This window comes from Leucobacter sp. UCD-THU, from assembly GCF_000349545.1.
Taxonomy (GTDB): Bacteria; Actinomycetota; Actinomycetes; order Actinomycetales; family Microbacteriaceae; genus Leucobacter; species Leucobacter muris.
In genome coordinates this window covers 213,774-329,116 of record NZ_KB714599.1, presented here as the reverse complement: position 1 = coordinate 329,116, position 115,343 = coordinate 213,774, and the positions used below count along the sequence as shown (strand labels likewise).

97 protein-coding genes and 1 pseudogene (2 of these 98 cut by a window edge) are annotated in these 115,343 nt (G+C 70.4%); 45 read left to right on the top strand and 53 right to left on the bottom strand.

From position 1 onward, the window contains the following. Window positions 1-802: the 5' end (the start) of a peptide ABC transporter substrate-binding protein gene (locus tag H490_RS19020; RefSeq protein ID WP_017882997.1), read on the bottom strand. The gene continues 809 nt to the left of window position 1, outside the view; the window shows 802 of its 1,611 coding nt (coding positions 1-802); it begins with the start codon at window positions 800-802; its stop codon lies beyond the left edge, outside the window. Between the two features lie 314 nt (window positions 803-1,116). On the opposite strand from H490_RS19020, the gene H490_RS19015 reads away from it, so the two are divergent. Further along, a complete protein-coding gene (locus tag H490_RS19015; RefSeq protein ID WP_017882996.1) occupies window positions 1,117-1,947 on the top strand; it encodes a CPBP family intramembrane glutamic endopeptidase in 831 nt (276 codons plus the stop codon). A gap of 74 nt (window positions 1,948-2,021) precedes the next feature. Here the strand turns inward: H490_RS19015 and H490_RS19010 are convergent, their stop codons facing one another. The 4 genes from H490_RS19010 to H490_RS18995 form a co-directional block, all read right to left on the bottom strand. Continuing rightward, window positions 2,022-2,720 (bottom strand): hypothetical protein, encoded by a 699-nt coding sequence (locus H490_RS19010; RefSeq protein WP_152424163.1) that lies wholly within the window; start codon window positions 2,718-2,720, stop codon window positions 2,022-2,024. A gap of 91 nt (window positions 2,721-2,811) precedes the next feature. Continuing rightward, entirely contained in the window at window positions 2,812-3,735 is a 924-nt protein-coding gene (locus H490_RS19005; protein ID WP_017882994.1) for a homocysteine S-methyltransferase family protein, read from the bottom strand. A gap of 87 nt (window positions 3,736-3,822) precedes the next feature. Continuing rightward, window positions 3,823-4,593, bottom strand: a complete 771-nt coding sequence (locus H490_RS19000; protein WP_017882993.1) for a phosphotransferase — start codon at window positions 4,591-4,593, stop codon at window positions 3,823-3,825. Window positions 4,594-4,752: 159 nt separating this feature from the next. After that, window positions 4,753-5,505, bottom strand: a complete 753-nt coding sequence (locus H490_RS18995) for a GTP pyrophosphokinase (protein ID WP_017882992.1) — start codon at window positions 5,503-5,505, stop codon at window positions 4,753-4,755. Between the two features lie 115 nt (window positions 5,506-5,620). Here H490_RS18995 and H490_RS18990 point away from each other — a divergent pair, with 115 nt between their 5' ends. Then, window positions 5,621-6,013 carry a VOC family protein gene (locus tag H490_RS18990; RefSeq protein ID WP_017882991.1) on the top strand — a complete coding sequence of 131 codons (393 nt, stop codon included), beginning with the start codon at window positions 5,621-5,623 and terminating at the stop codon, window positions 6,011-6,013. Window positions 6,014-6,146: 133 nt separating this feature from the next. Here H490_RS18990 and H490_RS18985 read toward each other — a convergent pair whose 3' ends face one another. The 5 genes from H490_RS18985 to H490_RS0115515 all read right to left on the bottom strand — a co-directional run bounded on the left by H490_RS18985 (window position 6,147) and on the right by H490_RS0115515 (window position 9,153). Then, window positions 6,147-6,791 carry a DinB family protein gene (locus H490_RS18985; protein ID WP_017882990.1) on the bottom strand — a complete coding sequence of 215 codons (645 nt, stop codon included), beginning with the start codon at window positions 6,789-6,791 and terminating at the stop codon, window positions 6,147-6,149. 78 nt (window positions 6,792-6,869) lie between these two features. After that, the gene (locus H490_RS18980; protein ID WP_202950816.1) at window positions 6,870-7,772 is read right to left on the bottom strand and encodes an alpha/beta fold hydrolase; all 903 of its coding nucleotides are present in this window, start codon (window positions 7,770-7,772) and stop codon (window positions 6,870-6,872) included. 22 nt (window positions 7,773-7,794) lie between these two features. Continuing rightward, on the bottom strand, window positions 7,795-8,226 hold the full coding sequence (locus H490_RS18975; RefSeq protein WP_017882988.1) for a VOC family protein: 432 nt from the start codon (window positions 8,224-8,226) through the stop codon (window positions 7,795-7,797). A 177-nt stretch (window positions 8,227-8,403) separates the two neighbouring features. Then, entirely contained in the window at window positions 8,404-8,787 is a 384-nt protein-coding gene (locus tag H490_RS18970) for a zinc ribbon domain-containing protein YjdM (RefSeq protein ID WP_017882987.1), read from the bottom strand. Between the two features lie 156 nt (window positions 8,788-8,943). Further along, window positions 8,944-9,153 (bottom strand): DUF4287 domain-containing protein, encoded by a 210-nt coding sequence (locus tag H490_RS0115515; RefSeq protein WP_017882986.1) that lies wholly within the window; start codon window positions 9,151-9,153, stop codon window positions 8,944-8,946. Between the two features lie 36 nt (window positions 9,154-9,189). Here H490_RS0115515 and H490_RS0115510 point away from each other — a divergent pair, with 36 nt between their 5' ends. Next, the gene (locus H490_RS0115510; RefSeq protein WP_017882985.1) at window positions 9,190-9,873 is read left to right on the top strand and encodes a maleylpyruvate isomerase N-terminal domain-containing protein; all 684 of its coding nucleotides are present in this window, start codon (window positions 9,190-9,192) and stop codon (window positions 9,871-9,873) included. Window positions 9,874-9,917: 44 nt separating this feature from the next. Here the strand turns inward: H490_RS0115510 and H490_RS18965 are convergent, their stop codons facing one another. The 5 genes from H490_RS18965 to H490_RS18945 form a co-directional block, all read right to left on the bottom strand. Beyond that, complete coding sequence (locus H490_RS18965) at window positions 9,918-10,265, bottom strand: YciI family protein (RefSeq protein ID WP_017882984.1); 348 nt, start codon at window positions 10,263-10,265, stop codon at window positions 9,918-9,920. A 61-nt stretch (window positions 10,266-10,326) separates the two neighbouring features. Beyond that, entirely contained in the window at window positions 10,327-10,644 is a 318-nt protein-coding gene (locus tag H490_RS31940; protein WP_128386336.1) for a hypothetical protein, read from the bottom strand. A 173-nt stretch (window positions 10,645-10,817) separates the two neighbouring features. Further along, the gene (locus H490_RS18955) at window positions 10,818-27,065 is read right to left on the bottom strand and encodes an SdrD B-like domain-containing protein (protein WP_152424162.1); all 16,248 of its coding nucleotides are present in this window, start codon (window positions 27,063-27,065) and stop codon (window positions 10,818-10,820) included. A 486-nt stretch (window positions 27,066-27,551) separates the two neighbouring features. Beyond that, window positions 27,552-28,625, bottom strand: coding sequence for a redox-regulated ATPase YchF (gene ychF, locus H490_RS18950; RefSeq protein WP_031289627.1), 1,074 nt, complete (start codon window positions 28,623-28,625; stop codon window positions 27,552-27,554). A 270-nt stretch (window positions 28,626-28,895) separates the two neighbouring features. After that, complete coding sequence (locus H490_RS18945) at window positions 28,896-29,216, bottom strand: antibiotic biosynthesis monooxygenase family protein (protein WP_017882981.1); 321 nt, start codon at window positions 29,214-29,216, stop codon at window positions 28,896-28,898. A 385-nt stretch (window positions 29,217-29,601) separates the two neighbouring features. Between H490_RS18945 and erm the strand changes: the two genes are divergently transcribed. After that, on the top strand, window positions 29,602-30,405 hold the full coding sequence (erm, locus tag H490_RS18940) for a 23S ribosomal RNA methyltransferase Erm (RefSeq protein ID WP_017882980.1): 804 nt from the start codon (window positions 29,602-29,604) through the stop codon (window positions 30,403-30,405). A gap of 58 nt (window positions 30,406-30,463) precedes the next feature. Here erm and H490_RS18935 read toward each other — a convergent pair whose 3' ends face one another. Further along, window positions 30,464-31,036 (bottom strand): TetR/AcrR family transcriptional regulator, encoded by a 573-nt coding sequence (locus H490_RS18935; RefSeq protein WP_017882979.1) that lies wholly within the window; start codon window positions 31,034-31,036, stop codon window positions 30,464-30,466. Between the two features lie 65 nt (window positions 31,037-31,101). Between H490_RS18935 and H490_RS18930 the strand changes: the two genes are divergently transcribed. The 3 genes from H490_RS18930 to rmuC all read left to right on the top strand — a co-directional run bounded on the left by H490_RS18930 (window position 31,102) and on the right by rmuC (window position 33,911). After that, window positions 31,102-31,755, top strand: coding sequence for an NAD(P)H-dependent oxidoreductase (locus H490_RS18930; protein WP_017882978.1), 654 nt, complete (start codon window positions 31,102-31,104; stop codon window positions 31,753-31,755). Between the two features lie 65 nt (window positions 31,756-31,820). Then, window positions 31,821-32,405, top strand: a complete 585-nt coding sequence (locus H490_RS18925) for a 3'-5' exonuclease (RefSeq protein WP_017882977.1) — start codon at window positions 31,821-31,823, stop codon at window positions 32,403-32,405. Window positions 32,406-32,456: 51 nt separating this feature from the next. Further along, window positions 32,457-33,911, top strand: a complete 1,455-nt coding sequence (gene rmuC / locus H490_RS18920) for a DNA recombination protein RmuC (RefSeq protein WP_017882976.1) — start codon at window positions 32,457-32,459, stop codon at window positions 33,909-33,911. Between the two features lie 28 nt (window positions 33,912-33,939). On the opposite strand, the gene glpX is transcribed toward rmuC, so the two are convergent. Continuing rightward, window positions 33,940-34,923: a class II fructose-bisphosphatase gene (glpX, locus tag H490_RS18915; RefSeq protein WP_031289625.1), complete on the bottom strand. Its 984-nt coding sequence runs from the start codon at window positions 34,921-34,923 to the stop codon at window positions 33,940-33,942. 74 nt (window positions 34,924-34,997) lie between these two features. Here glpX and fbaA point away from each other — a divergent pair, with 74 nt between their 5' ends. Both fbaA and H490_RS18905 read left to right on the top strand, forming a co-directional pair. Further along, entirely contained in the window at window positions 34,998-36,026 is a 1,029-nt protein-coding gene (gene fbaA / locus H490_RS18910; protein WP_031289623.1) for a class II fructose-bisphosphate aldolase, read from the top strand. Next, window positions 36,026-36,742, top strand: coding sequence for a DUF6264 family protein (locus tag H490_RS18905; protein WP_031289621.1), 717 nt, complete (start codon window positions 36,026-36,028; stop codon window positions 36,740-36,742). The genes fbaA and H490_RS18905 overlap by 1 nt, the downstream gene beginning before the upstream one ends. Window positions 36,743-36,844: 102 nt before the next feature. Here the strand turns inward: H490_RS18905 and H490_RS18900 are convergent, their stop codons facing one another. Further along, window positions 36,845-37,876: a 4-hydroxy-3-methylbut-2-enyl diphosphate reductase gene (locus H490_RS18900; protein WP_031289618.1), complete on the bottom strand. Its 1,032-nt coding sequence runs from the start codon at window positions 37,874-37,876 to the stop codon at window positions 36,845-36,847. A gap of 381 nt (window positions 37,877-38,257) precedes the next feature. Between H490_RS18900 and xseA the strand changes: the two genes are divergently transcribed. From xseA to H490_RS18870, 6 genes are all read left to right on the top strand, one after another. After that, a complete protein-coding gene (gene xseA / locus H490_RS18895; protein ID WP_041204993.1) occupies window positions 38,258-39,505 on the top strand; it encodes an exodeoxyribonuclease VII large subunit in 1,248 nt (415 codons plus the stop codon). Window positions 39,506-39,556: 51 nt separating this feature from the next. Next, complete coding sequence (locus H490_RS18890; RefSeq protein WP_017882971.1) at window positions 39,557-39,799, top strand: exodeoxyribonuclease VII small subunit; 243 nt, start codon at window positions 39,557-39,559, stop codon at window positions 39,797-39,799. A gap of 3 nt (window positions 39,800-39,802) precedes the next feature. Continuing rightward, entirely contained in the window at window positions 39,803-40,492 is a 690-nt protein-coding gene (locus H490_RS18885) for a DUF4245 family protein (protein ID WP_017882970.1), read from the top strand. Beyond that, the gene (locus tag H490_RS18880; RefSeq protein WP_017882969.1) at window positions 40,492-41,166 is read left to right on the top strand and encodes a carbonic anhydrase; all 675 of its coding nucleotides are present in this window, start codon (window positions 40,492-40,494) and stop codon (window positions 41,164-41,166) included. Before H490_RS18885 ends, H490_RS18880 begins: the two co-directional genes overlap by 1 nt. A 109-nt stretch (window positions 41,167-41,275) precedes the next feature. Continuing rightward, complete coding sequence (locus H490_RS18875) at window positions 41,276-42,679, top strand: class II fumarate hydratase (RefSeq protein WP_017882968.1); 1,404 nt, start codon at window positions 41,276-41,278, stop codon at window positions 42,677-42,679. A 119-nt stretch (window positions 42,680-42,798) separates the two neighbouring features. After that, window positions 42,799-43,575, top strand: coding sequence for an SGNH/GDSL hydrolase family protein (locus H490_RS18870; RefSeq protein ID WP_017882967.1), 777 nt, complete (start codon window positions 42,799-42,801; stop codon window positions 43,573-43,575). A 66-nt stretch (window positions 43,576-43,641) separates the two neighbouring features. Here the strand turns inward: H490_RS18870 and H490_RS18865 are convergent, their stop codons facing one another. Continuing rightward, on the bottom strand, window positions 43,642-45,012 hold the full coding sequence (locus H490_RS18865) for a PhoH family protein (RefSeq protein WP_017882966.1): 1,371 nt from the start codon (window positions 45,010-45,012) through the stop codon (window positions 43,642-43,644). Between the two features lie 248 nt (window positions 45,013-45,260). Here H490_RS18865 and mtnA point away from each other — a divergent pair, with 248 nt between their 5' ends. From mtnA to H490_RS18830, 7 genes are all read left to right on the top strand, one after another. Further along, window positions 45,261-46,304, top strand: a complete 1,044-nt coding sequence (gene mtnA / locus H490_RS18860) for an S-methyl-5-thioribose-1-phosphate isomerase (protein ID WP_017882965.1) — start codon at window positions 45,261-45,263, stop codon at window positions 46,302-46,304. Window positions 46,305-46,344: 40 nt separating this feature from the next. Further along, window positions 46,345-47,403, top strand: coding sequence for a BMP family ABC transporter substrate-binding protein (locus tag H490_RS18855; RefSeq protein ID WP_017882964.1), 1,059 nt, complete (start codon window positions 46,345-46,347; stop codon window positions 47,401-47,403). A gap of 106 nt (window positions 47,404-47,509) precedes the next feature. Then, a complete protein-coding gene (locus tag H490_RS18850; RefSeq protein WP_051066137.1) occupies window positions 47,510-49,102 on the top strand; it encodes an ABC transporter ATP-binding protein in 1,593 nt (530 codons plus the stop codon). Continuing rightward, on the top strand, window positions 49,099-50,328 hold the full coding sequence (locus tag H490_RS18845; protein WP_017882962.1) for an ABC transporter permease: 1,230 nt from the start codon (window positions 49,099-49,101) through the stop codon (window positions 50,326-50,328). Before H490_RS18850 ends, H490_RS18845 begins: the two co-directional genes overlap by 4 nt. Further along, window positions 50,325-51,239, top strand: a complete 915-nt coding sequence (locus tag H490_RS18840) for an ABC transporter permease (RefSeq protein WP_017882961.1) — start codon at window positions 50,325-50,327, stop codon at window positions 51,237-51,239. The genes H490_RS18845 and H490_RS18840 overlap by 4 nt, the downstream gene beginning before the upstream one ends. After that, complete coding sequence (locus tag H490_RS18835) at window positions 51,236-51,784, top strand: cupin domain-containing protein (protein WP_017882960.1); 549 nt, start codon at window positions 51,236-51,238, stop codon at window positions 51,782-51,784. The genes H490_RS18840 and H490_RS18835 overlap by 4 nt, the downstream gene beginning before the upstream one ends. Window positions 51,785-51,793: 9 nt before the next feature. Then, complete coding sequence (locus tag H490_RS18830) at window positions 51,794-52,372, top strand: TetR/AcrR family transcriptional regulator (RefSeq protein WP_017882959.1); 579 nt, start codon at window positions 51,794-51,796, stop codon at window positions 52,370-52,372. Between the two features lie 73 nt (window positions 52,373-52,445). Here H490_RS18830 and H490_RS18825 read toward each other — a convergent pair whose 3' ends face one another. The 5 genes from H490_RS18825 to H490_RS18805 all read right to left on the bottom strand — a co-directional run bounded on the left by H490_RS18825 (window position 52,446) and on the right by H490_RS18805 (window position 57,703). Beyond that, the gene (locus tag H490_RS18825; protein ID WP_017882958.1) at window positions 52,446-53,543 is read right to left on the bottom strand and encodes a CPBP family intramembrane glutamic endopeptidase; all 1,098 of its coding nucleotides are present in this window, start codon (window positions 53,541-53,543) and stop codon (window positions 52,446-52,448) included. Further along, on the bottom strand, window positions 53,540-54,724 hold the full coding sequence (locus H490_RS18820; protein WP_017882957.1) for a hypothetical protein: 1,185 nt from the start codon (window positions 54,722-54,724) through the stop codon (window positions 53,540-53,542). The genes H490_RS18825 and H490_RS18820 overlap by 4 nt, the downstream gene beginning before the upstream one ends. Then, on the bottom strand, window positions 54,721-55,116 hold the full coding sequence (locus tag H490_RS18815) for a GntR family transcriptional regulator (protein WP_017882956.1): 396 nt from the start codon (window positions 55,114-55,116) through the stop codon (window positions 54,721-54,723). The genes H490_RS18820 and H490_RS18815 overlap by 4 nt, the downstream gene beginning before the upstream one ends. 117 nt (window positions 55,117-55,233) lie before the next feature. Beyond that, window positions 55,234-56,397: an acyl-CoA dehydrogenase family protein gene (locus tag H490_RS18810; RefSeq protein ID WP_017882955.1), complete on the bottom strand. Its 1,164-nt coding sequence runs from the start codon at window positions 56,395-56,397 to the stop codon at window positions 55,234-55,236. A 40-nt stretch (window positions 56,398-56,437) separates the two neighbouring features. Then, window positions 56,438-57,703 (bottom strand): CaiB/BaiF CoA transferase family protein, encoded by a 1,266-nt coding sequence (locus H490_RS18805; RefSeq protein WP_017882954.1) that lies wholly within the window; start codon window positions 57,701-57,703, stop codon window positions 56,438-56,440. Between the two features lie 84 nt (window positions 57,704-57,787). Between H490_RS18805 and H490_RS18800 the strand changes: the two genes are divergently transcribed. Next, window positions 57,788-59,323, top strand: a complete 1,536-nt coding sequence (locus H490_RS18800) for a PucR family transcriptional regulator (RefSeq protein WP_017882953.1) — start codon at window positions 57,788-57,790, stop codon at window positions 59,321-59,323. A 4-nt stretch (window positions 59,324-59,327) separates the two neighbouring features. Here the strand turns inward: H490_RS18800 and H490_RS31935 are convergent, their stop codons facing one another. The 4 genes from H490_RS31935 to H490_RS18790 form a co-directional block, all read right to left on the bottom strand. Further along, entirely contained in the window at window positions 59,328-59,510 is a 183-nt protein-coding gene (locus tag H490_RS31935; protein ID WP_128386317.1) for a hypothetical protein, read from the bottom strand. A 111-nt stretch (window positions 59,511-59,621) separates the two neighbouring features. After that, window positions 59,622-60,572 carry a LysR family transcriptional regulator gene (locus H490_RS0115500; protein WP_081611582.1) on the bottom strand — a complete coding sequence of 317 codons (951 nt, stop codon included), beginning with the start codon at window positions 60,570-60,572 and terminating at the stop codon, window positions 59,622-59,624. Between the two features lie 60 nt (window positions 60,573-60,632). After that, window positions 60,633-60,953: a glutaredoxin domain-containing protein gene (locus tag H490_RS18795; RefSeq protein ID WP_017882950.1), complete on the bottom strand. Its 321-nt coding sequence runs from the start codon at window positions 60,951-60,953 to the stop codon at window positions 60,633-60,635. 5 nt (window positions 60,954-60,958) lie between these two features. Beyond that, on the bottom strand, window positions 60,959-62,137 hold the full coding sequence (locus tag H490_RS18790; RefSeq protein WP_017882949.1) for a MalY/PatB family protein: 1,179 nt from the start codon (window positions 62,135-62,137) through the stop codon (window positions 60,959-60,961). A 417-nt stretch (window positions 62,138-62,554) separates the two neighbouring features. Between H490_RS18790 and H490_RS18785 the strand changes: the two genes are divergently transcribed. The 5 genes from H490_RS18785 to H490_RS18765 are packed head-to-tail and all read left to right on the top strand — an operon-like array spanning window position 62,555 to window position 68,830. Then, entirely contained in the window at window positions 62,555-64,180 is a 1,626-nt protein-coding gene (locus H490_RS18785) for an ABC transporter substrate-binding protein (protein ID WP_017882948.1), read from the top strand. Window positions 64,181-64,237: 57 nt separating this feature from the next. Then, the gene (locus H490_RS18780; RefSeq protein WP_017882947.1) at window positions 64,238-65,227 is read left to right on the top strand and encodes an ABC transporter permease; all 990 of its coding nucleotides are present in this window, start codon (window positions 64,238-64,240) and stop codon (window positions 65,225-65,227) included. Then, on the top strand, window positions 65,224-66,090 hold the full coding sequence (locus H490_RS18775) for an ABC transporter permease (RefSeq protein WP_017882946.1): 867 nt from the start codon (window positions 65,224-65,226) through the stop codon (window positions 66,088-66,090). Before H490_RS18780 ends, H490_RS18775 begins: the two co-directional genes overlap by 4 nt. Continuing rightward, window positions 66,087-67,685, top strand: coding sequence for an ATP-binding cassette domain-containing protein (locus H490_RS18770; RefSeq protein ID WP_017882945.1), 1,599 nt, complete (start codon window positions 66,087-66,089; stop codon window positions 67,683-67,685). The genes H490_RS18775 and H490_RS18770 overlap by 4 nt, the downstream gene beginning before the upstream one ends. After that, window positions 67,682-68,830: a peptidase C39 family protein gene (locus H490_RS18765; RefSeq protein ID WP_017882944.1), complete on the top strand. Its 1,149-nt coding sequence runs from the start codon at window positions 67,682-67,684 to the stop codon at window positions 68,828-68,830. Before H490_RS18770 ends, H490_RS18765 begins: the two co-directional genes overlap by 4 nt. Before the next feature lie 34 nt (window positions 68,831-68,864). Here the strand turns inward: H490_RS18765 and H490_RS18760 are convergent, their stop codons facing one another. The 3 genes and pseudogenes from H490_RS18760 to H490_RS18750 all read right to left on the bottom strand — a co-directional run bounded on the left by H490_RS18760 (window position 68,865) and on the right by H490_RS18750 (window position 72,671). Further along, window positions 68,865-69,479, bottom strand: a complete 615-nt coding sequence (locus H490_RS18760) for a hypothetical protein (protein WP_017882943.1) — start codon at window positions 69,477-69,479, stop codon at window positions 68,865-68,867. A 26-nt stretch (window positions 69,480-69,505) separates the two neighbouring features. Continuing rightward, entirely contained in the window at window positions 69,506-70,024 is a 519-nt protein-coding gene (locus tag H490_RS18755) for an amino-acid N-acetyltransferase (RefSeq protein WP_017882942.1), read from the bottom strand. Between the two features lie 131 nt (window positions 70,025-70,155). Then, window positions 70,156-72,671, bottom strand: a pseudogene (locus tag H490_RS18750) (ATP-dependent Clp protease ATP-binding subunit). A gap of 214 nt (window positions 72,672-72,885) precedes the next feature. Here H490_RS18750 and H490_RS18745 point away from each other — a divergent pair. From H490_RS18745 to H490_RS18705, 9 genes are all read left to right on the top strand, one after another. Then, the gene (locus tag H490_RS18745; protein WP_017882941.1) at window positions 72,886-73,500 is read left to right on the top strand and encodes a DUF2975 domain-containing protein; all 615 of its coding nucleotides are present in this window, start codon (window positions 72,886-72,888) and stop codon (window positions 73,498-73,500) included. Continuing rightward, window positions 73,497-73,739: a helix-turn-helix domain-containing protein gene (locus H490_RS18740; RefSeq protein WP_017882940.1), complete on the top strand. Its 243-nt coding sequence runs from the start codon at window positions 73,497-73,499 to the stop codon at window positions 73,737-73,739. Before H490_RS18745 ends, H490_RS18740 begins: the two co-directional genes overlap by 4 nt. An 88-nt stretch (window positions 73,740-73,827) precedes the next feature. Next, window positions 73,828-74,691: a MurR/RpiR family transcriptional regulator gene (locus H490_RS18735; RefSeq protein ID WP_031289608.1), complete on the top strand. Its 864-nt coding sequence runs from the start codon at window positions 73,828-73,830 to the stop codon at window positions 74,689-74,691. 165 nt (window positions 74,692-74,856) lie between these two features. Beyond that, the gene (locus tag H490_RS18730; RefSeq protein ID WP_017882938.1) at window positions 74,857-75,624 is read left to right on the top strand and encodes a tyrosine-protein phosphatase; all 768 of its coding nucleotides are present in this window, start codon (window positions 74,857-74,859) and stop codon (window positions 75,622-75,624) included. Then, a complete protein-coding gene (locus H490_RS18725; RefSeq protein WP_017882937.1) occupies window positions 75,621-76,445 on the top strand; it encodes a metallophosphoesterase in 825 nt (274 codons plus the stop codon). The genes H490_RS18730 and H490_RS18725 overlap by 4 nt, the downstream gene beginning before the upstream one ends. After that, on the top strand, window positions 76,435-77,460 hold the full coding sequence (locus tag H490_RS18720) for an ABC transporter substrate-binding protein (RefSeq protein WP_017882936.1): 1,026 nt from the start codon (window positions 76,435-76,437) through the stop codon (window positions 77,458-77,460). The genes H490_RS18725 and H490_RS18720 overlap by 11 nt, the downstream gene beginning before the upstream one ends. Further along, window positions 77,444-79,120, top strand: a complete 1,677-nt coding sequence (locus H490_RS18715; RefSeq protein WP_017882935.1) for an ABC transporter permease — start codon at window positions 77,444-77,446, stop codon at window positions 79,118-79,120. The genes H490_RS18720 and H490_RS18715 overlap by 17 nt, the downstream gene beginning before the upstream one ends. Window positions 79,121-79,128: 8 nt before the next feature. Beyond that, window positions 79,129-80,373, top strand: a complete 1,245-nt coding sequence (locus tag H490_RS18710) for an ABC transporter ATP-binding protein (protein WP_017882934.1) — start codon at window positions 79,129-79,131, stop codon at window positions 80,371-80,373. Further along, window positions 80,370-81,020, top strand: a complete 651-nt coding sequence (locus H490_RS18705) for a histidine phosphatase family protein (protein WP_017882933.1) — start codon at window positions 80,370-80,372, stop codon at window positions 81,018-81,020. The genes H490_RS18710 and H490_RS18705 overlap by 4 nt, the downstream gene beginning before the upstream one ends. On the opposite strand, the gene H490_RS18700 is transcribed toward H490_RS18705, so the two are convergent. From H490_RS18700 to tilS, 16 genes are all read right to left on the bottom strand, one after another. Further along, window positions 81,001-82,221: a serine hydrolase domain-containing protein gene (locus H490_RS18700; RefSeq protein ID WP_017882932.1), complete on the bottom strand. Its 1,221-nt coding sequence runs from the start codon at window positions 82,219-82,221 to the stop codon at window positions 81,001-81,003. The two genes, H490_RS18705 and H490_RS18700, sit on opposite strands and share 20 nt — an antisense overlap. A 21-nt stretch (window positions 82,222-82,242) precedes the next feature. After that, entirely contained in the window at window positions 82,243-83,412 is a 1,170-nt protein-coding gene (locus H490_RS18695; RefSeq protein ID WP_051066125.1) for an ATP-grasp domain-containing protein, read from the bottom strand. Next, on the bottom strand, window positions 83,378-84,022 hold the full coding sequence (locus H490_RS32600; protein ID WP_051066124.1) for a hypothetical protein: 645 nt from the start codon (window positions 84,020-84,022) through the stop codon (window positions 83,378-83,380). The genes H490_RS18695 and H490_RS32600 overlap by 35 nt, the downstream gene beginning before the upstream one ends. Before the next feature lie 212 nt (window positions 84,023-84,234). Further along, the gene (gene cls, locus H490_RS18690; RefSeq protein WP_017882931.1) at window positions 84,235-85,716 is read right to left on the bottom strand and encodes a cardiolipin synthase; all 1,482 of its coding nucleotides are present in this window, start codon (window positions 85,714-85,716) and stop codon (window positions 84,235-84,237) included. Window positions 85,717-85,807: 91 nt separating this feature from the next. Next, window positions 85,808-85,987, bottom strand: a complete 180-nt coding sequence (locus H490_RS18685; protein WP_017882930.1) for a hypothetical protein — start codon at window positions 85,985-85,987, stop codon at window positions 85,808-85,810. Between the two features lie 153 nt (window positions 85,988-86,140). After that, a complete protein-coding gene (lysS, locus tag H490_RS18680; RefSeq protein WP_017882929.1) occupies window positions 86,141-87,679 on the bottom strand; it encodes a lysine--tRNA ligase in 1,539 nt (512 codons plus the stop codon). Window positions 87,680-87,964: 285 nt separating this feature from the next. After that, on the bottom strand, window positions 87,965-88,681 hold the full coding sequence (locus H490_RS18675; RefSeq protein ID WP_017882928.1) for a DUF2520 domain-containing protein: 717 nt from the start codon (window positions 88,679-88,681) through the stop codon (window positions 87,965-87,967). Next, entirely contained in the window at window positions 88,678-90,564 is a 1,887-nt protein-coding gene (locus H490_RS18670; RefSeq protein WP_017882927.1) for a PH domain-containing protein, read from the bottom strand. Before H490_RS18670 ends, H490_RS18675 begins: the two co-directional genes overlap by 4 nt. Further along, on the bottom strand, window positions 90,561-91,079 hold the full coding sequence (locus tag H490_RS18665) for a PH domain-containing protein (protein WP_017882926.1): 519 nt from the start codon (window positions 91,077-91,079) through the stop codon (window positions 90,561-90,563). The genes H490_RS18670 and H490_RS18665 overlap by 4 nt, the downstream gene beginning before the upstream one ends. 176 nt (window positions 91,080-91,255) lie before the next feature. Continuing rightward, complete coding sequence (locus H490_RS18660) at window positions 91,256-91,774, bottom strand: DUF3180 family protein (RefSeq protein WP_017882925.1); 519 nt, start codon at window positions 91,772-91,774, stop codon at window positions 91,256-91,258. After that, the gene (gene folK / locus H490_RS18655) at window positions 91,761-92,336 is read right to left on the bottom strand and encodes a 2-amino-4-hydroxy-6-hydroxymethyldihydropteridine diphosphokinase (RefSeq protein ID WP_017882924.1); all 576 of its coding nucleotides are present in this window, start codon (window positions 92,334-92,336) and stop codon (window positions 91,761-91,763) included. The genes H490_RS18660 and folK overlap by 14 nt, the downstream gene beginning before the upstream one ends. Further along, on the bottom strand, window positions 92,333-93,691 hold the full coding sequence (gene folP, locus H490_RS30965; RefSeq protein WP_017882923.1) for a dihydropteroate synthase: 1,359 nt from the start codon (window positions 93,689-93,691) through the stop codon (window positions 92,333-92,335). Before folP ends, folK begins: the two co-directional genes overlap by 4 nt. Beyond that, on the bottom strand, window positions 93,688-94,290 hold the full coding sequence (folE, locus tag H490_RS18645) for a GTP cyclohydrolase I (protein ID WP_017882922.1): 603 nt from the start codon (window positions 94,288-94,290) through the stop codon (window positions 93,688-93,690). The genes folP and folE overlap by 4 nt, the downstream gene beginning before the upstream one ends. 3 nt (window positions 94,291-94,293) lie before the next feature. Beyond that, on the bottom strand, window positions 94,294-96,552 hold the full coding sequence (gene ftsH, locus H490_RS18640) for an ATP-dependent zinc metalloprotease FtsH (protein ID WP_017882921.1): 2,259 nt from the start codon (window positions 96,550-96,552) through the stop codon (window positions 94,294-94,296). Window positions 96,553-96,662: 110 nt separating this feature from the next. Further along, window positions 96,663-97,214: a hypoxanthine phosphoribosyltransferase gene (gene hpt, locus H490_RS18635; protein WP_017882920.1), complete on the bottom strand. Its 552-nt coding sequence runs from the start codon at window positions 97,212-97,214 to the stop codon at window positions 96,663-96,665. 264 nt (window positions 97,215-97,478) lie between these two features. Beyond that, on the bottom strand, window positions 97,479-98,726 hold the full coding sequence (gene tilS, locus H490_RS18630) for a tRNA lysidine(34) synthetase TilS (protein ID WP_017882919.1): 1,248 nt from the start codon (window positions 98,724-98,726) through the stop codon (window positions 97,479-97,481). A gap of 112 nt (window positions 98,727-98,838) precedes the next feature. Between tilS and ppa the strand changes: the two genes are divergently transcribed. Further along, window positions 98,839-99,330, top strand: a complete 492-nt coding sequence (gene ppa / locus H490_RS18625; RefSeq protein ID WP_017882918.1) for an inorganic diphosphatase — start codon at window positions 98,839-98,841, stop codon at window positions 99,328-99,330. A 224-nt stretch (window positions 99,331-99,554) separates the two neighbouring features. Here ppa and H490_RS18620 read toward each other — a convergent pair whose 3' ends face one another. The 3 genes from H490_RS18620 to H490_RS18610 form a co-directional block, all read right to left on the bottom strand. After that, window positions 99,555-100,877: a peptidoglycan DD-metalloendopeptidase family protein gene (locus tag H490_RS18620; RefSeq protein ID WP_017882917.1), complete on the bottom strand. Its 1,323-nt coding sequence runs from the start codon at window positions 100,875-100,877 to the stop codon at window positions 99,555-99,557. Between the two features lie 104 nt (window positions 100,878-100,981). Continuing rightward, complete coding sequence (locus tag H490_RS18615; protein WP_031289602.1) at window positions 100,982-102,163, bottom strand: acyl-CoA dehydrogenase family protein; 1,182 nt, start codon at window positions 102,161-102,163, stop codon at window positions 100,982-100,984. Window positions 102,164-102,315: 152 nt separating this feature from the next. Further along, on the bottom strand, window positions 102,316-102,780 hold the full coding sequence (locus H490_RS18610; protein ID WP_017882915.1) for an Lrp/AsnC family transcriptional regulator: 465 nt from the start codon (window positions 102,778-102,780) through the stop codon (window positions 102,316-102,318). A 208-nt stretch (window positions 102,781-102,988) separates the two neighbouring features. On the opposite strand from H490_RS18610, the gene H490_RS18605 reads away from it, so the two are divergent. Next, window positions 102,989-104,257 (top strand): MFS transporter, encoded by a 1,269-nt coding sequence (locus tag H490_RS18605; protein ID WP_017882914.1) that lies wholly within the window; start codon window positions 102,989-102,991, stop codon window positions 104,255-104,257. Window positions 104,258-104,264: 7 nt separating this feature from the next. On the opposite strand, the gene H490_RS18600 is transcribed toward H490_RS18605, so the two are convergent. Beyond that, window positions 104,265-105,026: a FadR/GntR family transcriptional regulator gene (locus tag H490_RS18600; protein WP_017882913.1), complete on the bottom strand. Its 762-nt coding sequence runs from the start codon at window positions 105,024-105,026 to the stop codon at window positions 104,265-104,267. A 293-nt stretch (window positions 105,027-105,319) separates the two neighbouring features. On the opposite strand from H490_RS18600, the gene H490_RS18595 reads away from it, so the two are divergent. From H490_RS18595 to H490_RS18575, 5 genes are all read left to right on the top strand, one after another. After that, a complete protein-coding gene (locus H490_RS18595; protein WP_017882912.1) occupies window positions 105,320-106,840 on the top strand; it encodes an ABC transporter substrate-binding protein in 1,521 nt (506 codons plus the stop codon). Window positions 106,841-106,940: 100 nt separating this feature from the next. Further along, the gene (locus H490_RS18590) at window positions 106,941-107,888 is read left to right on the top strand and encodes an ABC transporter permease (protein ID WP_031289599.1); all 948 of its coding nucleotides are present in this window, start codon (window positions 106,941-106,943) and stop codon (window positions 107,886-107,888) included. 1 nt (window position 107,889) lies between these two features. Next, window positions 107,890-108,801, top strand: a complete 912-nt coding sequence (locus H490_RS18585) for an ABC transporter permease (protein WP_017882910.1) — start codon at window positions 107,890-107,892, stop codon at window positions 108,799-108,801. Further along, window positions 108,798-110,615, top strand: a complete 1,818-nt coding sequence (locus H490_RS18580) for an ABC transporter ATP-binding protein (protein ID WP_017882909.1) — start codon at window positions 108,798-108,800, stop codon at window positions 110,613-110,615. The genes H490_RS18585 and H490_RS18580 overlap by 4 nt, the downstream gene beginning before the upstream one ends. A 75-nt stretch (window positions 110,616-110,690) precedes the next feature. Continuing rightward, window positions 110,691-112,094 (top strand): amidase, encoded by a 1,404-nt coding sequence (locus tag H490_RS18575; protein WP_017882908.1) that lies wholly within the window; start codon window positions 110,691-110,693, stop codon window positions 112,092-112,094. Between the two features lie 104 nt (window positions 112,095-112,198). Here the strand turns inward: H490_RS18575 and H490_RS18570 are convergent, their stop codons facing one another. Together H490_RS18570 and H490_RS18565 are read right to left on the bottom strand one after the other, a co-directional pair. Further along, a complete protein-coding gene (locus tag H490_RS18570) occupies window positions 112,199-112,990 on the bottom strand; it encodes an SDR family NAD(P)-dependent oxidoreductase (protein ID WP_017882907.1) in 792 nt (263 codons plus the stop codon). Between the two features lie 84 nt (window positions 112,991-113,074). Next, on the bottom strand, window positions 113,075-114,568 hold the full coding sequence (locus H490_RS18565) for an aldehyde dehydrogenase family protein (RefSeq protein WP_017882906.1): 1,494 nt from the start codon (window positions 114,566-114,568) through the stop codon (window positions 113,075-113,077). Between the two features lie 173 nt (window positions 114,569-114,741). Between H490_RS18565 and H490_RS18560 the strand changes: the two genes are divergently transcribed. Continuing rightward, on the top strand, window positions 114,742-115,343 hold the 5' portion of the coding sequence (locus H490_RS18560; RefSeq protein ID WP_017882905.1) for a 3-isopropylmalate dehydrogenase. The gene runs 529 nt beyond the window's last position; only the first 602 of its 1,131 coding nucleotides appear in the window; the start codon lies at window positions 114,742-114,744; its stop codon lies off the right edge, out of view.

Below are 115,343 nucleotides of genomic sequence, written 5' to 3'. Positions count from 1 at the left end.
TGTCGGGGATCTGGTCGAGCACGTCGAGGTTGCCGGCGAGCAGGTCGGTGTAGGCGGCGTCGAGCGAGGCGTAGACCTTGAAATCGATGCCCTCGTTGCTCACCTCGCGGGGGCCGACGTAGGTGTCGTTCTTGACGAGGCTGATCGACTCGTCGTGCTTCCAGGCGCCCTCGCCGTCGAGCTTGTAGAGGCCGTTGCCGATCGGGCTCTGGCCGAACGCCTCCATGTCCTCGAAGGCGACGTCGGGCAGCGGGTAGTAGGCCGAGTAGCCCAGGCGGTCCGGGAAGTCGGGGGTCGCCTCGATGGTGAAGGTGTGGTCGTCGATCACCTTGAGACCCTCGAGCGCCTCGACCGGCTCGGTCTCGCTGAAGCCCTTGATCGCGCTGAAGAAGTACTGGTTGCCCATGGCGTTGTCGATGTTCGCGGCGTAGTTCCACGCGTCGACGAAGTTGTGGGCGAGCACGGGGGTGCCGTCCGAGAAGACCGCGTCGTCGCGCAGGTTCACGGTCCAGGTGATGTTGTCGTCGGACTCGATCGACTCGGCGACGCCCATCTGCGTCACGCCGTCGGCGTCGTAGTAGACGAGGCCCTCCCAGAGCGCGTCGACGACTTTGCCGCCGCCGACCTCGGTCGTGTCGGCGGGGATCAGGCCCTTCTGGGGCTCGGTGTTGTTGACGGTGATGATGCCTGCGCCGGCATCGCCGCCGCCGTTCGATCCGCCGCCGGACGCGCAGCCGGACAGCGCGAGCGCGCCCGCTGCCGCCAGTGCGACGAACCCGAAGCCAATCTTTGATCGCTTCACGAGGTTTCCTCCTTGAAAAGTTCCATCCCGGTCGGTGCACGCCGACGTGCGTTCCACCCCGGGAGTGAATTCGAAATAACCACCCCAGCCTAACGAGCGGCGGATGGGAGGCCGCGCAAAACGGGGTCCGTAACGGCATCGTGATGGAGGTCTGTAGGAGTCCGAGAAAGTTCGCGCTCGGGCCCCGGGCCGCACTGTGCGAAGTCTCCATCTTCCCGGGATGGACGGCGTTCGAACCCCGTCCAGCGTGCCTGTGGAATCGCCGCGGCGGGCCCGCAGGTGCGTCGCGCCGCGCGACCTCATACGCTGGTGCGGTGACGGATCATTCTTCGCCCGCGCGGCTGCGCTGGGAACTCGGCATCGTGCTCGCGCTCTCGTTCGGCGCATCCGGCGTCTACGCGGTGGTGACGATCATCGAGCGGCTGACGCGCGAGGCGGCGCTGTCGTCTCAGACCGCGACGATCAACCGGCCGCTCGCCGAGAGCCCGGTCTTCGACCTGGTCTACCAGCTGCTCGCCTTCGTGTTCGGGCTCGCGCCCGTCGCGCTCGTGATCTTCCTGCTGTGGCGCGATCGCCGGCCGCACCTCGCGGGGCTCGGCCTCGGCAGACCGGCGCCGGGGCTCACCGAGCGTCGCCCCTCGCCGCTGTCGAAGCGCTCGAACGGATCCCGGGGCGGGTGGTGGCTGCGCGAGACCGGCCGAGGCTTCGCGCTGGCCGCGCTCATCGGCGTGCCGGGCCTCGGGTTCTACCTGTTCGCGAAGGGGATCGGGATCAACACGACCGTCGTGCCCACCGCGCTCGACGCGTTCTGGTGGACCGTTCCCGTGCTCGTGCTGCAGGCGCTCAGGGCGGCGCTCAGCGAGGAGCTGATCGTCGTGGCCTATTTCTTCGACCGGATGCGCCGGCTCGGGGTCGGCCCCGTGGCGACGGTCGTCTCGAGCGCGCTGCTGCGCGGCAGCTACCACCTCTACCAGGGCTTCGGCGGCTTCATCGGCAACGTCGTGATGGGCCTCGTCTTCGGCTGGGCGTACCAGCGGTGGGGTCGATCCCTCCCCCTCGTCGTCGCGCACTGGCTGCTCGACATCGTGAGCTTCGCGGGCTATCCCCTGGCCGTCGCGCTCTGGCCCGCTCTGTTCGCCGCCTGACGATCGCACGCCGGGACCGTCGCGGCGCCGGGCCGGTGACGGGCTTCGGGCGGGGACGAGCGCGGGTGACTGGCTCAGCGGATGGTCTTCACCCAGGCGTCGACGAGCCCCCAGACCTCGTCGTAGAGTTCGGGAGCCTCAGCGCACCGCTCCGCGGGCTTGAGCACTTCATAGCCGGCGCCGGTCTTGGTGGCACCCCAGCCCTGGCGCATCGCAGCGCACGACTCGGGGAAGGAGTTCAGCAGGTCCGAGGTGAGCACGAGGTTGGTGCCGTCGGGAATGTTGAAGCTGATGGATCCGAAGCGCTGCGAGATCTGCGAGGTCGCATCCCATGGTCCGATCGCCATGTCGTAGGTGGCTCCGACATCGACGGCGGGCGGGCCCTCGGGCTGCTCGGCATCCGAGTCGTCGTCATCATCATCCGCGGGCGTGGTCGGCGAGGTGGTCGTGGGAGCCTGCGTGGTCGGCTGGGCCGTCGGCTGCGGCGCCTGCTCGGAACCCCGCGCGAGGTTCAGGATCACGATCGACGCGATGATGGCCAGCACCGCGACGATGCCGACGACGATCCAGGGCTTCGCCTGCGCCGAGCGATCGCGGGGGTGGGCGTCGACACCGGCCGGAGGCGTGCGCTTGCCGGCGGGCAGCTGCGAGGTGCGCACCCGCTCGGCCTGCTCGTACGCCAGGCGATCGCGCGCGGGCACGGGCGCCGGTGCGGGCTCGGGGGCGTCGCCGCTCGACGGCCCGAACAGCTCCTCGAATGGGTCTCTACTCACGAGACCAGCCTAACCACAACAAGCGGTCGTCCCGTAACCGGCGAGGCCGATTCAAAGCCCGGGCGCAGCGGAGCGGCCCCGCAGTGGGGCGCTAGGCCAGCCGGGATGCGAGGGCCGCGATGTGCGGGGTGTCGGTGCCGCAGCAGCCGCCGAAGATGCTCGCGTTGGGGGCGAGCTCTCGCAGGCCGGCCTCGAGCTCGGCGAACGACTCGGGTCCGTCGCCGGGGCCCTCGTCGCCGTCGTGAGCGGCGTTGAGGCGAAACCCGATCAGGCGGGAGAGCTCGGGGCTCGCGCCGCACACCTCGAGACCCTCGGCTACGGCCGTGGGGTGCGCGCAGTTCACGAGGAAGCCGATCGCGCCGGCCTCGGTCTGCGCGTCGACGGCGGCGATGGCCTCGGCGAGAGTGCTGCCGTCGGCCAGCAACCCGTCCTCGCCGACCACGAACGACACCGCGACGGGGATGCGCGCACTCTGCGCCGCGCGCACCACTCCGATGCCTTCGGCGGCGTCGAGTGTCGTCACGGCCGTCACTCGGTCGGCGCCGGCCTCGGCCAGGGCGTTCACCTGCGGGGCGTGATAGGCCTCGGCCTCGGCGGCCGTCATGCGCCGGCCCTCGATGTAGTGATCGTCGAACCGCGGGCCGACGCAGCCGTTCACGACGGCCTCGATCGAATCGTCGCCCTCGTCTTCGACGAGCTCTCGCAGCAGCGCCACGGCGTCGGCGTTCACGGCGTCGAGCGCCTGCTGATCGTAGCCGAGGCGCTCGCCCCAGTCGGTGTTGGATCGCCAAGTGGGGGTGTCGAGCACGATGGGGCGACCGTGCTCGACCGCCAGGCGCAGGAACGGACGATAGTACTCGCGCAGCGCCTCCCGCCCCTCGACCGAGTCGAGCAGTGTGAACGCCGCGAACTCGGGCAGTCGCTGCCCCAGCCGCTCGGTCAGCGCCGTCTCGATGCCGCCGTCGGCCAGACCCAGCCTGGTCGCGGATGCTCCCGTCGTACCCGTACTCGTCATGCTCGTACTCCTCACGAGGCCGCTGCGAACGGCCCTCCCCGGTAGTCCCCGCTCCCAGTGTTGCACATGCCCGCGGCGGGGCCGCACTCATCCGTCGCGTCTCTCCAACTCGCGGCGGATCGCCTCCCTGCGGGCATCGAACCCCCGCACCCGCGCGAGGTGCCGATCCATCACACCCGACTCCCGCAGCGCGATCGTGCCGGGGTCGCCTCGTTCGATGCCCGCCCGCCAGCGCTGAGCGATAAGATCCATGCGCGCGTCGACCGCGTCGAGCAGCCGCTCCGCCCCGATCCCGCCGTACGCGTCGGCGGCGAGCGCGATCCTGCGCGCCGCATCGGCGACCGGGATCTCGCGCAGCAGGGGCACCCCCGACCAGCAGAGGAAGGCGAGGTCGTCGATGGGGCGGCCGGGTCCGGCCCGGTCCCAGTCGATCATGCCGGCGAAGTCGCCGTCGGCCACCACCCAGTTGTAGAGGCCGGGGTCGTTGTGGCAGATCAGCTCGTCGTCGCGCAGATCCTGCTCGCCCTGACGCCACTCCACGGCGCCCGGGCGGAAGTCGCGCACCGCGTCGTGGAAGCGCCGCAGCCAGGCGGCCGCCTCGGCGAGCGCCCGGTCGCTCGCCTGCTGCGTCTCGGGGTCCAGCGTCGCGCCCGGCAGGTAGTCGAGCACCTCGAGCCCGTCGGGGTCGATGCCGTGCACGCGGGGGATGCCGTCGAGCCCGCGCTCGTGCAGGTGCGCGAGCAGCGCGTGCACCGCGGGGGTCCAGGGGCCCGTGGGGCGGTGCACCCGGATCTCGCCGTTCGGGGCGCGCCTGCGCCATACTCCGCCGGAACCGCCTGGCAGGTGCTCGCTCTCCACGTCTCGACCCTACCGCGGCGCCGGCACGCGCGCCGCGCTCGGCTCGCGCGGCTCGCGTTCGGAGCCCGTCGGCAGGTCGGACCGCGCACGACGGCCGAGCCGCGCCGCGATGCGCCGGCGCGACAGCGTGCAGTCGACCGGGTGCCCGCGGGTCGACCGTTACGCCCGGTGCACCCGGTCGGCGAGGCGGCTCAGGTCGATCGGGGCCGTGTGCAGCGGCGGCTCGCCGTGCACCTGCACGTGCAGCCGCTCCATACGGGTGTCGAGCTCGGCTGCGGTGTCGGCCGCGTGCTTGAGCTCCGCGAGCAGGGCGTCGGGCACCTGCCGCGCGTACTTGTAGTAGATCTTGTGCTCGAGGCTCGCCCAGAAGTCCATGGCGATGGTGCGGAACTGCACCTCGACCGGCACGTCCACCCGGCCGCTCGACAGGTAGACCGGCACCGAGATGATCGTGTGCAGGCTCTTGTAGCCGTTCGGCTTCGGCTGCTCGATGAAATCCTCGACTTCGAGCACCGTGATGTCGTCCTGCTGCGTGAGCAGGTCGAAGAGCCGGTAGACGTCGCGGATGAAGGCGCAGGTGACGCGCACGCCCGCGATGTCGTGGATCTCGCGGCGGATCTCGTCGAAGTCGGTGCCCAGGCCGCGGCGCTGCAGCTTGTCGACGAGGCTGTCGACAGACTTCACCCGGCTCGAGACGTGCTCGATCGGGTTGTACTCGTGCATGTGCAGGAACTCCTCGCGCAGGATCGCGAGCTTCGTCTCGATCTCCTGCATGGCGAAGCGGTACTCGAGCAGGAAGCGCTGCATCTGATCGCCGAGGGTGCGCAGGGCACTGGCGGAGATGGTGATCTCGTCGTTCGCACCGTCGCCTTCCGCACCCGTGTCGAAACTGTCCCCCGCGGCTGTGCTCATGGTGCCAGGCTAGCGGGCCGACGTCAGAGCGCCCTGAGACTCTCGCTCGGGGGGACGGGCGCGCAGCGTGGCAAGGCCCTTCCGCGCGCCCGTGATCCCACCTACACTGCCGGGCATGAGCACCTCCATCCGCACCACCCGCCACGTGTACGCCCTCGACTGCCCCGACGCCGCAGCCCTCGCGCAGTTCTACGCGCGCCTGCTCGGCTGGCGCACGAGCTCCTCGGAAGACGACCCGGGATGGGTCGACGTGATTCCGCGGGAGGGCGAGAGCACCGGCTTCGCGATCGCCTGCCAGCGGGTGCCCGATCACCGGGCGCCCGACTGGCCGGACGGCCCGATCCCGCAGCAGGCCCACCTCGACCTCTTCGTCGACTCGATCGCCGAGGCCGGCCCCGTAGCGGAGGCGGCGGGCGCCACCCGCCACCCCGTGCAGCCGAGCGAGGACGGCACCTTCGCGGTGTTCCTCGATCCAGCCGGCCACCCGTTCTGCCTCTGCGAGAACTGAGCGGCGACCGCCCGCTCCGGCGCAGCGGGGCGCCGCGCGGCGGCGCGCGGCACCGTCACTCTCCGCGGTTCACCCTGAGCAGCACGCCGGAGGTCTCGCCGCCCGGCACGGCTGCGAAACCGAGATCCATGTATCATTCCTCCGGCTCGGCCTGCTCGTCCCGGGCATCCCGCTCGTCGGGTTCTGCCCGCTCGTCCCGCGCGATCCTCTGGTGCAGGAAGAGGTCGCGCAGCAGGCAGATCTCCGAGAGGTGGTGGATGAGCTCACGATTGATGTGCAGCACGAGACCCGCCATCGACCACTCCGCGTAGGGGCCCTCGGCGTCTCCGCAGGGGCGCCCGAGCCCCTCCTCGCCGAGCGACTCCACGCCGGCCTGCCAGCGGGCGAGCTCTTCCTCGAGCTGCCGCAGCGCACCCTCGGCCGTGTCGGCGTACTCGTAGGTGAAGTAGTCGACGGGCTCGCGGCCGAAGTGGGACGCGTTGCGCATCGCGAGGATCCCGACGATCGCGTGCCCCAGCCGCCAGGCGATCGTGGTGAAGGGTGCGGGATCCGGCTCGGGCATGGCGAACTCGATCACCATGGATCCGGATCCTCCCTGCACCGGCGCGCGGCTCTCCTCGCGCGGGCGCACGCTCCAGCAGTCGGGCACGGGCTCCCAGAAGTACTCGTCGTCGGCGAGCCCCGAGAGGCGCGCTCTGACCTGGTGTGCCCAGTGCCAGTCGATCTGCTCGCGCAGCAGCCCGTTCCAGGTCTCCTGCCGTACGGTCTGCGGGTTCATGGCGCCTCCTCGATCCGGTCCCTCCATGATGACCCCGTCCGCGCGTGCCCGCACCCCCCTTGCAGAGCCGCGCAGGCCTCAGTCGCGGTCGGGATCGCTCAGCAGGAACGTGCGCAGGGCCGTGATGACCTCGTCGGGCTTCTCGGAGTGCACCCAGTGCCCGGCGCCGCGCACGGTCATGCGCACCGTGCGCGGGAACAGCGCCCGCATCACCGGTGCGTCCTCGTCCGAGATGTAGTCGGAGCGCTCGCCCCCGATCCACAGCACCGGGCCCGTGAACCGGTGCCCCACGAGGTCGGGGAACCCCATCACCGCGGACAGCTGCTCGCGCAGCAGCCGCAGGTTCGGCTCCCACTCGAAGCCGTGGTCGCCGCGGCGCAGGTTCTGCAGCAGGAAGCCGCGCACCCCGTACTCGGGGATCGCCGCCCGCAGGGCCGCATCGGCGTCCGTGCGGCGCTCGACCGCGGCGAGGTCGACCGCGGCGAGCGCGTCGAGCAGGTGGCGGAACTCCCCGCGCGACGATCCCGAGGCGATGGGTGCGATGTCGATCACCACGAGCCGGCGCACCAGCTCGGGGTGGCGCAGCGCGAGCACCATCGCCACCTTGCCGCCCATCGAGTGCCCCACCACGTCGACGCGGGCGTCGTCCGCCGCTGGGCCGCCGGATCCCGCGCCGCGGCCGTTCCCGAGCGGGGCCCTCTCAGCTGCATCCGCGCCGCCCTCCGCCGCGAACGCCCGCAGATGCTCCGCGACGAGGTCGGCGATCTCGACGTAGTCGAAGGTGTCGGTCCACGCCGACCGGCCGTGGTTCGGCAGGTCGACCAGCAGGCTGCGCGCCTCCGGTTCGAGGCCGGCGGCGATCCGCATCAGGTTCTTGCCGCGACCGAAGAGGCCGTGCAGGAACACCACGCGGCGGCGCGGCTCGGTCGCGGCATCGCCGACGACGACGGAGTGCACGCGGGGTCGAGTCTCGGCAGTCACCCCTCCACGCTACCGCGCCGTGTCAGGCGCGCTCGCAGGAGAACGCCCACATCACGCCGAAGCGGTCGAACACCTGGCCGTACCAGTCGCCCCAGGGAGCCTGTTCGAACGGCATGCCCGTCGCTCCGCCGCCGTCGATGAGCTTCTGGATCAGCCCCTGCGCCTCATCGGGCGTGTCGGTCGTGTAGAGCAGCGAGTAGGCGGTGCCGCGCACCGGGTAGTCGGTGCCGTCGTCCATCGAGTCGCCGCCCGCGATCACCCCCGCACCGCGGGGCAGCACGAGCGTCGAGTGGGCCACCGCTCGCGGGTCGGGCGTGAACGGCATGCCCTCCATCGGGGGCATGTCGCCGTATCTCAGGATCTCCAGCTCACCGCCGAAGACCTCGTGCCAGTGCTCCATGGCCTCGCCGGTCGTGCCCGGCAGTGCGATATACGTTGCGAGTGAGTGCGGCATGACATGCTCCTTCGGCGTCGGTTGCCCGTCCTCCCAGTATGCGCGCGACCGGCGAGATGCAGAACCCCCGATGCGCCACGTATCTCACGGGCGCTCGGGGCGAGTCGGGATCGTGGATCCAAGTGACGGCTGCATCCCGATACGGATCGCAGCGACGGGTTCCGCACCCGGAGATGCTCAGTTCGCGCGCTTGACGACGCTCGACTTGAGCTGCAGCTTGCCGAAACCGGGCACGCGGGCGTCGATGTCGTGATCTCCGACGCCGTCGGAGATGAGCCGGATCCCGCTCACCTTCGTGCCGGCCTTGATGGTGCCTCCGCCGCCGCCCGACACCTTGACGCTCTTCACGAGGGTCACGGAGTCGCCGTCGGAGAGCACGTTGCCGACGGCGTCGCGCACGGACCGCGATCCCTCGCCGGCGTCCGTTCCTCCCTCGGCTGCCTCGGCTGCGGCCCACTCGTGGCCGCACATCGGGCACACGAGCAGCGCCCCGGACTCGTAGGCGTACTCACTCGCGCACTCGGGGCACGGGGGCAGGCCGGGCTGCTCGTTCTCGCTCATGGGGCTCCATTCTCGCAGGTCGTCCCCGATGATACTGGCGGGCGGGATCGGGCGGGCCTCCCGGGCTCGACCCTCGTCGGGGCCGGTCGGGCCGGCGCCCTGCCGCTCGCACCGCGAGCGGATCCGATGCGGAGTCCCGGCGCTCGCCGCACAGGCTTACGCCCCGTCGTGCTCGGCGCGGAAGACGTGCACGAGCGCGTTCGCGTGGCCGTGCCCCATCCCCTGCTCCTTGAGGAACGCGACCTGCTCCATGTGCTTCTCGCCCGCGTGAGGGCGCAAGAGCTCGATCCACTCGTCGATCGACCTGCCGTACTTCGCCTCGATCGACGGGAAGTACGACTTCGGCCCCTTCGTCGCATCAGCCATCTGGCGCTCCTTTCGCTCCGGCTCCACACTAGGAGTATGCAGAGCGACGCACCAGACCCCGAATCGACGGCGACCGCGGCCCGCGCGGATGCGAGCCGGCCCGCAGCTGCCGCGAGGGCCGAGGGCGACTTCGGCGCGGCCGCCAGGTGGGCGGGCTCCCTCGTGGCGGGTCTCGGCGATCCCGACTGGTCGGCGCCCGGTCTCGGCGACTGGGATCTGCGGGCCCTCGTCGGGCACACCAGCCGCGCGCTCCTCACGGTGGAGCAGTACCTCGGCAGGCCCGCGCAGCGCGAGGAGATCTCGGGCCCCGCCGAATACTTCAGACGCACCCGCGACATGCCCGGCGCCGATCCGGCCGACGTGCACGCCCGCGGAGTGGCCGCGGGCGAAGCGCTCGGCGCGGATCCGGCGGCCGCGTTCTCGAAGATCGCCGATCGGGTGCTCGAGCTCGTACGGGGCGCCGGGGATCCGATGATCACGTGCATCGTGGGCGGGATCCGGCTCAGCGACTATCTGCCCACGCGCACCTTCGAGCTGGTGGTGCACGGCGTCGACATCGCGCGGGCGGCGGGGGTCGATCCGGCCCCTCCGCTGCCCGCGCTCCGGAGCTCGGCGGTACTCGCCGCCGAACTCGCGGTGGACAACGGCGATGGAGCGCGGATCCTGGAGGCGCTGACCGGGCGGGGAGCACTCGAACGCGGCTTCACGGTGCTCGGGTAGGGACGGTACGCGGGTTGCGGCGGCCGACTGCGGGGTGCGGGCCCTCAGGATTCTGGGTCGTCGTGGAACGGGCGCAGCTCCTGGTCGCAGTGGCAGCCGGCGGCGAGCTTCGCGGCCCACTCCTCCGCGGCCTCCCGCGTCGGCAGGTCGAGCACGCAGAAGCCGCCGTCGAGCAGGCGGGTCTCGCGGTAGAGATCCGTGGAGACCGCACCGTCGGCTGCGATCCTCACGGGGGCGACGGTGTCATCGAGCCCGCCGCCGAAGACGTAGACTCCGGCCGCCTTCGCCTCGCGGATGACCTCGCGCGAGGTGCGCTCGATCTCGGCCCACAGCTGCTCGTCTCGCACCCAGTCGAGTGCCGAGCTCGGAAACGAGATCAGGTAGTGGCTCACACTTCGAAGCTATCCGAAACCAGCCGGAAAGCCTACGACCAATTCCGGCCGCGCACGAGGATCACTCCTCTGCCATGCCGTCCACGATGAAGTGGAGGTTCGAGTCGCTCAGCTCGAGCACGTGCTCCCCCGGCGTGAAGGTGTCGAGGGAGTCGAGGAAACTCCGGATCTCACGGTTGTCCTGCTCATCGTCCACCTCGACCACCACTTCCTCGACGTCAGAGTTCACAGGGACGTACACGTACACGTATCCGCCGCGCTCGTCCATCCGCATGTTCGTGGTGTACTCCGTCCCGCCCACGGTGACGGGCTCCCCGCCACCCGCCGGCCGATTCCACGACAGCAGCGCCGCGAGCACGAGTACCACCACGGCAGCCACTGCGGTGGCGATCCACGCGGCCCTGCGTCTCGAGCGGGTCGGCCTCGAAGCCTCGGCTCGCGCCTGCCGGGCATCGTCAGAGGGTTCCCGAGATTCCCCGCGGGGCTCGGGGGAGCCCCCGGGTTCCCCCGCCTCCGCGTGCTTGCCGCGCCCCGTCACTGCGTTCTCCTCCATCACGGCTCCTGACGCGCATTCTTGCGCTGACGTCTCGCCCCGACGAACACGACGACCGCTCCGAGTGCGACGACGAGTGCGGCGTAGACAACATTGAGGCGGGCTCCTGTCAGCGCCAGATCGGCGTCGGCCGGCACCAGCGCGAACGGGAAGCTCAGCGTGAGATCGTCGCGGGTCTCGGACAGCTCGACGTTGCCCTCGACATCGAGCTCGGAGATCTGCGCGGTGAGCGATGTCGCGAGCTGCTCGTGCAGCGCGGCCGTGCGGCTGCCATCGCTCAGCCGGTATCCCTGCGGCACCTCGACCGTGGTGCGGTACTCTCTCGGCTGCAGGTAGCGCTCGGACTCCACGTCGTAGGTCGTCGGCTCCACCTCGAACTCGTAGTGCCCGCGCTCATCGGTGATCCGGGTCGAATAGCCGTGGGCGTCTTCGACGATCGTCCACTCGCCCTCAGCCCTCTCCCAGAGCGTCACCTGCCGGCCCTCGAGGAACGGCTCGCCGGCCTGGCGATCCCCGTCCTCGTTGCTGTCTTCCCAGATGTCGCCGCCGATCACGCCCAGGTGGTCGTAGACCTTGAGGCCGATGTCCATCCGCAGGTCATCGCGAACGCTCGTGATGTCCACCATGGCGCCGTCGTGATCGGCGACGGAGAACACGCGGGTGACGCCGGTGTACGGCGTGCCGAACTCGGGTGCGGCCCGGCGCACATCGCTGTCGATGGCGGGGTCGTCGCCCACGTTGAGCGGCGACCACACGTGATAGCCCTCGCGCTCGGTGGTCACCCGGTACTCGCGCGGCGCCAGGAATCCGGGTGCGTTCTCATCGTAGTGAGTGGGGCTCACCTCGAAGGCGTACCCGCCGTCGGCGGCCGTCACCGCCCGTCCGCGGCCTTCGAGGTCGTCCACCTGCGCCCACTCCCCATCGACGAGCTCCCACAGCAGCACGGTACGATCCGCGATCCCGGGCTCTCCGGCGTCCTGCAGACCGTTGAGATCGACGTCGTTCCAGATCCGTCCACCGATGGTGACCGAGGCGTCGAACACCGCGAAGCCGGCGTCCGCCGTGAGTACATCGCGGGCCGAGTTCAGATCCACGCCGTCGACGCCGGAGTCGATCAGGGTCATCGCGTCCGACAGCACGAAGCTGTGCGGCTTGGCGATGGCGATCCCGTCGACATCGGCGGCGGCCTGGTAGAAGAACACGTTGTCGACCTCGACGAGCCGCATGTTGGCCGGCGCCTCGATGAGCACCCGGTACTCCTCGGCGGAGCGGTAGTGGGCCGAGTCCTTGTCGAGGTCGGCGACCTCGACCGAGAACCGATACTCACCGCGCGCGTCGGTGATGGTCGACGATCCGTCGGGCCCCTCGTAGGCCTCCCAGAGACCCGTGTCCCTGTTCAGCTTGAAGATCCGCACGTTGAGGCCGCCGATCCCTGGTTCGTCGGCGGACTGAACCCCGTTGCGGTCCCGGTCGTCGTAGACGGTGTCGCCGATCACTCGAACCGTGTCGTGCGTGATCACACCGCCGTCGATGTGGTCAACGGCGCCGGCGGTGTCGTACAGGGCATAACCGCTCCCGTCGACGTCCACGAGCGAGAATTCCTCGGAGACCGCCGTGTGTCGGGAATCCGCTATGCCGTGGTCGTACAGAGCCCCGCCCGCGGTGATCAGATTCACGAACCGCGAGTCGGTCGCGCCGCTGCCGGAGCCGATGGGCGACAGGGTCTGCCGCGAGCTCAGGTTGAACTCGACGACGTAGACGTGAGGCGTATTGAACCCGACGCTCACGGGATCGTGGTCGGCGACGTCGGCGGTGAACTCGTACGCGCCATCCGCGCCGGTGCGCGTTTCTGCGACGTAGATCAGCTCGCCGTCCACGAGGCGGTTCAGCACCACGCGGATTCCGTCCATGCCGGGCTCTCCCGGATCCTGCATGCCATCGCCGTCGACGTCGTTCCAAATGCGATGACCGATTTTGGCCTGCGTCTTGAGGTTGACGACGCCGAGGTCCACATCCCTGGCCGGGATCCCCTCGAACGTCTCGATCGGGAGGAGCTGCTCCTGCAGCTCCCCGAGTACGCGAACGTCGGAGACCGCGGAGTTGTAGAGGCCCCTCGTCTCATGCACGAAGTCGTTATCCTCGGACTCGTCGTCGCCGACGTGCAACCCGGTGACCTGCTGCCAGAGCGGAACCTGGCTCACCCTCACCCGGTACTCGTATGGGACGCGCTGCTCCGAGTCGATGATGTGCAGGTTCTCGAACGCGTAGGACGCCACGCCGGTCTGCGTCATGGGGGCATCCGACGCCTGCGCGTAGGCGGGTTCGATCATGCGCCCATCCGCATCCTGCCTGACCTCGACCCAGTTCCCGCCGAAGAGCACCTCCAGAGCGGCCGTGTAGATCTCATCGGCCTCGGCGGCATCGTTCTTGACGCCGTCGCCGTCGGAGTCGATGAAGACCTCACCCGAGAGGGTCGACCGCGCGTGCGGCACGAGCCCGAGGTCCACCGTGTTGTCGTCGAGCCCGGAGATGACCCCCGTAGCGTCATCGAGGTCCGCGATGCTGACGAGGTACTCGCCGACCACGGCCGTCTCGTGCATGGTTCCGTTCTTGAAGAAGTCGGAATCGGACTCGGCGGGATCGGATCCGGCGTTCGACTGCCGGTGCGGAAGCGCGAAGGTGTACCCGGTGACCAGTTCGTCGACGACCACCTGATACGCGGTGTCGACGGGCCGGCCGTCCTCGAAGACGGTGCTGGGCACCCTCATGAAGTAGTAGTACCCGTCTGCGTTCGAGACCGCGGTGTCGCTGAAAGCAGTGCGCGTCCACTCACCGCCGTCGCGGACGTACTGCTCGAGACGGAGCGTCTGCCCTTCGACGCCGGGCTCGCCCTCGTCCTGGATGCCGTCGCGGTCGAGATCGTTCCACACGCGATTGCCGATGACGCCGTAGGTCGATTTCTCGTAGAAGCCGATGCTCACCGACTCGCGGTCGGCGAAGCCCGTTCCGAAGAGACCTTCGAGGTCGAAATGGAGCGTGTTCGTTCTGACGGTCTTCGAGCCCTTCTCGGTCGACCCGTCGTTGTCGTTCGCCTCGGCGAAGGGGTCGACGTGGTGCACGAACGGAGACACCACCCACTCGGTGCTGAAGCCGTCGTGCTGATCGGTCACCTGCACGTAATACTGGCGGTCGATCGGCAGGAGGTCGAACGCGTACTTGCCCTGCTCATCGGTGACCGCCACCAGGGGGTCGCCGTCGGCGTCGACGGCGGTCTCGCCGTTCATGCGCTTCAGGTAGACGTGATAACCCTCGATGCCGGTTTCGGTGGCGCCGGCCTGGTATCCGTCGAGCGTGGCGATGTCTTCCTTGAAGATGGTGCCTCCGACGCGCACCTTCTGCGCCACCCCGAAGTCGAAGCTCATGCGTTCTTCGTCGGTGGTGTCGACCTCGACACGAGCAGCGTCGGTGATCGTCACCAGCGCTTCATCGTCGACCTCCGCCGGGATGTCGAGCTGCTCTCCAGGAGCGTACACCCGCACCCTGGAGTTCTTGAAGACCTCCTCGGTGGTCGCAGAGAACCGATCGTACGCTCTCGGGAACTCGAGCATCACGCGATACTCCCCCGGCTGGATGTTCGAGAAGGTGTAGTAGCCGTCGTTGCCGTGGTAGTCGGTCTCGGTGACGGTGACGAGCGGGCCCTCCGAACGAATCGGCTGTTGGAAGACCTCGTCCAGCACCGACTCGCCGGTGTCCTCGTCCACGATCTCCCAGTGGTCCGAGACCCGATGGATCGGGTTGCCCAGGGCATCGACGTTGTATCCGCTCGGCGTGAGCAGGGTTGCGCGAACGCCGTTGATGCCGGGGTCGTCGATCTGCCCGTCGAAGTTCAGATCCTTCGTCGGATCGAGCAGCGTCCGCCCGTTCGCGTCGGCGAAAGGGTCGCCCTCGTCCTGCAGCCCGTTGTAATTGACGTCGTTCCAGACGTAGTTGCCGATGTAGACGTGATCCCGCTTCTCCATCGCGTAGGCGCCGGCGGTGTTCGACTCCTGGGGGATGAAGCGGCTCACGCGCTGGGTGGCGACGAACGAGTTCCAGAGCGCCGCGTCCCGCTTCTTCTCGGGCTCGTCGAACTGCTCGAGGAAGGTCGGCGCGTTGAGCGGGGCCTTCATGTCGTACGTGAACTTGAGTTTGCTCTGTCCGGGAAGGACCTCGGCGCCGTTGTTGAAGAGCACGAGAACGGTCCTGGCCTTCTTCAGCAGCTCAGGGTCGTCCTTGATCTCGTCCAGCGTGACGAAGTGGCCGTCCCTCACCGCCGACGGCTGGCCGGGCAGCCCCAGCGAGTCGAAGAACGACTCGCTCGCGGCTTCCGCGTGAGGCACCATGGGGGCTTCGACGATCTCGCCGCCCTGCTTGGTCAGCGGTCCGACGTAGACCGTGTACTCGCTGGGCAGGTATGTCTTCTTCTCCGCGCCGTCGCGCTCGAGCTTCATGCCGTCGGGCTTGAGCCACGCGGAGTAGCGCGATCCGCGCGGGATGGTCGAGTTGCTGATCGATGTGTCGTCGGCGAACGGGAGCACGTCGTAGATGATCGGGTAGGGGTAGGGCCGGTCTCCGACCTCCTTCGAGTTGTCGACTGAGACCTCGAACGAGAAGTCGCCGCCCTGGCGCACGGGGGTCATCTCCGGCGCGACGGTTCCCGCGCGGTTCAGGTCGGAGAAGGCGACCTTGCGCTTGCCGAAGTTGTCGTAGGTCTCGTACTGGAACAGCGTCTTCTCCGAGAACACGAGGCGGTCGACCAGCAGCTGGTTCTTGTTGAAGTCGTTGTAGTCGGTCGAGTACCCCAGACGGTTCGCCGAGTTCTGCTGCGAGTTGAGCGGGTACAGCAGCCCGGTGCTGTTGGTGATCACCGCACGCGATTTCAGATCCTCCGCATCGGCCCCGGGCGAGTAGGCGTCGACCGAGCCGATGAACTCCACGACGATCTTGTCGCCGGGGTACACGCTCCCGGTGAACCAGATCGACACGACGTTCCTGTCGAAGCCGTCCCAGGGCCCCGAGTAGATGTCGGTGTGCCGCAGGTGGGAGTCGGGGCTCGCCTCGCTGCCGTCGGCCCGCACGAGCTTCCAGGTCCAGAGGTTGTTCTCATTGCCGGTGAGCGAGTAGCGCGATCGGTGCTCGTCGCTCAGCGGGTGACCCGCCGTGATCTCATCGGCGGGGACGTAGGTGAACGCTCCGCCCGACTCCATCACCGACGGCAGCTGGAACGTCACGAAGGGGTCGACCAGCGTGTCCTCGGAGTAGGTGTTGTCCTCGTCGCGCGACCACATCGTCTCGTCGGCGTTGATGAACTCGCTCTTGAACTTCAGGTGCGGAGACGACTTCGGCGCGATCGCCATGATGTCGGACCAGCCGAACCGTTCGTCGACCGGGCGAGACGAGTCGCTGCGGTAGTACAGCGCGTCGTACTTCACGTTCACCACCGGACGCGACGGGGTGAGGTACGACCGGGTCTGACTCTGCGCGAGCTTCGACACGCTCGTGCCCACGTAATTGCCCCAGACCTGAGCCGTGCCGTACACGAACAGCGTCGACTTCGCGTTCGAGGCGATGCGCATGCCGAGCTGGATCGCGGCGTCGGAGACCGTCTGGGGGTACTGAGTGATGCTCTGGTTGGTCGGATCGGTCTCGAGAACCGACTGCTTCCCGTCGGTATCGGGGTCGGCGTCGATGTCGAGGCCCAGCCCCTGCGGCACCAGGTACCGATCGGGCTGGAGCGCTTTCACCACGACGCGGATCTTCTTGAGCCCGGATCGCTCCGAACCGGGGATGTCGAAGCGCTCGTTGCTGAGGATCGAAGTGCCTCCAGGGTTGAGCAGCGTCCAGCTGCCGCCCTCGTAGCCGTCTTCGGCAAGCTCGTGAGAGACGTACACATAGGTTCTGAACGCCTCATCGACGGTGATACCGTCGGCGGATAGTCGGTCCAGCGTCTCCTGCGGCAACTCCCACGCACCGGAGGACGTGTACAGCGTGCTCGTGGAGATCGGCAGGTTGCTGAGCGAGACGGTGCTGTCGTTCGTCTCGTGCGTCGGCACGATGTTCTCGACGACGAACTCCTTGAGGCCGGATCCGACGTTGCGCGCGTGCGTCACCAGGTACTCGATGATGTCCGAGGAGTTGAAGTACGTGTCTCCCGACAGGCCGTTCGAGTAGGCGATGCGGGGACGAGTGGTGTTCACCCGTACCTCGGCCTTCGGCTTGAGGATCTCGATCTCGACGTCGTCTGCGGCGTAGCGGCCCTCGAGATCTCCGTTGCCGTCGATGTCGATGCCGGCCCCGGGGTCCGAGGCGTAGGTGTGGTACCGCATCGAGGTGGGCGACTGCACGATGAAGTCTTCGGGGTCCTGAGCCGCTCCTGCCTGGACAAGCGTCGTGTCGTCCGTGATGAGTGAGACGTAGGAGTCGGCGATCAGCTCGTCTGCACTCCATACGTCATCCTCGGAGGCGACATTGTCCTCGTAGCCCCCGACCATCTGCACTTCGTAGAGCAGCGTGAAGTTCTCGCCCGACTTCAGCTGTCCGAGGGTGCCGCGCTCGTTCACCGGGGTCGTCACGAGCCACTGGATGCGGTCGCGATGCTCATCGACCTCGAGTTCGCCCGGCGTCAGGCGCTCGACCGTGTACCCCAGCGCTTGGAAGGCGGCGCGGTCGTAGAGGTCGTCACCGATCCTGAGGCGCACCTCGCCCGTCGCCGCCGCGAAGTTGGTGACGTGATGAGTGACGACGAAGCGGGAGTTGTGCACGTCGCCGGCGGTCTTGATCTCCTCATACGGGTTCGCGTGGCTCTCCGGGGCGTTCGCGACCTCGGTCGAGTACCAGAATTTGCCCGCCGCATCGACCCTCAGCAGGTCGGTCTCGGTCGAATCGGCGTAGTGCGCGAGCTTCGTCGTGTTGGTGATCGACGGCTTTCTCAGATTGATCGAGGTGCCTCCGTAGGCCCCGGACTTCTGGTGCTTGCTGTCGAGTCCCTCCGGCGTGAGGGCTTCTCCGCTCGCTTTCCAGCCGATGTTGTCGTTGAGGGCGATCTCGGTGTCGTCATCGTAGCTCTGCGTGGCGGAGATGAGGCGCTCGGTGATCTTGAGCACGCCCATGTTGGTACTCCACGTGCTCGTCGAGTCGCGCCGAGTGCGATCGTTCGCGGTGACGGACAGGCCGTTCGACGACTTCACATTGTTCGGTGCTGAGGAGACGCCCTGATCGCGCGCGCTCAGAGAGGGCGTGGAGCCGGTCGTGTACTGCCCCGACACGACCGGGTTGAACACCGGGCGCTGAGTGTTGGCGAGGGTCAGCACCTCTCCGTATCGGCTGTCATCCGTGTCCGGACCGAAGGCCGGTGTGTCGATGGTCACGACTCGGGGCGAGACCACCAGCGACTGACCGTACGCGACGTCGGCTGCCCGATCCCGCTTGACGGTGAAGTGCAGGACGAAGCGCTTGCCGGCAGTCCCTTCGAGCAGTTCGACCTTCACGTCGAACTGCTCCGTCACGTCGTTCGCGGGAATCGACGAGTTGTAGGTGACGTCGTTCACCGACGCGGTGAACGATACGTTCTGCTGTTCATCGATGTCGCGGTAGTAGCGACCGTACGAGCCGTCTTCCAGGACGGGAGCCACGCCGTAGGGCAGCGCGATCGTGACCGTCGGTTCGAACCACGAGCCGCGGGCGCCGCCGATGGTCTGGGGCGCGTTTCTCCAGATGTCGTCGTTGAAGTTGTCGCCCGAATAGCGGTTGTAGCCGCTGTTGACCCGGTTGTATTCTCCCAGCACCTCGAGCTGCTGATTCTCGACCGTCGATCGGATGGTGAACTCTTCGTAGAGGTCGACGCTGAAGTCTTCGACCGTCGTATCGTAAACGCCCTCGTAGCCGTCCTTCGACGGGCTGCTCCACACGCGGAGGGTGGGCTTGCGCATCGCGATCTGATCGCCCGTGACGAGTGCCGGCTTCCCGCCTGAGGTCGTCGCGGTGGCCTGGGCGTTGAGCCCACGCACGTACCTGCCCCACGGTTCGATCGAGAAGTACGAGGTATAGGTGCCGAAATCGTAGAGAAGATCGTTGACTTCGATGCCCTGGGCCATGCCGTCGTTCGGATAGCGCGCCGTGTTGGAGGTGCCGATCGCCCTGTTGAACGCCCCGTACTCCTGAGTGTAGGTCTCGAGGTAGGGCTCCTCAGCGACGCTCGTGAGCGTGAACTCGTCGTGCCAGTACGAGATATTGCTTCCCTCGAGGGGAGGCAGCTCGTCGTATACCTGTACGCGGATGTCGACGCGCTGATACTTGTCGGCCGCGCTCGCGCCCGGCGAGTTGAACATCCCGCCGACGGGACTCGCGACGCGCACCCTGACCACGTAGGGGATCCCGTCCTCGCGGGAGGCCTCGGCGTAGCTCCCCGCCTCCTGGGACTGCGCGGGGGCGCGGTAGCCCTGATCGCTCTCCGGGGTCTGGATCACTTCATAGACGACATCGGCGCTCGGGATCGCGGTGCCTCTGCCGTCGAAGGCCGTGATGCCGAGTAGGTCGCCAGCCTCGTCGAACGGGGTGATGCCCAGGGGAAGGATCTCCGTGTACTCGAGCCCGCTTCCGATCGGGCGGTCGCCCAGGTTGGCGGCGTGCAGGCGTACGGTGAACTGCTCGTGCAGCTGCACCGCGTAGGTATAGGGGTCGTCGACGTACGGGGTGTAGCCGAGGCGATGCCGGTTGTAGGAGTTGAGCGTGCCGTCGTGCTCGTAGAAATTCGCGGGATCGACGCCGTAGGCGGCTCGCTGGGTGTCGGGGAGCATCTCGCTCGCGCCGTACAGCCACGCGCGGTTGAGCTGCATGCCGTCCTGCGCCCACATGATCCGCTCGTCGAACGGCACGGCGCCGTCGTTCACTCGCCCCTTGGAGGCGAGATTGTAGTTCTCATCGAGCGCCGATGAGGCGAACGTCGTGTACAGGTCGTTCGACGCGGTCTCGCGCAGGTAGGCGGTGTGCGACTTCCGCTTGTTCGCCGAGTCGTCGTAGAAGGTCGCCTGCGTGTAGGAGCCGGACGAGTTCGTCGGCTGGCGACGCTGTCCGTTCGCGCCCGGCTGCCACGAGAAGGAGTTGGAGAGGAACTCCGCCTGCGTCATCTCGTGTCCGCGATCGCCCGAGATGCCCGCGTCGTGCAGCAGCGAGGCCATGTCCATCGAGTGGTTCATCGCGGAGTTGGCGACGGGCACGTTGCTGCCGTACCAGCCGAAGAAGGGCGCGAAGACCGACTTGCCGTTCGTGTATCGGGCGACCGGCAGATTGTCGCTGCGCACCTGGGCGCCGTAGATGATCTCGATCTGCTCGCCGCGTCCGAGTTGCTCGGAGTCGAAATCGTAGGTGAAGACGTCGAACTGGATCTCATCGGCGGGGTTGACCGTCGTGTTTACCGGCTCAGCGGTCGAGATCAGCCCCCAGCCGTCATTGTGGCGCCCGTTGTTGAACCGCTGGGAGCCCGCGATGTCGAGCCCCTGCACGCGCTGCACGGTGACTGTTGGCAGCGCGTAGCCAGCCGGCCGCGGATCGCCCGAGGCATCCCTCACCTCGATCTCCAGCACGCCGGCGGCGATCGCGGCCTCGACGTCGAGCACGCCTTCGCTCACGTGCTCCATCAGCCCGGTGCTCAGGTATTCGGGGATCTTGTCGAAGATCACGGGATGCCGCAGCGGCGCCTTCCCGTACGGCGTATTGGTGTTCGTGCCCTGATAGGTCGTGTGATTCTTGGCGGTCAACCTGTAGAACAGGCTGTCTCCCGGCAGGTAATCGGTCTTGCCGACCGCCGCGCCGTCGTAGAGCGACTGCGCTTCCGCGAGCGAGCCGAAAGACTGGACGTTGAACTCGACCGTCGGAATCGCCTTGTACACGCGCTGACCGGCCTCGGTGAGGTATGCGTATTCCCCGACCGGGCTCTCTTCATCATCCTGATGGGTGAGCACGGTGCGGGCCTGCGATGTGAGGACATATGACTTCGTCGTCTGGGCGTCAGCGGTTCTCCAGTGGCCGATGCCGTGAATATCGAAGGGTTTCGGCTCGAACGTCGAGCCGGTGCTCGGATCCGTCGCCGGGACGATGCCGTAGGAGACCTTGAGCTCATTGATCTCGGCCAGGGAGTGAACGTCGGGGTCGAAACGCTCGACAGCCACCCATTCGGTTCCGTGTGCGAAGAACACCTTCGGAGCCGCGATGCCGCTCTCTCCCTGCCCGAATGTACCGGTGAAGCCGTCGGGGTACTGGGGCGTCGGGAACTCGGAGAGTTCAAAGGCCGAGAGCGCGCCCTTGTCGAGGGTCAGGTAGAGGTCGAGCTGCGTGTTGTCGTGCAGGATCTCGTTGCGGATGTTCCTGACGGTCAGCGTCATTTCCTGCCCCGAGACATTCTCGGAGTTGAAGCGGCTCTCGATGACGAGCTGATTCGGATCCGCGTAGCGGTAGTTGTGGTTGGACACGCGGCCGAGCTGCTCGACCATGGAGTGGTCGTCGTAGTTGACCGCGGCGGTCGTGCCTGCGACTCGGTTGCCGTTGAGGCCCGCGCTGTCGTAGCTCATGAAGTGGTGCGTGTAGGCGGGGCGCGCGTACACGTTCCACTGCAGGTTCCTGCCCTGCGTCGCGCCGAGCGCCGCCCCGAAGTCGTTCGTCGCGGTGTACTCGACGTAGAAGAACACCGACTCTCCGTCGAGGAGCGTGACGTCGAACGCCACGTCGGCGCGCTTGTTGTTGAGCTTGGTGATCGTCACCGCCCCCTCGGAAACGGCGACGTCCGAGCTCGGACTGCCCTCGACGAGGCCCTCGCGGTTGGCGTCGGCGCGCAGGAAATCGGTCGTCGCCTCCACCCCCGAGATGCTGAGACCCGCCGGCGCTTCGATGTGGGCCACCGGCTGGAAGATCGGCAGCGAGCCCGGCGACGCGGCATCCGGCGCCCTCGCACCGACATTGCGGAGTTCGTAGAGCACCTTCGCGGTGTCGCCCACCGCGATGTTGGTGTAGCTGATCTGCGCGTCGGTGTCGGCGTCGTAGAACAGGTTCGTCGCGTCGGCCTCGGAGAAGTCGTTCTGCATGTGCACCGCGTTGATGTTCATCCGCGCGACGCGAGTGTACAGCCGGGGGGCGGCGTGCCCGGACGCGCTTGCCAGGGTCAGTGTGGGCCTCTCGCCCCGGTTTCCGCTCCCCTCGGAGACGAAGATCGTTTGGTACGACGTCACCACGGCGCTCGTCGTGAAGGAGCTGTAGCGCATGACCACTTCATTGCTGCCCTTGCTCTGCTCCGTGACGAACGACGGCTTGGAGTTCCAGCTGGGCCCGGTGCCGTCGTCGTCCACCCAAACGCCGGTGAGGAACACATCGCCGCCCTCCCGCATCCGGGTCGGCAGCGGTTCAGCGGTGTCCGCTTGCGCGAGCGAGCCCCAGAGGCGGATCGAGTCGTCCTTCGGCTGGAACGACACCGCGATGTTGTCGAGGTGCTGCCGGTGCAACGTCGCGGCACCGCCGAGCGTGACGCCGTCGTCCTGAGTGGCGAGCGTGCCGTCGTCGAACAGCGCCTGCAGGTCGAGCACGTGGAAGCCGTTCCCGGCGTCGGTGAACTGTGCGAGGTCGAGCGTGACGTTCTGGGTGCCCTGTGTGACAACGACCGACTTCACCGACCACTCCCCTCCCGCGAAGATATCGGAGGGGATCTCGATGAGCCGGCTGCGGAACGCGCTGTCCGGGCGCACATTGATGACGGCGTCCTTGATGTCCGCTTCCGACCTGTTCCTGATGCCCACTGCGAGACGAGTCGTGTTGGGGGTGATGCCGTCGGCCTCGTAGTCGTAGACCTTGAGCTGGTCGAAGCTCATCTCCAGCTCGGCTCCGAGCTTCGGAGTGTACCCGGTGAGGGTCGCGCTCGAAGTGTGCAGGAGCGTCTTCTGCTCGGTGTCGCTCGGCACGCGGTACAGATTGGTCGTGCCCCGCAGCGCCCGGTTGCCGTTCACCACACCGCCGACGCGCACGTCGACCTCGGCGGGCGAGGCGCCGAGCGTGTTCGCCGCCACCCCGTCGATCTCGGCGGTCCGCTCGCCGAAACCCTCGATCTGCTCGAAGAACGCCTCGAACTTCTGCGGATAGCCGCCATCGGGGCCGAATGAGATCGTGAAGGTGCCGTCTCCGTCGTCGTAGACGCCCGGCGGCTGGGTGTTGTCGTAGTCGAATCTTGCCGCCGCGGCGAGCGGCTGATCGAACCGCATCGAGACGGACTCGCCGCTCTCACCGGTCGCACGCACGCCGGTCAGGTACTGCAGCGTGCTCGTGTCTGCGATGACGACGTGCCTCGCCTCGAGGTTGTACACCCCGTCGTCGTCCGGGCTGTCGGGATACACGAACTCGTAGACGAGCTGGTCGTGGAACGATGCCGGATCATACAGGCCCAGCCATTCGTCGTACTCGGTGCTGGCGGGTGAGTAGACATCGGGGCCGTGGCCGGAATAGTTGGACCAGCCCGCGTTGTTCACGTTCCAGATGCTGGCGAGGTACTCGCCGACGCCGCCCATGACGACGACCTTGTTGGAGAGCGAGGTATTGTCGTTCGCACCAGTCCTGGTCTGCGCATAGGGGAACCCGACGAGGGAGTTGACCGAGTGGGTGTGCGTTCGCGTCAGCACGCGCTTCGCGCCGAAGGAATCGGTCGTGGTGAGCACGGTGGGCAGCTTGCGTCCGGGCGACGACGAATGGAAACGACCCATGTACTCGACGACGTCGTGCTGCGTGCCCGCCAGCTGCGGAACGGCGTCGTTGCTCTCGCGGGTGAATCGGAGGTTGACCTCCACGCGCGACACCGGCGCCTCGGGCCGCACGTCCGGCTCCCACGCTCCCTTGTAGTAAGGGTGAGCGCTGACGTTCGCGACCGAGTCGTAGGTGGCGAAGAGCTCGTCATCGGTCATATCGGGGCGAGCCGTGTTGATCCGCCAGAATCCCGAGCCCTCCTGGGTGTTGTTCACCCACTCGCTGCCCGGTACCGACTTCCAAAGCACCTCCTCGCCGTCGACCACGCGGTACACGTCGACGGTGTCGATGTAGGGCTGCAGCGCCTCGCGGATCTTGAGGTAGTACAGGTCGAAGTGCTCGTAGGGCAGATCGGCCTCGACGGTCACCCGCTGATCGTTGTTGTCGTACGCTGCGGTCGGGCGAGTCACCGTCGAGGTAAAGCCGCCCAGCGACTTGTAGCCCTGGTCAAGGGTGTAATCCGCGGTACCGTACCAGGTTCCGCAAGACCAGCAGCGATAGATGTCGACGGAGTAGTCGTTGCCGACGCCGAGACCCTTGTTGACCTGATTGACGCCCTCGACCTGCACCTCCGTCTTGGTCTCGCGAACGATGATCTGGTTGTTCTTCGTCGCGGTCTTGCTGTTCTCGTACGGAGGCTCCTGAGTGCCGGAGAAAGTGGCGCGCACCGTCTGGGACGAGCCGATCTCGATGTCGGCGCTGTACTCGACGATCGCGATCGTCTGCAGCCCGTCGAGACGGAGGTTCTCACCCGAGACGATGATCTTGGCGACGTTTTCGAGAGTCACCTCGTCAGAGGTGACCTCTGACGAGGTGAACTCCTGCTCGTCGCCCGAACGGTCGACGAAGGTCACCTTCGGGTCGGTGATGCTGTCGAGCAGCGCTTCCTGCAGGGAGATGCTGCGGAACTCGAGCGAGCCCGACTTCGTCGGCGCGAGCGTGTCGATGACGTACTCCGACGAGGGCGAGTTCACTCCTCGGGTGTCGAGCTGATACTCGACCCCGAACGTCGATTCGTAACCGACGTGGGTGGTCGTCTGCGTCTTGCGGGAACCGTACACGCCGATGACGTCGACCGCGGGAACGAGCTCGTTCGGCAGCTGGATGTCGATGGTTCCGGTCGCCGTGCGGGTGGTGTCCCTGTCGTACGGCTTCGGCTGGTAGGTGCGGATCTCACCCGTGACGGTGTGCAGCTTGTCGAGCCCGTGGCCGATCTGCGCCGAGACGGAGACGAAGTTGGCCGAGCCGCTCGAGGCGAACTCGTCGGAGTCGATGATGACCTTGGCCGCCCGTTCGGGAAGCGCGACGTTGAAGTCTCCGGTGCCCGCGTACGCGCTGAGGTCGATCTCTTCGATGTCGCCGTCCATGGTCTCGTAAGAGACCCGGAGGTTCTGGGCATGCTCGAACAGGGCCGCCCGAAGTATCAGTTCGGCGTTCTTGACCCTCTCCGCGTCGGTGTTCAGCACGAGAGTGGTGGTCGAGTTCTCGGCGACCGTGTCGTTCACACCGAAGAGGAAGTCGATGAGGCTCGCGGTCTCGTACGGCACCGTGGCGCGGGCGCCCTTGCCGTCGATGCTCACCTGGATGCTCGGGATGACCTCCTCGGGGTAGATCACGTTGAAGCTCGTGTCGACCGCGGTCTGATGCTCGACCTCGGTGTAGGTGGTGTTCTGCCCGAAGTCGTCGTTGCTCGCGATCTTCTCGATGTAGGTGACCGTCGCCTGGGAGGCCATCTCGCCCACCCGGTAGGGTTCGCCGAAGACCTTGATGCTCAGGGGAAGCGTCGACCCCGGTTCCACGCGGTCGACGAGGCTCAGCGAGAGGGTGCGATCCCAGTCGAGCTCCCGCAGCTCCGAGACGTCGAACGTGAGCGTCACGAGCCCCGTGTCCTCGTCTTGCTCGCGGAGGATCGGCGAAATGGTCCTGGTGACCGCCTCCGCCGTCTCCTCATCGATGTAGGAGTATGTGATCTCCGCGTTCTCGAATGACTCCGCGGCAGTCTGATCGAACTCGTAGGTGACCCGGTCGAGCGCGAAGTCCTCGTCGACCTGATAAGCGAGAACGGGGTCGAACACGGGCGCGTTGGAGTCGCTGCGGAGATCCGTGATCTCGTTGTATGTCTCGTACCCGTACACGACATCGTTCTGGCGCGTGGTGTGCGTGAAGGCGAAGTCGTAGGCGGGCAGCACGATCTCGCGCTCGACCACGCGGGTCTTCGCCCAGTTGGCGGTCTTCGCGAAGAGCACGTTCGTGATCGCCGCCACCTTGAAGTTCGTCGGCGGGTTGGGGAACCCCTGACGGCTCAGCGGCAGCGAGATGAGGAACTTGCGTTCGGTCGCACCCGCTACGCCGTCGGGGGTGAGCTCCTGCTTGGCGGCGCCGTGCTGGCGATCGATCGTGACCAGGCCAGTGCCCGAATAGGTGTACGGGATCTCGTCGGTGAGCTCGCTCTCGCCGTCCCAGTCGGTCACGTCGTAGATGAGGATGCCACCCTGGCCCGGCACCCCGACGAACTGTCCCGAGATGTAGTTGAGGTCGTCGTTGACCGTAGGCGGCCCGTCTTCGTTGTAGACCCAACGGTTGATGTCGAACGGGATGATGCCGTTGACGTTGCTGGCGGTGGAGTCGATGTCGAACGTGGCCGAGTAACCGTCGATGTTCGAGGCGACGTTCTCCGAGGTGTTGGTGATGGAGTAGACGTAGTCGATGTACTGGTAGCGATCCCAGATGGGCACGAGATCCGGGCCACCTCCCGGCACGTACGACTGGATGTCGGTCTCCCACGTCAGATCGGAGGAGATGACCGAGACACGTGACTCGTCGTCGAGCTCGTACGGGGTGCTCCACGACGATCCCTCGACGCGGTTGAACATCTCGTACGATACGAAGCCGTTGAGCTCGAAGCTCGTGCCCTCCGGCACTCCCCCGTACGGCCCGTCCGTCCCGTCGTTGTAGGTCGTGAGGTAGAGGTCGAATGCGGGGTTCGCTCCGGCGCCCAGGCTGCCGTCGTACTCCATGATGACCGGCCCGCCCCTGACCGTCGTGTCCGAGACCACATGCCATCCGCCGCCTGCGACCACTCGGCCTTGGATGCCGAGCTCGCTCGGCGCCCGATCCCGGCCCAGCACCCGATACTCGCCATCCACGTACTCGAGCGACGGCAGGAAGATCTTGACCTGTACTCCCACGGCTTCACCCGAGGCGTAGTCGGGCACCAGGCGGTAGCTCACCCGCGTCTCCGTACCCGAGGAGAGCACGACCGCCTTCGGGTTGAGATACCCCGGGTCTCCCTGCGCGACCGTCCCGTTGAGCGTGATCGCCGGCATGTCTGCGGCGACCGCCGCGGAGATCGACGTCACACCCCCGACCACATCGGTGAACGCCAACAACAAGGCGAGCGCAGCAGTGATCACTCCTGAGACGATCTTCTTCAACGCTTGTTCCCCCGGCAGCACAGTACTAGTTCAAGAAGGGGTGGTTGAGATGAAAACGATCATGCCCGATCGTGGGTCCCCTGTTCCCATCCTACGAGAACTTCAACCGCACTGCGCACCTGGAGCCTCTCGACCCAGACTGACGACGCTCCTGGCATCGCACGCTGGTCGTTCCCTGCGCTGCGCGCCGCATTGTGCGACTGACTCGAGTTCACCCATGCACGACAAGGAGAATCATGACAGCGCGCTTCAATCGCACGATCCACGCTTCGACAGACCGCGCGGAGAGGTGCCGATTCTCTCGCGACCTGCTCGAAGCCGACGAAGTTCCTCCTTGGCCACCCCTCGAGTCGATCGCCCGTCCCGATCTGTAAGTCGGCAGGGCCCGAACCGAGCTGAACGAGGGCGACGCACCGGCTTTTCGGAAGCGGAAGCGGGAGCCAAGCTGCTTCTACCGGCGGGATTGGCGGCTCAAGCGAAGCGGCGCTACACGTTGAAACGCCACTCGCAGACGTCGCCGTCCTGCATGATGTAATCCTTGCCCTCCATGCGCGCCTTGCCCTTCGCGCGGGCCTCGGCCACCGAGCCGGCCTCGACGAGATCCTCGAACGAGATGATCTCGCCCTTGATGAAGCCCTTCTCGAAGTCGGTGTGGATCGCACCCGCGGCCTGCGGGGCGGTCGCGCCCTTCTTGATGGTCCAGGCGCGCGCCTCCTTGGGGCCCGCCGTGAGGTAGGTCTGCAGGCCGAGGGTGTCGAAGCCGACGCGGGCGAGCTGATCCAGCCCGCTCTCCTCCTGGCCGATCGAGGCCAGCAGCTCGGCGGCGTCCTCGGCGTCGAGCTCGGTGAGCTCGCTCTCGATCTTCGCGTCGAGGAAGATCGCCTTCGCGGGCGCCACCAGCGCGGCGAGCTCGTCGAGGCGCGCGCGATCCTGCAGCACGCCCTCGTCGACGTTGAAGACGTAGAGGAACGGCTTCGCGGTGAGCAGGCCGAGCTCCCTGATCGGCTCGAGGTCGATGCCGGCGTGCGACAGCACCTTGCCCTCGTCGAGGGCGGCGCGGGCGTCCTTCGCGGTCTCGACCACCGAAGCGTCGATCTTGCGGTTCTTGAGCTCCTTCTCGAGGCGCACGAGCGCCTTGTCGAGCGTCTGCATGTCGGCGATGATCAGCTCGGTGTTGATCGTCTCCATGTCGCTCGCGGGATCGACGGCGCCGTCGACGTGCACCACGTCGGGGTCGCTGAAGCCGCGCACCACCTGCGCGATCGCATCGGCCTCACGGATGTTCGCGAGGAACTGGTTGCCGAGTCCCTCGCCCTCGCTCGCGCCGCGCACGATGCCGGCGATGTCGACGAAGCTGACGGGGGCGGGCAGGATCCGCTCGCTGCCGAAGATCTCGGCGAGCTTGTCGAGGCGCGCGTCGGGCAGGTTCACCACACCCACGTTGGGCTCGATGGTCGCGAACGGGTAGTTCGCGGCGAGCGCGTCGTTCTGGGTGAGAGCGTTGAAGAGGGTGGACTTGCCCACGTTGGGCAGGCCGACGATTCCGATTGTAAGAGCCACGAGGGTCCAGTCTACGCGACCCCCGGGGCGCCCCGAGGCTGGCCGCCCTGGCGGGCGCTCACGGGATCCTCTACGGGGCCCGGGGGATATTTTCCGCGCCCGTGCTTCGGATCTCACCCGCGTTTCGGAGCGGATGACGGGATCTCGTCCGAGACACGCGTGAGATCCGAGGGTCTGTGCGACAGAATGCATCGCGGCAGAGCCCGAGCAGGAGCCCAAGCACGGAGTGACAAGCCGGGCAGCCCGCCGAGCGTCGAGCCGCCCCGGGCCTCAGCTCATGCCGTCGAGGTCGACGACCTCGAACTCGAGCAGCTCCGCCCCGGTCGCCACTGGCTTGCGCGGCTGCTCCCCATCGGTTCGCGCGTGCGCGTCGGCGTTGCCGCGCGAGTCGCGCCACGCCTCGAAGTGCTGCTCCGTCTCCCAGCGGGTGACGACGAAGTACCGCTCGTCGCCCTGCACGGGGCGCAGCAGTTCGAAGCCCTGGAATCCGGGCGAGGAGTCGACCGCGTGCTTGCGGGCGGCGAATCGCGCCTCGAGTTCGGGCCCCTTCCCCTCCGGAACTGAGATGGCGTTGATCTTGACGACGGACATGTGACCACCGGCCTTTCGCGCTGCGGTTCGATGCGTAGGAAGCGATCTCCACCGTACCGCGCACCGGCGCGGGCCGCGGCGGGCAGTCNAGGCGACCTGCGAAAAGTCGTTCGAAAACTGACATCCGGGGCCTGGGCTGCTACGGTGGTGCGCATGGGAACACTGTGCAGCGCGCTCGGTCAGCGCGCCTTCTTCCGGGATCGTCGCGCCTGACGGCGCGATCCCGAACCGCTGCCCCGCACCCCGTCCGCGCGTGAGCCTCTGAACGCACGCCCGCCACGGATCGGGCAGCTCGACGCGCCGACCTCCGAGCCCATCGCGCCCGGATCGCCGCTGCTGCAGCACGCCTCCGGGCGCTCCGCACCTCTCTCGGATGGAGCGCCTCATGCACGCGCACCCGCACTCAGAACACCTCGCCGACGCACGGTCGCGCTACGGCGGCCGGCACGAGCTCGGCCAGAACTTCCTGCACCACCGGCCCACGATCGAGCAGATCGCCGAACTCGCGCGCGATACCGCGGGCCCGATCCTCGAGATCGGACCCGGTGACGGCGCGCTGACCGCCGACCTCGCCAGCCTCGGGCGCCCACTGACGCTCGTGGAGCTCGACGAGCACCGCGTGCGCCGCCTCAGACGGCGCTTTCCGGGCGCGACGGTGGTGCACGCCGACGCCCTGCGCACGGCCTTCGACGCGCCGGTCATCGTCGGCAACCTCCCCTTCCACCTCACCACGCCGCTGCTGCGCAAGCTGCTGCGGTCGCCGCACTGGGAGCGGGCGATCCTCATCACCCAGTGGGAGGTCGCCCGCAAGCGCGCTGGCGTGGGCGGCGGCACCCTCCTCACCGGGCAGTCGGCGCCGTGGTTCGACTTCCGGCTGCGGTGCCGGGTGCCGGCAAGGGCGTTCCGTCCGGTGCCCGGCGTCGACGGCGGGCTGCTCGACATCTCGCGGCGCGGTTCGCCCCTGGTGCCGCTCTCGGAGCGTGCCGCCTACGAGCGCTTCGTGCGGCGCGTCTTCACCGCCCGCGGGCGGGGGATCGGTCAGATCCTGCAGCGAGGGCTCGGGATCAGCCGCACCGCGACCGCCGCTGCGCTGCGGCGCGCATCCATCTCGGCGGCGGCGCTGCCGCGTGATCTCACGCCTCCGCAGTGGGCGAGCCTGTGGCGGAGCACAGGACCGGGGCGCGGGTGACCCCAGCACAGCACGGGAGCGGATCCGGCTCTCGCCCGGCCATTCCCTGCTCCGATCCTCAGCCCTCGGGCAAGAGGCGATTGAACGCGGCCGCGCACGACGCCCGGGCCTGCTCTGGAGTGAGATGTCCGGCGGCGCTCAGCGTGCCGAGGCCGTGCACCAGGCCCCAGACGGCGTTGGCGTCCGCTTCGGTGCTCAGGCCCGCCCCTGCGGCGGCTGCGAAGAGGGCCGTCTCGAGCGCGTCGACGAGCGGAGCCATCGTCTCGGTGGGCGCACCGGGGATGCACACTGTCGGGTCGTAGACGGCGTCGAAGGCGTGGGGGTGCTCGACCGCGAAATCGATGTAGGCCGCTCCTCCGGCCCGCAGGGCGGCAGCGGGCGTCGGAGCGCTCTCGGCGGCCGTTCGAACTCGGGCGAGCAATTCTCGCATGCTGCGCTCGGCGAGCGCCTTCAGCAGCCCGCGCCGGTCGGTGAAGTGGTGGTAGGGCGCGTTGTGGCTGACGTTCGCGGCGCGGGCCACCTCTCGCAGGCTGATCTCGTGGGCGGGTCGAGTGTCGAGCAGTTGCATCGCGGCGTCTTCGAGCGCCCGAGCGAGGCTGCCGTGGTGGTACCCGTCGCGAGAACTTGACATGCGCAACATCATCCCCTAACTTGACAGTGCCCAGATTAATTGACGCTGTCAAGATTGGATCTCCCGTGTTCTCCACCCTCGTCATCGACGGACATCCCGATCCGGACTCGCTCACCGCGGCCATCGCGCGCGGTTACGCGGAAGCTCACGGGAACGCGCGGTTGCTCACCCTGCGCGACCTCAGCTTCGACCCGCATATGCGCTTCGGCTACCGCAAGCGCATGGAGATCGAACCCGATCTGCAGGACGCCCGCGATGCCCTGCACCTCGCAAGGCGCATCGTGGTGGTCAGCCCGATGTGGTGGGGGTCGGTCCCGGCTGTCCTCAAAGGCTTCTTCGACCGCGCGCTGCTGCCGAAGCAGGAGTACGTGTATCCCGCCCGGGGGCTCCCCCGAGGCCTCCTGCGCGGCCGCAGCGGTCGCCTCTTCCTGCTCGCCGACACGCCGGCCATCGCGCTGCCGTTCACCGGCACTCACGCGGTGGCGCAGGTGACCCGTCACACGCTGACATTCTGCGGGGTGCGGCCCTTCCGCGTGCACCGCCTGCTCGGCGTGAGGTACCGCAGCCCGGCGCGCATCGAGCGCTGGATCGCCCGAGCGGCGAAGACGGGAGCTTCGGATCGACGCCGCGATGACGCGGCACGTCGTCTCGCAACGCACCCCGCCCTGGACCGGGCGCCCAGCGCGCCGGCGCACTCCCCGGTACCCGAACGCCGGTGAGTCGGAGAGCCGGTGCGAGATGCCGTCCGCGCGAGAATGTCAGAGGCGTGTGACACCCTAGATGCGTGCCCGTCGACTTCACCGCCATCGATTTCGAGACCGCCAACAGCCACCCCTCCTCGGCCTGCGCGGTCGGCATGGTGCGCGTGCGCGACGGGCGCGTGGTCGATCGCGTCGAGTGGCTGATCCGCCCGCCCGAGGCGCACGCGGCGTTCCTGCCCTTCAACGTCAAGATCCACGGCATCACCGCCGAGATGGTGACGGCCGCTCGCGACTGGGCCGGCCAGCTGACCGAGCTGCGCGACTTCATCGGCGACGACGTGGCGGTGGCCCACAACGCCAGCTTCGACATGGGCGTGATCCGGGCGGCCTGCGCCGAGACCATCACTCCGACCCCGCGCCTGCGCTACCTCTGCAGCGTGCAGGTCTCGCGCAAGACCTACGAGATCCCGTCGCACCGTCTGCCGCTCGCGGCCGAGGCCGCCGGGTTCGGCGAGTTCGCGCACCACGACGCCCTCGCCGACGCCGAGGCCTGCGCCGCGATCATCTCGGATGCCGCGCGACGGCACGAGGTCGGCGACGTGTCGGCGCTCGCCAAGAAGACGGGGCTGCGCATCCAGCAGCTCAAGGCGATCCCCCTCAAGCTGTAGCGCCGGGCGCTCCGCAGCGAGAATGTCAGTGGCACCTGAGACGATGTGCGCATGACCACCCTCACCCTTCTCCTGATCGTCGTCGCGGCCCTCGTGTTCGGGGTGGCCGGGTTCATCGCCGGGCATCGAGTCGCGGCCTCCGGCGCCGCCCGGCGTATCGCCGAGGCCGAGATGCGGGCCGAGCGCGAACGCACGCTGGCGGTGCAGCAGGCGAGACTCGACGCCGAGGCCGGGGCGCGCCTGCTGCGCGAGGAGCTCGCCGCCGCCGAGACGCGGGTGCAGGGGCTCGAGGATCGCCTGCGCGACGCGCACCTCAACGCCCAGCAGCGCTCCGAGATCGACCGCGAAGAGCAGCGCGTGCTGCAGCAGCTCGCACCGCTGCGAGACTCGCTGGGCAAGCTCGAGCGCACCGTCGCGACGATCGAGCAGCAGCGAGCCTCCCAGCACGGCGAGCTCGCCGAGCAGCTGCGCGAAGCGGCCCGCGCCGAAGAGAAGCTGCGGGGCACCGCCGAAAGCCTGGCCGCGGCTCTGCGCTCGAACAACACGCGCGGGCTCTGGGGCGAGACCCAGCTGCGCCGCCTCATCGAAGCCGCGGGTATGGTCGAGCACGTCGACTTCGAGGTACAGCAGCACCTCCCGTCAGAGAACGGAGCCGCTCGGCCCGACGTGGTCGTACGCCTACCCGGCGGCAAGAGCATCGCGATCGACGCCAAGGTGCCGTTCGACGCCTACCTCGAAGCGCAGCACGTCGACGACGAGTCACGCCGCTCCGCGCTGCTGAACCGGCACGCGAAGGCCCTGCGCGATCACATCGTCGCGCTGAGCAACCGCGGCTACTGGACCGCACTCGCCGACTCCCCCGAGCTCGTGGTCGCATTCGTGCCCAGCGAGTCGCTGCTGTCGAGCGCCCTCGACACCGATCCGCTGCTGCTCGAGTACGCCTTCGAGCGGCGCGTCGCCCTCGCCTCTCCGGTGAGTCTGTGGGCCATCCTCAAGTCGGTCGCCCACAGCTGGCGCCAGGAGTCGCTCACCACCGAGGCGCGCACGCTGTTCGACCTCAGCCGGCAGCTCCACACCCGCCTCGGGCGCACCGCGTCGCACCTCGACAAGCTCGGCCGCACACTGTCGCGCGGTGTGCAAGACTACAACGCCTACATCGGTTCGCTCGAGCGCCAGGTGCTGCCCACCGCCCGCAAGATCGGCGCACTCAACGGAGAGAAGATCGGCACCGAACCGGCGCAGCTCGAAGACGCGGTGCGCCCGCTCATCGCGCCCGAGCTCCGCCCCGCGGGCGACTCCGACGCAGACGGCGAAGGGGCCGCGCCCGGCGCACCGGCAACAGCCGAAAGAGTCTCGGCCGAGGGACGACCCGCGACAGACGGAGAACTCGCACGCGACGAAACACCCGCGGCCGACGGAGGACCCGCTGCAAACAGTGCATTCTGGGCCGAGCGCGAGCCTCGCCAGCCAGCGGCAGACGACGAAGGCCCAGGCGAGAACGCCTGAGCCTTCGAAGACCGCGACCGGGCCGGAGTCAGCTCCAGCGGTCGGGATCCATGTCGCTGATGACGTGACGGATCGTTCCCGAGTGCGAGCGCATCACGATGCTCTCCGCGCGCACGAACGGGCCGCGGCGCTGCACGCCGTCGACGAAGTCGGCCGAGGTGATGCCCGTCGCCACGAAGTAGCAGTTGTCGCTCGCCACCAGGTCGTTCGCCTCGAGCACACGATCGAGGTCGTGACCGGCGTCGAGCGCCTTCTGGCGCTCCTCGTCGTCCTTCGGCCAGAGACGACCCTGGATCACGCCGCCCAGCGCCTTCACCGCGCAGGCCGTGATGATGCCCTCGGGCGTGCCGCCGATGCCCACGCACATGTCGATGCGGGAGTCCCAGCGCGCGGCGTTGACGCCGCCCGCGACATCGCCGTCCATGATGAGTCGTGTGCCGGCGCCCGCATCGCGGATGTCGGCGATGAGCTGCTCGTGACGCGGGCGATCGAGCACCGCCACGCGGATGTCGGAGACGTCGACTCCCTTCGCTCGAGCCAGCGCGCGCACGTTCTCACCGATGGGGCGGCGGATGTCGACCACACCGACGCCCGCGGGGCCGCAGACGAGCTTGTCCATGTAGAACACCGCCGAGGGGTCGTACATGCTGCCCCGATCGGCGACCGCGATCACCGAGAGCGCGCCCGGGCGGCCCTCGGCGGTGAGTCGAGTGCCGTCGATCGGATCGACGGCCACGTCGCACTCGGCGCCCTCGCCGTTGCCGACCTGCTCACCGTTGTACAGCCACGGGGCGTCGTCCTTCTCGCCCTCGCCGATCACCACGGTGCCGTTCATGTTCACCGTCGACAGGAAGCGCCGCATCGCGTCGACCGCGGCACCGTCGGCGGCGTTCTTGTCGCCGCGCCCGATCCACGGAGTGGCCCGCATCGCAGCGGCCTCGGTGGCTCGCACGAGTTCCATTGCGAGGTTGCGATCGGGCTGCCATTCGCCCAGCGAAACAGGTTCAGTCATACCCACACCCTACCGCGTAGACTGGTTTCTCGGAGCGGCACCGGGCCGATCCTTCACGACGCCAAGGAGCACAGATGCCAGTTGCAACTCCGGAACAGTACGCAGCCATGCTCGACGCCGCGAAGACCGGCGGCTTCGCCTTCCCCGCGGTCAACGTGTCGAGCTCGCAGACCCTCAACGCGGCACTGCAGGGCTTCGCCGAGGCCGGATCCGACGGCATCATCCAGGTCAGCTTCGGCGGCGCCGACTACTTCGCCGGCCACACCGTGAAGAACCGCGCGGGCGGCGCGATCGCCTTCGCCAAGTACGCCGAAGAGGTCGCCAAGGCCTACGACGCCACCGTCGCCCTCCACACCGACCACTGCCCCCAGCAGCACCTCGAAAGCTTCGTGCTGCCGCTCGTCGCGGCCAGCGAAGAGCGCGTCGCGCAGGGCGGACTCCCCTTCTTCCAGTCGCACATGTGGGACGGCTCGGCGATCCCGCTGAACGAGAACCTTGACATCGCGAAGCAGCTGCTCCCCCGCCTCGCGGCGATCGGGGTGATCCTCGAGGTCGAGATCGGCGTCGTCGGCGGCGAAGAAGACGGCATCAGCCACGAGATCAACGACCAGCTCTACACGACCATCGACGACGCGGTCGCCACGGTCGAGGCCCTCGGCCTCGGCGAGCAGGGCCGCTACCTGACGGCGCTCACCTTCGGTAACGTACACGGCGTCTACAAGCCGGGAGGCGTCAAGCTGCGCCCCGAGCTGCTGGCCGAGATCCAGTCGGGCCTGCAGCACAAGTACGGCTCCGGTGAGAAGCCGCTCGACCTGGTCTTCCACGGCGGATCGGGATCCTCGTCCGACGAGATCGCCGAGGCCGTGCGCAACGGGGTCATCAAGATGAACATCGACACCGACACCCAGTACGCGTTCACCCGGCCCGTGGTCGACTTCATGCTGAAGAACTATGAGGGCGTGCTCAAGATCGACGGCGAGGTCGGCAACAAGAAGCAGTACGACCCGCGCGCGTGGGGCAAGGCCGCCGAGAGCGGGATGGCCTCCCGCATCGTGCTCGCCGCCGAGCAGCTCGGCTCGGCGGGCAAGTCGGTGAGCGCGTAGTGGCGGATCCGCGCGACGAACGCCCCACCCCGGCCTACGGCGAGTACGCTCCCGAGGGCTGGGAGTGGAAGCCCGAGGGCGCCGAGCCCGCTCGGGCCGAGGTCCCGGATCAGGGCTCCGTCTCCGGGGTGCCCCACAACCTCGGCGTGAGCCAGAGCCCCGCGGCCCCGCCACAGGCGGCGCCCGCCGCGAAGCCCGAGGCGCAGAGCGGAAACGGCGATCCCGCGCCCTACCGAGCCGACGCTCCGCCCGCTCAGCGACAGCAGCCGCCGCGCTTCGCCGCACCCCGTGCGCCGCAGGCGAAGCCCCGCCGCACGGGCGACATCGCGGTGACGATCGCGCTGCTCGCGATCGGGGCCTTCGGGGCGCTCTACACCGCGCTCGTGCTGTTCTCGCTGCCCCCGACGCTCTCCCTCGTGGGCGACGCCCTCGAGATCGCCGATTTCACTCCGCCATCGTGGATCGGCACGTTCAGCACGGTCAGCGCGCTCTCCATGTTCGCGCTCTACGCGGTCGCGCTCGTGTTCTCGATTCAGCGGATGCGCGGCGGCAAGCTCGCCTTCTGGGTGCCGCTTTCGGCCGGGGCGCTGGCGATGATCCTCACGTTCGTGCTCACCCTCATCGCGATGATGAGCGTGCCCGAGCTCATGCAGGCGGCCGACGACCCCTCGGCGATGCAGAAGCTCCTCGACTACATGAACTCCATGCAGCCGTAGGGCGCGACTGCTGAACAGCTCGGCGACCGCTTCCTCGCAGAGGGCAGACCGCGGTCGCCGGGCGGCCCGACCTCAGAGATTCGCACCGCCGATCGGTGCGCCTCAGCGCACCCGACCGCCGAGGGCGCGCTCATCGCGGTTGCCCGAGGCGTCCTGGCGCAGCTCCTTCGGCAGCGAGAAGACCAGATCCTCTTCGGCGGTGACGGTCGCCTCGACGTCGGCGTATCCGGCGTCGGCGAGGTCGTCGAGCAGTTCCTGCACGAGCACCTCGGGCACGGAGGCGCCGCTCGTCACGCCCACGGTGCGCACGCCGTCGAGCCACTCCTGCTTGACCTCGCTCGCGAAGTCGACGCGGTACGCCGCCTTCGCGCCGTACTCCAGCGCCACCTCGACGAGGCGCACGGAGTTCGACGAGTTCGAGGATCCGACGACGATCACGAGGTCGGCCTGCGGGGCGATCTTCTTGATCGCGACCTGGCGGTTCTGGGTGGCGTAGCAGATGTCGTCGCTGGGCGGATCCTGCAGCTTCGGGAACTTCTCGCGCAGCCGGCGCACGGTCTCCATGGTCTCGTCGACCGAGAGGGTCGTCTGCGAGAGCCACACGAGCTGGTCGGGGTCTTTCACCTCGAGGGTGTCGACGTCTTCGGGCGAGTTGACGATGGTGATGTGGTCGGGCGCCTCGCCGCTCGTGCCCTCGACCTCTTCGTGGCCGGTGTGGCCGATGAGCAGGATCTCCTTGTCCTGCTTCGCGAAGCGCACGGCTTCTCGGTGCACCTTGGTGACGAGCGGGCAGGTGGCGTCGATCGCGTGCAGCCCGCGCTCTTCAGCGGCGTTCACCACCGCGGGCGAGACGCCGTGGGCGGAGAACACGACGTTGGCGCCCTCTGGCACCTCGTCGACCTCGTCGACGAAGATGGCGCCCATCTTCTCGAGGGTCTTCACGACGTGCACGTTGTGCACGATCTGCTTGCGCACGTAGACGGGTGCGCCGTAGCGGTCGAGCGCCTTCTCGACGGCGACGACCGCGCGGTCGACGCCGGCGCAGTAGCCGCGGGGGGCCGCGAGCAGCACCTTCTTCTCCCCTTCGACCGGCCGGTTCTTCAGCCGCCCGACCTCTCGCCGCAGCCGCGGCATCGCAAGGCTCACGACCGGTGCGCCGATGGTGCGCGGATCCCGGACCTGCGGGGCTGGGGCGGTCTGCTGGGCGGTGTCACTCATGCTGCCGATTCTACCGGCCGTTCCTGGTGCGAAGCCGGGTCGCGCTCGCGGGCGCCGCGGGCGCGGCCTCGGGCACTGTACCGGCGGCTCTCGAGTGGTCGAAAAGGGCTCCGGTTCGCGCCGATCCGCGCACATTTCGACCACTCGCGGCACACGGCGGGCACTCGCGGCACACGGCGGGCACTCGCGGCACGCGGCGGGCACTCGCGGCACGCCGCGGCACGCGCGGCCCGGCCCGGCCCCGCACGCGCGCCGCGCACCGCGCCCCCACGAACGCGACGCCCTATGCTGGGCGGCATGGCCGAAGCAGGATCGAACGCCCCCGCCACCCGCGACGCCCCCTGGCCCGTGGGCCTGATGAGCGAGAAGATCGCGGCGTGGATCGACCGGCTCGGGCAGGTGTGGATCGAGGGCGAGATCACGCAGTGGCAGCTGCGCGGCGGCCACGTCTACGGCAAGCTCAAGGATCTCGGCCAGGACGCGACGGTGAGCTTCACGGTGTGGCGTTCGGTGGCGCAGCGGCTCACGAGCGACTTCGCGCAGGGCGACCGCGTGGTCGCGCTCGTGAAGCCGAACTTCTGGGTGAAGGGCGGAAGCCTCACGGTGCAGGTCTTCGAGCTCTCGCACGTGGGGCTCGGCGAGCTGCTCGAGCGCTTGGAGCGGCTGCGCCGTCAGCTGCAGGCCGAGGGGCTGTTCGACGCGGGTCGCAAGCGCGCCCTGCCCTTCCTGCCCGGCCTGATCGGGCTGGTGACGGGCCGGGATTCCGACGCCGAGAAGGATGTGATCCGCAACGCGACGCTGCGCTGGCCGGGCGTGCGCTTCAAGATCCACTACGCGGCCGTGCAGGGCGACCGCGCGGCGGGCGAGGTGGCGGCGGGCATCGAGGCGCTGGATCGGGATCCGGAGGTCGAGGTGATCGTCGTCGCGCGCGGCGGAGGCGACTTCCAGAACCTGCTGCCGTTCAGCGACGAGCGCGTGGTGCGCGCGGCGGCGAGCGCGGGCACGCCGCTCGTGAGCGCGATCGGGCACGAGGCGGATCGCCCGCTGCTCGACGACGTGGCCGACCTGCGCGCGTCGACCCCCACCGACGCGGCGAAGCGCGTGGTGCCGGATGTGGGCGAGGAGCTCGCGGGCCTCGATCAGGCGCGGGCGCGCATGAGCGCACGGCTGGGGCAGCTGCTCGCGCACGAGACGGATCGTGTGACGCAGTTGCGCGGTCGCCCGGTGCTGGCGCAGCCGGAGCGCATCGTCGACGAGCGGGCCGAGGAGCTGGTGCGCTGGGTGGCGCGGGGCACGGAGCTCGCGGATCGGGCGATCGAGGATCGCGCCCGCTCGCTCGTCGAGACGCGCGCCTGCCTCGGGGCGCTCTCGCCGCAGGCGACGCTGCAGCGCGGGTACGCCATCGCGCAGCTCATGGGGCCGGACGGGGCGCCTGATGAGGTGCTGCGCGATCCGGTCGATGCCCCGGAGGGGACCCGGATCCGGCTGTCGCTGTCGGGGGGCCGCCTCGACGCGAGCTCCGCCGGCTCGCCGGCGGAGTCCTGAGCGGGGGCCGGCGGGCCGCGGTTGTCAGCGGCGGAAGGTAAGCTGGGCGGCATGGCAGAAACGGCAAGCCAGGATCCCGCCGCGCTCAGCTACGAACAGGCGCGCGACGAACTCGTCCAGGTGGTCACGAGGCTCGAGCAGGGCGGCATCACGCTCGAGGAGTCCCTGCAGCTCTGGGAGCGCGGCGAGGCGTTGGCCGCGCGGTGCGAGGAGTGGCTGCTGGGCGCGAGGCAGCGCCTCGAGGCCGCCAGGCAGGGCGCGCCCGCCGGCTCCGATTCCGGAGCGGACGCGTAGCGCATGGCGAAGAAGCAGAAACCGCCCGTCGTCGTCGCCGAGCTCGGCCGCCCCGAGACCGCAGCCGAGACCGCGACGCGCAAGGCCAACGACAGCCGCCTCTACCGTCAGCGCAAGACCGTCAACAACCTGGTCTTCTCGCTGCTCGTGAGTCTCGGTCTCATGGTCGTGATCGTGCTCATGGCCCCGGGACTCATCGGCGGCAAGAGCGCGTTCGAGGATCACTCGGTCGACGTCGCGTCGCTGGCGGTCGAGGCCGCACCGAGCGCCGGCCGCACCCTCGCCGCTCCCGCGGCCCCCGAGAGCTGGAAGGCGAAGAGCGCGGGCCTGCGTCAGCGCGACGGCGTCACCTCCTGGCAGATCGACTACACGACCGTCGACGAGACCACCGGGCACGAGGCCTACGCGGCCGTCGTGCAGGCCTTCACCGCCGACGGCGCCCCCGTCGAGGAGAAGTGGGTCTCGCAGGCGCTCGAGCAGCAGTCCGCCACGGGCGCCGAGCTGCTCGGCGGCATCGACTGGATCGTCTACGAGCACCCCGACCGCAACCCCGATTCGAGCAACATGCTGTTCGGCCTGCAGGGTGAGTGGCAGGGCGACACGGTCCTCGTCTACGGCACCGACTCCCCGGCGACCCTCCGCCTGCTGGCGGCCGAGGTCGCCGATTCCCTCAACACCCCGAAGGAGCAGTGATGACCGCCCCCCGCGTCACCCCGCAGCAGGCCTGGGACACGTTCGCCGCGGGCAACGAGCGCTTCGTGTCGGGCGCCTCGGCGCACCCCAACCAGGACGTCGAGCGCCGCACGGAGCTCGTGAACCAGCAGACCCCCGACGTCGCGCTCTTCGGCTGCGCCGACTCGCGCATGGCCGCCGAGATCATCTTCGACTGCGGCCTTGGCGACCTGTTCATCGCCCGCAACATGGGCCACGTCGTCGCAGAGTCGATCACCGCATCGATGGAGTACGCCGTCACCGAGCTCGGGTCCGCGCTCATCGTCGTGCTCGCGCACGACTCCTGCGGGGCGGTCGCCGCCGCGATCGACCAGTCGAGCCGCGAGCCCTCCGGCGTCACGGTCTCGGTGCGCAACACGCTGGCGCCGATCCAGCCCTCCGTGCAGCAGCTCTGGCTGCGCGACCACTCCGACACTCCCTACGCCGACGCGAGCAGGATCGACGCGAACGCCGTGGGGCGCCTGCACCTCGCGGCGACCGTGAACGAGCTGCTGCGCACTTCGCGCACGATCAGCGACGCGGTCGACGCGGGCAGGCTCGCGATCGTCGGCTGCCAGTACCGGCTCACCGAGGGGCGCGCCGTGCCCTACACGGTGGTCGGCCCGGTCGAGCTGGAGCTCGCCCCGATCGACTGATCTCCGTCAGAACCCGGCCCCCGAGCCCGTCGAGGGGGCCGCTGCCGCGCTCAGTCCCCCTGCGACAGGCTCGGGGGGACGCCCCACCAGTAAAGGAAGCAGAAGCACAGTGACCGAAATCGAGTACCGCATCGAGCACGACACCATGGGTGAGGTGCGCGTCCCCAAGAACGCTCTCTACGCCGCTCAGACGCAGCGCGCCGTCGAGAACTTCCCCATCTCGGGCAAGGGCCTCGAGCCGGCCCAGATCGTGGCCCTGGCCCGCATCAAGCGCGCCGCTGCGATCGCCAACAAGGAGCTCGGCATCCTCGACGCCGGCATCGCCGACGCCATCGTCGCCGCGGCCGACGAGATCATCGGCGGCGAGCACCACGATCAGTTCCCGGTCGACACCTACCAGACCGGCTCGGGCACGTCGTCGAACATGAACATGAACGAGGTGCTCGCGACCCTCGCCACGAAGCACCTCGGCGCTCCCGTGCACCCGAACGACCACGTCAACGCGTCGCAGTCGTCGAACGACGTCTTCCCCACCTCGGTGCACATCGCCGTCACCGGGGCGCTCATCGAGCAGCTGAAGCCCGCGCTCGAGCACCTCGCCGAGGCGTTCGAGCAGAAGGCCGAGCTGTGGAAGTCGGCCGTGAAGTCGGGCCGCACCCACCTCATGGACGCCACCCCCGTCACGCTCGGCCAGGAGTTCGGCGGCTTCGCCGCCCAGATCCGCTACGGCATCGAGCGCGTCGAGGCGGCCCTCCCCCGCGTCGCCGAGGTGCCCCAGGGCGGCACCGCGGTCGGCACCGGCATCAACACCCCCCTCGGCTTCCCCGAGAAGGTCATCGCCGAGATCGCGGCCTCGAGCGGCCTGCCGATCACCGAGGCCCGCAACCACTTCGAGGCGCAGGCCAACCGCGACGGCCTCGTCGAGGCCTCGGGCGCGCTGCGCACCATCGCCGTGTCGCTGACGAAGATCAACAACGACATCCGCTGGATGGGTTCGGGCCCCAACACGGGTCTCGCCGAACTGCACATCCCCGATCTGCAGCCCGGCTCCTCGATCATGCCCGGCAAGGTCAACCCCGTCGTGCCCGAGGCCGTGCTCATGGTGTGCGCGCGCGTCATCGGCAACGATGCGACGATCGCGTGGGCGGGCGCGTCGGGCTCGTTCGAGCTCAACGTGCAGATCCCCGTCATGGGCACCGCGCTGCTCGAGTCGATCCGCCTGCTCGCGAACGCCTCGATCGTGCTCGCCGACAAGACGGTCAAGGGCCTCGAGGCGAACGTCGAGCGCGCTGCGGCGCTCGCCGGCATGAGCCCGTCGACCGTCACCCCGCTCAACCGCCTGATCGGCTACGAGGCGGCCGCGAAGATCGCGAAGCACTCGGTCGCCAAGGGCATCACCGTGCGCGAGGCCGTGGTCGACCTCGGCTACGTCGAGCGCGGCGAGGTCTCGGAGGCCGACCTCGACAAGGCCCTCGACCTGCTCTCGATGACGCACCCGGGCGTCGCCAAGTAGCGCAGCGCTCACGCGCCGGGGGTTCGGGATCGGGTGATCCCGAACCCCCTCGTGTTTCTGGCCCGCTCTGCCCCGCCCCGCCCGGGAACCGGGTCAGGGACGGTCGCTACGCTGGAGGGATGATGCTGGCCCGATCCCCCGCACTCGGAGCGAAAGCCCTCGCGCTGTCGGCCGCGGCGACCATCGCGCAGCTGGTGAAGTGGCAGCGGCTCTACACGTGGGCGAACCGCCCGCTCATGCGGCTCGCCGAGATGCAGCCGGTGACCGCAGCCTGGTGGCGCGAGCGCCGCAAGCAGCCGGGCGACTTCCTCTATCTCGCGCTCGGCGATTCGACGGCGCAGGGCATCGGTGCGAGCACGCCGGGGCACAGCTACGTGGGGCAGCTCGCCGATCGCATCGAGGCCTGTCTCGGCGAGCCGATCGCGGTCACGAACCTCGGGGTCTCGGGGGCGCCGTCGAATCTGTGCGCGCGCGACCAGCTGCCCCGCGCCGCGAAAGTGCTCGCGCGGCGCAGCCCCGATCTCGTGACGCTCGACATCGGGGCGAACGACATCGCGCAGTGGGATCCGCTGGCGTTCCACCGCAACATCTCGACCATCATCGACGCGCTGCCCTCGCACACCATCGTGGGCGAAGTGCCCTGCTTCCATCTGCCCTGGAACGATCGCCGGGTGCGCGAGGCGAACCGGATCCTGCGCACCGTCGCGCAGGATCGGGGGCTCGCGGTGGTGCCGATCTACGAGGCGACGCGGGCCCGGGGCGTGCGGGGCATCCTCACGGAGTTCGCCGAGGACGCCTTCCACCCGAACGATCGGGGCTACGAGGTCTGGGCCGACGCGTTCTGGCCCGTGGTGCGGGCTCGGCTCGACGAGCTCGCGCGGCAGCGCCCGAGCTGAGCACCCGCGCGGCCGAGCCCCTCCCCGATGATCGGGGAGGGGCTCGGCCGCGGTCCTCGGCTCGCCTCAGGGGGTGTCGAGCAGCTCCGTCACGAGCGCCGCGATCTCGCTGCGCTCGGAACGCGTGAGGGTCACATGCCCGAAGAGGGGGTGGCCCTTGAGCTTCTCGATCACGGCCGCGATGCCGTCGTAGCGGCCCACCCGCAGGTTGTCGCGCTGCGCGACGTCGTGGGTGAGCACCACCCGCGAGTTCTGGCCGATGCGCGAGAGCATCGTGAGCAGCACGCCCCGCTCGAGCGACTGCGCCTCGTCGACGATCACGAAGGCGTCGTGCAGCGAGCGGCCGCGGATGTGGGTGAGCGGCAGCACCTCGATGAGGTCGCGCGCGATCACCTCGTCGAGCACGTTCTCCGAGACGATCGAGCCGAGTGTGTCGAACACGGCCTGCGCCCACGGCCCCATCTTCTCCTCGCGGTCGCCCGGCAGGTAGCCGAGCTCTTGACCACCCACCGCGTACAGCGGCCGGAACACCATGATCTTGCGGTGCTGCCGCCGCTCGAGCACCGCTTCGAGCCCTGCGGCGAGCGCGAGCGCCGACTTGCCGGTGCCGGCGCTGCCGCCGAGCGAGACGATGCCGAAGTTCGGGTCGAGCAGCAGGTCGATGGCGAGGCGCTGCTCGGCGCTGCGGCCCGTCACGCCGAACACCTCGCGGTCGCCGCGCACCAGCCGCAGCGATCCCGGGCCGTCCACGCGGCCGAGGGCGGATCCGCGAGGCGAGGTGACGATCAGCCCGGTGCCGCGCGGCAGGCCCTCGACCTCGGCCACGCCCCCGAGACCGTCCTCGTCCCAGAGCTCCCGCATCCGCTCCTCGTCGAGGTCGATCGAGGCGGTGCCGCTGTAGGCGTCGTCGTGGGCCTGCTCGGCCCGGTACTCCTCGGACCCGAGCCCGATCGCGGCGGCCTTGAGACGCATCGGCAGATCCTTCGACACGACCGTGACGTCGAGGCCCTCCCCCGCGAGGTTCTGCGCGACGGCGAGGATCCGCGTGTCGTTGTCGCCGAGCCGCATGCCGCTCGGCAGCGTCTCGATGCTCGAGTGGTTGAGCTCGACGCGCACCGTGCCGCCCGCGTCGCCGACGGGCACCGGGAAGTCGAGGCGCAGGTGCTTCTCGCGCAACTCATCGAGGATGCGCAGGGCGCGGCGCGCGAAGTAGCCGAGCTCGGGATCGTGGCGCTTCTTCTCGAGCTCGATGACCACCACCACGGGAAGCACGACGGAGTGCTCGGCGAAGCGGAAGAGCGCCGACGGATCGCTGAGCAGCACCGACGTGTCGATCACGTAGGTGCGCTGCGCCTGCTGCGCTGCGTCGAGACTCTCGTGCGCGCCGGGCGCCTGCGTCGACGGGGCGGGAGTTGCGGGGTGCTGGGTTTCGGCCACGATGGCTCCTCTGCTCCGGGGCGGTTGCCCCGTTTCAGCGAGGTTGGCACTCCGAGCGGTGCCGGCGGGCCTCCCTCGGTCGGGCGCCCTGCCCGACAGTTCACACGGTACGCCGCTCGTGGCGCGACGGCGGAAGTGACACGCGCTCTCTCCTGTGAACGTCTTGTAACCGACTCGTGAACCCGGAAGGCGATCGGGAGCGGTATTCTGTACTGCAGTCATCCGCGATATCCAATAGGGGGCACCGCTTGCGCACGATCGACTGGGTCGACGGAGCCATCGAACTGATCGACCAGACCCTGCTGCCGCACCGCGTCGAGGTGCTGCGGGTCACCGAGCTCCCCGAGCTCATCGACGACATCCAGCGGCTCGCGGTGCGCGGCGCCCCGGCGCTCGGCGTCGCGGGTGCGATGGGCACCGCGCTCATCGCGGCGAGCGTCGCCGAGGCGGGGGGCGACACCGAGCTGGATCGCGACGAGGTGCGCCGTCAGGCGAAGCTGCTGCGCGAGGCGCGGCCCACCGCGGTCAACCTCTCCTGGGGCGTGGATCGCGCTCTCACGAGGCTCGACGCGGGCGCGGAGGCGATCCTCGATGAGGCGCTCGCGATCCGCGACGAGGACATCGCGGCCTGCGTCTCGATGGGCCTGCGCGGCGCGGATCTGACGCGCGAGCTCACGGGCAAGGACCGCGTGCGCGTCATGACCATCTGCAACACGGGCAGCCTCGCCACGGTGGAGCGCGGCACCGCGCTCGGCGTGATCCAGACCCTGCTCGAGCAGGGATCTCTCGAGGAGGCGTTCCCGCTCGAGACCCGTCCGCTGCTGCAGGGCGCCCGCCTCACCGCGTGGGAGCTGCAGCGCATGGAGGCCCCCTTCCGGCTCCTCATCGACTCGGCCGGCCCCTTCCTGCTCTCGCGCGGCATCGCCGACGCGGTGTTCATCGGCGCCGACCGCATCGCCGCGAACGGCGACACCGCCAACAAGATCGGCTCGTTCTCGCTCGCGCTCGCCGCGCAGCACGCGGGGGTGCCGTTCATCGTGGTCGCCCCCGAGTCGACGGTCGACATGTCGACCGCGAGCGGCGCCGACATCGAGATCGAGGATCGCGGCGCTGCAGAGGTCGCCGGCTTCGGCGGCACCCGCACCGCACCCGAGGGCGTCGGCGCGGTCAACCCCGCCTTCGACGTCACCCCGCACGAGCTCATCACGGCCATCGTGACCGAGCGGCGCGTGATCCTGCCCGGTCGCGGCGAGACCCTCGCCGAGGTGCCGCTCGAGGATCTGCGCGCCTAAGCTTCTACCGCTGTCCCCGTTCCACTCGAAAGGATCATCCATGTTCTTCACCAAGCGTCGCGCCCGCGCGGCCCTGATCGCGGGCGCCGCTTCGGCCGCGCTCCTGCTCACCTCCTGCTCCGGCGGCGGTGGCGACAACGGCGGCTCCGAGGCGGGCGCCGAGGGCCCCTCGTTCATCTACATCACGAGCGACCCCATCGGTCAGAACGAGTTCCTCAAGTCGGGCAAGGTCGGCATCGACCGCGTGGCCGAGCAGTTCGAGGGCAGCGCCAAGACCTTCGAGTCGAAGGACGACGCTCAGCGCCGCTCGAACCTCGAGGCCGCGATCGCCGAGGCCCCCGAGGTCATCGTGATGCTCGGCTTCCAGTTCGGCGACGTGGCCGTCGAGCTCGCCGAGCAGAACCCGCAGCAGAAGTTCGTGCTCATCGACACCTTCGTCGAGGGCGCCCCCGAGAACCTCTACCAGGCCACCTTCCGCGAGCAGGAGCCGTCCTACCTGCTCGGCGTCGAGGCCGGCCTGCTGACCGAGGCCGACAAGGTCGGCTCGGTCATCTCGCTCGACATCCCGCTGCTCGCGAAGTACTCCGAGGGCTTCGCCGAGGGTGCGAAGAGCGTCAACCCCGAGGTCGACACCGTCGCCCCGCAGGTCATCGGCGGCGACAACCCGTTCGCCGACACCGCTCGCGCGAAGGAGCAGGCGATCGCATTCGCCGGCACCGGAGTCGACCAGGTCTTCGCCGTCGGCGCCGCCGCGAACGGCGGCATCATGGAGGCCGCCGCAGAGAAGGGCTTCTCGGCCTACGGCGTCGACGCCAACCAGTGCCCGATGGCGCCCGGATTCGTGGTCGACGGCACCATCAAGGCCGTCGACAAGGTGGTCGAGACCGTGGTCGGCGAGATCATGGACGGCAAGAGCTCGACCGAGGCGACCACCTCGTTCGGCCTCGCGGAGGAGGGCATGACGATCGTCAGCCTCACCGAGGACGCCGCCGACTCGCAGTGCACCGTGATGGACCACCCCGAGGTGCTCGAGCAGGTCGAGCAGACCCGCGACGACATCGTGAGCGGCAAGATCGAGGTCAAGGACCCCACCGCGTAACGACCGCTCCGACAACGCCGCCCAGGCTGCGCAGGCCCGGGCGGCGTTGTCGGTGGTGTCGCATACACTCAGAACACTCGCACGGCACACGAACGAAGGAGCGATGATGGTCGCCGAGGTCTCGATGCGCGGCATCACCAAGCGCTTCCCCGGCGTGCTCGCCGACGACAACGTCGACTTCGAGGTCGAGACCGGCGAGATCCACGCCCTCATGGGCGAGAACGGCGCGGGCAAGTCGATCCTGATGTCGATGCTCGCGGGCGTCTACCAACCCGACGAGGGCGAGATCTTCATCCGCGGCGAGCGCCGCACGCTCTCCTCGCCCCTCGACGCGATCGACGCCGGCATCGGCATGGTCTTCCAGTCGTTCAAGCTCTTCCCCTCGCTCACCATCGCCGAGAACGTGGTGTTCCGCGCCGAGCCCACGAAGTGGGGGCTCATCGATCGTCAGGCCGCCGGCCGCCAGGTCGCCGAGATCGCCGAGCGCTACGGCCTCTCGATCGATCCGGGCGCCCGCGTCGACTCGGTGCCCGTCGGCGTGCTGCAGCGCGTCGAGATCGTGAAGGCGCTGTACCGCGAGGCGCGTGTGCTCATCCTCGACGAGCCCACCGCCGTGCTCACCCCGCAGGAGACCAAGCGCCTGTTCGACGTGCTGCGCGCCCTCAAAGCCGACGGCCGCACGATCATCATCATCACCCACAAGCTGAACGAGGTCATGGCGATCTCCGACCGGGTCACCGTGCTGCGCGACGGCCGCAACGTCGCCCAGCTGGTCACCGCCGAGAGCTCGCCCGCCGAGATCACCCGGCACATGACGGGCCGCGACGTCGACCTCAGCACCCCTCCTCCCGCTCAGCGGCCCGGCGAGGTCGTGCTCGACGTGCGGGGCCTCACCGTTCCCGGCACGGGGGAGCGCGACGCCGTCTCGCAGGCCGAGCTGTTCGTGCGCGCCGGCGAGATCGTCGGCATCGCGGGCGTCGCCGGCAACGGGCAGGTCGAGCTGGCCGAGGCGATCATCGGCATGCGCCAGGTCGGCGCCGGCACCGTCTCGGTGTCCGGCTCAGACCTCAGCCGCGCCACCATCGCCGAGCGCCGCGACGGGGGCATCGCCTACATCCCCGAGGATCGCCACGCGGTCGGCAGCGCCGGCACCGCCGACGCGATCGACAACCTCGCCCTCGGTCACCACCGCCGAGCGCCGATCCTGCAGCGCGGCCTGCTCTCGCGCTCGGCGATGCTCGAGCACGCCAAACGCCTGATCCAGCGCTTCGGCGTGAAGATCGCGGGGCCCACCACACCCGTCGGCACCCTGTCGGGCGGCAACCTGCAGAAGGTGGTCGTCGCCCGCGAGCTCGACTACCGCTCTCCCCTGCTCATCGCCGAGCAGCCCACCCGCGGCGTCGACATCGGCGCCATCGAGGCGATCCACCGCGAGCTCTGCGAATACCGCGACAACGGAGGCGCGCTGCTGCTCATCTCGGCCGAGCTCAGCGAGATCATGTCGCTGTCGTCGCGCATCCTGGTGATGTTCGAGGGGCGCATCGTCGCCGAGGTTCCGAAGTCCGAGGCGAACGACGCGCTGCTCGGTCTCTACATGGCGGGCCACGAACCCGAGGAGCGACATCGCCCCGGCGCGTTCGCGGCGGCGCTCGCCGGTTCGACCGCGGCGCAGAACAACGGGAAGGGAGCCGCACTGTGAGCGCTCTGCAGAGAATCGGGCGCTGGCTCGCGGGGCCGATCCCGGTCTCGATCGTGCTGGCCTTCCTCATCGGCGCCTGCTTCATGCTGATCGCGGGCGTCGACCCGCTCAGCGGGTACGCCGCGATGCTGCAGGGGTCGTTCGGCACCGGCGCCGGCCTCGCGAACACGCTGCAGCGCGCCGTGCCGATCATCGGAATCGGCATCGCCATCGCCATCGCCTTCCGCGCCGGCGTGCTGAACCTCGGCACCGAGGGGCAGGCCGGTCTCGGCGCGCTCGCGGGCGGCATCGTCGCGATCTACGTGCCCGGCCCGGCCTTCCTCGTGCTGCTGCTCGCCCTCGTCACCGCGGTGGTCGTCGGCGCCGCCTGGGGTCTCATCGCCGCGGTGCTGCAGAACCTGCTCGGCGTGCCGATCCTGCTCTCCACGCTGCTGCTCAACTACCCGGCGCGCTACTTCTCGTCGTGGCTCATCCGCTTCCGGCTCGACGAGTCGAGCTCCGACCTCGTGGCGAGCGACCAGGTGCGGCCCGAGGTGCAGCTGTCGATGATCGTGCCGCGCGACTCGGGCCTCGCCGAGACGCTGCGCGGCAGCCTCGGCGCCACGAATCCCGTCACGGCCGTGCTCACGGGCGTCAACTGGTCGCTCATCGTGCTGATCCTCGTGGTCATCGCGACGATCTTCATGAACCGCCGCACCCGCTACGGCTTCGAGTCGGGCCTCAGCGGGCAGAACGCCGAGTTCGTGCGCTACGGCGGTGTGAAGCCCGGGCCGCTGGTGCTGCGCACGATGGCACTCTCGGGCGGCCTCGCCGGCCTCTTCGGCCTCATGCTCGTGATCGGGGCGCCCAACACGCGCCTCATCGAGGGCTACTTCGTGCAGACCAACTACGCGTGGACGGCCCTGCTCGTCACTCTGCTCGCTCTCTACCGCCCGGTCGGCATCGTGATCGCGGGCACCTTCTTCGCCGCCATCATGGTCGGCAGCGACGCAATGGGCCGCGAGCTCGGCCTGTCGCCCCAGATCGCGGCCGTGATCCAGGCGCTCGTCATCATCCTGCTCGCGTTCCGCGTCGCACTGCCGCGGTTCCGCCGCAGGCGGGCGGGCGGCGAGGGCGCGGCGGCTCCCCCGCCGCTGCCGACGCCGGGCGAACCGCAGCCCGCCCTCACCGGGGCAGCCGTTCCCGAGACGCCCGACACCGCCGCCGAGAAGGAGTCCGAGCGATGAACTTCCTCGACCTGTTCGACCAGGATCTCGTCTCCTCGGTGCTGCGCTCGCTCATCCCGATCCTGCTCGCGGCCCTCGGAGGCATGCTCGCCGAGCGCGTCGGCATCTTCAACATCGGCCTCGAGGGCATGATCCTCGTCGGCGCGTTCTGCGGCGTCGCGGCCTCGTTCTTCGCGCACAACTGGATCGTCGGCGTGATCGTCGCGATGATCGCCGGCGCGCTGTTCTCGCTGATCCTCGGCTACGGGTCGGTCTACCGCAAGGGCGACCCCATCGTGCTCGCGATCGCGATGAACATCCTGGCGGTGGGCATGACGAGCTTCCTGCTCGTCGCGATCTTCAACGTGCAGGGCGTGTTCCAGGATCCCGGCATCGACGGCATCCCGGTGTGGCGCATCCCGGTGCTCGCCGACATCCCCGTGCTCGGCGCGCTGTTCTCGCTCACGCCGCTCGGCTATCTCGCGCTGCTGCTCGTGCCCGCCCTGTGGATCATGCTGTTCCGCACACCGCTCGGCCTGCGCCTGCGCGGCGTCGGCGAGCGGCCCCTCGCGGCGGCCACCATGGGCGTCAATCCGCAGCGCTACCAGCTGGGCGCGGTCATCGCCTCAGGCGCCCTCGCGGGCCTCGGCGGCGCGCAGCTGGCGCTCGGCAACGTGGTGCAGTTCACCGAGAACATGTCGGCGGGTCGCGGCTGGATCGCCGTCGTCGCGGTCATGCTCGCGCGGGCCCACCCGGTGGGCGTGCTCGGCGCCGCCCTGCTGTTCGGCTTCGCCGACGCCATCGGCTTCCGCCTGCAGTCGTTCGGCCTGCCGCAGCAGCTCACCGACGCGGGACCCTACGTCGTGACCCTGCTCGTGCTCATCCTCATGAGCAAGCGCTTCCGCAAGACACGGGAAGCGGCGCTGGCGTGAGCGAGTCTGCGGGCGGCAGCCCGACCGCGCACGCGGGGGCGCAGCCGGCCGACCTCGCGGGGCTCCCGGCCGAGGCCGCTCGCTGGGTGCGGCACCTCGGCCTCGAGCCGCTCGAGCACGAGGGCGGACTCTTCCGCCGCATGCACCTCGACGAGCACTCGAGCGCCATCTACTACCTGCTCGCAGACCCCGACTTCTCGGCGCTGCACGCCCTCGACTCGGTCGAGGTCTACCACTGGTACGCGGGCTCCCCGCTCCGCCTGCTGCTGCTGCATCCCGACGGCCGCGCAGAAGAGCGGCTGCTCGGCCCCGACCCCGACGCCGGGCAGCTGCCGCAGCTCGTCGTGCCGCCGGGCGTGATGCAGGGATCCTCACCCCTCGGCCCCTGGTCGCTCATCGGCACGACCATGGCCCCGCCGTTCGAATGGCAGGGTTTCGAGCTCGGCGATCGCGAGCTGCTGCAGCGCCGCCACCCCGAGGCGGCCGAGCGCATCGCAGAGCTCACCCGCCCGGTTTCCGATACTTCTTCGGGGTCGGCGCACTAAGGTAGTCGTATGACCGACGCGAGAATCGTCCGAACCAGGGCCGCGCTGAATCGCGCAATCATCGAGCTCGCGACCGAGAAGGCCGTTCCCAGCATCACCGTCTCCGAGCTCGCAGCCGAGGCCGGCATCAACCGCGTCACCTTCTACAAGCACTTCACCACCCCCGCCGAGGCGCTCGGTGCCGCTCTCTCACTCGACCTCGATCAGGCCCGCACCCGCTTCGTCGACGGCTACGCTGCGAACGGCGCAGACCCCGTCGAGTTCCTCCGGGCCAGCGTGAGCGAGGTGCTCGACCACATCGACCGCCACCGCAACCTCTACGAGCTGTCGATCGACTCCCCGCAAGACGGCACGGTGCCGAACCTGCTGGCCGACCACTTCACCGAGACCCTCGAGCAGTACCTCGAGAGCCGCTCCCGACTGCAGCCGCCGCTGCCCGACGTGGATCGCAGCATCGTCGCCAGATTCTTCGCCCACGGCCTCGTCGGCGCGATCAAAGCCTGGTTGCTGAGCGGCTCCTCCGACCACGACGAGGTGCTGCGCTCGGTCGTCGCCCTCTCACCCGAGTGGTGGTTCCCCGAGCACTGAGTGCCGCCCGCCGCGCAGCGCGGCTCGCGTCGCGACACCCGTCCGCGAGGGCGCTCGGACGCTCGACCGCTCATCACCTGCGCGGCGCGAGCTCCGGCTCCCGCTTCAGCTGCCCCGTGAGCGCGAGCACCGCGATGATGCCGGCGAACACGATCCAGCCCGCCACTCCCGCGACGCTCGCGAGCGCGGTGTCGAACGTCTCCAGCTGGCCCGCGGCCATGAACCACACGATCATCCCGCCGGTGCCGTTGAACGCCCCGTGCCCGATCGCCGCCGGCCACACCGAGCCCGATCGCAGGCGCAGCCACCCGAAGACCACGCCCGAGATCGTGCAGTTGAGCGTCATCAGGGCGACGCCGCGCCAGTCGAACAGGCCGTAGTTGTGCCCGAGGAGGGTGAGCGGCGCGTGCCACAGCCCCCAGATCGCACCGCTCAGCAGCAGCGAGGGCCACAGGCCCAGCGGTCGCAGCGCGGGCAGCAGCCAGCCGCGCCAGCCCAGCTCCTCGCCGAAGCCGACGATCGAGTTGGGGATCACCGCGAGGATCGGGAACAGCGCGAGGTTGATCGCGATGAGCAGGCCGGGCTGCGGCATGATCCCCGGGTCCACCCCCTCGGGCAGCGCGGCGGTGTTCGCCTCGACGAAACCCGAGAAGTGCACGAGATCGAGCCGCACCCACCCGAACAGCACGGCCACCGCGGTCGCCAGGGCGAAGACCGCGAGGGGGGCGAAGAGCGCGAGCAGCATCATGCCGACCACCCGCTTGGCGGGTCGCAGGGGCCACATTCCGAGGAAGCGCAGGCGCTCCCCCCGAGGGGTGCGTGTCGCGAACATCGTCACGACCGCCGCGATGGCCGGGGTGAACATCATCGCCGAGGCCGTGATGGGGAACACCAGCTGCGCCGCCGAGCTCTCGAGGTCCATGAGCCAGAGCGGCAGCGCCACGAGCCAGGCCAGGCCGAAGGCCAGCGCGACGAAGACGGCGACCGGCCCCCACGGCACGCGGGCGAGCCGATCGGGGCGGACCGGGCTCGCCGCTGCGGGGCCGCCGATGCTCGCGACGGGGCCGGCCTCGCGCCCCGCCCCGCCCATCGCGCCGGGATCGGCGGCGCTCGCGGCGCCGATCGTCGCGCCCAAGCCCCGTTCGGCCGCCTCATTCATCGCGTCGCTCATGACCGCCTCTCCTCCGTGTTGTCGTGCGTGTCGTGCGTGTCGTCTGCGGCTGCATCGCCGCTCGGCTCTTCGCCGTTGCGCCGCAGCGCGGCGGAGAGCAGCGCGGCCGCGGTGGCGGCGTCGTCGACTGTGAGCGCGAGAAGACGGCCGTCCCGTCGAGTCACCACGAGGCCCTCACCGGTGCGCATGACGATGCCGACGCCCCGCCCCGGTATCCAGCGGGTGCCCCAGCCGCCCCACTCCGCGAAGGGAGCGATCTCGCGCACCTCGACCCGTGCGATATCTCCGATCGGTGCGCGGAAGGCGGGCCATCCGAGCAGGGAGCGGACCTCGATCCCGTCGCGGTCCGCTCTCACCCGGAACCAGAGGTGGGTCGTGAGCAGCACGACCACCAGCAGCAGGGCGCCGAGCATGATCCAGAGCGCGATGCCGACACCCTCGGCGAGCCACACCGAGAGGCCTCCCGCGGCCATCGCGGCGATCGTTCCGAACATCGCCCACCCGAACACCCGCGTGGGTCTCACCTCTCCCGTCCAGACCGCTCGCTCCGTCTCCCCCAGCTCGAGCCTCGGCGGCTCGTCGCCGGGCGGGGCGTCGATGCGCACTCTCGGCTGCACGAAGAACGCGAGCACCCCGAGCGCGATCCCCACCGCGAAGCTGAGGCCGGGGGCCGCCCCCGGGTCTGGCGCGTCTCTCGCGTCCGAGAGGTCGAGCTGCAGGCGCGCGGTGAGCACGGCCATCACCATGATCGAGGTGACGATGGTCAGCGACGCCGCGGCCATGATGCGGTTCATCACCGACCAGACCGCCTGCGTCGACTGTCCCGCGCCGAGCAGCCCGATGAGCCCGAAGAGCACCGCCATGCCGCCCCCGAGGCCGAGGTAGGTCAGCAGGTTCGCGGTCTGGCTGCTGAATCCGTCCGGTTCATCGCCCGACCAGTGCCTGGCGACGGGATCCGGCAGCCGCCCCGACCACGCGAGCAGCACTGCCGTCGCGGCGACGACGACCACGAGCGGCAGGATCAACCCCGCCCACAGCGCCGCGCGCTTCGCCCGGCGCAACTCGCTGCGCTGCTGCGGTGTCAGCAGAGCGAGCTCGGGCGCCTCGGCGCCGCCGAAGGGCTCGTCTGCCGCACCGCCGGACTCGTCGGCGCCGACCGCGCGCAGGTGCCGCTCGCTCATGCGGCGGCCTCGCGCGGCGCGATGCCGAGGGGCGGTTGCGGATCGGCCGGCGTCTCGGCGACGAGCGCTGCGAGCAGAGCGGGGCCGACGCCCAACTGCGCGGCGCGGTCGACGAGCGCACGCACCTCTCCCTGCAGCTCCGCGAGCCCCGCGGCTGCGGGCGTCACCACGGCACCGCGCCTCCGTTTGAGATCGATCAGCCCCTCGTCGCGCAGCTGCTGATAGGCGCGCAGCACCGTGTGCACGTTGATGCCGAGCCCCGTCGCGACCTCGCGGGCGGGCGGCAGGGGACCGCCGGGGCCGATGCGCCCGCTCGCCACGTCAGCGCGCACGGAGTCGGCGATCTGGGCGTAGATGGGGCGCTCGCTCGCCTCGTCGATGCGGATCAACATGACAATAACTCTATATCAAATAGAATTATTGGCGGCGGCATTCGCCGGCGCCGGCCGCTGGCGCCCCTCGCTGACCCCTGGCCGCTGGGGGACCTGCCGCCGCCAGCCCCTGGCGCCTCAGAAGGCGGCGATGCCGGTCAGCTCGCGGCCGATCACCAGCTGGTGCACCTCGTCGGTGCCCTCGTAGGTGCGCACCGACTCCAGGTTGGCCATGTGGCGCATCACGGGGAAGTCGCTCGTGATGCCGTCGCCGCCGAGGATGGCGCGCGCGGTGCCGGCGATCTTGATCGCCTCGCGCACGTTGTTGAGCTTGCCGACCGAGATCTGGCCGTACGTCAGGTTGCCGGCGTCCTTCAGACGGCCGAGGTGCAGCGCGAGCAGCAGCCCCTTCTCGTACTCGACGAACATGTCGGCGAGCTTCGCCTGGATGATCTGCTTGCCACCGATGGGGGTGCCGAACACCTCGCGCTCCTGCGAGCGCGTCACGGCCGCTTCCAGGCAGGAGCGGGCGGCGCCCATGACGCCCCAGGCGATGCCGTAGCGCGCCTCGTTGAGGCACTTGAACGGCGACGAGAGGCCCTTCGAGCCCGGCAGGATCGCGTCGGCGGGCAGCCGCACGTCGGTCAGCTCGATCTCGGTCTGCAGCGAGGCCCGCATGGAGAGCTTGTTCTCGATGGCGGTCGCCGTGAAGCCGGGGGTGTCGGTCGGCACGACGAAGCCGCGCACGATGCCCTCCTCGTCCTTCGCCCAGATCACGCCGACCTGGGCGATGGTGGCCAGCCCGATCCAGCGCTTCTTGCCGTTGAGCACCCACTCGTCGCCCTCGCGACGGGCGGTGGTGAGCATGGTGTTGGGGTCGGATCCGCCCTGGGGCTCGGTGAGCCCGAAGAAGCCGACGGCCTCGCCGCGGCCCATGGCGGGCAGCCACTGCTGCTTCTGCTCCTCCGAGCCGAACTTGTAGATGGCGCCCATCGCGAGCGAGCCCTGCACCGACAGCGCGGTGCGGAAGCCGGAGTCGACCGCCTCGAACTCCATCGCCACGAGGCCGTAGGCCACCGACGACGCGCCCTTGAGGCCGTAGCCGTTCATGTACATGCCGAAGGCGCCGAACTCGCCCACCTCGGGCAGCAGCTCGACGGGAAGACGGCGGTCTTCGAAGGCCTGGTCGATGATGGGGCGGATGCGCGTCTGAGCGAACTCGCGGGCGCGCAGCTGCCAGTCGCGCTCTTCTTCGGTGACGAAGTCGGAGACGTTGAACAGCTGGTCGATGGTGGTGGTCATGGTGGGTCCTTTGCTCAGGGGGGAGGATTCGGGATCGGGCCTAGCGCGGCAGCCAGTCGGCGGTCTGGTGCTCGCCCACTGCGGGCGGCGGGGTCTCGTAGCGGGCGGGAGTGTCGGAGAGCAGGATCGGCGTGGCGACGGAGCGCAGCACGTGCCGCTCGCCGTCGGGGCCGGTCGCGACGGTCTCGGCGACGGGGTCGAGGCCGAGCGAGTCGGCGAGTTCGAGCGCCTGGGCGATGCTGTTCACGCGCCCGGCCGGGATGTTCGCGGCGGTGAAGGCCTCGATCCACTCGGCGGCGGGGCGGGTGCGCAGGGGCGCCTCGAGCGCGGTGCGCAGCTCGGCGCGGTGCGCGACTCGCTCGGGGTTGCTCGCGTAGCGCGGGTCGGCGGCGAGCTCGGGGACGCCGAGCACCTCGCAGAGGCGGGCGAACTGGCCGTCGGTGCCGACCGCGAGGGCGATGGCCTGGTCGGCGGCGTCGAGGGTCTCGTAGGGCGAGATCGAGGGGTGGGCGTTGCCCATGCGCCCGGGCGAGACGCCGGTCTCGAGGGTCGATGAGGCCTGGTTGGCGAGAGCCGAGAGCAGCGAGCCGAGCAGGGTGACCTTGACGTGCTGGCCGCGGCCGGTGCCGGGGTGGTCGGCTGCGCCGTCGCGTGCGCGCAGGGCGGCCTGGATGCCGATGACCGAGTTGAGGCCGGTGAGGATGTCGACGAGCGCGACGCCCACCTTGGTGGGCTCGCCGCCGGCCTCGTCGCTCTGGCCGGTGATGCTCATGAGCCCGCCGACGGCCTGCACGAGCAGGTCGTAACCCGGCAGGTCGCGCCCGGCCGCGTCTCCGAAGCCCGAGATCGAGCAGTAGACCACTCCGGGGTTCTCGGCCGAGACGGCGTCGTAGCCGAGGCCGAACTTCTCCATGGTGCCGGGTTTGAAGTTCTCGATGACCACGTCGGCCGTGCGGGCGAGCTCGGTGGCGCGGGCGATGCCCTCGGGGTCGCGCAGGTCGCACACCACCGAGCGCTTGCCGCGGTTGACACCCGCGAAGTAGGTGCTCTGCCCGACGGCGTTGACGGGGGGCCGCCACTGCCGGGTGCCGTCGCCCTCGGGGCTCTCGATCTTGATGACGTCGGCGCCGAGGTCGGCGAGGATCATGGTCGCGTGCGGCCCGGCGAGCACGCGGGAGAAGTCTGCGACTCGGATCCCGGCGAGGGCTCCGCGGGGGCCGCCCTCGGCCGCGGCCCCCTGCGGTGCAGCGGCTGCGCCGGCGGGGTCTCCGCTCTGGATCGGTTCGGTGCGCGTATCGTCGTTCACATCGCCAGTCTATGGATCGGAGCCCTCGGGGCTCGCCGCATCCTTGCATAGCCTTCGCGCTCTCCCTTGTGCAAGAATCGCCCCATGGCCACCCTCTCCCAGCTGCTCGCGATGCCCGATCTGGGCCTGCGGCTCATCCAGGCGGGCCCCGGCGATCCCGAGATCAGCTGGAGCTCCATCACCGAGCTGCTCGACCTCAGCAGCTATCTCGAGGGCGGCGAGATCATCATGACCACGGGGCTCGCGCTAGCGCCCGACGATCCCCGCTGGCGCGACTTCGTGGCGAGCCTCAGCCGGGCGCAGGTCGCGGCGATCGGCTTCGGCATCGGCGTCAATCACGACCGCGTGCCGCAGCCTCTCATCGCCGCGGCGAGCATGTACCGCGTCGCACTCTTCGAGATCCCCCTCCCCGTGCCCTTCATCGCCGTGAGCAAGGCCATCGCCGCGCTCATCCGGGCCGATGAGCTGCGCGCCGCTCGCGGAGCGCTGCAGGCTCAGCAGCGGCTGCTCGACGGCGCCAGGGGCGGCCAGCGCCCCGCCGAGGTGCTCGCGAGCGTCGCGCAGGCCACCGGCAGACAGCTCGCACTCGTCGCCTCCGACGGCGCGGTGCTCGCGGCGACCGCCGGATTCGCCGCGGCGAACGAATCCGGGGGCACCGAGCACATCGCGCTCGACCGGGAGTCGTCGCTGCGACTCGCGGTCGCCGGGAACTCGCCCCTCACCCCGGAGGGGCACGCCGTCATCGCAGCCGGCTCGATGGTGCTGAGCCTGAGCCTGCGCGGCGACAGCGCCGAGGAGACCCGCGAGCGTGAGCGCTGGGAGCGGCTCACGTCGACGCTGCTCGAGGGCACCGGGTCGCCGTCGTCCGTCGCGATCCTCGCGCCCTCGCTCGAGCTGCCGTCGCGCGTGCGCGCGATCGCGGTGCAGGGGCGCGCCGAAGACGTCGCCGCCTGGCGTCGGCGGCCCCGCAGCGGCCTCGACCGGCTCATCAGCCCCGCCGCCGGGCACACCGGCGCACCAGGGCTCGCGCTCGCCTGGCAGCTCTGCACCGACTCCGAGATCGCCCTCGAGCAGTCCCTCGCCGTCGCGGCGAGCCACGACCTCGACGCGGTCGTCGGCCGCCCCGCGCGCCTCGGCGAGATCCCGCTGAGCCGCCGATCCGCCGCCGCCCGCCTGCGCGCGCTCTCCACCACCGCTCCCCTCTACACGGCGCCGCGGGTGCCGCAGACGCTGTGGGCCGATCGCGACACGCCGCTGCTCGAGGCGCTGCTGGGCATGGGCGGCGCGGGTCCGGCGGCGCTCCCCACTGCGGAGGCCTCCGCGCTGCCAGCCGGCGCGATCGATCCTCGGCGCGTGCTGAGCGTGCGCGTACTCGGCCCGCTCTCGCTCCACGATCCGCAGCTCGGCGAGGCCGACCGCGAGCTGCTGCGCGAGACGCTGCGCGCCGTCTTCGAGGCCGACGGTCAGCGGGGGCCGGCGGCCGCGGCGCTCGGCATCCACCGCAACACGCTGCGCGATCGCCTCGCGCGCATCGAGCGCCTCACGGCGCGCTCACTCGCCGACGCCGACGACCGCGCCGAGCTGTGGCTGGCGCTGCGGCTCGAGAACATGGAGAGGTGAGGCCTCACAGGGCCGCTTCGGCCTCCGGCCCGCCCGCCGCCTCGTGGGGCTCGTGGAGCGCGTGCAGCGCGCCGCGGACATCGCCGTGCAGGAAGTCGTCGACGAGCTCGTCGACGGCGACGGCTTCGTCGGTGCCCTGCGGGATCTCCACCCGAATGCCGGTCTCAGAAACCCTTTTCTTGTCCATGCCTCACCATAACCCCATTTCATCCGGTTCTGCAGCACCGTTCACCGAATTGTGAGAAGCCGCGCCGCATCGCGCGCAGCGGCCCCGGCGCCGCCCGAGCAGCGGGGCCCTTCACACTCCGGCGTCGTCGTCCCCCGGCACCGGGTCGAGCACCCGCCCGGCGGCCCACTGCAGCGAGTCGACGACGTCGAGCACCTCGGCGCGGCTCTCGCCCTTGGCCATCAGAATGGTGAGCTGCCTCCCGTCCCGCTCACCGAGCCCGTAGGCCCGGATCCCGGGGTGCCGATAGCTGATGAGACTGAGCCGCGGCACCACCGAGACCCCCATGTCACGAGCGACCAGCTCCTGCACCACCATGTAGTCGTCGGTGGCGTGCCGGATATCCGGGGCGACCCCCTCCCGTTCCGCGATCCGCAGGAAATGCTGGCGGCAGCTCGGGCATCCGGCCACCCACTTGTCGCGGGAGTGCGCGGCAAGACGACGCGACGCGTGCGCGGCACCAGAGCCTCGCCGCTGCGACACGATGAGCTGAAGCGGATCCCAGCCGGCCGACAGCGCATCGAACTCGCCGTATCGATCGATCGGCTCCTCCTCGTCGTACCGGAACACGAGCGCGATGTCCGCCGCCCCGCGCCGGAGCAGCTCGGGCACCGCGAACGGCTCCTGCTGCTCGAGTTCGAGCGATACCTCTCCACTGCCCGGACGAGCGCTGAGCTCGGACATCGCAGGCGCGACGATGCTCGTGCACGCCGAGGGGAAGGCGATGACGCGGACGGTGCGCGTACCGCCGTCGATGAGATCCTCGACCTCGCGCGCGGCGCGCGCGAGGTGCCCGTCGATGATCTCGGCGTGGTGCAGCAGCCGCTTCCCCGCCTCGGTCAGCTGGATCCCCTTCACCGTGCGGATGACCAGCGCGACCCGCAGGCTCTCCTCGAGCCGGCTCACCTGCCCGCTGAGGGCGGGCTGAGTCCAGCCGAGAGCCCGCGCAGCGCCCGCGAACGAGCCGTGCTCGGCCACCGCGCGGAAGGACATCAACGCTCGGGGATCGATCTCCGAGCTCATGCGGACCCCCGATGAGCGCTGCGGGCCGACCGGTCCCGAGCCGAGAGGGTCCCCCTCATGTCACTCGCCGTCCTCGAGGAGCGCGAGGCGCGCGACCACCTCCGCGGGCGCCGGGTTCACCAGCGCGGAGCCGTCCGAGAAGAGCAGCGTGGGAATGAGCCAGTCGCCTCCGTTGGCCTCGATCGCGATGCGTTCCGCCTCCGGATCCTCCTCGATGAGCACCTCTCGGAACGGCACCCCCGTGCGCGAGAGCGCGGCCTTCAGCCTGGAGCAGTGGCCGCACCACACCGCTGAGAACACCGTCACGGCCCCGGCTTCAGGCAGGTACGGGGCGACCCGCGTCCGCTCCACGTGCTCCGCTCCCGCCTCGCTCCGCTCCACGGTCGTCAGCCTACCCCGTGCGCGCCGGCGGCTCCACGGCCGGGGCCGTCCGCCTCCGCGGCCCGGATGAGACGTTCCATCGCGGCGCGCACCCGGGGGCGCGGCAGCGCCGCGTTGAACCGCACGAATCCTGCTCCGGCCCTCCCGCAGTCCGCTCCGTCGGTCACGCGGATCCGGGTGGCGTCGTACACGGCGCGGGCGGCCGAGACGTCGTCGCGCAGCAGTCCGCTGTCTCGCAGGTCGAGCCAGAGCAGGTAGGTGGCCTCGGGCTCGATCACCCCGATGCCGGTCCGTCCGGCGGACGCGTGCAGCGCGGCCACCGCCTCCCGCAGCGTCTCGCGCAGATCCTCGACGATCTCGTCGAGCCACGCGCGGCCCCGGGCATAGGCGGCCTCGGTGGCGATCACGCCGAGCACCGAGGTGGCGTGCTCGTGCCAGTGCGCCACGCGCCGCCAGTGCCGCAGATGATCGGGATTCGTGAACACGAGCTGGCCGCACTTGGTGCCCGGGATGTTGAACGCCTTCGACGCCGAGGTCGCCGTGATCGTGTGCGCGGCGGCGCGTTCCGAGCGAGCCGCGTAGACGACGTGGGGCCGCTCGCCGAGCACGAGCGGGGCGTGTATCTCGTCGGCGAACACGAGCCCGTCGAACTCGGCGACGATGCGCTCGATCTCGCGCAGCTCCTCATCGGCAGCGACTTTGCCGATCGGATTGTGAGGATTGCAGAGCACGAGAAGTCGGGCTCCGCCGGCGAACGCCGCACGGATCCCGGCGAAGTCGTATCGCCAGTGCGCGCCGTCCTCGATCATCGGCACTTCGATCGCGGGGCGGTTGATGCTCGGCGGCACCGAGAGGAACGGCATGTATCCCGGCGTGGGCACGATGACGGGCACGCCCTCGGGAACGAAGTGGGTGAGGATCGCGCGGAACCCGGTGACCAGGTCCGGAACGGGGCGGATCGTCTCGGCCGCCGGGCGCCACCCGTACGAGGCGGCGAGCCAGTCTCCCACCGCGCTCTGCATCCGCAGGATCTCCTCGTCGTCCAGGTACCCCACGGGGCCCGATTCGAGTGCGGTTCGGAGCGCAGCCGTGACGGCCGGAGGATGCTCGAACTCCATCTCAGCGAGCGAGCGGCCGATATCCCCGAGGATCGTCTCCTCATGCTGGTCCGCTGTGAACGGCATGCGCTCTCCGCTCCCTTCCGAGTGTGCACCGCGCGGCGCTCAGCCGCCGTGTCCAGCTCATCGTATGCGGCGCGAGAACGTCGCAGCTGTTCGATTCGGCTGGGGTGCTCTGCGTTTTCATTGGGGGGCGACGAGAGCGGGAGAGCCCCCGTCCTGCACGGTCTCCGAGCCGGCGCCGCGCCGGGATCCCTTCCCTCGCGCGAGGCCTCCGGGCTCCGGCCGGGATGCCCGGCGCCGATCATCGCGCTCGCCGCTGCAGCACTCTGTAACAGAGCCGTTCTCGCCCGCCCCGGCTGTACTACGCTTGCGGCAACGGCCGCGGCTCGAGCAGCGGTCTCGAGACGGCTCTCTGCGACGCCCGCTCCGCCGCGCGCCGAGCTGCAGGCCGTCACCGCAGAATACGCGAAGGAGCGACCCATGCAGATCACCACTCCCCGGTTCCGGAAGAAGCTCCTGCTGGGTGCCGCGGCCGCACTCGTCGCCTCGCTCGCGCTCGTCGGCTGCGCCGGCGGCGACGCACAGCCCTCGGAGTCCCCCGATGTCACGCTCGTCGATACCGGCGAGGAGATCGACCAGGTCACCGTCGCCTTCCCCGGCTCGCTCGCGAATCTCTACATCGGCCAGGAGAGCGGCATCCTCAACTACAACCTCGCCGCGACGGTTCAGGAGGGCCTCGTCGGCCAGGACGCCGACGGTCAGATCGTGCCTGCGCTCGCCGAGACCTGGGAGACCCCCGACGAGCTCACCTACGTCTTCACCCTCCGCGAGGACGCCAAGTTCCAGAACGGCGACCCCGTCACCCCGGCGGACGTCATCTTCAGCATCGAGCGCGCCCAGGACGCGGAGGCCTCACCCGGCATCTCGTTCTACCTCGCGAACATCGACTCCGTCCAGCAGACCGGCGACGACGAGATCACGATCAGCACGCAGACGCCGGACGCGACCTTCCTGGTGAACCTGTCGAACGCGGGGGCCCTGGTCGTCACGCAGCAGGCCTTCTGGGAGCAGCACGAGGGCAGCATCGGCACGAGCAGTTCCCTGCTCATGGGCACCGGCCCCTACCGGGTGACCGAGTTCCAGCCCGACTCCCACGTGCTGCTCGAGCGCGTGGACACGTGGTGGGGCGGCATTCCCAAGGCGAAGTCGATCCGTGTCAACTTCATCCCGGACGCCAGCACCCGCCTGGCGGCGGCGCAGGGGGGCGACATCGACATCGCGTTCAACGTGCCGATCAACCAGGCCGACGAGTGGCTCAAGCTCGACGACATGCGCGTCGAGTCGATGAACGACCTCTCCTACCTCGGTCTGCTGTTCGACCAGAACGTGGAGCCCTTCGACGACATCGACGTGCGCACCGCGATCGCGCAGAGCATCGACCGGGACGTCATCGCCGAGAAGCTGCTGCGCGGCTACGGCGAGCCGGCCTCCGCGATCATGACCCCCGAGTCGCTCGTCGCGGCCTACGACGGCGACGCGGCGCGGGAGGCCCTCGCGAGCATTCCCCAGCACGAGTTCGACCTCGAAGCCGCGAAGAAGCTCATCTCGGGAACCGAGGCCGAGGGCCTCGAGACCGAGCTCACCTACCCGAACACCGGCCCCCAGATCGGCATCGCCGCACAGGCGATCGCCGAGAACCTCGGGGAGATCGGGATCGACGTCTCGGTGCGAGAAGTACCGATCGAGGAGTGGCTCGCGACGATCGGTGACGGGGAGCACGGCCTCGGATTCATGTGGTACTTCTCGACCACCGGCGACCCGGCCGAGGTGAACAGCTATCTCGTCGGCCCCGCCAACCCGAACGGTTTCGAGAGCGATGAGGCCGCGACTCTCATCTCAGAGGCCAACGCCCTCACCGACCCCGTCGAACGTGCCGAGAAGCTGCTCGAACTCGAAACGCTGAACGCGGAGGAGGTCGTGAACGCCCCGATCTGGTGGGGCAAGTCGGTGACGGCCTTCTCCAATGAGATCGGCGTGCGCGACTACAGCCCCTTCACCTTCACCGGTGTCTGGGGCGCGCAGCTCTTCGCGGCCGAAGCCGAGTAGACGAGGACAGAGGGGTTCGGGGGCGCCTCGCCGCCCCGGAGTCGGAAAGGTGGTGTCGTGACCGATCGGTTCAGACGGCGGCGCGCGCTGGGCGAGCGCCTCGCCGGCATGCTGGCACTCAGGATCGCGAGCGTGCTCGTCATCCTCCTCGTGATCTCGTTCCTGACCTTCGCGCTGCTCTATCTCGCGCCTGGCGACATCGTGAAGAATCTGCTCGGCAACCGCCCGGTCTCCCCGGAGACGGTGGCGACGATCAGCGCTCAGTACCGGCTCGACGATCCGTTCATCACCCGCTACCTCGACTGGCTGCTCTCGGCCGTGCGCGGCGACTTCGGCACGTCGATACGCCTGCAGCAGCCGGTCCTCGAGGTCATCGCGAGCCGCATCGAGGTGACGGGCCTCCTCATCGGTCTCTCGTTCCTGTTCGCCCTCGTCACCGCGATCCCCCTCGGCATCCTCAGCGCGGCCCGCAGCGGTACCGCTCTCGACCGTGCGGCGAGCGCGGCCTCCTTGCTCGGCCTCTCGGCGCCCAGCTTCGCACTGGCGATCCTCGCGATCACGCTGTTCGCGATCCTCGTGCCCGTCTTCCCCGCATACGGCCCCGGCACCGGCGGTCTCGATCGGCTCTGGCACCTCATCCTGCCCTCCGCGGTGCTGGCGATGGGGATCGGCGCGATCCTCATGCGGATGACCCGCGCAGCCGTGCTGCGCGAACTCGAGAGCGACGCCGTGGTCTTCGCGAGGTCTCGCGGCATCTCCGAGAACCGGATCCGCCGAATCGCCCTCCGCAGCGCCCTCATCCCGATCGTGACGAGCGCGGGCCTCATCCTGACGTTCATCATCGGCGGCACCATCATCGTGGAGACGGTGTTCGCGCTCCCGGGCATCGGGCAACTGCTCCAGCAGGCCGTGCTGTTCAAGGACTTCCCCGTGGTGCAGGCCATCACCCTGCTCGTCGCAGCCGCGATCGCGGTGATCACGATCCTCGTCGACCTGAGCTACCTGCTGCTCGATCCGCGCGTTCGCACTCGGGAGCTGACATCATGAGCATGCGCACCCCCCAGATCTCCCTCACCGACAGCGTGCGCTCGACGCCCCGACGCCCCCGTAGCTGGAGCACGACCCTCTCCGCCGTCCTGCTGGCGCTCGCCGCCGCCACGGCCGCGATCTCTCCGCTACTGACCGGACCCGCCTCGAAGCAGAGCATCCTCGACGCACTGCTCCCGCCCGGCTCCCCCGGGCACTTCCTCGGCACCGACGAGCTCGGCCGCGACGTGCTGCTCCTCACGCTCGCAGGTACGGGCTCGGCGCTGGCCGGCCCGCTCGTCATCGCGACGGGATCGATGGTCGCGGCGATCCTCATCGGCACGCTCGCCGGGTACCTCCGCGGCCCGATCGACTGGACGACGGGGCGCCTCGTCGACATCCTGCTCTCGCTGCCGGTCATGCTGGTCGCCCTCGTGGTCGCGGGAATCTTCGGCGCCGGCTACTGGGTGACCGTCGCGATGCTCATCGCGCTCTTCGCACCCTCCGATATCCGCATCATCCGCGCCGGTGTGATCGAGCAGGCGCCGCGCCCCTATGTCGAGGCGGCCCAGATGCTGTCGCTCTCGCCGGCGCGCATCATGTACCGCCACATCGTGCCGAACATCTGGCCTCTCATCATGACCAATTTCATGCTCAACCTCGCCATCGCGCTCGTGACGCTCTCGTCCCTGTCGTTCCTGGGCATCGGGGTCGCGCCAGGCACCGCGGACTGGGGCAGGCAGATCACCGACGGGCGCGGGATCGTCGGCGACAATCCCGCGATGATGGTCGCCCCCGCGATCCTCATCGTGGCGGTCGCGATGGCGATCAACGTGCTCGGGGACCACCTCGGGGACCGCCTGCGCGAACGGGGGATCCAGTGAACGGGGCTGCGGGCTCGGGCGTGCGCGTCTCAGAGCTGGAGGTGGCGAGCTCCACCCGGCGAATCGTCGCGCCGCTCGATCTGCAGGTCGCGCCGGGCGAGACGCTCGCCATCATCGGCGAATCGGGATCGGGCAAGTCGCTGACGGCGCGCGCCATCACGGGCCTGCTGCCGCGCGGGATCAGGGCGACGGGGCGGGTCGCCATGGACGGTTTCGACTACGACGTCGCCGCGGCGTCCGCCGACACCTGGCGGCAGGTGCGCGGGCGTCGAGCGGTCCTGCTGCTGCAGGATCCCTTCACGAGCCTCAGCCCGGTGATGCGGTGCGGACGGCAGATCGCCCTGACCGTCGAAGCTCGACTGCGGGCGGAGAGAGTCGCCCCCGATCGCGAGCGTCTGCGCGCGGAGGTCGAGCGGCGGCTCGCCGAGGTGCAGCTGCCGCCGCGCGTCGCCCGACAGTACCCCTCGGAGCTCTCCGGCGGGATGCGGCAGCGCGTCGCCGTAGCGGCAGCGCTCGCGGCCGAACCCGAGCTGCTCATCGCCGACGAACCGACCACGGCGCTCGACGCGAGCACGCAGGGGGAGGTCCTCGATCTGCTGCGCTCTCTGCAGGAGACCCGCAGCATGAGCCTGATCCTCATCAGCCACGACCTCGGGGTGGTCGAGGGTCGCGCCGACAGCATTCTGGTCATGCGCGACGGCGAGGTCGTCGAGCGCGGCGAGATCGAGCGGGTGATCCGCGATCCGCAGCACGAGTACACGCGCGCCCTGATCGCTGCCAACCCTTCCCTCGGCGATGCGACCCCGCCCCGATCGCTCTCCGCGGCGCCGGCGCTCACCGCGACCGGCATCTCGAAGTCCTTCGGCGCGACATCGGCGCTGACGAACGCCGACATCGATGTCGCGCCCGGCGAGGTCCTCGCGATCGTGGGCGAATCGGGTTCGGGCAAGTCGACGCTCGCGCGCTCCATCGCGGGCCTCGAGATCCCCGACAGCGGCGAGGTCACGCTGCGCGGCAGGCCGCTTCCTCCGGGGCGCCGAGGCCGGCGCCCCGACGAGATCCAGATCGTTTTCCAGGATCCGTACTCCACGCTCAATCCCTCGTTCACGATCGGGCAGACGCTCGAGGAGGCCGTCCGCGCTGGATCCAGGCGCGACCGCACCGCGGCCGAGCTGCTCGAGCTCGTCGAGCTCGATCCCGGCTTCGCGGCCCGGCGCCCCTCGCAGTTGTCGGGCGGCCAGCGGCAGCGCGTCGCCATCGCGCGGGCCCTCGCCCCGAACCCCGAGGTGCTGATCTGCGACGAGAGCGTGTCCGCCCTCGACGTCTCGGTGCAGGCCCAGATCCTCGCCCTCCTCACCCGGCTGCGCGACGAACTCGAGCTCGCGATCCTCTTCATCACTCACGATCTCGGCGTGGTGGGGCGCATCGCCGACCGCGTCGTCGTGATGCGCGGCGGTGAGATCGTCGAGCGCGGCGCCACCGAGCGGGTGCTGCGGGATCCGCAGCACGACTACACCCGCATGCTCGTGGCGGCGGCCCGTCACGACAGCATGCGTGCACCCGACGATCCCCGACACCCGGAAGGACTGCGATGAACGCCGACGACCGCACCAGCCACTCGATCGAGGCGCGCAGCGGCGCCGAGCTCCCCTCGTCGCTGCGCGCGGGGCTCCCTCAGGCCAGGCTCGCTCTGTGGGAGGTCGAGCGCGAACTCTGGGCGCCCCGCACACTCCTCTGGACGGATGCCGACGGCAGCGTGCTCGGCGCCGCGCTCACCGCCGGGCGCCCGTTCACCGCCTACCGCAAGATCGTCGATGTCGTGGCCCCCTCGGAGCGCGTGTGGCGCGAGCTCGTGGGCGCCGCGCGCTTCGATGCACCGCCCGTCGGCGAGACGCGACCGCAACCGGTTGTCGTGCACTTCGAGGAGCAGCGCGCGCTCGCGCCGCTCACGGGCGGGCAGCGCGAGGCGCTCTCCGCGCTGGGATTCACCTCGGCGCCGAAGCCCGTTCCGTCGGTGCCCAGCACGCGCGCGGGAGACCCCGCGGAGGTGGCCGCCTGGTCGCACTGGCTCGGCGAGCGCCCTACGCGCCTCGCCCCCTACTACGGGCAGACCACGGAGGTCACGTGCGGAGCGGTCTCGTCGCTCATGGCGCTCGAATCGCGCGGACGCGACGGTTTCAGCCCGAGCGATCTCGCGGCGAACCGCACCGCGGAGATCTCCTTCTGGCGCCGCATCACGAATCTCCCGGCCTGCGAGCCGGTCGGTCTGGCCGTTGAGACGGCCGAGACCGGGGTGCTCCCCGAGCTGCCACGAGTCGTGCTCAGCACGACGGAACCGGTGCTGCTCGAAGAATTCGAGAACGACGCCGATCGAGCGCTGCGCATCGACCTGCAGCACCAGGCGCTGCGTCGAGCCGAGGAGCTGGGGCTGCCGATCGAGCGCCGCTGGATCGAGGTCGAGGAGATCGCCCGGCTCGTGCAGGACGGCGCGCAGGTGCTCCTGCTCATCGATCTCACCGAGCTCATCGCCGACCCCACACCCCACTGGGTGCTGGCCGCCGACGTCGTCCACGACAGCGACGACAACGACGTGATCATCCTCTCGGATCCCTGGATCCACTATCCGAACGGAGAGACCTGGGTCGACACCTACGCGCTGCCGCTGCCGCTGCCCTCCGTGGACCGGGTGACCCGCTGGGGTGCTCCCGCGTACCGGGGCGTCGTGGTCCTCCCCGCTTGAGCGGATAGAGCCGCTCGCGCCGAAGCGGCCGTCCCTAGTAAAGCAGGAACTGCGCCGTGCCCGCCCCCTGCGCGCCCGCCGCGGCGACGCTCAGGTGGTACGAGGCGCCTCCGGCCGCGACGGGGTCCCGTGTGATCTCGCAGGTCTCGGGGCTGGACCGCGTGCGGTCCCACACCACGGGCTCGGTCTCGAGCGGGGCGCCGGGGTCGAGGATCACCGCGAGGTGCTCGGGGTTCTGCTGGCAGTCGATCGAGCGCCACACCTGGTCGTCGCCGCTCGTCACGGCGAACTCCATGCCCGCCGTGCCGAGGTCGGCGGAGCAGGCCTCCTGGCCGGTGTTCTCGACCGTCAGCGCGAACTGCGGCAGCTCGCCCTCGGCGTAGTCGGTCTTGTCGGTGATCGGTGCGACCTGCAGCTGCGCGGGATTGCACGCCGGCACGTCATCGTCGGCGTCGTCGGCCTCGGCTGCCGCCAGGTCGCTCGGAACCTCGACCTCTCGGGCGTCCTGCGCGCTGCCGCTCGAGCCCGGCTTCACGAACACGAGCACCACGACGGCGATGACGGCCAGCAGACCCGCGAGCACGAGGATGCGGCGCCGGATGTAGACCTTCCGGTCCTTCGGACCCACCGGGTTGCGCAGCGTCGACATAGCGTCAGCGTAACCGCGAAACGGCGTCAGAGCCGCTTCAGCATGCGCGTGTTGCCCAGTGTGTTGGGTTTCACGCGCGCGAGGTCGAGGAACTCGGCCACGCCCTCGTCGCTCGAGCGCAGCAGCTCGGCGTAGACGTCGGCCGCGACCAGCTCGGCGTTCTCGCTCACCTCTTCGAAGCCGTGCCGCCCGAAGAAGGCGGTCTCGAACGTCAGGCAGAACAGCTGGGCGAGGCCGAGTTCGCGGGCGCGCAGTTCGAGCGCCTCGAGCAGCCGGTGGCCGACGCCGCGCCCGAGCCAGTCTTCCGACACCCCGAGCGTGCGCACCTCGCCGAGCCGCTCCCACATCACGTGCACCGCGCCGTAGCCGATGACCCGGTCCGCGTCATCAGTGGCCACCAGGAACTCGGGCACGGCGGCGTACAGGTCGACCAGGTCCTTGCCCAGCAGGATTCGTCGCACCACGAGCGGCTCCATCAGCGCGACGATGCGCGGCACGTCATCGGTGCGCGCGCTGCGGATGCGGATCTCTGCGGGCTCGGTCATCCCACCAGCTTAGAGGGAGCACCCCCTCGCGACGGCACACCTCACGGTGCGAACGCCGCGACGCCCCGCCCCGGAACGCGTGAAGGGCCCGCTGCAGAGGCAGCGGGCCCTTCACGGGTGCGACGAGAGGCCTACTCGGCGGTGCCGGGCGTCGCGGCTGTCGAGGCCACCGCCGCGGCCGACGACGCCGAGGCGTCTCCGTGGGCCTTCTCCGAGTTGCGGTCGGTCTCGAACGTGAACTCGCCGTCTTCGAAGCCGACCTTCACGAGGTCGCCGGCCAGCAGCTCCGCGCCGAGGATGCGCTCGGAGAGGCGATCCTCGATCTCTCGCTGCATCGCGCGGCGCAGCGGCCGCGCGCCGAGTGTCGGGTCGTAGCCGATCTCGGCGAGGCGCTCGCGGGCCGCCGGGGCGACCTCGATGTGCATGTCGCGGTCGAGCAGGCGATCCTTCAGCTGCTTCACGAAGAGGTCGACGATCTGCAGCAGCTCGGCCTTGGTGAGCTGCGGGAACACGATCGTGTCGTCGACGCGGTTCAGGAACTCGGGCTTGAAGTGCTTCTTCAGCTCCTCGTTGACCTTGCCCTTCATCATGTCGTAGCCGACCGACGTGTCGCCCTCGATCTGGAAGCCGACCGGGCCGCCCGCGATCGCGCTCGACCCCAGGTTGGTCGTCATGATGATGACCGTGTTCTTGAAGTCGATGACGCGGCCCTGGCCGTCGGTGAGGCGACCCTCCTCGAGGATCTGCAGCAGCGAGTTGAAGATGTCGGGGTGGGCCTTCTCGATCTCGTCGAAGAGCACGACCGAGAACGGCCGGCGGCGCACCTTCTCGGTGAGCTGGCCGCCCTCCTCGAAGCCGACGAAGCCGGGAGGAGCGCCGAACAGGCGCGACACCGTGTGCTTCTCTCCGTACTCCGACATGTCGAGCGAGATCAGCGCGTCCTCGTCGTCGAACAGGAACTCGGCGAGCGCCTTGGCGAGCTCGGTCTTGCCGACGCCGGTGGGGCCGGCGAAGATGAACGAGCCCGAGGGGCGCTTCGGATCCTTGAGACCCGCGCGCTGGCGGCGGATCGTCTTCGCGAGCGCCGATATGGCCTCGTTCTGACCGATGACGCGCTGGTGCAGGGCTTCCTCCATGAAGCGCAGCCGGGAGGTCTCCTCCTCGGTGAGCTTGAACACGGGGATGCCGGTGGCCTGCGCGAGCACCTCGGCGATCAGGCCCTCGTCGACCTCGGCCTGGGTGGCCACGTCACCCGAGCGCCACTGCTTCTCGAGCCGCAGCCGCTCGGCGATGAGCTTCTTCTCCTCGTCGCGCTTGTTCGCGGCGGCCTCGAAGTCCTGGGCCTCGATCGCCTGCTCCTTGTCGGCGCGCACGACCGCGATCTTCTCGTCGAACTCGCGCAGCTCCGGCGGGCTCGACAGGATCGAGAGGCGCAGTTTTCGAACGACTTTTCGCGCCGCCCCANCTTTTCGGCGCGATTTTGCACGTAGCGGTCGGCGAGGTTCACCGCGGCGACGATCGCGCCGTCGGTGATCGACACCTTGTGGTGCGCCTCGTAGCGGTCGCGCAGGCCCTTCAGGATGTTGATCGAGTGCGGCAGCGAGGGCTCGTTCACCATGATCGACTGGAAGCGGCGCTCGAGCGCCGCGTCCTTCTCGAAGTGCTTGCGGAACTCGTCGAGCGTGGTCGCGCCGACCGTCTGCAGCTCGCCGCGGGCCAGCATCGGCTTGAGGATGTTGGCCGCGTCGATCGCGCCTTCGGCGGCGCCGGCGCCCACGAGGGTGTGGATCTCGTCGATGAAGATGATGATGTCGCCGCGGTTGCGGATCTCCTTGGTGACCTTCTTCAGGCGCTCCTCGAAGTCGCCGCGGTACCGGCTGCCCGCGATCATCGACCCCAGGTCGAGCATGTAGACCTGCTTGTCCTTCAGCGTCTCGGGCACCTCGCCCTTGACGATCGCCTGCGCGAGGCCCTCGACGACGGCGGTCTTGCCGACGCCGGGCTCGCCGATCAGCACGGGGTTGTTCTTCGAGCGGCGCGAGAGGATCTGCATGACCCGCTCGACCTCCTTCTCGCGGCCGATCACCGGATCGAGCTTGCCCTCGCGGGCGGCCTGGGTGAGGTTGCGGCCGAACTGGTCGAGCACCTGCGAACCCTTGGCGTCGCTCTGCTGCTCGGGTGCGCCCACGGTCGCGCTCTCCTTGCCGGCCTGGTAGCCGGAGAGCAGCTGGATCACGGTCTGGCGCACGCGGTTGAGATCGGCGCCGAGCTTCACGAGCACCTGGGCGGCGACGCCCTCGCCCTCGCGGATGAGGCCGAGCAGGATGTGCTCCGTGCCGATGTAGTTGTGGCCGAGCTGCAGCGCCTCGCGCAGGCTCAGCTCGAGCACCTTCTTGGCCCGCGGCGTGAAGGGGATGTGCCCCTGCGGCGGCTGCTGGCCGGTGCCGATGATGTCGGTCACCTGCGCGCGCACGGCGTCGAGCGAGATCTCGAGCTGCTCGAGCGCTTTGGCTGCGACACCCTCGCCCTCGTGGATGAGACCGAGCAGGATGTGCTCCGTGCCGATGTAGTTGTGGTTGAGCATCTTCGCCTCTTCCTGGGCGAGCACAACCACCCGGCGGGCGCGATCGGTGAATCTCTCGAACATCAATAACCTCCTGGGCTCGGGGTCGCGTCGTCGGTGCGCTCCCGGCCGATGCATCCAGGCTACGCGGTGATGAGGGTCTGCGGTGCCCTGTTCGATCTGGGCGTAATAGGCCGCGGCCGGGTCCCGCCCAGGGGCGCATCGGCTTGACAGATCGAGCGCCACCGCGCAAACTTATCGACAAGCGATAATATCGACTATCGATAAAGGAGAGATCATGTCCGCCCCCGCACCCGCCCCCGGCCCATCCCGCGGCGACCGCGCAGGCCTCTGGGCCTTCGTCGGCGCCGGCGCCGCGATCACCGTCGCCACCGCGGTGTTCGCCATCATGCGGATCGTCGAGCTGCTGGGCCCGGATCCCGCCCCGGTCGAGGTGCGCTTCGCGGGTCTGCCGATCGAGGTGCCGGCCGGTTCCGGCGCGCTTCCCGCCGAGCTCGAGGCGGCCACGATCCGCGTCACCGACATGCCCGTCGCGTCGCTCGCGGCAGGCGTCGCCGCGCCGGTCATCACCGCGCTCGTCACGGCCGCCGTCTCCGCCTGCCTGATCGCGCTGGCGATCTCGGTGCTGCGCGGCACCATCTTCAGCAGGCGCAACACGAGACTCGTCAGCGTCGCCGGGATCGTCGGCCTGGTCGGCTACGCGGCCTCCGAGCTCTGCCGCACGATGCTCGCGAACGGCGCCCTGGCCTGGGCCACCGACCGGCAGGTCGACAACATCGTGTTCGGCGTCGCTCCGGCCCCCTACATTCTGGCAGCGTTCGTGATCGCGCTCGTGAGCACGGTCTTCGTGGTGGGCGAGCGTCTGCAGCGCGAGACCGAGGGGCTCGTATGAGCCCCGCCGAAGCCGGCGAGACGCACGCGATCCACTGCCGGCTCGACGAACTCCTGGCCGCGCGGGGCATGACCCTCACCGAGCTCAGCGAGCGGGTGGGGGTCAGCCTCGTCAACCTCTCGGTGCTCAAGAACGATCGGGCTCGCGCGATCCGCTTCTCGACCCTCACCGCCATCTGCCGCGCGCTCGACTGCGAGGTCGGCGAGCTGCTCGTGATCGGCGGAACCGCACGGGCCTGAGCCCCGCCCCGTCCGGCCCGCGGGCGGGGCGGGATCCCGGCCGGCCGCGCTTCACCCGGCCGACACCTGGGTGCACTACCCTGTGCGCATGTCGTCGCACCCCGGACCGCCCGCCGTCGAGATCGGCGCGAGCTCGACGCTCGCGCGCATCAGGGCCTACGCCCCCTCGCTCGGGCCGAGCGAGGGAGCGGTCGCGAGGGCCGTGCTCGACCGCGCGTCCGAGGTGCCGCAGTGGTCGACGCAGCAGCTCGCGGCGGCCTCCGGCACGTCGGCGGCGACCGTGATCCGCGCCTGCCAGCGGCTCGGGTTCACGGGGTTCCAGCATCTGCGGCTCGAGTTGGCGCGCGAGGGCGCCCCCGCCGACGCGGCCGCGGGCGACGGCGTGAGCCGCGTGTTCGAGAGCGCCCGCGAGGCCCTGCTGCTCGGCCGGGACGCGGTCGACCGGGGGGCGCTCGCCGCGGCCGCGGCCCTCGTCGCCGCAGCGGGGCGCGTGTTCTTCACCGCCAACGGCTTCTCGGCGCCGCCGCTGCAGGACGCGGCCATGCGCTTCGCGACCATCGGCCGAGCGGTCGAGGCGCCGATCGACATCCTCGCCCAGCAGTTCGCGGCGCACACCCTGGGCCCGGGCGACGTCTGCCTGGCGCTCAGTCACTCCGGTGCGAACGCCCACACGCTCGCGACCTGCCGAGCGGCGAAGCAGCGCGGCGCGACCGTGATCGCGCTGTGCAGCTACACCCGCGCCCCGATCCCCGAGCTCGCCGACGCGGTGGTCTCGACGGGAGCGGTGGGGCCCCAGCACTCCGTCGACCCCTTCTTCGTGCGCCTCAACCACTCCGTACTGCTGCACGCGCTGCTCACGGCGGTCGCCGACCGCCTCGACGGCGCGGCGGCCACCGACTCGCAGGCGATGCGTTCGGTCGTCGCCCGCGCCCTCGCCGACGCGGGCGAGTAGCCGCCGGGCCCGCCCCGCCGCCGCTCACCCGCTTCGCCGACTCTTCGCGCGGGGTTCCCCCGCCGTTCATCCTCCGGCCACCCGACGCCTCGATAGTGGTGATGTAACGCGTTCCAGAGATTCTGGAACGAGGCGGAACACCCGCCGCATCACCCGAGGAGCCCCGTGTTCGAATTCCCGCTCGACGGCAGCTATAACGCTCGCGGCATCGGCGACGAGGCCGCCCCCTGGCTCGTGCGATCCGCCGCTCTCGACGAGCTCTCGACCGAAGGCGAACGCGCGCTGCGCGAGCGGGGCGTCGACCTCGTGATCGATCTGCGCGAGGCCTCGGAGCATCGCACCCGCCGACACTCCCTCGCCGTGCGCTCGCTCCCCCTCTACGGCGAGCGCCCCCCGGCGAGCGGCACCCTCGAAACGATCTACCGAGGCCTGATCCGCGACCGCGCGCCGCAGCTCACCGCCGCGGTGATCGCGATCGCCGAGCACCCCGGCACCGCGATCGTGCACTGCACTGCGGGCAAGGATCGCACCGGCCTCGTCGTCGCACTCGCCAGGCTCGCGGCCGGCGAACCGCGCGACGACGTGATCGACGACTACAGCCGATCCGGGATCTCGGTGCGCCCCGCCCGCCGGGCGCTCGTCGCCGAACAGCTCGACGCGCTCGGTCTCGCGGCCGGAGCCCGCGCCGACGCCGAGCGGCTGCACCTCGACAGCCCCGCCGAAGCCCTCGCGGCCGCCCTCGACGTCGTCGAACGGCAGGGCGGCGCGAGCGCCTACCTGGTGCGCCACGGCGCCCGCTTCGAGCACCTCACCGCGCTGGGGCGTCGGGCGTCGGAGGCAGCGGCGGCCAGGGCCATCCCCACCGCCTCGGCGCTCCCCACCGCCTCGGCGCTCCCGGCGCGGTTCGCGACCGATCCGGAGCCCGCGCGATGAGCTCGGCGACCGGGCGCTTCACCGTGCTGCACGTCAGCGACGTGCACGCCACCGAGGAGGGGCTGCTCTACGGCACCGTCGACGGCGTCGGCCGGCTCGAGCGCGTGGGCGAGTACGCGCGCTCGGTGGGCATGACGCCCGAAGCCGTCGTCGTCACCGGCGATCTCGTGCAGCGCGGCCACCCCGGCGCGTACGGGTCGGTGTCCCGGGCCTGCGCCCGACTGGCCGAGATCGTGGGCGCCCCCATCTTCACCGTGCTCGGCAACCACGACGACCCGGTCGCCGCCGCCGTGCTCCCCGGTCACGGCGAACGCCACTACGGCGTCGAGCACGTCGAGGGCTACCGCATCGTGCGCCTCGACTCGAGCACGGGCTCGCTCGGCCCGGCACAGCTGGCCTGGCTCGCCGACGCCCTGTGCGAGCCGCACGAAGCCGGAAGCATCATCGCGCTGCACCACGCTCCCGTCGAGTCGCCGCTCCCCTCGCTCAGCAAGCAGGGCCTCGCAGACGCGCCCGAGCTGCTGAGCGTGCTCGAGGGATCCGACACCCGCGCGATCCTCGCCGGCCACTTCCACCACTCGCTCGCCGCCTCGCTCGGCGGCATCCCCGTGTTCGTCGGCCCCTCGCTCGCCTACCACCAGGTGATGGACGCCGGGCCGGACACCGTCGCGGGCCACGACGCCCCCATGTTCTCGCTCGTGCAGTTCACAGCCCACGGCGTGAGCGCCGCGGCGATCGGCCTCCAGTCGCCGCAACCCATCTTCTCCCGACCACTCACCCACCGCTCAGCACCCCCAGAGAAAGCAGATCATGTCTCGTAACCGTTCCCTCGGCGCCGTCGCGGCGCTCTCCCTCTCGGCACTCGCGCTCACCGCATGCTCGACGCCGGCCGCCGACGCCTCCCCCGACGCCGCCGAGACGGAGGCCGCGAGCCTCACCCTCTACACCTCCGAACCCCAGGAGAAGATCGACGAGCTCATCGCCGCCTTCACCGAGCAGCACCCCGAGATCGACGTCGAGGTGTTCCGCGCCGGCACCGGCGACCTCACGGCCCGCATCGCCGCGGAGGAGAAGGCCGGCGACATCGGCGCCGACCTGCTGCTCGCCGCCGACGCCCCCACCTTCGAGGACTACGCCGAGAGCGACCTGCTGCTCGAGTACGAGTCGCCCGAGGCCGCGAGCATCCAGCAGGATCTCATCGATCCCGAGCACTTCTACGTGGGCACGCGCCTGCTGCCGACCGTCATCGCGATCAACACGAACACGATCGCCGACGCGCCGACCTCGTGGAACGATCTCACCGACCCGGCCTACGCCGGCAAGATCGCCATGCCCAACCCCGACGTCTCGGGCGCGGCGGCCTACAACGCGGCCGTCTGGCTCGACGAGCCGAAGCTCGGCCTGAGCTGGCTCGAAGGCCTCGCCGCGAACCGCCCCCTGATCGCCGAGAGCAACGGCCCCGTGTCGCAGGCGGTCGCCGAGGGCAGCAGCCCCGTGGGCATCGTGGTCGACTCGCTCGTGCGCGACCTCGCCGCCGCGGGTTCGCCGATCGAGGCCGTCTACCCCGAGGAAGGCGTGCCATTCGTCTCGCAGCCCGTCGGGATCTTCGCCGACACCGAGCAGCCCGAGGCCGCGAAGCTGCTCGTCGACTTCCTGATCAGCAAGCAGGGCCAGGAGATCGCCGTCACCCAGTCCTACCTGCCGATCCGCGACGACGTGCAGAGCCCCGAGGGCGCGCCCGAGATCTCGGACATCGTGCTGCTGAACCCCGAGCTCGAGAAGATCCGCGCCACCCAGGCCGCCGCGGTCGAGACCTTCAATGGCCTCTTCCAGTAGCCTGCTCGCCCCCGCGGGACCGGCCGTCGCCGGTCGGCCCCGCGGGGGCACCGCGCGCCTCGACGGCCTCGGCGCCGTTCGCGGCGCACTGTGGATCGCGGTCGGCGCCCTCGTGCTGCTGCCGATCGCGGCGATCGTGGCGCTCGCCGCGACGGGCGGCGGCTGGGCCCAGCTCGCCGACCCCGCCGTGCTCGACGCGGCGGTGAACTCGCTCGTCTCGGCAGCCCTGTCCGGGGCGCTCGCCGTGGTCGTGGGCACCGCCCTCGCCCTGCTGCTCGAGCGCACCGACCTGCCGGGTCGCCGGGCGCTGCGCCTGCTCGCCCTGAGCCCGCTGCTCATGCCGCCGTTCGTCGGCGCGATCGCGTGGCTGAGCCTGCTCGGACCGAGTTCGCCGGTCAACGCGTGGTGGTCGGCCCGCTTCGGCGCCCCGCTCTGGAACCTCTACGGCGGCGACGGCGTCGTCTTCCTGCTCGCGGTGCACGGCTACCCCGTCGCCATGATGATCGTCACCGCGGCGCTGCGGCGCGTGCCGGCCGACCTCGAGCAGGCGGCGCGGATCGCGGGCTCCTCCGCCGGGCGCGCGATGACGGCGATCACGCTGCCGCTGCTGCGCCCCGCCATGCTGTCGTCGTTCACGCTCATCGCCGTCTCGAACCTCGCCGACTTCGGCATCCCCTCGATCATCGGCCTGCCCGAGCGCTACGTCACCCTGTCGACCCTCGTCTACCGCTACCTCCAGTCGGGCACGGTCGACGACCCGCTCGCGGTGGTCGCCGCGATCGGCTTCGTGCTGCTGGTGATCGCACTGCTCGGCGTGGTGGTCGACCTGCTCCGCTCGCGCACGCGCGTCGAGCTCGACGGTCAGGCCGCGGCGCCGCATCGGCTGCCGCTCGGGCGGGCGCGCATCCCGGTGGGGATCGCCGCCTCAGCGCTCGTGCTCGCGATCACCGTGCTGCCCCTCGTCACCCTGACCGCCCAGTCCCTGCTGCCCGCTCCCGGTGTGCCGTTCACGCCCGAGAACATCACCCTCGCGAGCTTCGAACGCGCCCTGACGGCGTCGGGCACCCTCACGGGCATCGGCAACTCCGTGATGCTCGCCATCTCGGCGGCGGTCGTCTGCGGGCTGCTCGGGCTCGCGATCGGCACGCTCGTCACCCGCACGCGGGCCCGCGACAACGCCGGACTGCTGGGGCTCGCGCTGCTGCCGCAGGCGATCCCCGGCCTCGTCATCGCGGTCGCCTGGCTGGTGATCGCCCCGAGCATCGGGCTCTACAACACGCCGTGGATCATCCTCTGCGCCTACCTCACCTCGTTCCTCGCGCTGGTAGTGCAGTCGGTGAGCGCCCCGCTCGCCGCGACGCCCGGCACCGCCGAGGAGGCCGCGCGGGTCGCCGGCGCCTCGCGGCTGCGGGCGCTGTGGGACATCTCGTGCCGCATGGCGGTACCCGCCGCACTGTCGGGGGCGGTGCTCGTCGCGCTCACCGCGGTGCGCGAACTCACCCTCTCGGTGCTGCTGCTCTCACCCGGCTCGCAGACCCTCGGCGTGGTCATCTTCAACCTGCAGCAGGCCGGCGCCTACAACGCCTCGTCCGCCCTCTCGCTCATCGTCGCGCTCGTCGGCCTCGCCGGCCTCGGCCTCACGGCGCGCAGCTCACGTTAGGAATCCCCATGTCCTCGGTCTCCCTCACCTCGGTCAGCCTCGCCTACCCGGGCGGCCACCTCGGCCTCGCCGACGTCGACCTGCGGGTCGGCGACGGCGAGTTCGTCGCGCTGATCGGCCCCTCGGGATCGGGCAAGACGACGCTGCTGCGCACCGTCGCGGGCTTCGTGCGGCCCACCGCCGGCTCGGTGAGGATCGGCGACGCGGTCGTCGCCGACGCGGATCGCTGCGTGGAACCCGAGCGCCGCGGTCTCGGCATGGTGTTCCAGCAGCACGCGGTGTGGCCCCACTGGAGTGTGGGCCGCAACATCGAGTACCCGCTCAGGCGGTCAGGCGTCGCGCGCGCCGAGCGATCGCGACGCGTCTCGGAAGCGCTCGAACTCGTCGGACTCGCGGGCACCGAGCGCCGCAACCCGGCGACGCTCTCGGGCGGCCAGCGGCAGCGGGTGGCGATCGCCCGCGCCATCGTCGCTCGGCCGCGGGTGCTGCTGCTCGACGAGGCCCTCTCAGCGCTCGACGAGCCGCTGCGCGATCGGCTGCGGCTCGAGCTGCGACTGCTGACGCGGGAGCTGGGCCTCACCGTGCTGCACGTGACGCACGACCGCAGCGAGGCGTTGGCGCTCGCCGATCGCGTCGTGGTGCTCGACGGCGGGCGGGTGCAGCAGCAGGGCGCCCCCGCCGAGCTTCTGCGGCGCCCCGCATCGGCCTTCGTGGCGGGCTTCATCGCCGACGCGACCGTGATCGAGGGAGCCCTCGACTCGAGCGGGTTCCGGGCCCATCGGCCGGCGCTCCGCGTGGCCGCGGATCGCATCGAGCGAGGTCCCGGAACTGGTGCGGCGTCTGGCGCCGCGGCGGGCGCCGCTTCGCCCGACTGGGCCTCGCCCGCTCCCGGCTCCCCCGTCGAGCTGGCGGTGCTCCCCGAGCACGTGCGCGTCGTGCCCGATCCCGAGGGGCCCGCCGCAGTGGCCTCCTCGCTGTTCGGCAGGGACGGCGACGACCTCGTCGTCGACTGGAACGGACTGCGCCTGCGCAGCCGAGGACGCGGGATCCGCTGCGCGGCGGGCACGCGGGTGCGGGTCGAAATCGAGCGCGCGATCGCCTACCCCGCGGCGTCGACCGGTCGGCGGGCGGCGGGAGCGGAAGAACCGGATGCGCACGAGCCCGTCGCGGCCGCATCGCCGCAGTCCTCGGGGGCTCGACGGGGGTCGGAGGCAGCAGAGGCTCAGCCGGCACCGCCTATGGTGAGTGCATGATCTTCTCGACCGCGAACACGATCGCGCTGGTGCGCCACGGCGAGACCGACTGGAATCTCGAGCGCCGCATCCAGGGCCGCACCGAGGTGCCGCTCAACACCACGGGGCGCGCTCAGGCCGCGGCGACGGCCGCACGCCTCGCCGAGCTCGCGGCGGATGGGCCGTGGCGCGGCATGCTCAGCTCGCCGCTCGGCCGGGCCCTCGAGACCGCCGAGATCCTCGCGACGACGCTCGGGCTCGACTCGGCGCGCATCGAGGAGGCGCTCTGGGAACGCGACTTCGGCCCCGCCGAGGGCCTGCTCGTGAGCGACGCCCACGAACGCTGGCCCGGGCTCGAGATCCCCGGCGCCGAGCCGCTCGAGCAGCTCGCCGAGCGCTCCGCCGGAGCCATGCTCGGCATCCTCGACCGCGCCCCCGGCACCATCGTGGTCGCGCACGGCGCGCTGCTGCGCGCTGGGCTCGCGCAGCTCAGCGGCGCCGCGGTGCCCCGCATCCTGAACGGCGAGATCTGGCTGCTCAGCCGGGATCCCATCGGAGACGCGGCGGGCGACGACCTCGGGACCGGCGTGCGAGACGGGGCCGGCTCGGCAGCGCTGAGTGTGGCGCGGGCGCCGGAGACTGCTGCGGCTACGCTTCTCCGCGGTTGAGCGCCCACGAGGCGACCTCGAAGGCGCGCACCGTCCAGAACAGCTTCTCGGCATCCTGCGGCGTGGGCCAGCTCGACACCTTCACTCCGACCACGCCCGTCACCCGGTTCATGTAGATCATCTGACCGTGGATGCCGAGCGCCAGCATCACGTCGCCGCTCTCGCCGGGGAACCAGAAGCCGTTGCGGTACATGCCGCCGCGCATGTAGGTGGCGTCCTCGGAGCTCGCGAACGCCTCCCTCGAGTCGGGGCCGCCCGCGAAGGTGTCCTCGACCCACCACTCGGGCAGCACCGCCGCGCCGTCGAGCGCGTAGCCCTTGTTGACGTAGAGGTTGCCGAAGCGAGCGAGATCCCGCATCGCCGCCGAGACGCCGCCGTCGAACATGCCGCCGCCGACGCTGTCGATGCCGACGTGCGCGTCGAACTCGGCCCCCATCGGCTGCCACAGCCGCTCCGACATCACGTCGCCCGCGTGGCGGGCGGCCGCCCCCTGGATCACGAAGCCGAGGGCGTCGGTCTCGCACGACTTGTAGTCGAACACGCCGCCGTGCGGTCCCTCCTGCCCCAGCGTGGACAGGAAGCCGAGCAGCGAGTCCGGCACCTCGGGGTGCTTCTTCGGCGCCCAGCCGATGGCCTCCTCGAGCAGGCGCACCTCGGCGTCCTCGTTGAGGTACTCCTCCGAGAACCGCACCCCCGTGCGCATGTCGACGAGGTGCCGCACGAGGGCGCCCTCGTAGCCGGATCCCATGAGCTGCGGCACGTAGTCGGTGACCGGGGCGTCGAGGTTCAGCTCGCCGCTCGCCGCGAGCAGCCCCGCGGTGGTCGCGGTGAGCGACTTCGAGACCGACATCAGCAGGTGCATGCCCGCCGGCGCGAGGTTGCCGAGGTACTGCTCGCCCACGATCGCGCCGCGGTGGGTGACCATCCAGCCGTCGGTGTGGGTGGTGCCCATCACCTCCGTGAAGGTGGCGCTGCGGTCCTCCCACGGGTGCGGCACCGCGAGGGCGCCCAGATCTGCCGGGCGGAGCGCGAACTCGGTGGCTCGCGCCCCCCGGCTGATCGGATGCACGGGCAGGAACGACTGGATGTTCTGCATCGACCACTGCAGGTACGGAGCGAACTGCCACTGGTCGAGCGGCGGAACGACCTCGATGAACCCCGTCGTCGGTCCGTTCACACCGTATCCGGTCTCAGCATTCATCCCTTCAGTATCCCACGCGGCTCACTTGCCCTTGGCGGGAGCCGACTTCGGCGCGGGCTCGTCGCCGTCGATCACGGTCGTGCGGTACATGCCGCGGATCGCATCGATTAGATACTTGGCGTGCAGTGTGAGACCGCCGTGACTGGCCTCGAGATGCGCCTTCGTGACGAGGATGCCCAGGTCGGCGCCCTTCCATCGGTAGTCGCCCTCCTGATAGATGCGCAGGTAGAACGCGTCGGACTCGTTGCCCAGCAGGTGCCAGTCGTAGTCGTGGTGCGTGTAGACGAGGTTGCCGTAGTGGTCGAGCGAGTAGCGGCCGGTGCGGGGCGCCGCGTCGATGCGCTCCACCGTGCTGCTCGTGTGCTTGATCACCATGTGGCTCCACTCGTCCTCCGAGGCGAGCTCCTCCCAGCGCAGGTTGATCTCCTCGACGTCGATCTCGAAGTCGATCCCCGAGTACTCGAGCAGGTGGAAGGCGAACAGCGGCACGTCGGCGTACGCTCCGGCCGTCACGTTCGTGATCGCCGAGGCCCCGCTGATGCGGGGGTTGAGCTCACCGAGGTAGACGTCGCCGGTGTCGGTGTCGAGCAGCACGTCGACCTCGAAGAAGCCGCGGTACCCCTCTTTGCCGAGCCGGTCGCCGAGCTTGCGCACGAGCTCGATGGCGGCGTGACGGCTCGTGTCGTCGAGCACGGTGGGGAACATCTCGTTGCCGGCCCAGCCTCCGCGGTACGGCGTGAGGTCGGCGTGACCCGTGATCTCGGTCATGCACGGCCCCACCACCGTGCCCTGGCGGGTCAGCACGGCCTCGATCGCGATCGGGCGGTTGTTGATCCGCTTCATCACCTTGATCTCGACGTCGGTCACCTCGTCGGCCACGGCGGCGAACTCGGCCTCGCTCGTCACGAAGTACGTGGTCTTGCCCGAGTCGCCGTAGGCGGTCTGGATCACCAGATCCTGACCCAGCCCCGCCCGCTCCGAGACCTCGACCAGCTCGTCCCAGCCCTGCACCGTGGTGAGCACGTTCGGCACGCTCGGAACGCCGACCGAGTCGGCGATCTGCGTGGTCACGATCTTCGAGTCGAGCCGCTCGCGCAGCTCGTGGCTCGGCAGGATCAGCTCGTAATCGAGCTCCTCGCAGATGCGCTCGGTCTCCTCATCGAAGAACACCATGACGACCTGCGGGCGCACGCCCGGGGGGCGTGCGGCGCTCGATGTGGGCGCGCACCTCGTGGTTGCTCAGCAGCCAGTTGTTGATCTCCTCGCCGCTCTCGAACTCGACGTACGGCTTCTCGCTCGGGGTGAAGACCCGCGGGTGGTTGCCGTCCCAGCTGTCGTAGTAGGTGATGAACGAGAAGCCCCGCACCCAGCGGTCGAGCCCGAGCAGGTTGAAGGCCGTCGCCCCCACGAAGAACACCGGCGTGTCGCTCGTGCGCAGGTAGTGGCGAATCTCGGAGATGTTCTTGAGCTTCGTGAAGCCGCTGCGACCGATCGTGACCGGGCCCGTCACCGGCGCCTTGCGGGGACGCTTGCGCAGGGCGACAGGCTTCTTGACGGCGGCCGCGGGCTCGGCCGCGGGCAGGCTCGAGGCGGCCGCCTTCTCGACGGTGCGCGACTTCGCGGCCGGCTTGACGGCGGCCTTCACCTTCGCGGCGGAGGCCTTCGCCGCCGCCTTCGCAGCGGGCCGGGCCGTGGCAGTCTTCGCGGCCGCCTTCGCGGTCCGCGGCTTCGCGGCCCTCGGTTTCTTCACGGCGGCGACGGCCGCCTCGCCCGCGCCTTCGGCGCCTGCAGCGCTCGCCACGGGGGTGTTTTCGGGTAGGGGGGAAGCAGTCTGACGCGCCATTGCGTTTCCTTCCGTCGAATACGGTAGTGGCATGTTTGCACATGCGCGGCGGAATTCCAAAACGGGGGTCGGCGACGTCGCCGCGGCGCTCTCGCGCGATGCCCGCGCGCGCCTCGACGAAAGCGCGAAGCGGGAACCGCGCGCGCCGGCCCCGCCGACGAGCCCAGGCGCTACTGCAGCGCGGACGTGAGGCGGGCGAGACCGTCGAGCAGCTGCGACGGCAGCGACTGCTGCTGCCACTCCTCGAGGGTGAGCTCGCGAGCGTTCTCGCGGTAGTAGTCGTTCACGCCGTCGAGATCCCGAACGAAGGCCGCGCCGTGCACCACCATCGAGATCTCCATGTTGAGCCCGAACGACCGCTGATCCATGTTCGAGGAACCCACGACCGCCACATCGCCGTCGATGGTGAAGTGCTTCGAGTGGAGGATGTAGGGTGGCCTGAACATCCAGATGCGCACCCCGGCGCGCAGCAACTCCTCGTAGTAGGAGCGCTGCGCGTGGTATACCACGGCCTGATCGCCGATCTCGGAGACGAACAGCTCCACCTCGACGCCCCGCGCCGTGGCGGCGCGCAGCGCGTTCATGATCGAGCCGTCCGGCACGAAGTACGGGCTCGTGATGCTGATGCGGCGGTGCGCGGCGTAGAGCAGCGAGACGAACACCTGCAGGTTGTTCTCGGCGCCGTACCCCGGGCCGCTCGGCACGATCTGGCAGTCCAGATCCCCTGGCCGCTCGACCGAGAGCGGACCCTCCGCGATGTTCGTGAGGTACTCGCCGGTCTCGAGGTACCAGTCGCCCTGGAACACGGCCTCGAGCCCGAGCACGATCGGGCCCTCGACGCGCACCATCAGGTCCTTCCAGTGCAGACCCCGGCGCCGGTTCGCCGGCTTGTTGTAGCTGGAGTCGACGAGGTTCTGCGACCCCATGAACCCGACCCGGCCGTCCACCACCAGCAGCTTGCGGTGGTTGCGCAGATCCGGCCGCTGGTACTCGCCCCGCCAGGGGCGCACCGGCAGCATGTACACCCACTCCGCACCCATGTCGGTGAGGCTCTGCCGCGTGCGCTTCGCGCCGGGGTTCCGCACCGCCGAGATGTGGTCGAGCAGCACGCGCACCTTCACACCCCGCGCGATCGCCTCGCGCAGCGCCGCGAAGACGTCGTCCGTCGTGCTGTCGTGCACGAGGATGTAGAACTCCACGTGCACGTACTCGCGCGCCTCGCGGATCGCCGCGGCCATACGCGCGAGCGACTCCTCGTAGTCGATGCAGATCGAAGCGGTGTTGCCGAGCAGCATCGGCTGCGCGCCGAGGGATCGGCCGAGCTTGACGGCGTTGTCGACGCCGGGCGGCAGCTCCCGCTCAGGGGTGACGAGGCCGTTGTCCTCGCGACTCGAGATCTCGGCCACGAACTCGTTGACGGCCTCCTGCTTGCGCTCGCGCTTCTTCGGCAGCCGCTTGCTGCCGATGATGAGGAAGAGCAGCAGGCCGGGCACCGGCAGCAGGAAGATGGCGAGCAGCCACGCCATGCCCGCCGTCGGGCGGCGGTTGCGCGGCACCACGAACAGAGCGACGATCCTGATGACGATGTCGACGATCAGCGCCGTCAGGGTCCACAGGTAGAGCCAATTGAACCCGGACCAGCTCAGATCCATGCCCGCCTGCCTCCCCTGCGCTTCGCCGAGCGCGTCTCACGCCCGTGACCACTCTATCGATGGAAGGCGGCCGCGAGGCGGCGGGGCCGGGCTACGAATCGTCGCGCAGCGGCAGACCCGCCTTGGTGCGCTCCTCGTTCTCGATCTGCTGGTAGACGCGGCGCTCGGTGCGGTCGGCGCGCAGGATCAGACGCATCACGAGCCAGAAGAATGCCCCGATGAGCACGGTCGGGATCAGCGACCAGATCGCGTTCATCCACCAGTTGTCCATGCCCACCAGGGTACCGGTCCTCCCCCGGCTCTTCCTGGGACCGCTGTGCGCGAGAACGGGAGTCACGCCCGACCGATTCGTCTGCGACGAAGCAGCCGGCGGAGAGCTCCGCCGAAGCATCCGCCACTGCGGTGCGAACGAGGCGAACCGCCGCTACTTGACGAGCGGGAAGAGGATCGTCTCGCGGATCCCGAGCCCCGTCAGCGCCATCAGCAGACGGTCCATGCCCATGCCCATCCCCCCCGACGGCGGCATGCCGTGCTCGAGCGCGCGCAAGAACTCCTCGTCGACGCTCATGGCCTCATCGTCGCCGCGCGCCGCCTCGGCCGCCTGCTGCACGAAGCGCTCGCGCTGCACGACCGGGTCGACGAGCTCGGAGTAGCCGGTGGCCAGCTCGAATCCCCGCACGTAGAGATCCCACTTCTCGACCACACCCGGAATGGAGCGGTGGTGGCGCGTGAGCGGGCTCGTCTCGACCGGGAAATCCATCACGAAGGTGGGGCGGGCGAGCCCGTCCTTCACGAAGTGCTCCCACAGTTCCTCGACGAGCTTGCCGTGGTTCGGCAGCCGCACCTCGACGCCCTCGGCGTCGGCGATGGCCTGCAGCTCCGAAACCGGCGTCTCGGGCGTGATCTCGCGGCCCGCGGCCTGCGAGAGGGTGCCGTACATCGAGATGCGATCCCAGTCGCCGCCGAGATCGAAGAGTGTGCCGTCGGCCCAGCGCACCACGTGGGTGCCCTCGCGCTCGGTGCCCTCGTTCACCGCGAGCGCGGCGTTCTGGATGAGCTGCTGCGTCAGGTCGGCGATGCCGTTGTAGTCGGTGTAGGCCTGGTACGACTCGAGCATCGCGAACTCGGGGCTGTGCGTCGAGTCGGCGCCCTCGTTGCGGAAGTTGCGGTTGATCTCGAAGACCCGCTCGAGCCCGCCGACCACGGCCCGCTTCAGGTAGAGCTCGGGGGCGATACGCAGGAAGAGCTCGGTGTCGAAGGCGTTCGAGTGCGTGACGAACGGCCGCGCGGAGGCGCCGCCGTGCATGGTCTGCAGCATGGGGGTCTCGACCTCGATGAACCCGCGCTCGGCGAAGGTGCGGCGCAGGCTCGCCATCGTACGGGCCCGGGTGACGACGTTGATGCGGGCCTGCTCGCGCTGGATCAGGTCGAGGTAGCGCTGACGCACCCGCGACTCCTCGTTGAGCTCGGCGTACATGTTGGGCAGGGGTGCGAGCGCCTTCGCCGCGAGGCGCCACTCGCGCACCATGATCGAGAGCTCGCCGCGGCGGCTCGAGACGACCTCGCCGCTCACGAAGAGGTGATCGCCCAGGTCGACGAGTTCCTTGTAGGCCGCGAGCGACTCCTCGCCCACCTCGGCGAGACTCACCATCGCCTGGATGCGGGTGCCGTCGCCCGCCTGCAGCGACGCGAAGCAGAGCTTGCCCGTGTTGCGCTGGAAGACCACGCGGCCCGCGACGCCGACCGTCTCGCCCGAGGCGCTGTCGGGGGTCTGCTCGAGGCGGCCCCACTTCGCGCGCACCTCGGGGATGGTCGCCGTGACCGGCAGTTCGACGGGGTACGCGCCCCCGCCGAGGTCGGCGCCCTCGTTCAGCCTGTCCCGCTTCTCCAGGCGCACGCGCTTCTGTTCGAAGAGATCCTCTTCGGTCTCTGCGGGCGCATTGGCTGCGGGCTGGTCGCTCATTGGGGCGGATCCTCCGTGGTGTCGGCTCGAAGCGCGCCGAACACGGCTGTTCCCGGCGCACCGATCCATCCTACCCGCCAGCCCCGCACGCGCGGGGGCCGTGAGACGAGCGGGTTCGCATATTCGAACTGCTCGCCGCGCGTGCGCCGAAAGGCGAGTTTCGCATGTCGCGCGGGCGTAGAGGCCGCAGAATCCGCCTTTCGAGGGCGGGCCGGGCAGCGGAGGAGGGATGCGGAGGGACGAGCAGAACCGCGGAGAGCGCGGGGAGGCCTGCGCGACGGCGCGTCAGGGGGCGAGATCCGGCCCCGGCTCGCCGGCTGAGACCCGCAGCTCCTCCTCGATCGCGGCGCGCACCACCCCGCCCACCGTGCGGTCGGGCTCTTCGACGCCGATGGCGCGCAGCGCGTCGGTCGCCTGGCGCACGACCGCGCGCGAGAACTCGGCGGCCGCGTCGAGAGCCTCGGCGTACGCGGGCCGATCCTGCTCGCTGACGATCACGGGCTCGGCCCCCATCTCGACCGCGAGCGCCTGCCCGATCGGCAGCACCGGGGCGGGCGCCGTCACCGCCACGGTCGCGCCCGCGAGCCGCGTGAGGTCGAGGCTCGTGCCAGTGAAGACGACCGCGGGGTGCAGGGCGAGCGGGATCGCCCCGGCGGCGAGCGCCGGCGCGAACACCCCGTAGCCGTGCTCGGGCGCCGTGTGGACCACGAGTTGGCCGGGCTGCCAGGCCCCGGTGGCGGCGAGGCCGCTCACGAGGTCGGGCAGCTCGGATCCCGGGATCGCGAACAGCACGAGCTCGGATCGGCGCACGACCTCGGCCACCTCGAGCACCGGCACCCCCGGCAGCATGGTCTCGGCGCGCTCGCGGCTCTGCTCGCTGATCGCCGAGATGCCGGTGATCGCGTGACCGGCGCCGGCGAGGGCGCGAGCCAGCACGGGACCTACCCGCCCCGCGCCGACCACCCCGACGCCGAGCCGCGAGGCCTGCTGTCCCGCGCTCACGCCCGGTGCTCCCCGTTCTGCTCATCGGGTGCGGCGGCGGGGCCCTCGGCGGCACCGTCGACCTGCTCGGGGATCGCGGCCGGTGCGGTGCGATCGGCGTGCGCGCCGGGGTCCGTCTCGAGGGCCCCGGCCCGCTCACCCTCAGCCCGGGTGGCATGCTGCGTGTCGGGCACCGTCTCGGCCGCGCACTCGACCCCGGGCGCCGCACGGCCCCGGGCGCGCTGCTCGGCCTCGGCGCTCTGCACCCGCAGCACGGTCGCGGCGAGCTCGTCGAAGGTGCGCCGCGCCACGCCGAGCTCGAGGCCGCGCAGCTCGACGCGCACCGGGCCGAGCACGGTGTGCGCCTGCAGCGAGGCGAGCCCCAGGAAGCGATGCAGCAGCGGCCTGCGCAACTGCACCGACTGCGCTCGCAGCACCGGCATCACGGCGAAGGAGCGGGTGAGCGCGCCGCGTCGGATGCGCAGCGTGGCCTCGGCATGCTCGGCATCCGCGATCCGCACGCCCGCGCGCGAACGGCCCCACAGCAGCACCGCGGCTCCGCGCGGCCCCGCCCCCAGGTAGCCGTCGGCGGCGCCCGACAGCCCGTTGCGCAGTTCGGCGATCTCGTGCTGCTCGTCGCCCACCCCGGGCAGCAGCGTCTCGATGACGCGCAGCACGTCGGGCTCCCGGCCGACGGGCAGCACCACGTTCTGCATCGCGTTCTGGCCGCCCTGCGAGAGCGAGTGCCCCGCGGTGGTGATGCGCACCTTCCACCAGCCGAACGGCCGCCACAGCAGCGGCTGCCTGGCCTCGATGGCGTGAATGCGCCCGAAGGGGATCGTCTCGGTGACGGTCGACGTGAGGCCCGCACCCGTGCGCGCCGCGTCGGCCGAGCGCGAGAGGGTGAAGTTGAAGCCCTTGTTGAACTGCCCGAACATGATGCTCGCCATCACGATGAGCAGGGGGATGACACCGAGGATCAGCGCCGGCTCGAGCACGGCCCCGCCCACCACCACCCCGACGATGATGATGAGCGTGATCACCGCCTCCCAGCTCAGCGCGATGCTGCCAACGAGCCTGCCGACGGGCACCTTGACCAGGGTCTGCGCCGCGAGCGCCTCGGGGTCGACGTCGACGTCGACGAAGTCTTGGGCCCGGGCGGTGAGGCCGCTGCTCGGAGCGTCGTAGACGTAGCCGTCGGGGCCGACCGGAGCGGGGCCGACGATGGCGTGCGGGTCGGAGTGGCCCTCGCCCGGCAGGCGCACGGCGGCTCCGCCGCGCTTCGCCGCGGCGAGGCGCAGGATCTGCTCGCGCACCGTCTTCGCGTCGCGGTGGCTCAGGTAGGCCAGCTCGACCTTGCCGCCCTGGCCGCCGGTGAGCACCTCGATCTTGGTGAGGCCGAGGGCGCGGGCGAGCAGCGGACGCTGCAGGTTGACGCTCTGGATGCGGTCGAGCGGCGCGCGCCGGTGCTTGCGGAAGAGCACGCCGCTCTGCTCCTCCACCGCCTCGGCGCCGATGCGGTACGTGTGGAACCGCCAGGCGATCCACGAGAACAGCACGATCAGCAGGATGACGCCGAGGATGCCGCCCAGCACGAGCAGCAGCAGCCCCTCCTCTGCCAGGTACTCGTAGAGGGCGACTACGTCACCCTCGGAGGAGACGTCGATCTCGACGCCGTCGCGGCCCCTCCAGACCTGGTCGGCGAAGAACAGCTCGACGAAGCGGTCTCGGAAGTTGGCGAGCACGATGCCCGCGATCACGATCAGCACCAGCCCGCCCCGCAGCAGCGGGGAGAAGGGGTGCAGGCGGCGCCACCCCTCGGCGTCGGCGGTGCCTGGCAGCACGGCATCCCCCGGCACCGTCACGGGAGGGGGCGTGCCCTCGGCGTCGTGCCGGTCGGTCACAGCCCCGACCTCCGGGTCTCGGCGAGCTCGACCAGACGATCGCGCAGCGCCTCGGCGTCTTCGAAGCGCAGGCCGGGCAGGTTGACGCCGGTCGCGGCCGACGCCGTGACGAACTTGAGGGTGGCCAGGCCGAGCGCGCGCAGCAGTGGCCCGCGCGTGACGTCGACCATCTGCAGGCGCCCGTACGGCACCGCGATCACCCGCTCGAACATGATGCCCCTGCGGAACAGCAGATCGTCTTCTCGCAGGATGTAGCCGATCGCGCGCACTCGGCGGAAGGCCAGCAGCGCGGTGACGAGCAGCAGCACGATCACGATCGGCAGGATGATGAGCACCGGCAGGGGCGCGTTCTCGCCCGGCAGCACGAGCAGCACGACGAACACCGCGACCGCGGCGAGCACCCACAGCATGTTGAGCGCGAGGTCGGCCCAGGCGTAGGAGGGCGAGACCCGCTGCCACTCGACGTCGCCGTTCGGCCACTGCGGTTCGCTGCTGATTCGCTGTTCGTCGTTCACGCCCTCAAGTGTAGAGGTCGCCTCCGACATCGATAGGGGCGCCCCGCGGTCGCGAAGGGACGGGGGGGGTCGCGCGGGCGTCGCCCGCGGCGGCGGTACCCTCGCCTCGGCATTGCGGTCTCTGCTCCGCGGCCCCAGGGCTGCGGCTTCAACGCCGCGGCCTCGGCGCCACGGCCTCAGCCGCGGAACGCCGTCTGGTCGGCGGGGCCGCGACCCGGCGCGGGATCGGCGGTGTCGGGATCGGCATCGTCGTCTCCGGGCGGCACGCGGCAGCAGTGCTCGGCGAAGAGCGCGCAGCCGGTGAGGACCGCGCCCGCGGCGAGCGTCAGCAGCATCGGCAGCCACGTGGCGGTCGGCGCGGGCACGCTGCGCCCGAGCAGCGAGAGCGCGAGGCCTCCCCCGAAGCCGCCGAGCATCCCGCCGACGAGCTGCGCGGCCCGCGAGGCGACCAGCAGGCGCACCGCCTGGAAGGGGTTGACGGCGCCGGGCCCACGCTTGAGCGCGCGCCGCAGCCGGAGCGCGAACACGAGCAGCACCGCGGCGACGAGCACGAGGGTCAGCGGCAGCGAGAGCGGCGGCACCAGAGGCGCGTGGCCACGGTTCGACAGCACGAACTGCACGAGCAGCCCCGCCGCCGCGCCCATCGCGGCGGCGGCGGCCAGCACCGCCGGGTTGCTGCGCTCACCCCTCGGCATGGGCGCCTCCGGCTCGCGGGCGGTCGGCGGAACCCGTTTCGAGATCCGTTTCGGGATCCGGTTCGACGAGGGGCCTCGTGGTGTCGCCGATACGTGCCAACAGGTCGGCGACGCGGCCGTGCCCCATCAGCACCGCGCCGGGGTCGAGGTCGAGCCAGGGGGCGAGCACGAAGTCGCGCTCGTGGGCTCGCGGGTGGGGCACCGTGAGCCGCTCGTCCGAGATCACGCGTCCGCCGTAGAGGATCAGGTCGATGTCGAGGGTGCGGTCGCCCCAGCGCTCGTCGCGCACGCGGCCGTGCTGCGCCTCGATGCGCTGCACGATGTCGAGCAGGGCGTGCGGCGGCAGTGCGGTTTCGGCGATCGCGACGCCGTTGAGATAGCGGGGGGCGTCGGGATCTGGGCCGCGCGTGGTGAGGGCGATCGTGTCGCGCAGCGGAGAGGCCCGCAGATCGCGAATGCCCTCGGTCTCGGCGAGTTCGCGCTGCGCGGCCCGGATCGTCTCGCCGCGGTCGCCCAGATTGGCGCCGAAGGCGAAGAGCACGGGCACGATCTGCGCGATCACGGGCGCACCACCGTCACCGAGACGTCGGCGAAGGTCGCCGCGATCGGGGCGTCGGGCTTGTGCACGGTCACGGTCGCGCTGCGCACTCCCTCGAATCCGAGGGCGACGGCGGCAACTCGTTCGGCGACGGTCTCGATGAGGTCGACGGGATCGCGCTCGACCGCCGCCGCGATCGCCTCTGCGAGTTCGCCGTAGTGCACGGTGCGGTCGAGGGCGTCGCCGGCCGCCGCGTCCCGCAGATCGACCTCGACCTCGGCGTCGATGACGAAGCGCTGGCCCCGCCGCCGCTCGAAGTCGAAGACTCCGTGGTGCGCATAGACCTCGAGCCCGGTGAGCACGATGCGGTCGCCCGATCCACCCGTCGGACCCGACGCACCCGCCGGTATGTGGCCTGCCGTCGATATGGGATCTGCCGTCGATATGCCGTTCTCCCGCGGATCCGCCATATCTTGGGCAGATCCCATATCGACGGCAGGCGACGTTTCGAATCCAGGTCGAAAGCTGGATCGAAAGCTGGGTCGAGAGCCAGGCCGAGCGGCCTCCCAGGCCCCGGCCACTGCAAGTGCCTGGACACTGCCTGCCACGTCGTGCACGCGCACTCCCCACGCGCCCGAGCGTGCGGCGAGGGCCGTCACGACCGAGGTCGCGAGGTCGCGGGCGGCCGGGTCGGCTTCGACACCGGATCGGGCGAGCGCCTCGGCGATCATCCGCTTGCGCGAGGCGCCGATCAGCACCGGGTGGCCGAGCGCGGTCAGCTGGTCAAGGTTCGCGAGCAGGCGCCAGCACTGCTCGCCCGTCTTGTCGAAGCCGAGGCCGGGATCGAGCACGATGCGCCCGCGGTCGACGCCCGCCGCGATCGCGGCTTCGGCTCGGACGGCGAGCGCGTCGCGCACCTCGGCGACCACGTCGGCGTAGTCGGAGCGCTGGTGCGCGGGATCGGGGATGCCGCGCCAGTGTCCGATGATGAACCGTGCACCGTGCTCGGCCGAGGCGAGCGCGGCGGCGTCGAGCATGGCGGGGTCGTGGGCGCCGCCGGAGACGTCGTTGATGCTGCTGGCTCCGGCGGCCACGGCCGCCCGGGCCGTCGCGGCGTGGATCGTGTCGATCGAGGTCTCGAGGCCCGCGGTTGCAAGGGCGCGGATGACCGGCAGCACGCGCCGCTGCTCCTCGTCGACCGGCACGGGGGTCGCGCCGGGCCTGGTCGATTCGCCGCCGATGTCGACGATGACCGCCCCCTGGGAGAAGAGTTCGCGGCCGCGCGCGATGGCGGTCTCGGCGGCGGCGAAGCGGCCGCCGTCGCTGAAGGAGTCGGGGGTGACGTTGAGCACGCCCATCACGAGGGTGGGGGCGCTCATCGCCGCCCTCCCTCGCCGTGCCGTGCGCCCGCCCCTCCGATCAGGGCCATCGCCTCGCTGCGCGCCTCGGGTGCGGCGAGCACGCCGCTCGAGGCGACGGTCACCGTCACGGCCTCGGTCTGGCGCACGCCCCGGTCGGCAACGCAGCCGTGGCTCGCCTCGAGCACCACGAGCACTCCCTCGGGGGCGAGCCCGGCCTCGAGTGCGTCGACGATCTGCTGGCCCAGGCGCTCCTGCACCTGGGGTCGGGCGGCGAGCGTGTCGACCACTTTGGGAAGCGCGCTGAGCCCGACGATGCGGCTGCCGGGGCGGTAGGCGATGTGGGCGCGCCCGCGGAAGGGCAGCAGGTGGTGCTCGCACACGGAGCGCAGCTCGATGTCGCGCAGCATCACGAGTTCTCCGGTGCGCTCGCCCACCGGCACGGCATCGGCGAGGTGCTGCACCGGATCCTGGCCTACGCCCGCGAAGAACTCCGCGTAGGCGTCGGCGACCCGCGACGGAGTGCTCGCGAGCTCGACGCTGTCGGGATCGGATCCGATCGCGCTCAGCAGCTCGCGCACCGCCGCGGCGATGCGTTCACGGTCGACCGACTCAGCCATGCGCTACCGGGTGTCGTCGCGGTCGTCGTCTGACGGGCCTCGCACGCCGAGGTTGCGGGGCGGACGGCTCGTCTCGCCGGGTGCGAGCGGCTCGCCGCCGGGCTGCGTCTGCGGGTCGCCGGGAACGGCCGAGCTCGCCGTCTCGTCGGCGCGGTGGTCGGAAGCCGGGCCGGCGTCGGAAGGCCGGTCGGAGCCCGAGGCATCCGCTGCCGACGAGCTCGGTGCGGCGTCGGCGCGATCGGCGCCCTCGGCACCGGGAGAGGTCGGCTCGGCGCCGTCGGGTGTCTCCACGCTGGGGCCGTGGTCGCCGGGGTGGCGGTTGTCGGTGCGCACCGCGACGGGAACCTCGATGGGCGGGCGGTCCGAGACCGGGCGCCGATCGTTCGACAGCCAGGTGGGCCGCTCGGGCAGCTTCTGCACGTCGCGGAAGATCTCGGCGATCTGCACGTGGTCGAGCGTCTCCTTCTCGAGCAGCTCGCGGGCGAGGGCGTCGAGAGTGTCGCGGTTGGTCACGAGGATCTCGTAGGCCTCGTTGTGGGCTTGCTCGAGCAGCGCGCGCACTTCGGCGTCGATCGAGACCGCGACCCCCTCGGAGTAGTCGCGGCTCTGGCCGAACTCGCCGAGGAAGGCGCCCGGCTGAGCCTGGCCCAGCTTCACTGGGCCGACCGAGGCCGACATGCCGTAGTCGGTGACCATCTTGCGGGCGGTGCCGGTGGCCTTCTCGATGTCGTTGCCCGCGCCGGTGGTGGGGTCGTGGAACACGAGCTCCTCGGCCACGCGCCCGCCGAGCGCGTAGGCGAGCTGGTCCTGCAGCTCGTTGCGCGACACCGAGTACTTGTCTTCGAGCGGGATCACCATCGTGTAGCCGAGGGCGCGGCCGCGCGGCAGGATGGTGATCTTCGTGACCGGGTCGGTGTGGTTGAGGCCGGCCGCGACGAGCGCGTGGCCGCCCTCGTGGTACGCGGTGATGAGCTTCTCGCGATCCTTCATCACCCGGGTGCGCCGCTGCGGGCCCGCGATCACGCGGTCGATCGCCTCGTCGAGGGCCCGGTTATCGATCAGCTGCGCGTTCGAGCGCGCGGTCAGCAGCGCGGCCTCATTGAGCACGTTCGCCAGGTCGGCGCCCGAGAAGCCCGGGGTCTTGCGCGCGACGACCTCGAGGTCGACGTTCTTCGAGAGCGGCTTGCCCTTCGCGTGCACCTGCAGGATCTTGAGGCGGCCCGGCATGTCGGGGGCGTCGACGCCGATCTGGCGGTCGAAACGGCCCGGGCGCAGCAGGGCCGGGTCGAGCATGTCGGGGCGGTTGGTCGCCGCGATCATGATCACGTTGGTCTTGGGGTCGAAGCCGTCCATCTCGACGAGCAGCTGGTTGAGCGTCTGCTCGCGCTCGTCGTGCCCGCCGCCCATGCCCTGGCCCCGGCGCTGGCCGACCGCGTCGATCTCGTCGACGAAGATGATGGCCGGAGCGTTGGCCTTGGCCTCCTTGAAGAGATCGCGCACACGGCTCGCGCCGACGCCCACGAACATCTCGACGAAGTCGGAGCCGGAGATCGAGTAGAAGGGCACGCCGGCCTCGCCGGCGACCGCGCGCGCGAGCAGCGTCTTGCCGGTGCCGGGAGGGCCGTAGAGCAGCACACCCTTGGGGATGCGGGCGCCCACGGCCTGGAACCGCGACGCGTCTTGCAGGAAGTCTTTGATCTCGTGCAGCTCTTCGACCGCCTCGTCGGCGCCCGCGACGTCGGCGAAGGTGACCTGCGGCATGTCCTTCGACACGAGTTTGGCCTTGTTCTTGCCGAACTGCATGACCCCGCGGCCGCCGCCCTGCATGGACGAGAGCATCCACCAGATCAGCAGGCCGATGAGCAGCAGCGGCAGCAGGAAGCCGAGCAGCGACCACAGCGGATTGGGCTGCGGCACCTTGTCGGTGAAGCCATCTGCGAGGTCGGCCTCGTTGACGGTCTCGACCACGGCCTCGCCGCGCTGGGAGACGTAGTAGAAGAAGACCTTGTCGGTGCCGGCCTTCTTGTCGGCCTTCTCGAGCGAGAGGTTGACCCGCTGGTCGCCGTCGATGATCTCGGCCTGCTTGACCTGCCCCTTGGTGATCATCTCGAGGCCGCGCTCGGTGGTGACCTCGCGGGTGTCGCCGCCCGACAGCAGCGACCAGCCGAGCAGCACGATGAGCGGCGCGACGATCAGGTACAGCAGCGGGCCGCGGAAGAGCTTGCGGCTCTTCGACGTGCTCTTCGTCGGTTTCTCTGGCAAGTCAGGGCCTTTCGAGACGGGCGTTGCGGGTCGCAGGTGCAAGCGTAAGCGTAGCCAATACCCCTGACATCGGGCTGCGCCGGGGCGCTTGTCCGCTCAGGGCGCAGCGCTCAGCTGTAGACGTGCGGCGCGAGCACGGCCACGTCGCGCAGGTTGCGGTAGTTCTCGGCGTAGTCGAGGCCGTAGCCCACCACGAACTCGACGGGGATGTCGAAGCCCACGTAGGCCACGTCGACCTCGATCTTGAGCGCCTCGGGCTTGCGCAGCATGGTGCAGATGCGCACCGACTTCGCGCCGCGGCTCTCGAGGTTCTCCTTGAGCCACGAGAGGGTGAGCCCCGAGTCGATGATGTCCTCGACGATCAGCACATCGCGGTCGGTGATGTCGCTGTCGAGATCCTTGAGGATCTTCACCACGCCGCTCGACTTCGTGCCGGCGCCGTACGACGAGACCGCCATCCAGTCCATCTGCGCGTGGAAGCGCAGCTCGCGCGCGAGGTCGGCCATCACCATGACGGCGCCCTTGAGCACGCCGACCAGCAGCGGGGGCTCGTCGCGGTAGTCGGCTTCGATCTCGCGCGCCATCTCGGCGAGGCGGGTGTTCAGTTCGGCTTCGGTGTGCAGTACGACGGTGAGGTCGTCCCCCAGCTGTTTCGCGTCCATGCGACTATTCTTCCACTGCTCGGGCCGGTGCCGGATCGCCCCGCCCCGTTTCGCCCGTTCGACCGGTCCGCGCACCTCCCGCGTTCTCGTCCGGCCTCGCGTGCGCTCGGACCATGCCGCGGTCGGACGGGTACCGCGCCCTACCTGCCCACCGTTCTCTCGGTCTTCGGCCGCATTTCGGAGGAGCTGCGGGGTTTCCGTCCGAAAGAGCGGAGAGCTCCGAAGAACGGGTGGGGTGGAAGGGCGGGTCAGGGCGGGCGCGGATCAGCGGGGCGCCCGCGGAGAGCCCGTCTGATGCGAGAACTCGAGCCGTCCGGCCGCTCGCGAGACCCGCACGCCGGGCACGTAGACCGGCCCCTGCCCGCGCCAATCGGTGACGAGCGCGGCAATCGCGGAGGTGTGCTCGCGGCTCAGGTGCGCGCCGAAGCGACGTGCCGCGATCACGCGGATCACCCGCCCGAGCAGCGCAGCCGGCAGCGCGGCGAGGGCTTCAACCGCCACCCCGGCGCGGGGCGGGGAGGCGCGACCCGCGACCGCGGGCGTTCCGGCCGCCCCCTCCCCCTCGTCTGATATCCCCGCGAGCGCCACGGCCGCGATCCCTTCGGCGATGGCGTCGAGGGCGTCGGCGTCCTCTCGGGCGAGGTCGGCGCTGCGTGCGAGCGCGGCGGGCACGCCGGGGCCGAGCTCGCGCACGAGCACGGGCAGCACCCGCTCGCGCACGCGCACGCGGGAGAAGGCGGCGTCGCGATTGTGCGGATCCCGCCACGGCTCGAGGCCGGCCTCGGCGCAGGCGGCCTCGGTCGTGGCGCGCGTGATCTCGGGCGGCGCGGTGAGGAACGGGCGCAGGATCGCGACGCCGGGATCCTGGGACGAGTCAATCTCGCCGGGTCGACCGCCTCCGTCGGACCGGCCGTCCCGGGCCTCGCGGCCGGGCGCACCGCCCCCGGCAGCCGGGCGGCCGTCGAACGCGAGCTCGCGCCGGGGAGGGATGCCCGCGAGGCTGCGAAGCCCAGACCCCCGCGCGAGCGCGAGCAGCACCTGCTCGGACTGGTCGTCGCGGGTGTGCGCGGTGAGGATCGCGGCGGCACCGCTGCGCTCGGCCGCCCGGGCGAAGGCTGCGTACCGGGCGGCGCGCGCCGCTGCCTCTGGCCCGTCGCCCCGCCCCTCGCCGACGCGCACCCGATCCACGATCACCGGCGCGAGGCCCAGCCGCTCGGCCTGCTCTGCGGCGCGGGCCGCGACGAGCGCCGACCCCTGCTGCAGCGCGTGATCCACCACCACTGCGCCGGCTCGCAGGCCCGCGCGCTCGGCCTCGTACGCGGTCGCGGCGGCGAGCGCCAACGAGTCGGCCCCGCCCGAGAGCGCGACCAGCACGAGCGGCGCGGATCCGGCCCCCTCGCCGGCCGCCGCGCGCTCCGACCGCGCCGTCGCTCCGGTTGCGAGCGCCGTCGACCAGGCTGCGAGCGCGCGCCGCACCGCCGCCCTGGTCTCGAGAACCGCCCGCTGCACCATGCCCCCACGCTACCGCGGCGGCGAGCCTCGGCGATCGGGTACCCTGAGACCGGCAACACACACCGAGGCCGGGACGCCCCGCCTCACGCGACAGAAAGCAACGGAGGAGCGCATGGCCGCAGCATTCGACGCCGTCATCGAGATCCCGAAGGGGAGCCGCAACAAGTACGAGGTCGATCACGAGACCGGTCGCGTCTACCTCGACCGCGTGCTCTACACGAACTTCGTCTACCCGACCGACTACGGCTTCTTCGAGGAGACGCTCGGCGAGGACGGCGATCCGCTCGACGTGCTCGTGCTGCTCGACTACCCCGTGTTCCCCGGCGTGGGCATCAAGGTGCGCCCGGTCGGCGTGCTGCACATGAGCGACGAGGCCGGCGGCGACGACAAGGTCATCGCGGTGCAGTACAAGGATCCGCGCTGGTCGCACATCCAGGACGTCGACGACATCCCCGAGTACACCCGCAAGGAGATCCAGCACTTCTTCGAGCGCTACAAGGACCTCGAAGAGGGCAAGTGGGTGAAGGTCGACGCCTGGGGCTCGGCCGCCGACGCCGAACAGCTCATCACCGAGGCGCAGCAGCGCCTCGCAGACGAGCACTGAGGCTCAGCTCGGCGAGGAACGAGCCGCGCGCGCAGCAGCGCCTCGCGAACGAGCACTGAGGCTGAGCGCGGCGGGGCACGAGCCGCGCGCGTGGCCGAGGGGGCTCGGGATCATGGATCCCGAGCCCCCTCGGCGTCTCTGCCCCGGGTCGCCGTCTCGACACGAGAGAGGGGCCCGGGATCCTGCGATCCCGAGCCCCTCCCCGTGTGAGTTCCGCCCGCGCGCTAGAACGCGATGTAGAACGCCGGGTTGACGAAGTCGTACCAGCCGCCGTCCTGGTTGGGGCGCATCTCGAAGTGCAGGTGGCAGCCGGTGCTGGCGCCGGTGGTGCCGACGAAGCCGATGGTCTGGCCGGCGTTGACCCACTGGCCGCCGCTCACGCTCGCCCACTGCACCATGTGGGCGTAGCGGGTCTGCCAGCCGTTGGGGTGGTTGATGTTGACCATGTTGCCGCCCCCGCCCGGATCCCAGTAGGCCATGGTGACGGTGCCGGCCTGGGCCGCCACGATCGGGGTCCAGCAGGCCGTGGCGAGGTCGATGCCGGTGTGGTTCCATCGGCCCGGCGATCGGAAGCCCTCGGAGACGTAGTAGCCCGAGGTGGGCAGCACCCAGCCGTTGCTGGTGGCGGGTGGCGGGGGCGCGATCACACCGCCGCCTCCACCGCCTCCGCCGCCACCGCCGCCGCTGTTGGCGGCCTCCTGGGCGCGGCGCAGCGCCTCGGCGGCTTCGGCGGCCTGCCGCTGGCGCTCCCGCTCGGCGGCGATGCGCTGCTCCTCCTCGATACGCAGGCGCTCGCGGTACCCGGTGACCGTGGTGGTCGTCTCGTCCTTCAGCGCTTCGAGCTGCAGCTGCAGCTCGCGCTGCTGGGCCTCCTGAGCGCGCACGCGCTCCTCCTGAGAGGCGGCGGCCTCGGCGGCGGCCTGCTGCTTCGCCGCGTACTCCTGCCGCAGCACCTCGCGCTCGGCGCGGGCGCTCTCAGCCTGCTGGCTCAGCGCGTCGGCGGTGTTCGCGGCCTGCTCGGCCTGCTCTGAGAGCTGCGTGTTGCGCTCGGTGGCCTTCGACATCGAGGCCATGCGCTCGAGCAGCGCATCGGTGGTGCTGCCGTCGGAGTCGAGGAAGAGCTCCATGCTGCGGTCGACGCCGCCCGAGCGGTACATCTGCGCGACGATCACGCCGGCGCGATCCGCGGCCTCCTCGGCCTCCTTGCGGCTCTCCTCGGCCTGGCGCTCGAGGTTCTGCAGCTTCTCGGTGGCGCGCGAGAGGTTCTCCTCGGCGGTGTTCAACTCGGCCATGGCCACGGAGGCGAGGTTGCGCAGGCGGTCGAGCTCCTGCTCGCTCGCGGCGAGGAGCCCCTCGATCTCGGTGACCTTCTTGCTCGCGCTCGCCTCGTTCTGCTTCGCCCGCTGCACGTCGTCCCAGGTGGGGAGGTCGAGTGCGTGAGCGGGCGCCGCCGCCGCCTGCCCTCCGACGAGCAGTCCGGCGGCGAGCACGCAGCTGCCGAGCACACCGATGGCGCGCCTCAGCGCCCCCGAGTTCTTCTTCGCCATATCCCCTGACCCGTCTTCGGACTGTGTGATCCCAGCCAACGGTAACACTCCCGTTCCTCGAGCGCACCGCGGCCGGCCCGCACCGCCGATATCCGACGCACGGCTCAGTCGTCGAGCAGGGCCGCCGCGAACATGGGTCGGGCGGCGTCGACGCCGGGCGGATGGAAGATGCCGGCCGCCGCGTCGCGGTAGAGGCGGCTCGCCTCGTGCTCGCCGTCGAAGCCGGCTCCGCCGCAGCAGATCAGCGCGGTCTCGGCGCAGCGGCGGGCGGCGTTGCCGGCGTTGATGCGCGTGCTCACGAGGTGCAGGGGCCAGCCGGCGCCGTGGTCGATGAGCTCGTCGAGATCCCGAGTCACGGCATCGAGCTGCGCCGGCACCGCGAGGAACTCGAGGTGCGCATCGGCGAGTCGGGTGCGGTGCTCGGGCACCTCGGCGAGGCTCGTGTCGCGGCGGGCGGATCGGCGCTGCCGCAGCCCGTCGGCGGCGACGTCGAGGGCGCGCCTCGCGAGGCCCGTGTAGACCGAGGCGACGAGCAGCTGGAAGTTGCTCGCGATCGCGAAGGTGAGCAGGTCGGGGTGATCGCCGGCGGGGATGCGGCGCGCCACGCGATCCGCGGGCATCGGCGCACGGTCGAGCGCGGTCGCGCGGCTGTGCGAGGCGCGCATGCCGAGCACGTCCCATCGCTCGGAGACCGTGACGCCCCCGCCGTCGCGCTCGAGGAAGCCGAAGACGAGGGTGGGCTGCTCGGGGTCGCTCTCGTCGAGCCCATGCACGATGAGCCTCGTCCAGACGGGAGAGAGCGAGGTGAAGATCTTGACGCCCGTCAGGCGGTAGCCGCCCGCGCCGTCGGGTTCGGCGCGGGTGGCCGAGCCCTGCAGCACCCAGTCGTTCGACGGCTCGCTGATGCCGAACGCGAAGATCTCGCCCGCCTTCGCCTCCTCGAAGACCCGCCCGAGCGAGCGGTCGCCGCGCGCGAACATGGCATGCACCACCCCCGTGCACATGAGGTGCATGTTGACGGCGAGCGCGGTGGCGGGGGCTGCGGTGGCGAGCCGCTGCTGCAAGCGCGACACGTCGGGCAGCGTGAGGCCCGGCCCGCCGTACTCCTCGGGCACGAACAGCTCGAGGTAGCCGCGCTCGCGCAGCTCGGCGAGATCGTCGTCGCAGAAGCCGTTCTCCCGATCGGTGACGGCGGCGCGTTCGCGGAAGCGGTGCAGCAGCTCATCGGGCAGGTAGCGTTCGGAGAGCCGCGCGTGGCGGGCCTCGCGATCCTCGGTCGCGCTCATCGTGCTTGTCGTGCTCGTCGTGCTCGCGTTCTCACTCACCCGGCCATGCTATCGAGCGGCCTCCGCGGGGCGCTGGCCGAGAGCGGAGACGGGGTCGGGGCACACCGGGGTCTTGTTCGGGATCGGGATCCGGCTTCCCCGATCGCCCTCGCTCACTCCCCCGCCGCGAGCAGCGCGGTGACCCGGTACGGGATGACCTCGCGCAGGAAGAGGCTGGTCGATGTGCGGTTGATGCCGGGGCAGAGGCGGATCTCCTCGCTCACCCGGTAGAGGTCGTCGGGGTCCTTCGCCACCACGCGCAGCAGCAGGTCGGTGCTGCCGGCCGGCGCGAAGCACTCGAGCACCTCGGGGATGTTCGCGAGCGCTTCGACGGCCTCACCGATCTGGTGCTGGTCGAGCTCGACCTGCACGCTCGCTCCGACGGGGCGGCCGAGCGCGGCCGGTGCGATGCGCGCGCTGTGCAGCCGCAGCGCCCCCGACTCGCGAAGCCTCTCGAGTCGTGTCTGCACGGTGCCGCGCGCGAGGCCGAGACGCATGGCGATCATGGCGGTCGGCATGCGGCCGTCTTCGTCGAGCAGGGTCAGGATGCGTCGGTCTGTCGCGTCGATCCCGTTCACATTGCCCACTTTCTGCCTGTCTAATCCATTCATTATTGACCATATTGATCAATGGGACCAGATTCGCTTGCGCGATTCGTCGCATACCGCTGTACTGGCTCGCAGGGCGCGGTCAGCGCACCGACCCGGCACCGCGAGCGCAGCACCCCGCGCTCGCGGATCGAATCGCAGCACCACCCCCGCTGCAGAACCGAAAGCGAACACGCACGTGAGCACCACCCCCGCCCTCACCTCCCCGGAAACCGAGGCCGCCGGTGCGACCCCACCCGGCATCGCGCTCCATCGACCGAGGCTGCGCGCGACGCTGACCGCCCTCACCCTCTTCAGCCTGCTCGCCGCGGCGAACCTGGCGACCCCGCTCTACCCGCTCATCGAGCGGCGGCTCGGCATCGACAGCTTCGGCGTGACGATCGCGTTCTCGAGCTACGTGCTGAGCCTGCTCGCGGGGCTGCTGCTCTTCCGCCGCCTGAGCGACGTGCTCAACCGCCGCACCGTGCTGGTCTGCGCGCTCGCGGCGACGGCGACGGCCACCCTCGCTCTCGCGTTCGCCCCCACCCTCGCGTGGTTCTGCGCCGCGCGGGCCGTGCAGGGCCTCGCGATCGCCGCGGCGACCGGCACGGGTTCGAGCGCCCTGCGCGTGCTGCTGGCGGGGCGCTCCGATCTCAGCGGGCGCCTCACCCTGCTCGCCACCTCGGGCGGTGTCGCCGCCGGGCCGATCCTGGGCGGGCTGCTCTCGCTGCTCGGGATCGAGACCGTCGCGCCGTTCATCGGCTGGTCGATGCTGCTGCTGGTGCTGGCGCCCGCGATCCTGCTGATCGCCCCGCACCGGGAATGCCGCCAGGAGGCGGGGGCGCGCATCGCCGCGGCCTCCGCCGAGATGCGCGCCGCGGAGCCCGACCCCGCAGCCGAGACCCGCACCGACGCGAACTCGGCGATCCGCTTCGCTGCCGTCGTCGGCTTCGCGAGCTTCGCGCTCTTCGGACTGTGCCTCTCGCTCGCCCCGTCGCTGCTCTCCGAGATGCTGGCGACAGACTCGCTGCCGCTGCTCGGCCTGCTCGCCTCGCTCGTGCTGCTGGCATCGGCGACGATGCAGCTGCTCCCCCTGCGCGGTGCGTGGCGCGCCCCGCTCGGGCTCTCGCTCTTCGCGGCCGGCATGCTCGCCCTGGGCTCGGCTCCGACCGCCTCGGCGCCGGCGCTCTTCGTCGCGGGCAGCCTGCTCGCCGGAGCGGGCCAGGGCATCGCGTTCCAGGCGGCGTTCGGCGCGGCGGTCGCCGCGGTGCCCCAGTCGCGTCACGCGTCGACCGTCAACCTGGTCTACGCCGTCACCTACCTCGGCAGCGCGCTGCCGGTGCTGGGGCTCGGCCTCGCCGCCCGCGGCGTCGGGCTCGCGCCGGCGGTGCTGGGCTTCGCGATCCTCGTCGCGTGCGGCTGCGCGCTGCTCGCGATGCGCGCGGGGCGCCGGATCGCCCGGCGCTGAGCGCGGCCTAGGCGCGCCCGAGGAACCGCTCGAGTGACTGCTGGTCGGCTTCGCTCAGCATGGAGCTGAAGCGGTCGGCGAGCGCGGTGCGGGCGATCCGCCCGGCCTCCGCAGCGTCGCGGCGCTCGATCGCCTCGAAGAGCCCGGAGTCGATGCGCACCGATTCGAGCTTCACGCTGTTGTCGCCCGGGCTGCGCTCGGCGTCGCGCTGCAGCAGGCCGCGCAGCGCGCCCCACACGGCGTGTCCGCTGAGCGCGAGGATCTGATTGCCGCTCGCCTCCCACACGCGCTCGTGGAACGCGAGGTCGGCGTCGGCGAAGTCGGGGGCGTCGGCGTCGGCCGCGTCGCGCATGCGATCGATGGCCTCTCGCATGAGCTCGAGCTCGGCGTCGGTGTGCCGGATCGCGGCGAGCTCGCTCGCGGATCCGTCGAGGATGATGCGGTACTGCAGTAGCTCGGCGAGGTCGAGGGAGGCGGTGCCGAGCATCGTGCGGAACGAGCGTCCGAGCGTGTCGGGCGACGGGGCCAGCACGACGGGACCGCCGCGGGTGCCGGGCCGGGGTTCGAGCAGGCCCATGCTCTGCAGCACGCGCAGCGCCTCGCGCACGGTCGGGCGGCTCACCCCGAACTGCCCCATGAGGTCGCGCTCGCTCGGCAGCTGGGATCCCACGGGGAACTCGCCCGAGAGGATCGCGTGCTCGATCTGCTCGACGATCCGCTGGTAGGTGTAGACCGGCGAGGCGGCGGTGAAGCTGTGCGAGGAGGTCAACGCTGAGGCTCCTTGGGGCGCGTCGGCTGGCAGAGGCGCCTTCAGTCTAGTGCCCGGCGCGGGCCGGGCAGGCGGGGTTTCCCGTTCCCGGCCTATGCGCCGGCTCTGTTGCACCAAGTGGCCTTACCATCTATCCTGTTGCTTGTCTCTCAGTGCTGAGAGCGTGATCGACGGCATCCCTGTTCGATGGCTCCTCGCACACCGACGACAATGGCCTGGGGCAGGTATCACGCCCCGACGCCACATGCCCGATACGCCGACCCGGTCGGCACTCCCTGCGACAGGAAGCAAAGATGCGACGCAAGACACCACTCATCCTCACCGCGGCACTCGCCACGGCCACGGCGCTCGTGCTCGCGGGCTGCTCGGCCGGCTCCGGCGGCAGCACCGGCGCGGGCGACACCGCCGAACGCACCTCGGCCACCGTCGCGCTCACCGCCGCACCCGTCAACCTCGACTTCACCACCACCGCCGGCGCGGCGATCCCGCAGGCGCTCATGTCGAACGTCTACGAGGGCCTGGTCGAGATCAACCAGGAGGGCGAGATCGTCCCGCTGCTCGCCGAGGATTGGAGCCTCAGCGACGACCGCAAGACCTACACCTTCAAGCTGCACGAGGGCGTCACCTTCTCGAACGGCGAGCCCTTCACCGCCGAAGACGTGAAGTTCAGCTTCGACCGCGTCAAGACCGACTGGACCACCACTCTCAAGGGCAAGATGGACGTCGTCGAGAGCGTCGAGGCGCTCTCCGACACCGAGGTTGCCGTGCACCTGAACCAGCCCTCCAACGCCTGGCTGTTCGACATCGCCACCCCCATCGGTGCGATCTTCACCCCCACCGGCGTCGACGACCTGGCGAACGCCCCCGTCGGCACCGGCCCCTACGAGGTCTCCTCCTGGACCCAGGGCGAGAGCCTCGTGCTCGACACCCGCGACGACTACTGGGGCGACGCCCCCGGTGTCGAGCAGGTCACCCTGAAGTACCTCGCCGACGCGACCGCGACCACCAACGCCCTGCGCACCGGAGACGTCGACGCGATCGTCAACCTGCAGGCCCCCGAGCTCGTGAGCACCTTCGAGGAGGATCCCGCGTTCGAGGTCGTCTCGGGCACGTCGAGCGGCGAGATCTCGCTCTCGCTCAACAACCGCATCGCGCCCTTCGACGACGTGCGCGTGCGCCAGGCGGTGCTGCACGCGATCGACCGCCAGGCGATCATCGACACGGCGTGGAACGGCTACGGCTCGCTCACCGCGACCTACGTGACCCCGCTCGAGCCCTACTACGTCGATCTCAACGACGCCTACGAGTACGACCCCGAGAAGGCCAAGGATCTGCTCGCGGAGGCCGGCGCCGAGAACCTCGACATCACCTTCAAGGTGCCGACCCGCCCCTACGCGCAGGCCGTCTCCGAGATCGTGGTCTCGCAGCTCGCCGAGGTGGGCATCAACGCCAAGATCGAGTCGTCCGAGTTCCCCGCCGTGTGGCTCGACGACGTGTTCACGAACCACAACTACCAGATGACCACGGTGCTCGCTGTCGAGGCGCGCGACCTGCTCACCGTCTTCAACAACCCCGATTACTACATCGGCTACGACAACTCGAAGATCGCGCCCATCGCTGCCGAGGCCGACGCCGCAGACGAGGCCGGCTACATCGAGGGCATGCAGCAGGTGCAGCAGCAGATCGTCGACGACGCCGCGAGCGGCGTGCTGTTCCTCTTCCCGAACATCGTGATCACCGCCGCGGGCCTCGAGGGCGTGCCGGAGAACGCGATCGTCGAGGCGCTCGACCTCACCGAGCTCTCCTGGAAGTAGCGACACCCGGTCCCCGGTCGCAGCTCCGAGGCGCTGCGACCGGGGGCCGCCCCGTACCCCCGTTCCGAGCCCGCCGACCCGGGCTGCGACAAGGAGCCCCATGGCCATACGACTACTCGTGAACCTCGCCCGCTTCGCGGTGACGTTCCTCGTGGCGACCGTCGTCGTCTTCCTCTTCATGCGGCTCATTCCCGGCGATCCCGCGCAGGTCGCGCTGGGCGTCAACGCCAGCCCCGAGCTGCTCGCCCAGATGCGCGAGCAGTTCGGCACCGACCGGCCGCTCGCCGTGCAGTACTTCGACTGGGTCGGCGGCCTGCTGCGCGGCGACTTCGGGGTCTCCTACGTCACGCGCCAGGACATCAGCCCGCTCGTCATCGACCGGCTGCAGGTGAGCCTCATCCTCGTGCTCACCGCCATGGCGGTCGCCCTCTTCGTCGCGATCCCGCTCGGCACCATCGCCGCCGTGCGCCACCGCGACTTCTCGGGCATCGCGATCGGCGCCGTGTCGCAGATCGGCGTCGCGATCCCCGGCTTCCTCGCGGGCATCCTGCTCGTCATCGTCTTCTCCCTCCAGCTCGGATGGTTCCCCGCCGGCGGCTGGACGCCGCCGAACCAGGACTTCGGCGAGTTCCTGCGCCGGCTGTTCCTCCCCGTGCTCGCCCTCGCATCCGTGCAGGGCGCGATCCTCACCCGCTACGTGCGCAGCGCCGTGCTCGAGATCATGAGCGAGGACTACCTGCGCACCGCCCGCGCGAAGGGCCTCAGCAAGACCGGCGCGCTGCTCAAGCACGGCATGCGCAATGCGGCGATCCCCGTCATCACGGTCACCGGCGTGCAGATCGCCGCGCTCATCATCGGCGCCGTCGTGATCGAACGCGTCTTCGTGATCCCGGGCCTCGGCTCGATGCTGCTCGACGCCGTGGGCAACCGCGACCTGCTCACCGTGCAGTCGCTCGTGATGGTGCTCGTCGCGATCACCCTGCTCATGAACCTCCTCATCGACGTGATCTACACCATCGTCGACCCGCGCATGCGAAAGAGCTCCTGACATGGACACCACGCAGAACCCCGTCCCTTCCAGCCAGGCCCCGCGCACGAGCGCGATCGCCGCTCCCCGCGTGCCCCGCCGCCGCATCGGCCGCCGTCGCCTCTCCCCCACGCTCATCGCTGGCCTCGTGCTCGTGGGCGTCGTGGCGATCACCGCGCTGCTGTCGTTCGTGTGGACGCCCTACGATCCCGTGCAGGCGAACCCCGCCGACCGGCTGCAGGGGCCGAGCCTCGCCCACCTCTTCGGCACCGACAAGTACGGCCGCGATCTCTTCTCGGGCATGCTCGTGGGCGCCCGCATCACCCTCTTCGTCGGCCTCATCTCGGTCGGCATCGCGCTGCTCATCGGCACCCCGCTCGGCATCATCGCCGGCATCCGGGGCGGCTGGATCGAAGAGGTCATCATGCGCACCTCCGACATCGCCCTCGCCTTCCCGGCGCTGCTGCTCGCGATCATGTTCGGCGCGGTGTTCGGCCCGTCGACGGTGTCGGCGATGATCGCGATCGGCATCTCGACGATCCCGGGCTTCGCGCGCGTCGCAAGATCCGGCACCCTCCAGGTGATGAGCACCGAGTACGTGCTCGCGGCGCGCGCCGCGAGCCAGTCGCGGTTCCGGATCGCGGTGCGCCACGTGCTCCCCAACATCATCGGCATCGTCGTGGTGCAGTGCTCGGTCGCGTTCGCGCTCGCCGTGCTCGCGGAGGCGGCCCTGAGCTTCCTCGGCCTCGGCACCCCGCCGCCCACGCCCTCCTGGGGGCGCATGCTGCAGGAGTCGCAGCAGTTCCTCGGCACGCACCCCTCGCTCGCGATCTTCCCCGGCGTGGCCATCGCGATCGCGGTGATGGGCTTCAACCTGCTGGGCGACGGCCTGCGCGACCGATTCGATCCGAAGCTGAACGGAGGCCGCTCATGAGCGCCACCCCCGAGGCGGCCGGCGCGCCGCTGCTCACCGTCGACCGCCTGCGGGTCGCAGCCGGCGAGCGCACGCTCGTGCACGACTTCTCGCTGCACATGCAGCGCGGCGAGCGCATCGGCCTCATCGGCGAGTCCGGATCGGGCAAGTCGATGACCACCACCGCGCTGCTCGGCCTGCTGCCCTCCGGCGTCACCGCCACGGGATCGGTGCGGTTCGGCGACTCGCCGCGCAACCTGCTCGAGACGCGCGACTCCGAGCTCATGAAGATCCGCGGCAACGACATCGCGATGGTCTTCCAGGAGCCGCTCACCGCGCTCAACCCGCTCATGCGCGCCGGCGACCAGGTCGCCGAGATCATGCTGCAGCACCGCACCGTGTCGGGCAAGGCCGAGGCGCGCCGCCGCGCGATCGAGATGCTCGACGCGGTGAAGCTGCCGAACCCCGCCGAGGCCGCGCGCGCCTACCCGCATCAGCTGTCGGGCGGCCAGCGCCAGCGGGTGATGCTCGCGATGGCCCTCGCCAACGACCCGAGCCTGTTGCTCTGCGACGAGCCCACCACCGCCCTCGACGTCACGGTGCAGCGCCAGGTGCTCGACCTGATCCTCGAACTCGTGCGCGAGCGCGGCACCGGCCTGCTCTTCATCACGCACGACCTCGCGGTGGTCGCGAACATGTGCACGCGCGTGCTCGTGATGAACCAGGGCGAGATCGTCGAGGAGGGGCCGACCGAGCAGGTGTTCACCCGGCCCCGGCACCCCTACACGCGGGGTCTGCTGGCGGCCTCGGATCTCGAGGCGACCGACGCGAACGGGCGCCTCTTCACCGTCGCGAGCGCCGCGTCGTACGTGCCGCCGACGCCCGAGGAGGAGCGCGCCGCCGAGGCCGCTGCCGCCGAGGCCGCACTGGTCGAGCGCGAGGCGCAGGCCGCCGCCGAGGCGGCCGACACCCTGGAGGCCGGGGCCGGCACGACCGGCACCGACCCCGCGGCGGCCGCCCACGCCGAGCCGGTGATCCGCGTCACCGACCTCGTGCGTACCTACTCCCGCGGCCGCACCAGCCTCCTCAAGCCGGCGCCCCTCGTGCACGCGCTCAAGGGCATCTCGTTCGAGGTGCCCGAGGGCGGCCGGCTGGGCGTCGTCGGCGAGTCCGGATCCGGCAAGTCGACCCTGCTGCGCATCCTCGCGGGCCTCGACCAGCCCACATCGGGCAGCGCCGTGGTCGCGGGCAACGAGGTCTCGGGTGCGCGCGAGTCGCAGCTGCGCGAGCTGCGCCAGAACCTGCAGATCGTGTTCCAGGACCCGATGGGCTCGCTCGACCCGCGCATGACCGTTGAGCAGATCATCTCCGAACCGCTGCTCGTGCGCGGCCGCGACGAGAGCGCCGCGCAGCGCTCCCGCATGGTCGCCGAGATGCTCGAGGCCGTGGGGCTGCCGGTCGACTCCGCCGAGCGCTATCCGCACCAGTTCTCGGGCGGTCAGCGCCAGCGCATCTCGATCGCCCGCGCGCTCATCTGCCGGCCGAAGGTGGTGGTCGCCGACGAGCCCGTCAGCGCGCTCGACGTGTCGGTGCGCGCGCAGGTGCTCAACCTGCTCGCCGACCTCGTCGAGGAGTACGGACTCACGCTCGTGTTCGTGTCGCACGACCTCGGCGTCGTGCGACATCTCTGCGACTCGGTCGTCGTCATGCAGTCCGGCGAGATCGTCGAGGCCGGCGACACCGAGACCGTCTACAACGCACCCGAGCACCCGTACACGCAGCGCCTGATCGACTCGTCGCTCACGCTGAGGCAGGAGCTCGCCGGAGCCCGCTGAGGCGACCGCCGCTCCACCGCTCCAGCCCTCCCGATCCGCAGCCCCGCGGCCCCGCGCCGCAGTGAGGAGATCCACATGACCGACCCGCAGCAGATCATCGCCCTCGACGCAGGCGCTCTCTCGGCGGCCTACGAGACCGGCGAGCTCACACCCGGCGAGGCCGCAGAGGCGGTCATCGCCCGCGTCGAGGCCCGCGAGCCCGAGCTGGGCGCCCTCTACCTGTTCGACCCCGAGCAGGTGCGCGCCGACGCCGCGGCGTCGACGGCGCGGTGGCGGTCCGGGCAGCAGCGGGGCCCGTTCGACGGCGTTCCGGTGACGGTCAAGGAGAACATCGCGCGGGCCGGGCAGCCGAAGCCCTCGGGCACCGCGATCCCGAACCCGCCGATCGCCGATCGCAACGCCCCCACCACCGACCGCCTGCTCGAGGCCGGCGCCGTGATCGTCGGCTCGACCACGATGCCCGACTGGGGCATGCTCTCGTCGGGCGTCTCGAGCCTGCACGGCATCACCCGCAACGGCCTCGACCCCGCGCTCACCGCGGGGGGCTCCAGCGCCGGCGCGGGCACCGCGGCCGCCGCCGGCTACGGCCCCCTGCACGTCGGCACCGACATCGGGGGTTCGATCCGCCTGCCCGGCTCGTGGCAGGGACTCACCGCGCTCAAGCCGAGCGAGGGCCTCATCCCCCTCGACGTGCCCTACACCGGCCGCGCCGCAGGGCCCCTCACCCGTACGGCCGCCGACGCGATCCGCCTCATGTCGATCGTCGCGCAGCCCGACCCCCGCGACTACCTCACGCGCCCCTACCAGCCGATGGACTGGTCGACCGAGCCGCTCTCGCCCGCCGGCATGCGCGTCGCGCTGCAGCTCGACGCCGGGTCGGGCCTGCCGGTCGAGGCCGAGACCCGCGCCACCGTCGAGCGCGCCGCGCAGCTCTTCGCCGACGCGGGCGCCACCGTGGTGCCGCTCGATCCGTTCGTGCCCGCCGAGGTGCTCGACGGGCTCGTCGACTTCTGGCGCAGCCGATCCTACGCCGACTACGAGGCGCTGACCGAGGCCGAGCGCGCCTGCGTGCTCCCCTTCATCGCCGAGTGGTGCAGCGCCGGCGCCGGCATCAGCGCGGCGCAGACGGTGCGCAACCGCGGCTGCGCCGACACGATGGCGCAGCTCACGCGCGCGGCGACCGAGCCGTTCGATCTCGTGCTGTCGCCCGTGACCCCGGTGGCCGCGTTCGCCGCCGAGGATCCGATGCCCATCACCGACCCGCTGCAGACGATGGGGCACATCTCGTTCACCGTGCCCTACAACATGTCGGGGCAGCCCGCCGTGTCGGTGAACGCGGCGGTGCAGGCCGACGGCCGCACCGTGGGCCTGCAGATCGCGTCGCGGATCGGCAGCGACGATCGTCTGCTGCGCGTCGCCCGCTGGTTCGAGACCGTGCGCGGCGAGGCCGCCGCGGTCGACTGGGCCTCGATCGCGTAGCACTCGGGTCGCATCCCCGAGATGCAGCGGAGCCCCGTATGGCAGTCTCCCGTGGGAGGCTGCCATACGGGGCTCCACTGTTGCTGCGCCGGCGAGGCGCGGCGCTACGCGGTGGGCGGCGTGAAGCGACCGTCGATCGCGGTCCAGCCCCCGTCGACGAACAGCGTGGTGCCGGTGACGAAGCTCGAGGCCTCCGACGCGAGGTAGACGACGGCGCCGGCGAGCTCGTCGGGGCGCGACCAGCGGCCGAGCGCGCTCTTCGTGGCGTAGGCGCGATCCCACTCCTCGTCCTGCTTGATCTGCACGGTCAGCGGGGTCTCCACGATGCCGGGTGCGACGACGTTGACGCGCACGCCCTGCGCGCCGAACTCGGCCGCCGCGGTCTTGGCGAGCTGCACGAGGCCGGCCTTGGTGGCGGCGTAGACGCCCTGGCCGGGCTCGACCACCTGGGCGCGGATCGAGGCGAAGCCCACGATCGAGCCGCCGCCGTTCGCCGCGAAGGCCTTGCCGAAGTGGCGGATCAGCTGGAACGACGAGCGCAGGTTGAGGTTCACGACTCGGTCGTACTCCTCCATCGTGTAGTCCTCCATGCGCTTGCGCACGTTCATGGCGGCGGTGAACACGAGCGCCGACGCGTCGCCGAAGCGCTCGGCGGCGGCCTCCACGTCGGCGTCGTCGAGCACGTCGAGGCGGGTGGCCTCGGCGATGCCGCCGCGCTCAGCGATCGCGGCGGCGGTGGCCTGGGCCGCGTCGAGCGAGAGGTCGGCCACGACGACGCGCGCTCCGTGGGCGGCGAGCGCCAGGGCGGCCTCGCGGCCGATGCCCCCGGCGCCCACCACGACGGCGGTGCGGCCGTCGAGGCGGAAGAGCTGGGAGTAGTCGGGGGTGCTGGTCATGCGGTGCTGCTTTCTGTCGGTGGGCGGGCGCGACGGGTCGGCCGGGAGGGGTTGCGGCCGAGCGGGGCCGGCTGCGGCGGGTGGTCAGCTGCGGGCGACGGGCCGGATCATCGCCATGCGGGTGACGGTGAACTCTTCGATGGCGTAGCGGGGGCCTTCCCGGCCCACCCCCGAGTCCTTCACGCCGCCGTAGGGCATGATGTCGGATCGGAAGCCGGGGATCTCGTTGACGACCACACCGCCTACCTCGAGCCGGTCGAGCGCTGCGAAGGCGCTCTCGAGCGAGGCGGTGAAGATGGCGGCCTGCAGGCCGTAGCGCGAGTCGTTGACCACGTCGATCGCCTCGTCGACCGAGTCGACCACGGTGAGGCAGACGACGGGGCCGAAGATCTCCTCGCGCCACACCTCGACGTCGCGGGGCACGGAGCCGAGCACGACGGGCGGCACCGCCGCGGCGCGGTCGGCCTGCGCGAGGGCCTCTGCCGAGGGGGCGAGCAGCTCGGCGCCGGCGTCGAGGGCGCGCGCGACGGTGGCGCGGATCCGGTCGCCCGAGGCGTCGTTGATGACGGGGGCGACGTTGGTCTCGGGATCTCGGGGGTCGCCGACCACCAGCTCTGCGAGGCGCTCCGTGAGCCGCGCGGCGAAGCGGTCGGCGATGCGGCGGTGCAGCACGATGCGCTGCACCGAGATGCAGGCCTGCCCGTTGGCGTAGAAGCCGCCCGTCAGCACCGCGCCGACCGCGGCTTCGACGTCGGCGTCGTCGGCGACGATGAACCCGGTGTTCGATCCGAGTTCGAGCAGCGCCTTGCGGGGGGCCGCCTGCTGGGCGATGAGGTGGCCGATCTTGGCGGATCCGGTGAACGAGACCACCTGAGCGCGGGGGTCGCGCACGAGCAGCTCGCCCACCTCGGGGCCGCCGTTGACGAGCTGGGCCGCGGCTCCCGTCACCCCGTGGGAGGCGAGCACGTCGCGCACGATCGCGAACAGCTCGATCGTGGCGAGCGGCGTGTTGGGAGCCGGCTTCACGATGATCGGGCAGCCCGCGGCGATCGCGGGGGCCAGCTTGTGGGTGGCGAGCAGCACCGGATAGTTGAAGCCGGCGATGCCGACGACCACGCCGGCGGGCTTGCGGGTGTAGTAGCCGACCATGCCTCGGCCGAGTTCCTGCAGGTCGAGGGGCACGGTCTCGCCGGTGACGTGCGAGGCCTCCTCGGCGGTGGCCTCGAAGGTGACGATGGTGCGCGCGACCTCGACGCGGCAGTCGCGCAGCGGCTTGCCGGTCTCGAGCACGAGCAGCTGCTCGAAGCGCTCGCGGTCGGCGCGCAGACGGTCGCAGATGCCGGTGAGGATCGCCTTGCGCTGGGCTGTGGTGAGCGCGGCGACCTCGGCTCGCGCCGCCTCGGCGGCGTTGAGGGCGTCGGCGGAGTCGGCGACCGTGCTCTGCGGGGCTTCGGCGACGACGCTGCCGTCGAAGGGGAACACGATCTCGGCGCGCCCGGAGACCTCGCGCCAGCCGGCGCCGATGGGCAGGCTGCCGGCGGGTGCGCGCAGTTCGATGGGGTGCGGGGATGGGTGCATGGTGGGATCCTTCACAGCCGGAGGCCGCACGGGTCGCGTCTTCGCGAGCTCCCCCTGCGACGGGGATCGGTGCCGCCGCTCTCGCCGGTCCGCCCGGGGGGCGGCCTCGCGCTTGAGTGGCCTTACCATTAATATAGGTAAAAAGATCCGCCGCAACAAGGAACGAGACCCCGATGACGCGCTCCCACTCCATTGCTGTCCTCCCCGGCGACGGGATCGGCCCCGAGGTCGTCTCGTGCGCGCTCGAGGTGCTCGACGCCGCCGAGCAGCGCTTCGGCTTCGCCACCGAGCGCAGCGAGTTCTCCGCGGGCGCGGGCCACTACCTCGCCACGGGCGAGCTCTTCGACGCCGTCGAACCCCGACTGCGAGACAGGGACGCGATCCTCTTCGGCTCCATGGGCGACCCCCGTGTCACCCCCGGCGTCCTCGAGCGCGGCTTCATCCTCGAGATGCGCCAGCGCTTCCAGCAGGCCGCCAACGTGCGCCCGGTGCGCCTCTACCCCGGCGTTCCCTCCCCCATCGCGGGTCTCACCCCCGAGCGCTGCGAGATGGTCATCGTGCGCGAGAACACCGAGGGCGCCTACGTGGGCCGCGGATCCACGGTGCATGCCGGTACCCCCCACGCGGTCGCGATGCAGGAGTCGCTCAACACCCGCGCCGGCATCGAGCGCGTCGTCGACTTCTCGTTCAGGCTCGCCCTCGGACGCCGCCGCCGCCTCACCCTCTGCCACAAGACCAACATCCTCGTCGCCGCCGGGCAGCTCTGGCAGCAGGT

What these genes read in the sequence shown, in the direction of transcription:
- folE (WP_017882922.1), bottom strand. Translation starts at nt 94,290, where the DNA reads ATGGCTGAGTCGGTCGACCGTGAACGCATCGCCGCGGCGGTGCGCGAG.
- H490_RS18840 (WP_017882961.1), top strand. Translation starts at nt 50,325, where the DNA reads ATGAACTTCCTCGACCTGTTCGACCAGGATCTCGTCTCCTCGGTGCTG.
- H490_RS18740 (WP_017882940.1), top strand. Translation starts at nt 73,497, where the DNA reads ATGAGCCCCGCCGAAGCCGGCGAGACGCACGCGATCCACTGCCGGCTC.
- H490_RS18825 (WP_017882958.1), bottom strand. Translation starts at nt 53,543, where the DNA reads ATGAGCGACGCGATGAATGAGGCGGCCGAACGGGGCTTGGGCGCGACG.
- H490_RS0115510 (WP_017882985.1), top strand. Translation starts at nt 9,190, where the DNA reads ATGCAGAGCGACGCACCAGACCCCGAATCGACGGCGACCGCGGCCCGC.
- H490_RS18760 (WP_017882943.1), bottom strand. Translation starts at nt 69,479, where the DNA reads ATGTCGACGCTGCGCAACCCGGTGGGTCCGAAGGACCGGAAGGTCTAC.
- H490_RS18620 (WP_017882917.1), bottom strand. Translation starts at nt 100,877, where the DNA reads ATGGCGAAGAAGAACTCGGGGGCGCTGAGGCGCGCCATCGGTGTGCTC.
- H490_RS18755 (WP_017882942.1), bottom strand. Translation starts at nt 70,024, where the DNA reads ATGACCGAGCCCGCAGAGATCCGCATCCGCAGCGCGCGCACCGATGAC.
- lysS (WP_017882929.1), bottom strand. Translation starts at nt 87,679, where the DNA reads ATGAGCGACCAGCCCGCAGCCAATGCGCCCGCAGAGACCGAAGAGGAT.
- xseA (WP_041204993.1), top strand. Translation starts at nt 38,258, where the DNA reads ATGGCCGAAGCAGGATCGAACGCCCCCGCCACCCGCGACGCCCCCTGG.
- H490_RS18850 (WP_051066137.1), top strand. Translation starts at nt 47,510, where the DNA reads ATGGTCGCCGAGGTCTCGATGCGCGGCATCACCAAGCGCTTCCCCGGC.
- H490_RS18705 (WP_017882933.1), top strand. Translation starts at nt 80,370, where the DNA reads ATGATCTTCTCGACCGCGAACACGATCGCGCTGGTGCGCCACGGCGAG.
- erm (WP_017882980.1), top strand. Translation starts at nt 29,602, where the DNA reads ATGCACGCGCACCCGCACTCAGAACACCTCGCCGACGCACGGTCGCGC.
- H490_RS18775 (WP_017882946.1), top strand. Translation starts at nt 65,224, where the DNA reads ATGAGCATGCGCACCCCCCAGATCTCCCTCACCGACAGCGTGCGCTCG.
- hpt (WP_017882920.1), bottom strand. Translation starts at nt 97,214, where the DNA reads ATGGACGCGAAACAGCTGGGGGACGACCTCACCGTCGTACTGCACACC.
- H490_RS18735 (WP_031289608.1), top strand. Translation starts at nt 73,828, where the DNA reads ATGTCGTCGCACCCCGGACCGCCCGCCGTCGAGATCGGCGCGAGCTCG.
- H490_RS18855 (WP_017882964.1), top strand. Translation starts at nt 46,345, where the DNA reads ATGTTCTTCACCAAGCGTCGCGCCCGCGCGGCCCTGATCGCGGGCGCC.
- H490_RS18815 (WP_017882956.1), bottom strand. Translation starts at nt 55,116, where the DNA reads ATGTTGATCCGCATCGACGAGGCGAGCGAGCGCCCCATCTACGCCCAG.
- H490_RS18745 (WP_017882941.1), top strand. Translation starts at nt 72,886, where the DNA reads ATGTCCGCCCCCGCACCCGCCCCCGGCCCATCCCGCGGCGACCGCGCA.
- H490_RS18975 (WP_017882988.1), bottom strand. Translation starts at nt 8,226, where the DNA reads ATGCCGCACTCACTCGCAACGTATATCGCACTGCCGGGCACGACCGGC.
- cls (WP_017882931.1), bottom strand. Translation starts at nt 85,716, where the DNA reads ATGGATCTGAGCTGGTCCGGGTTCAATTGGCTCTACCTGTGGACCCTG.
- folP (WP_017882923.1), bottom strand. Translation starts at nt 93,691, where the DNA reads ATGAGCGCCCCCACCCTCGTGATGGGCGTGCTCAACGTCACCCCCGAC.
- H490_RS18715 (WP_017882935.1), top strand. Translation starts at nt 77,444, where the DNA reads ATGGCCTCTTCCAGTAGCCTGCTCGCCCCCGCGGGACCGGCCGTCGCC.
- H490_RS18590 (WP_031289599.1), top strand. Translation starts at nt 106,941, where the DNA reads ATGGCCATACGACTACTCGTGAACCTCGCCCGCTTCGCGGTGACGTTC.
- H490_RS18800 (WP_017882953.1), top strand. Translation starts at nt 57,788, where the DNA reads ATGGCCACCCTCTCCCAGCTGCTCGCGATGCCCGATCTGGGCCTGCGG.
- H490_RS18870 (WP_017882967.1), top strand. Translation starts at nt 42,799, where the DNA reads ATGATGCTGGCCCGATCCCCCGCACTCGGAGCGAAAGCCCTCGCGCTG.
- H490_RS19005 (WP_017882994.1), bottom strand. Translation starts at nt 3,735, where the DNA reads ATGACGAGTACGGGTACGACGGGAGCATCCGCGACCAGGCTGGGTCTG.
- H490_RS18685 (WP_017882930.1), bottom strand. Translation starts at nt 85,987, where the DNA reads ATGGACAACTGGTGGATGAACGCGATCTGGTCGCTGATCCCGACCGTG.
- H490_RS18970 (WP_017882987.1), bottom strand. Translation starts at nt 8,787, where the DNA reads ATGAGCGAGAACGAGCAGCCCGGCCTGCCCCCGTGCCCCGAGTGCGCG.
- H490_RS18615 (WP_031289602.1), bottom strand. Translation starts at nt 102,163, where the DNA reads ATGAGCGCGACCGAGGATCGCGAGGCCCGCCACGCGCGGCTCTCCGAA.
- H490_RS0115500 (WP_081611582.1), bottom strand. Translation starts at nt 60,572, where the DNA reads ATGAGCTCGGAGATCGATCCCCGAGCGTTGATGTCCTTCCGCGCGGTG.
- glpX (WP_031289625.1), bottom strand. Translation starts at nt 34,923, where the DNA reads ATGACTGAACCTGTTTCGCTGGGCGAATGGCAGCCCGATCGCAACCTC.
- H490_RS18990 (WP_017882991.1), top strand. Translation starts at nt 5,621, where the DNA reads ATGAGCACCTCCATCCGCACCACCCGCCACGTGTACGCCCTCGACTGC.
- H490_RS18830 (WP_017882959.1), top strand. Translation starts at nt 51,794, where the DNA reads ATGACCGACGCGAGAATCGTCCGAACCAGGGCCGCGCTGAATCGCGCA.
- H490_RS18810 (WP_017882955.1), bottom strand. Translation starts at nt 56,397, where the DNA reads ATGACCACCACCATCGACCAGCTGTTCAACGTCTCCGACTTCGTCACC.
- H490_RS18820 (WP_017882957.1), bottom strand. Translation starts at nt 54,724, where the DNA reads ATGAGCGAGCGGCACCTGCGCGCGGTCGGCGCCGACGAGTCCGGCGGT.
- H490_RS31935 (WP_128386317.1), bottom strand. Translation starts at nt 59,510, where the DNA reads ATGGACAAGAAAAGGGTTTCTGAGACCGGCATTCGGGTGGAGATCCCG.
- H490_RS18595 (WP_017882912.1), top strand. Translation starts at nt 105,320, where the DNA reads ATGCGACGCAAGACACCACTCATCCTCACCGCGGCACTCGCCACGGCC.
- rmuC (WP_017882976.1), top strand. Translation starts at nt 32,457, where the DNA reads ATGACCACCCTCACCCTTCTCCTGATCGTCGTCGCGGCCCTCGTGTTC.
- H490_RS18885 (WP_017882970.1), top strand. Translation starts at nt 39,803, where the DNA reads ATGGCGAAGAAGCAGAAACCGCCCGTCGTCGTCGCCGAGCTCGGCCGC.
- H490_RS18900 (WP_031289618.1), bottom strand. Translation starts at nt 37,876, where the DNA reads ATGCCGCGGCTGCGGCGAGAGGTCGGGCGGCTGAAGAACCGGCCGGTC.
- H490_RS18790 (WP_017882949.1), bottom strand. Translation starts at nt 62,137, where the DNA reads ATGCCGTTCACAGCGGACCAGCATGAGGAGACGATCCTCGGGGATATC.
- H490_RS18720 (WP_017882936.1), top strand. Translation starts at nt 76,435, where the DNA reads ATGTCTCGTAACCGTTCCCTCGGCGCCGTCGCGGCGCTCTCCCTCTCG.
- H490_RS18880 (WP_017882969.1), top strand. Translation starts at nt 40,492, where the DNA reads ATGACCGCCCCCCGCGTCACCCCGCAGCAGGCCTGGGACACGTTCGCC.
- H490_RS18700 (WP_017882932.1), bottom strand. Translation starts at nt 82,221, where the DNA reads ATGAATGCTGAGACCGGATACGGTGTGAACGGACCGACGACGGGGTTC.
- H490_RS18710 (WP_017882934.1), top strand. Translation starts at nt 79,129, where the DNA reads ATGTCCTCGGTCTCCCTCACCTCGGTCAGCCTCGCCTACCCGGGCGGC.
- H490_RS18995 (WP_017882992.1), bottom strand. Translation starts at nt 5,505, where the DNA reads ATGAGCACAGCCGCGGGGGACAGTTTCGACACGGGTGCGGAAGGCGAC.
- H490_RS18580 (WP_017882909.1), top strand. Translation starts at nt 108,798, where the DNA reads ATGAGCGCCACCCCCGAGGCGGCCGGCGCGCCGCTGCTCACCGTCGAC.
- H490_RS18985 (WP_017882990.1), bottom strand. Translation starts at nt 6,791, where the DNA reads ATGAACCCGCAGACCGTACGGCAGGAGACCTGGAACGGGCTGCTGCGC.
- H490_RS18890 (WP_017882971.1), top strand. Translation starts at nt 39,557, where the DNA reads ATGGCAGAAACGGCAAGCCAGGATCCCGCCGCGCTCAGCTACGAACAG.
- H490_RS18935 (WP_017882979.1), bottom strand. Translation starts at nt 31,036, where the DNA reads ATGTCAAGTTCTCGCGACGGGTACCACCACGGCAGCCTCGCTCGGGCG.
- H490_RS18565 (WP_017882906.1), bottom strand. Translation starts at nt 114,568, where the DNA reads ATGCACCCATCCCCGCACCCCATCGAACTGCGCGCACCCGCCGGCAGC.
- H490_RS18660 (WP_017882925.1), bottom strand. Translation starts at nt 91,774, where the DNA reads ATGCCGAGGGGTGAGCGCAGCAACCCGGCGGTGCTGGCCGCCGCCGCC.
- H490_RS18585 (WP_017882910.1), top strand. Translation starts at nt 107,890, where the DNA reads ATGGACACCACGCAGAACCCCGTCCCTTCCAGCCAGGCCCCGCGCACG.
- H490_RS18575 (WP_017882908.1), top strand. Translation starts at nt 110,691, where the DNA reads ATGACCGACCCGCAGCAGATCATCGCCCTCGACGCAGGCGCTCTCTCG.
- H490_RS18765 (WP_017882944.1), top strand. Translation starts at nt 67,682, where the DNA reads ATGAACGCCGACGACCGCACCAGCCACTCGATCGAGGCGCGCAGCGGC.
- tilS (WP_017882919.1), bottom strand. Translation starts at nt 98,726, where the DNA reads ATGGTGCAGCGGGCGGTTCTCGAGACCAGGGCGGCGGTGCGGCGCGCG.
- H490_RS18945 (WP_017882981.1), bottom strand. Translation starts at nt 29,216, where the DNA reads ATGTCCGTCGTCAAGATCAACGCCATCTCAGTTCCGGAGGGGAAGGGG.
- fbaA (WP_031289623.1), top strand. Translation starts at nt 34,998, where the DNA reads ATGCCAGTTGCAACTCCGGAACAGTACGCAGCCATGCTCGACGCCGCG.
- H490_RS18570 (WP_017882907.1), bottom strand. Translation starts at nt 112,990, where the DNA reads ATGACCAGCACCCCCGACTACTCCCAGCTCTTCCGCCTCGACGGCCGC.
- H490_RS18785 (WP_017882948.1), top strand. Translation starts at nt 62,555, where the DNA reads ATGCAGATCACCACTCCCCGGTTCCGGAAGAAGCTCCTGCTGGGTGCC.
- ppa (WP_017882918.1), top strand. Translation starts at nt 98,839, where the DNA reads ATGGCCGCAGCATTCGACGCCGTCATCGAGATCCCGAAGGGGAGCCGC.
- H490_RS18725 (WP_017882937.1), top strand. Translation starts at nt 75,621, where the DNA reads ATGAGCTCGGCGACCGGGCGCTTCACCGTGCTGCACGTCAGCGACGTG.
- H490_RS0115515 (WP_017882986.1), bottom strand. Translation starts at nt 9,153, where the DNA reads ATGGCTGATGCGACGAAGGGGCCGAAGTCGTACTTCCCGTCGATCGAG.